This window comes from Pseudomonas sp. So3.2b, assembly GCF_019464415.1.
GTDB lineage: Bacteria > Pseudomonadota > Gammaproteobacteria > Pseudomonadales > Pseudomonadaceae > Aquipseudomonas > Aquipseudomonas shahriarae.
This window is the reverse complement of record NZ_CP080494.1, coordinates 5,503,607-5,614,817: the sequence shown is the minus strand read 5'-3', so window position 1 is coordinate 5,614,817 and position 111,211 is coordinate 5,503,607. Positions and strand designations below refer to the sequence as shown.

Genomic DNA, 111,211 nt, shown 5'->3' with positions numbered 1-111,211 from the left:
GCGGTGCGGCCGATCACATAGTTGGTGCTGTCACCGAGGATCGCCGCCAGCATCAGCAGGCCGCCCAGCAGGACCGGGTCCATGCCGCCACCGGCAGCGACGGCGCCCGCAATAAACAGCAGGGAATCGCCGGGCAGGAACGGCATGACCACCAGGCCGGTTTCGCAAAAAATCACCAGGAACAGGATGGCGTAGATCCACGGACCGTAATTGGTTACCAGCAAGTCGAGGTACACGTCGAGATGCAGGATAAGGTCGAGCGGGTTGAAATCCATGGATGGCACCTGTGTGAATGGCCCGACTCAGCGGGCCTGTGCGGAGGCTTCGGGCAATAAGGCTACGTGTGTATGCCGTTTTTCCTACAACCCTAAAACGTCGGCATTATACGGACTGAGTGATGAAAAGCGTGCTGGTTTTGTAGCGGGGGATGTCGCGGCTATTCTGGCTAGCACTGATCCAAATGTGGGAGCGGGCTTGCTCGCGATAACGGTGGGTCAGTTAAAAATACATCAACTGAACCACCGCTATCGCGAGCAAGCCCGCACACATTTTTTGGGTGTTTGGGCGAATGGCTTCAGTCTTCGCTGATCGGCAATGTGTAGTTCTTGAACTCGGTATCTTCGCGAAAGCCCATGGACTCATAGGTCTTCTGCGCCACCGCGTTATTACTGCTGGTGGACACGCGCAAACGCACGGCATTGGTTTCCTTGGCCATTTTTTTCGCGGCGCGCATCAGGTTGTCGGCCACCAGTTGGCGGCGGGCGTCCTCGGCGACGTAGATGTCATTGAGGATCCACACCCGTTTCAACGACAGCGAAGAAAAGCTCGGATACAGCTGGCAGAAGCCCAGCAGCTTGCTGTCGTCGTCATCCGGCAGCGCCAGGTAGATCACCGACTCCTTGCGCCGCAGACGCTTCTCCAGAAACGCCCGGGAGGAGTCCGGAAAGGGCAGCGCGCCATAGAACTCGCGGTATTTGACGAATAATGGGGTCAACAGGTCCAGGTGTTCCAGAGTCGCTTGAGTAATCCGCATGCTAGGCCTCAACTTCTATAGGAATACAACGGCAAACGGTCCATTACTCGGGCGCCCGCTGCTTGATGCTGCCTAAAGCGGTGAAAAATCGCAATCGTGCCGGCATCAGTCCTTGGTTGGGCTGAGCAGGAAATTGCCTTTCATCAGGTCCGGATCATCCGATTCCAGGGTCTGAACCTGCGCCTCATCCTTGAGATTGACCCCCGACAACTGCCGCCGACAGGCCTCGCGCATCAGGTACAGCAGGCGGTGCGCGGCCATGCCGTAGCTCAGACCCTCCAGGCGCACATTGGAAATACAGTTGCGGTAGGCGTCGGTCAGGCCGACCTTGGGGTTATAGGTGAAGTACAGCCCCAGGCTGTCCGGCGAGCTGAGCCCTGGCCGCTCGCCGATCAGGATCACCACCATTTTTGCCCCGAGTAACTGGCCGATCTCATCGGCCACCGCCACCCGGCCTTGTTCCACCAGGATCACCGGCGACAAGGACCAGCCTTCAGCGTGGGTCTGTTCTTCCATGCGTGTCAGAAACGGCACGGTGTGTTTATGCACCGCCAGCGCCGATAAACCATCGGCCACTACCACCGCCAGGTCCACACCGCCCGGGTTGGCCTGGGCGTAGTCGCGCAGGGTCTGGGCCGACTCATCGCTCAGGCGCCGTCCCAGGTCCGGGCGTTGCAGGTAGCTGTGGCGGTCGGGCGCGGCGCTGTGCAGCAACAGGCTATCGCGGCCGCGCTCGGCCATCTGGCTGCTCAGGCCGGTATGGTCAAACGGTAGGTGTACCGCGTCGCGGGCCTGGGCATGGGCGAACTGGAAGTCCAGTTGCGCGCCGGTGGGAATACTGGTGCCGGTGCGGCCCAGGGCGATTCGCGCCGGGGTCAGGCGCCGCAGCTCCAGCCAGGGGTTATCGCTTTCAGGTGTGTCGATTTGCACTGGAGGTTCCTTCATCCCAATTGCGCCAAGGCGTGGCGGAAGGCTGGTGGCAGGTTGTTACCAAACCGCACCTTGCCATCGGCTTGCGTGAAGATGCCCATTTTCGCCAGCCACTGCTCAAACTCCGGCGCGGGCTTTAAACCCAGGGTTTGCCTGGCGTAGAGCGCGTCGTGGAAGGATGTGGTCTGGTAGTTGAGCATGATGTCGTCGGAACCCGGGATGCCCATGATGAAATTGATTCCGGCTACGCCCAGCAAGGTCAGCAGGGTGTCCATATCGTCCTGGTCGGCTTCGGCATGGTTGGTGTAGCAGATGTCGCAACCCATGGGCACGCCGAGCAGCTTGCCGCAGAAATGGTCTTCGAGGCCGGCGCGGATGATTTGCTTGCCGTTGTACAGGTACTCGGGGCCGATAAAACCGACCACCGTGTTGACCAAAAATGGCTTGAAGTGCCGCGCCACAGCATAGGCACGGGTTTCGCAGGTTTGTTGATCAATCCCGAAATGCGCGTTGGCCGACAGGGCGCTGCCCTGGCCCGTCTCGAAATACATCAGGTTTTGCCCCAGAGTCCCGCGATTCAGGCTCAGGCCTGCGTCGTAGCCTTCCTGCAGCACATTCAGGTTGATCCCGAAGCTGGCGTTGGCCGCCTCGGTGCCGGCGATCGACTGGAACACCAGGTCCAGCGGTACGCCGCGGTTGATCGCTTCGATGGAGGTGGTGACGTGGGTCAGCACACAGGCCTGGGTCGGGATCTCGTAGCGCTGGATGATCGCGTCGAGCATTTCCAGCATGGCGCAAATCGAGGCGATGCTGTCGGTGGCCGGGTTGATGCCGATCATGGCGTCGCCGTTGCCGTACAGCAGTCCATCGAGGATGCTCGCGGCGATGCCCGCCGGTTCATCCGTCGGATGGTTAGGTTGCAGGCGCGTGGACAAGCGCCCGCGCAGGCCCATGGTGCCGCGAAACTGGGTGACGACGCGGATCTTCTGCGCCACCAGCACCAGGTCCTGCACACGCATGATCTTCGACACGGCGGCGGCCATTTCCGGGGTCAACCCCGGCGCCAGTGCACGCAGGCTGTGTTCGTCGGCCGCGTCACTGAGTAGCCAGTCCCGCAGCCCGCCGACGGTCAGGTGGTTGACCACGGCAAAGGCCTGCTGGTCGTGGGTGTCGATGATCAGCCGGGTGACTTCGTCGCTTTCGTAGGGGATCAGCGCCTCTTCCAGGAAGTGCTTCAACGGGATATTGGCCAGGGCCATTTGCGCCGCCACACGTTCGCCGTCGTTCTGTGCGGCGACGCCGGCGAGAAAATCCCCGGAGCGGGCGGGACTGGCCTTGGCCATCACGTCCTTGAGGCTGTCGAAACGGTAGGTCAATGCACCGACCGAGTGGGAAAAACTTGCCATACAGACTCTCCATGACGACGCGGGCGGTGGCCCGCGCCGTGGTTTACGGCGTTAGTGCAAGGCGGCCTCTGCGGCCTGGATCGCCGCGAACTCTTCTTCCGGCGTGCCTGCTACCAAGTGATGCCGACTGTAGAAAGCGAAGTAAGCAATTAATACTCCATAGATGATCGCCGCGCCAATCACCACGCGCGGATCCACCAGGAAGCCCGCCACCACGGCGATGCAGGCCAGTATCAGGGCCAGGCCCGAGGTGAAGATGCCGCCCGGCGTGCGGTATGGGCGCTCCATTTTGGGGCGACGGATGCGCAGGGTGATGTGCGCGGCCATCATCAGCACGTAGGAAATGGTCGCGCCAAACACCGCCACCAGGATCAGCAGGTCGCCCTGGCCGGTCAGCGACAGGCCAAAACCGATGATCCCGGGAATGACCAGGGCCAGCACCGGTGCCTTGCTTTTATTGGTTTGCGACAGTTTGCGCGGCAGGTAGCCAGCGCGGGACAGGGCGAAAATCTGCCGGGAGTAGGCATAGATGATCGAGAAGAAGCTCGCGATCAGTCCGGCCAGGCCCACCAGGTTGACGAAGCTGCCCATCCAGGTCGAGCCACCGTAGGCCAGGGCCAGGGATTCCACCAACGGGTTGCCGGACTTGATCAGCGCCAGGGTGCCGGCGCCGCCGGGGGCAATCACCAGGATCAGCAGGGCAAAGCTGGTGAGCACCACAATCGCGCCGATCAGGCCGCGGGGCAGGTCGCGCTTGGGGTTCTTGGTTTCTTCGGCAGCCAGGGGCACGCCTTCGACGGCGAGGAAGAACCAGATCGCATAAGGAATCGCGGCCCACACGCCGACATAGCCGAACGGCAGGAAACTGCTGGCGCCCTTGGCTTCGGTCACGGGAATGTCCAGCAGATTGGCGACGTTGAAGTGCGGCACCATCGCCACCAGGAACACGCCCAGGGCAATTGCGGCGACGGCGGTAATCACAAACATCAACTTCAGCGCTTCACCGACGCCAAAGATATGGATGCCGATAAAGATGATGTAGAACGCCAGGTAGATCATCCAGCCGCCAATGCCGAACAGTGATTCGCAATAGGCGCCGATAAACACCGCGATGGCGGCGGGGGCGATGGCGTATTCGATCAGGATCGCCGTGCCGGTGAGAAATCCTCCCCAGGGGCCGAAGGCGCTGCGGGCAAAACCATAGCCGCCACCGGCGGTAGGGATCATGGAGGACAGTTCGGCCAGGGAGAAACACATGCACAAGTACATGGTGGCCATCAGGAGTGTGGCGAGGAACATCCCGCCCCAGCCGCCTTGGGCCAGGCCGAAGTTCCAGCCGGCGTAGTCGCCGGAAATGACATAGGCAACGCCGAGGCCGACTAATAGCACCCAGCCGGCGGCGCCTTTTTTCAATTCTCGTTGTTGGAAGTATTCGGAGCCGACTTTTTCGAAGTCGACGGAGGATCCTGTCGGTTCGCTAGGCATGGGAAAGTACCTTGTTTTTATTGTTTTAACTCGGCGGATGTCTGCCGAATGCACGTCGCAACTATTGATGAAGATCCAAGTGTGGGAGCGAGCAAGCCCGCTCCCACATTTAATTGCATTTCAAGTGTGGGAGCGGGGGAGGGTTAGAAGAAACCCAGTGGGTTGATGTCGTAGCTCACCAGCAGGTTCTTGGTCTGCTGATAGTGATCCAGCATCATCTTGTGCGTCTCACGGCCCACACCGGACTTCTTGTAACCACCAAACGCGGCATGCGCCGGGTACAGGTGGTAGCAGTTGGTCCACACACGCCCGGCCTTGATCGCCCGGCCCATGCGGTAGGCGCGGTTGATGTCGCGGGTCCACAAGCCGGCACCCAGGCCAAACTCGGTGTCGTTGGCGATCGCCAGGGCTTCGGCTTCGTCCTTGAAGGTGGTGATGCTCACCACCGGGCCAAAGATTTCTTCCTGGAACACACGCATCTTGTTGGTGCCCTTGAGCAGGGTCGGCTGGATGTAATAGCCGGTTGCCAGGTCGCCGGTCAGTTTCTCCACTTTGCCGCCCGTCAGCAGCTCGGCGCCTTCGCCCTTGGCGATTTCCAGGTACGACAGGATCTTGTCGAACTGTTGCTCGGACGCCTGGGCACCCACCATGGTGTCGGTGTCCAGCGGGTCGCCACGCTTGATCGACTCGACCTTCTTCATCACCACCTTCATGAAGTCGTCGTAGATCGACTCTTCCACCAGCGCGCGGGAGGGGCAGGTGCACACTTCGCCCTGGTTGAAGAACGCCAGCACCAGGCCTTCGGCGGCCTTTTCGATAAATTGCGGTTCGGCTTTCATGATGTCGGCGAAGAAGATGTTCGGCGACTTGCCGCCCAGCTCAACGGTGGACGGAATAATGTTTTCGGCCGCGCAATGCATGATGTGCGAACCCACCGGCGTGGAGCCGGTAAAGGCGATCTTGGCGATGCGTTTGCTGGTCGCCAGGGCTTCGCCCGCTTCCTTGCCGAAACCGTGCACCACGTTCAGCACGCCCGGTGGCAGCAGGTCGCCGATCACTTCCATCAGCACGTTGATGCCCAGCGGGGTCTGCTCGGCAGGCTTGAGTACCACGCAGTTACCGGCGGCCAGTGCTGGCGCGAGTTTCCAGGCGGCCATCAGCAGTGGGAAGTTCCACGGGATGATCTGCCCGACCACACCCAAGGGCTCGTGGAAGTGATAGGCGGCGGTGTGTTCGTTGATCTCGGCGCTGCTGCCTTCCTGGGCACGGATGCAGCCGGCGAAGTAGCGGAAGTGGTCAGCGGCCAGGGGGATATCGGCGTTGAGGGTTTCGCGTACGGCCTTGCCGTTGTCCCAGGTTTCGGTAATGGCCAGCAGTTCGAGGTTCTGTTCGATGCGGTCGGCGATTTTCAGCAGCACCAGCGAGCGGTCCTGGGCCGAGGTCTTGCCCCAGGCATCAGCGGCGGCGTGGGCGGCGTCCAGTGCCTTGTCGATATCTTTGGCAGTGGAGCGTGGGAATTCGGCGATGGGCTTGCCGTTTACCGGCGAAGTATTGGTGAAGTAGTTGCCATCTATCGGGGCCACAAATTCGCCACCGATGTAGTTGCCGTACTTGGCCTTGAACGAAACGATAGCGCCTTCAGTACCGGGGTGTGCATAACGCATGGTGGGTATCTCCTGACTTCTTATGTTTATTGGAGTGCAGCGTGGCTGCGCTTGATAAAGCGTAGAGCAAAGGTCGGGCCAGTGCCCTGCAGGCCAGGTAAATCAAGGCTTTAGGGTTTGTTGCAAGGCGTTGCTGTGACAGCTTTGGGACAGTCGGGGTGACAGTTTGTGCCACCGGCGATACAACCTGTGACCCATGGGTCGCCCCGGGATTGCAATGCGCCAAGGCGTGGAGGATGCTGGGCGTCCCGGTCCGCGGTGTGTCCCACGCAACAGGAGAACAATAAGAAGATGCAAAACGATCATTTCAGCCGCCATGCCCGGCAAGTCCTGACGGTCACCCGTGGGCAAGACCCGCTGCACGGTCCCGGCAGCGATCCCTCGATTGCCCGTTCCTGGCTGCGCTGCCTGGAGGACTATCACCTCGACCCGGCACTGACCATTGCCCCCACGGTGCTGGAGCACGATCGCCTGCTGGAAAGCCGCGAGCGCCTGCAGCAGGTGCTGCACATCGCCGGCACTGAAATGAACAATTTGCATCAACAGCTTTCCGGCGCCGGGCACGCGGTGCTGTTGACCGATGCGCGTGGGGTGATCCTCAACTGCGTCACCGCGCCTAGCGAGCGCAAGGTGTTCGAGCATGCCGGCCTATGGCTCGGCGCTGACTGGAGCGAGGCCTGCGAAGGCACCAACGGCATCGGCACCTGCCTGGTGGAGCGCCAGGCCCTGACCATTCATCGCGATGAACACTTTCGTGGGCGCCACACCGGCCTGACCTGTTCCGCCAGCCCGGTATTCGACCCCCATGGCGACCTGCTGGCAGTGTTGGACGTGTCCTCGGCCCGCGAGGCGGTATCGCGTCAGAGCCAGTTCCATACCATGGCGCTGGTCAATCTGTCGGCGAAGATGATCGAGAGCTGCTACTTCCTGCGCCACTTTGAAAACCACTGGTTGCTGCGTTTCCACCTGCAGGCCGAATCCGTGGGCCTGTTCAGCGAAGGGCTGCTGGCGTTCGACGGTGAAGGGCGGATCTGTGCGCTCAACCAAAGCGCGCAGAACCTGCTGGGGCTGCCACGCGGGCGTTTGCTGGGCCTGCCGGTGGAGATGTTTTTCGACTGCCGCCTGGATGACTTGCTCGGCCGCGCCAGTGCCAACGCCAGCTCCAGTTGGCCCCTGCGCACCCGCGATGGGCGCAGCCTGTTCGCGGTGTTGCGCGGCGAGGCCCGGCGGGCGCCCGGCCCACGGGTTCCGGTGCCGGCCAAGGTCGAGCGGCCGCGCGTGCCGGGCATCTGCCTGGGCGATGAGGCGCTGCAGAATGACTTTCGCAAGGCCCTGCGGGTCTTTGAACGCGACGTGCCGCTGCTGATCAATGGCGAAACCGGCTCCGGCAAGGAGGCATTCGCCAAAGCCGTGCACCATGCCAGCCAGCGTGCCGACAAACCCTTCGTCGCCCTGAACTGCGCGGCCATCCCTGAGAGCCTGATCGAGAGCGAATTGTTCGGTTATCGCGGTGGCAGTTTCACCGGCTCCCGCAAGGAAGGCATGCGCGGCAAGCTGCAACAGGCCGATGGCGGTACCTTGTTCCTCGATGAAATCGGCGATATGCCGCTGGCGTTGCAGACCCGGTTGCTAAGAGTGTTGGAAGACCGGCTGGTGGTGCCCATTGGGGGTGAGCCGCAAGCGGTGGACGTGCGGGTGATCAGCGCGACGCACCGCAACTTGCAGGAACGTGTGCGTGACGCCAGTTTCCGCGAGGACTTGTATTACCGGCTCAATGGCCTGGAAATCGCCTTGCCGCCGTTGCGCGAGCGCACTGACAAGTCGCAGTTGCTGGACTTTCTTCTGGCGCAGGAAGCGCAGGGGCAGACAATCGTACTTGATGACGATGCGCGTCAGGCACTGTTGGACTTCTCGTGGCCGGGTAACGTGCGACAAATGCGCACGGTGTTGCGTACTTTGGCTGCACTCTGCGAGGGCGCACGGGTCGGGTTGAGCGATCTGCCTGCGATAATTGGCCGGGTGCCTGTCCAGGCGCGAACCGTCGTCAAGCAGCCGTTGGAAGATGCCGAGCGGCTGGCATTGCTGAACATGCTGGAGCAGCAGCGCTGGCATATGACCCTTGCTGCAGAGCAGTTGGGCATTAGCCGCAATACGCTGTACCGCAAGCTGCGCAAGCATGGAATTGCGTTGCGTTCTGCGGGCTGAGCGAGGGTAAAGACCGCTCCTGTGCTTTGACGTCTGTGCTGATCAATTCGCCCTCATGATCTCTGTTCAATGGGCATGGGTGTAATAGGGGTTAATATATTTGTTGTGAAGTTGTGTGTGTTTGCTAGCGTGCTGGTTGCGACTTGGCGGGGTGATTATTTAATGCATTTATTGTTTTTAAGTGTTGGCATGATTCGTCGGTGTGAAAAGTGTTGCGGTTGAGGTGTGACGCTATTGGTTGTAATGGTTCATTTAATTTGTGTGTTGTGTGGAACTGAAGTCTGCCTATCTCATACTCAAGTGGAAAGGATGGTTCATCGTTTATGATGCTTTGACACTAGGGATGAATAAAATTGATAGTAATCACGTCGTTGACGTGTTTTTTACTATATAGGTGGCAATATGAATATTTCAGGTTTTCCTGTTTCGGTTCCGTTGCACGTGAATGATCCCGTGGATGGCTTGCCCCGGCAACAGGCATCAGCCGTTACGAAAAGTGCGTCCTACTTTGATGAAACGGCGCAAACTCCGGACACCCAGGCGTCCAGCGAGGCGAACAGTACGGGTGAAAATTCGGGTGAAGGCGCCGTGCGAGTCAGGCGCGGGTTTGGATCCCCTCGCCTTCCTCGACCGTTTTCCAGCGCAGGATCAAAGGCCCTTAAAGTCCCCTCTAACGGGATCGCCGGTAAATTTGTACAGACAGCGTCAGTAAAGCCCAATGTGGCTCCCCGTCCGACTGCAGGGGCCTCGAACAGCAAGGGGATAGCTAACTTCAGGGACATTGTGTTCAAAACGCAGCACCCTGGCGCCTCACTGCCCGTTGGGCCCAAGCCCGTGGTTGCGCAACCCAAGACATTTGGCGATGTTGCCACCAATCTGATTGCGGCTGATCGCCTGGTCAAGGCCGGTGTGTTTAAAACCGATACACCTTTGAAAACTGTAGCTCGCGATGCTTTTGTGAATGCGTCCGTAAATGGCCTGGTTAGTACTCCGTTGAGTATTGGTACTTATGCCGGATCGGTTTGGAGCGGTGAAACCATCAAGGGTAGCTTTAGCGCCACTACCCCATTATTGCCCCCGGCCCACCAGCCGGCTCCGAGTCAGCAATCCAATGGCGTTACGCCAGCGGCAGGCGGTACAGGAGAGCAAGACGCCACAATGATTAAGTTGCGGTTGGATAATGCCGAGACAAAGTTGCTGTACGCGGTTAACACTATTCAACTGCTGGCTGAGGGAGGGGATGGTGAGGCTCTTACGAAAGATCCGAACTGGCCAACCGAGACAAATGCGCGTATCAAAAAACTTGAGGAGCTGTACAGCGCAGCAGAGAAAAATATGGAGCTGACGGCTGCGGAAAACGGTTTTATTTTCAAGCCGTATAAAGAAGAATCAGTGGTCGAGCCTAAAACTGTTACCAGTCGCCTGGATGTACTTGATAAAAGGAACGAGACAATCAATAACTTCATTGCAAGGATGGTTGCCATTCGGGAAGTGGAAACAAAAGGCAAGAAAGAGATAGTTTGATAGTGGTCTGTCTGCTTTTGGTTCGGTGGTTTGAGTTCGGTTGTATGTTTTACTAAGTAGCAGCTGTCAGGCCCGGTATTTTGCGGGAGTTCTTAAATGCCGGGCTTGATTCCAGTGTACTGAATTGCAAAAAGAGTAGAAAAGTCCCTCGACTGTTTATCAGTGAACGCCACGCTCAGTGGCGGAAAAGATCGCACGCTAATCGCTAAAAGAGTGCGAATTTTCCCACCCTAAGCTAACCTGCCTCGATGTTTTACGAGGTCGACTATGCACATTCATATTCTCGGTATTTGCGGCACCTTCATGGGCTCAATGGCGGTCCTGGCCAAAGAGCTGGGGCATCACGTCACCGGCTCCGATGCCAATGTCTATCCGCCCATGAGCACGCAGTTGCAGGCCCAGGGCATTGAGCTGACCCAGGGTTACGACCCGGCGCAATTCGATCCGGTCCCGGACCTGGTGGTGATCGGCAATGCCATGTCCCGTGGCAACCCTGCCGTGGAGTACGTGCTGAACAAAGGCCTGCCCTATGTGTCCGGCCCGCAATGGCTGGCCGATCACGTGCTGCAGGGCCGTTGGGTGCTGGCGGTAGCCGGTACCCATGGCAAGACCACCACCAGCAGCATGCTGGCCTGGGTGTTGGAACATGCAGGCATGAGCCCCGGCTTCCTGATCGGCGGCGTGCCACAGAATTTCTCGGTGTCGGCGCGTTTGGGCGATACACCGTTTTTTGTGATCGAGGCCGATGAATACGACAGCGCCTTCTTCGACAAGCGCTCCAAGTTCGTTCACTACCGCCCGCGCACGGCGATTTTGAACAATCTGGAGTTCGATCATGCGGACATCTTCCCTGATCTGCCGGCCATCGAGCGGCAATTCCACCATCTGGTACGCACCATTCCCAGCGAAGGCCTGGTGATTCACCCCACCACCGAGCCGGCTTTGCAGCGCGTGATCGAGATGGGCTGCTGGACGCCGGTACAAACCACTGGCGCCGGCGGGCAGTGGCAGGTCAAGTTGTTGAGCGAGGATGGCAGCCAATTCGAAGTGCTGTTTGAGGGCGAGGCCCAAGGCATCGTCGATTGGGACATGACCGGCCAGCATAACGTCGCCAACGCCCTGGTGACCCTGGCTGCAGCCCGGCATGTCGGCGTGGTACCGGCCATGGGCATTGCCGCGCTGAGCGCGTTCAAGAGCGTCAAGCGGCGTATGGAAAAGGTCGCCGAAGTGAACGGGATTACCATCTACGACGACTTCGCCCACCACCCCACGGCGATCGCCACCACCCTCGACGGCCTGCGCAAGCGCGTTGGCGATGCGCCGGTGATTGCGATTATCGAGCCGCGGTCCAACTCCATGAAGCTGGGCGCGCACCGTGATGGCCTGCCGGAAAGCGTCAACGATGCCGACCAGGTGGTGTGGTACGCGCCAGCCAACCTGGGTTGGGACCTGGCAGCCGTGGCCAGGCTTTGCACGGTGCCGTCGATTGTCAGCGACTCCCTGGAAGGCATCATCGAACGGGTCAAAAGCCAGGCCAAGCCCGGTACCCACGTGGTGATCATGAGCAATGGCGGCTTTGGCGGCCTGCACGGCAAACTCGCCGAGGCGCTGCAATGAGCGGGCCGGAGCGCATCACGCTGGCGATGACCGGCGCCTCCGGCGCGCCCTATGGCTTGCGTTTGCTCGATTGCCTGGTGCGCGAAGACCGCGAGGTGCATTTCCTGATTTCCAAGGCCGCGCAATTGGTGATGGCCACCGAGACTGATGTTTCGCTGCCGCCCAAGGTGCAGATGATGCAGGCCTTCCTGACCGAATACACCGGTGCGGCGGCGGGGCAGATCAAGGTCTATGGCAAGGAAGACTGGATGTCGCCCGTGGCCTCCGGCTCCGGTGCGCCGGCGGCAATGGTGGTGGTGCCGTGTTCCACCGGCACCCTGTCGGCGATCGCCACCGGTGCCTGCAACAATCTGATCGAGCGCGCGGCGGACGTGACCTTGAAGGAGCGCCGCCAGTTGATCCTGGTGCCGCGCGAGGCGCCGTATTCGAGCATTCACCTGGAGCACATGCTCAAACTGTCGAATATGGGCGTGACCATCCTGCCGGCGTCGCCGGGCTTTTATCACCAGCCGCAGACCATTGATGACCTGGTGGATTTCGTGGTGGCACGGATTCTCAACTTGCTGAACATCCCCCAGGACATGTTGCCGCGCTGGGGTGAGCATCATTTGAGCAGCGATGAATAAAGTCCTGCTGATCGTGCTGGGCCTGCAACTGGCAGGCTGCGCCACCGTACGCACCCTGGATGCGGCGAAACCCGGTGCGCCAGTGGTGTATGCGGGCACGCGCCTGGATCTGTATGCGCTGCAGGGTGGTTGCTGTGCCATGGACCGTTTTGGCGCCGAAGCGCCGAGCTACCCGGGCCTCGACCTGCCGGCCAGCGCGCTGCTCGACACGCTGCTGTTGCCGCTGTCGGCGTTGACGGTATTGGGGGTTGGGTTTAATGCGACGGGTGGGTTGTAGCCTGTAGCGATGGTTGTGGTCTGGGCGGGCCCCATCGCAGGCAAGCCAGCTCCCCCATTTGATCGGTGAATGCATTCATGTGGGAGCCGGGCTTGCCCGCGATGAGGCCCGCCCGGTCACCGCAGATTCACTTGCCGAGCTTACGCAACTCATCCGACTCGACAATCCGCACCCCGTCCTGCTCCTCCAGGGCCAGGCGCCACATGGCCCGGGCCAGCTCACACACTTCGATGCCACGATACTTGCCGGGAATCAGTCGCGACAACGGCCCTGCGAGTTTCTCCGCCAGGCGTGTCTCCAGGCGCTCGCCCAGTAGCAGCGAGGGCCGCACGATGGTCAGTTGCGGCCAACCCTGAGCCTGCAAGGCCTGCTCCATCTCACCCTTGACCCGGTTATAGAACACCGAGGATTTGGGGTCGGCGCCTATCGCGCTGATCACGATCAGGTGTCGTGCGCCCATCTCCCGGGCGCGCTTGCCGAACGCCACCACCAGGTCCAGGTCTACGGCGCGGAACGCCTGCTCGGAACCTGCCTGCTTAAGCGTGGTGCCCAGGCAGCAGAAGGCCAGGTCGACCCGGCCGCTCAGTTGTGGCAGCAATGTGCTGGGGTCGCCGACCGGGTTTTCCAGGTGCGGATGTTCGGCCAGTGGCCGGCGGCTGGGCGCTAATACGCGGGTGACGGTAGGCTCGTTGAGCAGGCGGTCCAGCAGATGTTCCCCGGTCAAGCCCGAGGCTCCGGCAAGCAATATATGCTGAGGCGTCAAGTACATAGTGTTTCCCCCCTTGATACAGTTTCAGCTTAGTTGCTCTTTGCTTCCTTGCTATTGATAGAGACGCTTTCCAGCGCCTTTCGTGCCTGCTGTTTACGTAATTGTTGCCAACGGGCGATCACGCTCTTGGGGGCCCAGATCTGTGGTTCGGAGGCTTCGAAGTTGTCCGCCATTTCCCGTTCGGTCACATGCCGTTGGGCCAGCTTGAAGGCGTGCAGCAAATCGTCGGTCTGGGTCAGGGCCTGGGCGAACAGGGCGTCGCCAAAGTAGGTGAAGTCGGCTTCTTCCGAGCAGCCAAACGACACGCGGTCGGCGCGGGAGGCGGTCATGATCAGGGTGTGTTCATCCTTGAGCGCCGGGATGAAACCGCCGGAGTAGCAGGCGGAAATCACGATGACTTTGTCGCGGTTTTTCAGCGGCGCCATCACCGCCGCCAGCTCGTCGCTCGGCAGGTCGGCCAGCTCCATGCGCGGTTGGTCGAGCACCAGTTGATGTTCGTGGGTGCCGTGGCTGGTCAGGTAGATAAACACCAGGTCTTCGGGGCCGGCGCGCTCGGCCAGGGTCTGCACGGCGCGGCGCAGGCTTTCGCGGGTCGCCATCGGGCGGTAGGCGATATGGTCGCGGTGGTTGACCAGGCGGATCTGCCCGCGGGCGCCGAAGCGGCTGCTCAGTAGGTTGCTGACGTAGTCGGCCTCGCGCAGGAATACGCTTTGCTTGCCGTCACCGGCCACCACCAGGCTGTACAGCTCGACAGCCGGGGTGGATGCCGGCACGGCGGCGAGGGCGTCGTCGAGCAAGCGGCCCTGGGCCAGCACCCCGACTTCCAGGGTGTCGGGCAACAGCTTGCCGTCGGCATCGCGTACGCGCAGGCCGTTGGCCCAGGTCCCTGCTTGCACCGTGCCATCGGTGAGTACCAGGGTGCCTTGGCCGTGATAGCTGTCGTTGTCGAAGCCGCCGATGTAGAAGCTGCCATCGCTGAGGTTCAGGCGCCCCTCACCGGTAAAGCGCCAGTCACTGAAGTACCCGATGTAATGGCTGCCGTCCACGCCGGTCAGCTCACCCTTGCCGCTCAGGGCGCCTTCGCGGAACTCACCGGTCCACACGTCGCCGTCGGCGTTTTCGTAACGACCCTTGCCGTTGAGTTGGTTCTGCTTGAAGTGGCCGACGTACATGTCGCCTTCGGCGCTGTTGAAGGTACCGTTGCCTTCCAGTTGGCCATTGACGAAACGGCCGCTGAACTGGTTGCCGCTGTCGTCGTTGCGCTGGCCTTCGCCGTTGGGCTTGCCGTGGGCAAATTGGCCCTGGTACTGGCTGCCGTCGGGCAGTTCCAGGCGGCCGAGGCCGGAGTATTGGTCGTCTTTGAATTCGCCGCGATAGGTCATTTGCCCCTCTTTGAGGGTGCCTTCGCCGTTGCGCCGGCCTTGCTTGAAGCCGCCGACGTAGGTGTTGGCCGCCGTGGTCAGGGTGCCCTGGCCATCGAACAGGCCCTGCTGGAACTGGCCTTTATAAACCTCGCCATTGCTGCCATGCCATTCGCCCTGGCCGTGCCATTGGCCTTTGTCGAATTGCCCGGCGTACCAACTGCCGTTGGGATAATCCACCCGGCCCTGGCCTTGCAGCAGCCCATCGACCACATCCCCGCGATAACGCCCGCCGTCCGGCAGCCGGGCGTCGGGCGGCAACAGGGATTCGCCGTCGCCGCAAGCGGTGAGCAACAAGGCGAGAGCAAGGGGGACGAGTGGGCGCATAGCGGGATCCGGGTAATTGAGCGCCGAGTATGCCGCAGCGGGGGAAGCTATACCTAGTGGTCTGTGTGCGAATAAGGACTTGTCGGCGATGGCGCGGCTGCTGGCGCTATCGCCGGCAGGCCGGCTCCTACAGGTGTGTCAGACGAAGCACAGTGACAGCGACTCGGCGATGTAGGCCGGTTTTTCCTGGCCGTCGATTTCCAGGGTGCAGGTGGCCTTGAGCAGCCACTGGCCAGGCTTTTTCTCGGTGGCGTCGGTGAGGGTCACCGCCAGGCGTACCTTGGAGTTGACTTTCACCGGCTGGATAAAGCGCACGCTGTCCAGGCCGTAGTTGACCGCCATCTTCAAACCCTCGGGCATGATCAGGATGTCTTCGATCAATTTGGGGATCAGCGACAGCGACAGAAAGCCATGGGCTATGGTGCTGCCAAACGGAGTCTGGGCGGCTTTTACCGGGTCGACGTGGATGAACTGAAAATCGCCGGTCGCTTCCGCGAACAGGTTGATACGCTCCTGGTCGATGGTGAGCCATGCGGAACGTCCCAGTTCCTTGCCGACATATTCATTGAGTTGCGCTACAGGTACAAAGGGCATTGCGACTCTCCTTGGTTCATCTATCTCTCCCTGGCGGCACGGGCACGCTGGCGCCGGCAGGGGGTTGTTGTTTTAGGTGGTTTGCAGAGAACCAATGTAGATCATCATGGGCAAATGGCCCGGTCAACCCACCATGCTTTTGGCGAATGCCTGTTCATAGGAGCGGCGTGCTTATAATGCCCACGGGCTTTTGGGGGAGAAAAACCCATGTTGTTACGCGGTTTGACATGGCTGGTGTTGTTTCAATTGCTGGGCACGGCAATCAATCACTTGTTCCTGCCGGTTTTGCCGGGGCCGATTGTCGGCCTGCTGTTGCTGCTGGCGTATCTGGTGTGGCGCGGCGAGGTCGGTGAGCCACTGAGCCTGGCGGCCGGCAGCCTGTTGCGTTACCTGCCGTTGCTGCTGGTGCCGCCGGCAGTGGGGGTGATGGTGTATGCCAAGGACATTGCCGCCGACTTCTGGGCCATCGTCGGGGCGCTGGTGTTGTCGCTGGTGATTGCCATGGCCTTTGTCGGCGTGCTCATGCAAAAGCTGGTCAAGCGCCAGGCACAGCGGGAGGAGGGGCAATGACCTTCGATTGGCAGGGCGCGTGGGCCGCGGTGATCCACCATCCCTTGTTTGGCATCGGCATTACCCTGGGTGCCTATCAACTGGTGTTGGCGGGGTTCGAGAAAACCCGCTGGATCTTCCTGCAACCGGTGCTGGTCTCGATGTTGCTGGTGATTGGCGTGCTCCTGGGGTGCGGCCTGACCTATGTCGAATACCGCAAAAGTACCGAGATCATGAGCATCCTGCTGGGCCCGGCCACCGTGGCACTGGCGGTGCCGCTGTACCTGAACCTGCGACGGATTCGCCAGTTGTTCTGGCCGATTTTTACTACGCTGGTGGTGGGGGGCGTGTTTGCCACTGGCCTGTGCATTGGGCTGGGTTGGTGGTTTGGCGCCGAACACATGGTGCTGATGACCATGGCGCCCAAGTCGGTGACCTCGCCCATCGCCATGCTGGTGGCCGAGCAGATCGGCGGCGTCGCGGCACTGGCGGCGGTGTTCGTGCTGATCACCGGGGTCATCGGGGCGATGATCGGGCCGGCCTTTCTGTCGTACCTGGGCGTGCACACCCCGGAGGCGCGGGGCATGGCCCTGGGCATGACCGCCCACGCGGTCGGCACCTCGGTGGCCTTGCAGGAAAGCGAGGAGTGTGGCGCCTTTGCGGCATTGGCGATGAGTTTGATGGGCGTGGCTACGGCAGTATTCCTGCCATTGGCCGTGTCTTTGGCGATTTAAGTCGGGTTTAAGGAACGCTTTATGAGTCTGGCGCTGTTCCCTCTCAATACTGTGCTGTTTCCAGGTTGCACACTCGACCTGCAGCTGTTCGAGGCGCGCTACCTGGACATGATCAGTCGCTGTATGAAAAAGGGCGAAGGCTTTGGCGTGGTGTGCATCCTCGATGGCCAGGAAGTCGGTCTCGCGCCGGACGGCTATGCATTGATGGGGTGCGAAGCGCTGATTCGGGATTTCAAGCAGCAGGACAATGGCCTGCTGGGGATCCGTGTCGAGGGTGGGCGCAGGTTTCGGGTGCGGGAGGCGCAGGTCCAGCGCGATCAACTACTGGTCGCCGATGTCGAGTGGCTGCAAGAGCAGCCCGAGCGCCCGTTGGATGAGGAAGACGCCGACCTGTTGGCCCTGCTGCAGGCATTGGCCGAGCATCCGATGGTCGCCTCACTGGATATGGGCGCCGACGTGCACGGGCAGCAGGAACTGGGCAACCGCCTGGCCTACCTGTTGCCGTTTACCGACGCCGACAAGATCGAGCTGCTGCAGCTCGACGATCCGGTGCTGCGCCTGGATGCGATTCAGGTGCTGCTGGATGAATTGCAGGGCGAGCTGTTCGCTTGAGTGCCGTTATCTCGGAATAATCCGTGACCGCTTCGGATTTTTCATCGTTGCCGCGTGCCCATCGCCTGAAATAGTGGAGGCTCCGCCACCACTATCAGGGAATGAACATGATTCGATTATCGCCATCGGAGCAACTGGTCTGGGACGCATTTTTTGTCAGTGTGACCGCGCAAGTGATTCAGCAGGCCCGCGATCGCGGCCCCGAATACATTGCCGAGCGGGCTGCCGAAATTGCCGATGAAATGTTGCTGGAGCGCCGGGAGCGCTGCGCCGAACGGCGTCACGCTCCCGTGGACTGGGTCGGCCCGGCCTAGCTCAATAAGCGTAGCGCAGCAGGGCATGGGAGGTGCCGGTCAGGGCAAAGAACCCCAGGACCGCCACGCACCCCGGCACGATCAACCACCATACCTTCGGCGCCATGGGCGGCAGCAGGCTGTGGCGCTGGCTCAAGGTCAGGCTGAAGGCGCAGACCGTCATGGCCAGCAAGGTGCCGGCGAGGATATCGCTCGGCCAGTGGGCCCCCAGATATACCCGCGACAACGCAATGGCAGCGGCCGGAATGGCGCCCAATAGCAGCCATGCCAGGCGCATGCGGGTCGGTTGGCCGCGACCGGCCAGCACCGCCAGCGCGAGGAAGAACGCAAACGAGCCAGAGGCGTGGCCGCTGGGCATGCTGAAGCTGGTCAGCGGGTCGACGAGGATTTCTGGCCGGCCGCGGGCAAAGAACAGCTTGCTCCCGGTGTTGATCAGCGCGGCCCCGAGCAGGGTGGCACCGACGAAAATCGCCTGGCGCCATTGTCGCGCCAGCAGCAGCAGGCCGGTCAGCACCGCGCTGGCGACGAACATCTTCTTGAACTCGCCCAACTGGGTGGTCATCACCATGATCCGGTCCATCGCCGGGCCTCGGTGTTCCTGGACCAGGGCCATCAAACCCTGGTCAAAATGGTTCAGGTACGGATAACCGATAAACATCGCGATCAACAACGCCAGGCTGGCGCAGCCCATCCACAACGTGGCCCGGCGATGGCCGCGCAGGGTGCTGTTGAGGGCGATGCCGAACAAGACGGCCAGGCACGCGGCAACCACCCCGGCCTCGGGCCAGAACCCTTCGGGCAGCGGCAACCGAAACGCCGCGCCGGCGGCCCAGCCCGGCAACAGATAGGCGATAGACCAGCCGGTGGCGGCCAGCACGCTAACGGCGGCAAAGCGCGGGAACGGCATATCACACATCCCGGCGACCATGGGCAGCATGGGGCGCAATGGGCCGATGAAGCGTCCTACCAGCAGGCTGACGATGCCGTACTTCTGGAAGTAGGCCTCGGCCCCGTCCATCCACTCGGGATGATGGCGCAAGCCGGGCAGGCGCCGGATGTTCTGGTGGAAATGCCGGCCCAGGTAGTAGGAAATTCCGTCGCCCAAAAGCCCGCCGAGCAAGCCCAGCAGCAGGGTTTCACTCAGGGACAGCGCGCCGCTGCCGGCCAGTGCGGCAATCGCAAACAGCAGCACCGTGCCTGGCACGATAATCCCGGCGATGGCCAGGCATTCCACAAAGGCGACGATAAACACCGCCGCGGCCAGCCATTGCGGGTTAAGGGTCAGCCAGCCAGTAATGCCATCGAGCCATGGGCCCATACAATCCTCTCCATCAGTGGTGATGTCCCTCTATAGGGGCGAGCTTGTGTGGGAGCGGGCTTGCTCGCGATGCAGGCGACTCGGTATGACTGACAGACCGAGGTGATGCTATCGCGAGCAAGCCCGCTCCCACATAAGCCCATTCCTGCAGGGCATATTTCAAATCAAAACGTAATCGCGGCCTTCGACCTGGCCGCGTCGCAACGGGTTCCGTGTGCAATAGGGCGCATAGCCGCCATCGACAAAGCGATACATCAGGTGTTCATCGCGCCCGCCGGGAATGCCCAGGCGGGTGGTCTGGATAATCTGCGTGGGGGCCAGGCCCACATCCTCGACGTACAGCCGCTCCTGGTCGAAGCGCTTGGCGTCCCACATTGGCACCTTTAAACCCAGGGCCTTGCACAGCAGGGTTTGCCCGGCGCAAAGCTTCTGGGCCGGGCGCGGACGGCCGCTGGCGTCGGGGTTGTTGAGGAGCATTTGCGCCAGGCTGGCAGGCCCTGATACCTCATCCACCCAGGGGTAGGCCGACTTGATCAGCACGGCATTGCCTGGCCCCTGGGCACTGAAGTTCAGGGAGTCACCGCCACGGGCGTAGTACATATAGATGTGGCCGCCATCCAGAAACAAAGCCTTACGCTTTTCTGTGTAGCCGAGGGACGCATGGCTGCCTTTTTCGGCCAAATAATAGGCTTCGGTTTCAATAATTCGCGCCGACAGCCACAACTCGCCGACCCGATGGCGGATGACTTTGCCCAGCAAATCTTTCGCGAGCGTTTGCGCGTCGCGGTCGAAAAAGCCATCCGGCAGGGGGTTGGCGGGGAGCTTTGGGGGAGAACTGGACATGACGATGGACGGTTGCGCAGGCCAAATGTGACAGGATGATATCAACTTCAGCCTTAATCACCGCTGAACGTCGAGTTTTTACAGTTCATTTCGACCATCCGCCCCTCACCGCTGTCCGTAGGACGGCGCGACAGCTATAATCTGCCGCTTTCCTCTTTGCCAAGACCCCACCAGACCATGACTGAGTCCGTTCTTGACTACATGACCCGCCTGGGTCGCGCTGCCCGTCAGGCCTCGCGGTTGATCGCCCGTGCGAGCACCGCGCAGAAGAACCGTGCCCTGCTGGCGGCCGCCGATGCTCTGGATGCCTCGCGCTCCGAGTTGACCGCTGCCAACGAGCTGGACCTGGCCAACGGCCGGGCCAATGGTCTGGAGCCGGCATTGCTGGATCGCCTGGCGCTGACGCCGGCCCGTATCGACGACATGATCGAAGGCTTGCGCCAGGTGGCCAAGCTGCCGGACCCCATCGGTGAGATCCGCGACATGCGCTACCTGCCGTCAGGTATCCAGGTCGGCAAGATGCGCGTGCCCCTGGGCGTGATCGGCATCATCTATGAGTCGCGGCCCAACGTGACCATCGACGCCGCGAGCCTGTGCCTGAAGTCCGGCAACGCCACCATCCTGCGCGGCGGCTCCGAAGCGATCCATTCCAACCGCGCCATCGCCGCCTGCATCCAGCAAGGCCTGGCCGTGGCCGAGTTGCCGGCTGAAGTGGTGCAAGTGGTGGAAACCACCGACCGCGCCGCCGTCGGGGCGCTGATCACCATGCCGGAGTTTGTCGACGTAATTGTTCCACGCGGCGGCAAGGGCCTGATCGAACGTGTCAGCCGCGATGCCAAGGTGCCAGTTATCAAGCACCTGGATGGCGTCTGCCATGTGTTTATCGACGTGGCGGCCGATCTCGACAAGGCGATCCGCATTGCCGATAACGCCAAGACCCACCGCTACGCGCCGTGCAACACCATGGAAACCCTGTTGGTCCACGCCGGCATTGCCGAGCGCGTGTTGCCGCCGCTGGCTGCAATCTACCGTGACAAAGGCGTGGAGCTGCGGGGTTGCGAGCGTACCCGGGCATTGCTGGGCAGCGACGTGATCGAAGCCACCGAGCAGGACTGGTACACCGAATACACGGCGCCGATCCTGTCGATTCGTATCGTCGATGACCTGGACCAGGCCATCGAGCACATCAATACCTACGGCTCCAAGCATACCGATGCCATTGTTTCCGAGCATTTCAGCGATGCCCGGCGTTTCCTCACCGAAGTAGACTCTGCTTCGGTGATGATCAACGCCTCGACGCGTTTTGCCGACGGCTTCGAGTACGGCCTGGGGGCGGAGATCGGGATTTCCACGGACAAGCTGCATGCCCGTGGCCCGGTGGGCCTGGAAGGCCTGACCAGCGAGAAGTACGTGGTCTTTGGCGATGGTCATGTGCGCACTTGATGGGTAAACGCATCGGGCTGCTCGGCGGTACCTTCGACCCCGTGCACATCGGCCATTTGCGCAGTGCCCTGGAAGTGGCGGATACCCTCGGGCTGCAAGAGCTGCGGCTGATCCCCAATGCCAGGCCGCCGCACCGGGACACACCGCAGGTCAGCGCGCAGGAGCGCCTGGCGATGGTGCAGTGTGCGGTGGCCGGGATTGCCCCGTTGGTGGTGGACGACCGCGAGCTCAAACGCGATAAACCGTCCTACACTATCGACACCCTGGAACAGACGCGGGCCGAGTTGGCCGCCGATGACCAGTTGTTTCTGCTTTTGGGCTGGGACGCATTTTGCGGACTGCCCACTTGGCATCGCTGGGAAGAGTTGCTCCAGCATTGCCACATCCTGGTTTTGCAACGCCCGGATGCCGACAGCGAACCGCCGGATGCCTTGCGCAACCTGCTGGCAGCGCGGTCGGTAAGTGACCCACAGGCCCTGACCGGGCCGAGCGGGAATATTGCATTCGTCTGGCAGACCCCGCTTGCGGTGTCCGCCACCCAGATCCGTCAACTGCTGGCCAGCGGTAAGTCGGTACGTTTCCTGGTGCCTGACGCGGTCCTGGCCTACATCGATGCGCACGGGCTTTACCGTGCGTCGAACTGAAAAGGCGCGCTTGAAGGCACGAATAGTCGTGTATTGAAGCGCCCGAACTAATGAGCAAAACGAGTTTTATATGACGAACAAAGACGTAAGCAAAGTTAAGCGCAAAGGCACGTTCAAGAGCGCACCGTTGCCAGTGGAAGCCCTGCTGGTCCCGGCCCCTGAAGGCGAAGCGCTGGTTGCGCTGGCCGTAGCCGCCCTGGAAGACGTGAAGGCCCAGGACATCCAGGTCCTGGACGTGCGCGACAAGCAAAGCATCACCGACTTCATGATCATCGCCACCGGTACCTCCAACCGCCAGATCGGCGCAATGCTGGACAAGGTTCGCGAAGCCGTCAAAGCCCAGGGCGTCAAGCCACTGGGTGAAGAAGGCAAGGGCGATAGCGACTGGGTGCTGGCTGACCTGGACACCGTGATCGTACACATGATGACCAGCAACGCTCGCCAGTTCTACGACCTGGAGCGTCTGTGGAAAGGCGCCGAGCAGAGCCGTGCTGCCGATGGCAAGCACCACAGCCCTGAAGTCGGTCACGCGCACTTCGACAAGCTCAACAAAGACCAGGAATAAGGAACGGCTGTGCGCCTGCGTCTGATCGCTGTCGGTTCACGCATGCCCAAGTGGGTGGAAGAAGGCTGGCATGAATATGCCAAGCGTCTGCCATCCGAACTTGCGCTGGAACTGGTGGAAATACCCCTCAACACCCGGGGCAAGAACGCCGATGTGGCGCGCTTTATCCGTCAGGAAGGCGAGGCGATGCTGGCCAAGGTCGGTGCCAACGAGCGCATCGTCACCCTTGAGGTGCACGGCAAACCCTGGAGCACCGAGCAGTTGGCGGTGGAACTGGATCGCTGGCGCCTGGATTCGCGCACGGTCAACTTCATGGTCGGCGGCCCCGAGGGGTTGGCGCCGGAAGTCTGCGCGCGGGCCGATCAGCGCTGGTCGCTGTCGCCCCTGACGTTGCCCCATCCGCTGGTGCGGATTCTGATTGGTGAACAGCTGTATCGCGCCTGGACAGTCCTGTCCGGGCACCCTTACCACAAATAGTCTGCGCCCTGCCTGATGACCCAGCCGATCCGCATCAAGGACCACGAGAAAGACGCACGTCTTGTACGCGCGCGTGTGATCTTTGGCGCGATCGCGGTGGTGGCGTTGATGTGCGTGTTGATCGCCCGTCTGTATTACCTGCAGGTGATCCAGTACGAGTATCACTCCACGTTGTCGGAAAACAACCGGGTGCATGTGCAGCCGATCCCGCCGACCCGTGGCCTGATTTTCGACCGCAATGGCGTGGTGATTGCCGATAACCGGCCCAGTTTCAGCCTGAGCATGACCCGCGAACGGTCCGGTGACTGGCAGCAGATCCTCGATGTGATTGTCGAGGTGCTGCAACTGACGCCGGAAGACCGGGCGATCTTCGAGAAGCGCATGAAGCAGGGGCGGCGCCCGTTTGAACCGGTGCCGATCCTGTTTGAGCTGACTGAAGAGCAGATCGCCAGGATCGCCGTGAACCAGTTCCGCCTGCCGGGGGTGGAGGTGGTGGCGCAACTGGTGCGGCATTACCCGCAGGGGGCGCACTTTGCCCACTCGGTCGGTTATATGGGGCGGATCAACGAAAAAGAGCTGAAAACCCTCGATCCGGTCAATTACAGCGGCACCCACCATATCGGCAAGACCGGTATCGAGCGCTTCTACGAGCCGGAGCTGCACGGCCAGGTGGGTTACGAGGAGGTCGAGACCAACGCCCGTGGCCGCGTGCTGCGGGTGCTCAAGCGCACCGACCCGATTCCCGGCAAGGACATTGTTCTGAGCCTGGATATCAAGCTGCAGGAGGCCGCGGAAATGGCCCTCGGCGGGCGTCGTGGTGCGGTGGTCGCGCTGGACCCGAACACCGGCGAGGTCCTGGCCATGGTCAGCCAGCCGAGTTTCGACCCCAACCTGTTTGTCACCGGGATCAGCTTCAAGGCCTATGCCGAGTTGCGTGATTCCATCGACCGGCCGTTGTTCAACCGGGTGCTGCGCGGTCTGTATCCACCGGGTTCGACCATCAAGCCAGCGGTGGCGATTGCCGGCCTGGATGCCGGTGTCGTGACTGCTTCCAGCCGGGTCTACGATCCGGGTTACTACATGTTGCCCAACTACGATCACAAATACCGTAACTGGAACCGTACCGGCGACGGCTATGTGGATCTGGATATGGCGATCATGCGTTCCAACGACACCTACTTCTATGACCTGGCCCACAAGCTGGGGATTGATCGTTTATCGACCTACATGGGCAAGTTCGGCCTCGGTCAGAAAGTGTCCCTGGATATGTTTGAAGAGTCCCCTGGCCTGATGCCGTCCCGCGAGTGGAAGCGCGCCACCCGGCGCCAGGCCTGGTTCCCCGGTGAGACGCTGATCCTGGGGATCGGCCAGGGCTATATGCAGGCCACGCCCTTGCAACTGGCCCAGGCCACGGCGCTGGTGGCCAGCAAAGGCAAGTGGATTCGTCCGCACCTGGCCAAGACCATCGAGGGTGAACAGCCGGTGGATGAAAACCCGATCCCCGACATCGTCCTGCGCGACCCGTCCGACTGGACCAAGGTCAACCACGGCATGCAACAAGTGATGCACGGCGCGCGAGGCACGGCGCGCAAGGCGGCCATTGGCGCGCAGTATCGGATTGCCGGCAAGAGCGGGACTGCCCAGGTGGTCGCAATCAAGCAGGGCGAGAAATACGACCGCTCCAAAGTCCAGGAACGCCATCGCGACCACGCCTTGTTCGTCGGTTTCGCCCCGGCCGACAACCCGAAAATCACCGTGGCGGTGATGGTCGAGAACGGCGAGTCCGGTTCCGGCGTGGCCGCCCCGGTGGTGCGCCAGATCATGGATGCCTGGTTGCTGGACCAGGACGGCAAGCTCAAGCCTGAGTTTGCCAACCCTTCAAGCGCGGAGGCTACGGCCCGTGAAGAGTAATTTCGACCGCATTCTCTCCAGTGAGGATGTGATGCGCCGCCGCGCCACCTTGTTGCAACGCATGCACATTGATGGCCCGTTGCTGATCCTGCTGCTGACCCTGGCAGCCGGTAGCCTGTTCGTGCTGTATTCGGCCAGTGGCAAGAACTGGGACCTGTTGATCAAGCAGGCGTCCTCGTTTGGCCTGGGCCTGTTGTCGATGGTGGTTATCGCCCAGTTGGAGCCGCGCTTCATGGCGCGCTGGGTGCCGCTGGGGTATGTCGTCGGGGTGCTGCTGCTGGTGGTGGTGGACGTCATGGGGCACAACGCCATGGGCGCCACCCGTTGGATCAATATCCCGGGGGTGATTCGCTTCCAGCCGTCGGAATTCATGAAAATCCTCATGCCGGCCACCATCGCCTGGTACCTGGCCAAGCGCACCTTGCCGCCGCAGCTCAAGCATGTGGGGATCAGCCTGATCCTGATCGGCATTCCGTTCATTCTGATCGTGCGCCAGCCGGACCTCGGCACCGGCCTGCTGATTCTTGCCGGCGGTGCATTCGTGTTGTTCATGGGCGGCCTGCGCTGGCGCTGGATTGTCAGTGTGCTGGTGGCGGCCGTGCCGGTGGCTGTCGCCATGTGGTTCTTCTTCATGCACGACTATCAGAAGCAGCGGGTCCTGACCTTCCTCGACCCTGAGAGCGATCCGCTGGGCACCGGCTGGAACATCATCCAGTCCAAGGCGGCCATCGGTTCCGGTGGCGTGTTTGGCAAGGGCTGGTTGCTGGGCACCCAGTCGCACCTGGACTTCCTGCCGGAAAGCCACACCGACTTTATTATCGCGGTGATGGGTGAGGAGTTCGGCCTGGTGGGCATCTGCGCACTGTTGCTGATCTACTTGCTGTTGATCGGGCGTGGCTTGGTGATTACCGCGCAAGCGCAGACGTTGTTCGGCAAATTGCTTGCCGGCGCGCTGACAATGACTTTTTTTGTTTACGTTTTCGTCAACATCGGTATGGTCAGTGGCCTGCTGCCGGTGGTTGGGGTGCCGTTGCCGTTCATTAGCTACGGCGGAACTTCGTTGGTGACATTACTGTCAGCGTTTGGGGTCTTGATGTCGATCCATACCCATCGCAAGTGGATCGCACAGGTTTGAATAAGGTGAAGATGTCAATGCAAGCAATGCGTGGCTGGGCTGCTCGGTATGCGTCCTGTCTGGGCTTGGTGGGCGCCTTTGGCGCTGCACAGCCAGCCCTGGCCGGCGATTACGACGGCTCGCCCCAGGTCGCCGAGTTTGTCGGCGAGATGACGCGTGACTATGGTTTCGCCGGCGAACAACTGATGGGCGTGTTCCGCGAGGCTCAGCGCAAGCAGTCGATCCTCGACGCGATCTCTCGCCCCGCCGAGCGCGTCAAACAGTGGAAGGACTATCGCCCGATGTTTCTCACCGACGCCCGGGTGGCGCGGGGTGTGGACTTCTGGCGCCAGCACGAGGCCGTACTGGCCCGTGCCGAGCAGGAATATGGCGTGCCGGCCCAGGTGATCGTGTCGATTATCGGCGTTGAAACCTTTTACGGGCGCAATACCGGCAGTTTCCGGGTGATCGACGCCTTGTCGACCCTGGGCTTCGATTACCCGCCCCGTGCCGAATTCTTCCGCAAGGAACTGCGCGAGTTCCTGCTGCTGGCCCGTGAAGAGCAGATCGACCCATTGACCCTCAAAGGCTCGTACGCCGGGGCCATGGGCCTGCCACAGTTCATGCCGAGCAGCTTTCGCGCCTACGCCGTGGATTTCGACGGTGATGGCCATATCAATATCTGGAGCAACCCCGATGATGCCATCGGCAGTGTTGCCAGCTACTTCAAACGTCACGGCTGGGTGGCTGGCGAGCCGGTGGTGATTCGCGCCGATGTCACGGGCGATCGCGCCGATGAAGGCCTGACCCAGGGCATCGAGCCGGTGAAAACCGTCGGGGAGTTGCGGGCGCTGGGCTGGTCAAGTCATGATGCGCTGCGCGATGATATACCGGTTACCGCCTTTCGCCTGGAGGGCGCAGACGGCCCGGAATACTGGATGGGCCTGAAGAATTTTTACGCAATCACGCGTTATAACCGCAGTGTGATGTACGCCATGGCCGTACATCAGCTGTCAGACATGCTGGTTCAAGCACGGGGCGTCAAGTAATGCGGGTATCGCCGATCAATAAACCGCTCAAGCTGGTGGCGCTTGCCGCATTGTCCTTGCTGGTTGTCAGTTGCTCCACCAGCCGTGCGCCGGCGCAGAAGGCCGGTGGCCCGGTAGTCCGCGCGCAGCCGGGGCTGGATATCAACCGGGCTCACAAGGACGGCGCGCCGTGGTGGGACGTTGACGTCTCGCGCATCCCGGATGCCACGCCGACCCTGCATACCGGCAACTATAAGGCCAACCCCTACACGGTACTGGGCAAGACCTACTTTCCGCTGCAGGAATCCAAGAACTATGTGCAGTCGGGTACCGCGTCCTGGTACGGCACCAAGTTCCACGGGCAGAACACCGCCAACGGCGAGGTGTATGACCTGTACGGCATGAGCGCGGCCCACAAGACCTTGCCGCTGCCGGCCTATGTACGGGTGACCAACCTGGACAACAACCGCGTGGTAATCCTGCGGGTCAACGACCGTGGGCCGTTCTACTCCGACCGCATCATCGACTTGTCCTACGCAGCCGCGAAAAAACTCGGCTATGCCGAATCCGGCACGGCGCGGGTCAAGGTTGAAGGCATCGACCCGGCCCAGTACTGGGCCCAGCGCGGCAAGCCAGCGCCATTGATGCTCAACGAACCACAGAGCGCACAACCGCAGATCACCGCTTCGGCAGGCAAGGTCGAGCAGTGGACGCCGCCGCCCCAGCAGCACGCCGCGCCAGTCGTGGCCGTGCCACAGGCGGCGCCGGGCAATGCAGCGGGCGGGCAGTACCTGCAAGTCGGCGCTTTCGCCAACCCGGATGCGGCAGAACTGTTAAGGTCCAAGCTCAGCGGGATGGTCAGCGCGCCGGTCTTTATCAGCTCCATTGTGCGTAACCAGCAGACCCTGCACCGGGTACGCCTGGGCCCCATCGGCTCGGCGGGTGAGATTGCCCAGGTACAGAACAGCGTGCGATTGGCCAACCTGGGCCAGCCCAGCGTGGTCGGCGCCGAATAAGCAGTAGCGGATCGAGGGTGCTGGCGCGCTTGCGCGCCGGGGCCCTGGTTGCAGGCTCTTCGAATAATAAAAACCCGAAGGCAAGGGTTGAGCTGGCAACTGAATACGCGACAGCCTGGTGACGGGCTGTCTGAATGTTTTGCCCGCGAGGGCAAGTTTCCATAAGCAATTTCGAGAGACGGATGAACATCACCACCTTAGCCAAACGCCTGTGCCTGCTTGTCCCGCTGATCATTGCGCCCGCTGCCTGGGCCGTCGAAATGATGCCAGCACCACCGCAACTGGCTGCCAAGTCCTACGTGCTCATGGATGCCGCCAGCGGCAACGTGCTGGTCGAAAACAACGGTGACCAGCGCCTGCCGCCGGCCAGCCTGACCAAGCTGATGACCGCCTATATCGCGACCCTGGAAATCCGTCGCGGCCAGATCGGTGAAAACGATCCGGTGACCGTCAGCGAAAACGCCTGGCGCACCGGCGGTTCGCGGATGTTCATCAAGGTCGGCTCCCAGGTCTCCGTCAGCGACCTGCTGCACGGCATCATCATCCAGTCCGGTAACGACGCCAGCGTCGCCCTGGCCGAACACATTGCCGGCAGCGAAGATGCATTTGCCGACATGATGAACAAAACCGTGACTGACCTGGGCATGACCAACAGTCACTTCATGAACCCGACCGGCCTGCCAAACCCAGACCACTACTCGTCGGCCCATGACATGGCGATCCTGGCGCGCGCGATCATTCGTGTCGACCCGGTGCACTACGCCATCTACTCCCAGAAAGAGTTCTTCTGGAACAACATCAAGCAGCCTAACCGCAACCTGTTGCTGTGGCGCGACAAGACCGTCGACGGCCTGAAAACCGGGCATACCGACGAAGCCGGCTACTGCATGGTGTCCTCGGCTGTGCGTGACGGCCAACGTCTGATCGCCGTGGTGTTCGGCACCAACAGCGAACAGGCCCGTGCGGCGGAAACCCAGAAGCTGCTGACCTATGGCTTCCGTTTCTTCGAAACCCAGACCTTCTACCAGAAGGGTGCCGAACTGGCCCAGGCTCCTGTGTGGAAAGGCACCGAGCGTCAAGTCAAGGCCGGCCTGGCTGACGACCTGACCCTGACCATGCCTAAAGGCCAGCTGAAGAAACTGGCTGCCAGCATGACCATGAACCCACAACTGACCGCGCCAATCGCCAAGGGCGATGTGATCGGTAAAGTCGAAGTGAAGCTGGACGACAAAGTCGTACACAGCGCCGATCTGATCGCGCTCGACGCCGTTGAGGAAGGTGGTATCTTCCGCCGCGTGTGGGATAGCATCCGTCTATTCTTCTACGGCTTGTTCAACTGATTGTGTGCACCCGCAAGGCCCCGCGTTGATCCGACGCGGGGCTTTGCCCGTCGCCACGGCTTACCGCTTACGAGGCCGTTTCGCCATGACCGATAAAGAAGTAAAGGCGCCAAAGATCGAATTCCCGGTGACGGACTATCCCGTCAAGGTGATCAGCGATACCGGTGTGGGCAACAAAGACAAGATCCTCGAGATCATGCGTAAACACGCAACGATCAACGACAACCGTGTGGATGAGCGCTTGAGCACCAACGGTAAGTACACCACGATCCAGTTGCACATCGTTGCGACCGGTCAAGACCAGCTTTACGACATCAACAGCGAACTGCGAGCCACCGGTTTCGTACATATGGTGTTGTGATGTCGCAGGTCCTGGGCTTTCGCGAGCTCGGCCAGATGGCGTACGAGCCGGTCTGGCACGCCATGCAGCGCTTTACCAATGAGCGCGGCAGCTCGGCTCCCGACGAAATCTGGCTGGTGGAACACCCGCCGGTATTCACCCAGGGCCAGGCTGGCAAGGCTGAGCATCTACTACTTCCGGGTGATATTCCGGTGGTGCAGGTCGACCGAGGTGGTCAAGTGACTTACCATGGGCCTGGACAACTGGTGGCTTATTTGCTGCTGGATGTGCGCAAGCTGGGTTACGGCGTGCGTGAGCTGGTCAGTCGCATGGAAAACTGCCTGATCGAGCTGCTGGCCAGTTATGGTGTGACTGCCGTGGCCAAGCCCGATGCTCCAGGTGTGTATGTCGACGGCGCGAAAATCGCCTCCCTGGGCCTGCGCATCCGCCATGGCTGTTCCTTTCATGGCCTGGCCCTGAACGTGGACATGGACCTGGCGCCGTTTCGCCGGATCAATCCCTGTGGTTACGCCGGTTTGGCCATGACCCAGTTGAGTGATCACGCAACACCCCTAGAATTTGCCGAGGTAAGTGCCCGGCTGCGCGCGCAGCTCGTCAAACACCTCGACTATGCTGAGCAGACGACCCTGACGGGCGGAATCGACTGATATGACTACTGATGTTGTGCAAACCATGATCCCGACGCTGGACATTACCGAGCGTCCGGCCCCGGCTCCGCGTGCCAAGGTGGAAGCCGGCGTCAAGCTGCGCGGCGCCGAGAAGGTTGCACGCATCCCGGTGAAGATCATTCCGACCACCGAACTGCCGAAAAAGCCCGACTGGATCCGCGTGCGCATCCCGGTCTCGCCGGAAGTCGACCGTATCAAGGCGCTGCTGCGTAAGCACAAGCTGCACAGTGTGTGCGAAGAGGCCTCCTGCCCGAACCTGGGCGAGTGCTTCTCCGGCGGCACCGCGACCTTCATGATCATGGGTGACATCTGCACCCGTCGTTGCCCGTTCTGCGACGTTGGCCATGGCCGGCCGAAGCCACTGGACGTCAACGAGCCGGAAAGCCTGGCCATCGCCATCGCCGACCTGAAACTCAAGTACGTGGTGATCACCTCGGTAGACCGCGATGACCTGCGCGACGGCGGTGCCCAGCACTTTGCCGACTGCATCCGCGAAATCCGCAAACTGTCGCCGAACGTGATGCTCGAGACCCTGGTCCCGGACTACCGTGGCCGTATGGACGTCGCCCTGGAAATTACCGCCGCCGAGCCGCCAGATGTGTTCAACCACAACCTGGAAACCGTTCCGCGCCTGTACAAGGCTGCGCGTCCGGGTTCGGACTACCAGTGGTCGCTGACCCTGCTGCAGAAATTCAAGCAGATGATGCCGCACATCCCGACCAAGTCCGGGCTGATGCTGGGCCTGGGCGAAACCGACGAAGAAGTCATCGAAGTCATGAAGCGCATGCGCGAACACGACATCGACATGCTGACTCTCGGCCAGTACCTGCAACCGTCGCGCAGCCACTTGCCGGTGCAGCGTTTCGTGCACCCGGACACCTTTGCCTGGTTTGCCGAAGAAGGCTACAAGATGGGCTTCAAGAACGTCGCGTCGGGCCCGCTGGTACGTTCGTCGTACCACGCCGACGAACAGGCCAAGCTGGTCAAGGCTAGCCTGGTTTCCTAAACCTTGGCGCCGATCCATTTGTGTGGATGGGCGTGTAGGGGGGCTGGTTTGTGTGGGAGCGGGCTTGCCCGCGATAGCATCGCCTCGGTGCAACTGATACACCGAGGCGTGTGCATCGCGGGCAAGCCCGCTCCCACAGTTCGTTGTGCTGTACAGAATAGGGAGAACCAAGGATGACTAACCCGCTTGCCACCGCCGTACCCGCCCTGCGCGCCGAAGGTGTGATCGGCCTCATTGCCCCCGCTGGCCCCGCCGCGCTGGATGTTGAAAAGGCCGGGCAATGGATGCGCGCCCGTGGCTACGAGCTGCGGATTTTCTCGGGGGTGTATGAGCGCGATGGCTATCTGGCCGGCAGCGATAAAGTACGCCTGCGCGACCTGCACGCTGCCTTCGCCGACCCCGAGATCGACGCCATCTTCTGTCTGCGCGGTGGCTACGGCACCCCACGCTTGCTCGATAGCGTGGATTTCGAGCTGCTGGCAGCCAATCCCAAGCCCTTCGTCGGCTACAGCGATATCACCGCGCTGCACTTGGCGATCAGCCGCTACGCCGGCTTCGTGACCTTCCACGGCCCGATGCTCAATGCCGACCTGCTCGGTGACAAGCAACAGCCCACTGAGTCATCACTGTTCAGCCTGCTGCGCGGCCAGCTGGGCGCTGGCAGTGTGCTGGCGCACCCAGTGGCGTACCCGCTGACCACCATTGAGCCTGGCATCGCCTGTGGGCGCTTGCTGGGGGGCAACCTGTCGATGATCGCGGCGGTGATGGGCACGCCCTTCGAGCTTGATGCCGAGGGCATCATCCTGTTTATCGAGGACGTCAACGAGCCAATCTATCGCATCGACCGCCTGCTGATGCACTTGCGCCTGGCGGGCAAGCTGGCGCAGGTGCGCGGTGTGCTGGTGGGGGATGTGGCGGGAGTGGATAACGTCGCGCTGGAGCGGCTGTTGAAACAGACCTTCCAACCGTTCTGTATTCCGGTCCTGTCCGGCTGGCGCAGCGGCCATTGCGACCCCAATCTGACCTTGCCGATGGGCGCCTTGGTGCGCCTGGATGCGGGGGAACAGCGGCTGGTGCTGGAGCAGGATGTGGTGTCTAGGCTCTGAGTGTTTTGCCGCCTGTCGGCACGCTATCGCGAGCAAGCTGGCTCCCACAGGGAATTGCATTCCAAATGTGGGAGCGGCAGTCGCCCTACACCGATCTAGCGGCTACGCAACGACTCCAACAACTTCACCGTCGGATATCCATCCGCCGGCCAGCCCAACGACTGCTGCGCCGCACGAATCGCCTTGCGCGTATTGGCGCCGATAATCCCGTCCGGGTTGCCGGCCTCATAGCCATTGGCGCTCAACACCGTCTGCAACTCGATGCGCTGGGAGCGGGTCAGTGGCAGTTCATCGGTTGGCCAATCGCCGCGAATCACCCCACCGCCGCCAAAACGCTCGGACAACAGGCCGACCGCCAGGGCGTATGACGACGAGTTGTTGTACTTGAGGATTGCGCGGAAGTTATCCAGCACCAGGAACGCCGGGCCACGGTGGCCGGCCGGCAGCAGCAGGGCGGCCGACAGCGTTTCTACGTTGGGCGGCACGCTGGCACCGGCCGGCACCTGCAGGCCCAGCTTCAACCATTCGCCGACCGGCTTGCGCACCACGCCATCAGCCAGGGCGTAATCGAAGTTTGTCGGCAATTGCTGCACCTCAAAGCCCCACGGCTGGCCTTTCTGCCAGCCCGAGCTTTGCAGGTAGTGCGCAGTGGAGGCGAGGGCGTCGGCCGAGCTGTTCCAGATGTCGCGGCGACCGTCGCCGTCGAAGTCCACGGCGTGGGTGTTGTAGGTGGTCGGTATGAACTGGGTCTGGCCCATGGCGCCGGCCCACGAGCCGCGCATCTGTTCGGCTGGAATGTCACCGTGCTGGATGATTTGCAGCGCGGCCAGCAACTGCGCCTGGGCGAATGCCGGGCGGCGGCCTTCATAGGCCAGGGTCGCCAGGGAGCGGATCACCGAGTTATTGCCCTGGAACGAACCGAAGTTACTTTCCATGCCCCACACCGAGACCAGCACCTGGCGATCAACGCCGTAGCGCTGTTCGATGCTTTGCAGGATATCGGCGTGCTTGATCAGCAAGGCCTGGCCATTGCGTACGCGCAGCGCCGACAAGGCACCGTTGAGGTATTCCCACACCGGGCGGGAAAATTCCGGCTGGCTGCGGTCGGCGCGGATGACCGCCATGTCGGGGGTGACGTTGGCGAAGGCGGTGTCGAATACCGTCGGGGTGATACCGGCCTTCAGGGCCTCGACGCGAAAACCTGCCTGCCATTCGGCGAAGGTCTGGGTCGGTTGGATATCGAGATTGGTCACGGCCAGGGGCGCAACTATGGCGGGGGCGGCAACCGGTGCGGTCTGGAGCGTGGGCAGGGGCTGAGCGTCGGCGGCGGTGGGTTTTTCGGCGCAGGCGACTAACAGGATCAGGCTGGAGGCAGCAATCAATTGGCGAAGGTGCCAACGACGGGAAAGACTAGAGGGCATGCACAGGTCCAGGAAATACGAATCAGGTGCAGACCTTATCATGCCAGAGGGGCGCTTGCCTTCAGGCAGCCAGAAAGTAAGAAGCCTCCCAGCTATTAGACTGGAAGGCTTCGCGGCGGTAGCTGCCTTTGCCTTTGCCGGCGCGTTCCTGGCGACTGCGGAACAACGGCTGGGCGATGATGGATTTGGCCTTGTTGGGGCCATGCTTGGATGGCTTTTTGCTCATGATCGGGACTCTCCGATGGGGTGGGTGATGCGGTGCAAATCATCTGCCGAAGTCTGCCGGCTGTCCAGCCCGGCGCGATGTAGGAAATATCAAAAACCTGAATACGGCGACGATCAAAACTGTAGGAGCTGGCTTGCCTGCGATGGCATCACCACCGCGTGACTGACACACCGAGGCGCCTGCATCGCAGGCAAGCCAGCTCCTACATTGGTTTTGTGGTGGTTGGGCGAGCGTGCTATTCGGCGGGCAGTGCCAGGCGCTGGCCGGACATCAGCAGCGACAAACGGCTCAAGCTCATCCACGGCGACCCTGCGGCCTGGCCCTTGATCTGCGCGTCGATGCGTTGGGCTTCGAGCAACAATTGCGCCCAGCGTTGCGCCGAGTGCCGTTGCAGGGCCTTGCTCATCAGGGGCTTGCGCTTGTCCCACACCGGCGGGCGGGCCTGGCTGAAGGCCTTGTCCAGAGGGGTGCCCTGGCTGTACTGCAGGGCGATATTGGCCAGCAAGCGCAGTTCCCGGGCCAGGGCCCAGAGAATCACCGGCGGCTCGACCCCTTCACCGCGCAGCCCTTCGAGCATGCGCAAGGCGTGGGCCGCATCACCATTGAGGATTGCGTCCACCAGCCCGAATACGTCAAAGCGTGCGCTGTCGGCCACCGCGCCCTGCACGGTCTCGACGGTGATCTGGCCACCTTCGGCCATCAGCTTGAGCTTTTCGATTTCCTGGGCCGCCGCCAGTAGGTTGCCTTCAACCCGGGCCGCGATCAGTTCGACCGCGTCCTGGCTGGCAGACAATCCGGCTTGCGACAGGCGCTGGCGAATCCATTGCGGCAACTGACTGCTGTCCACCGGCCAGATCTGGATGAACTGGGTCTGTGCCCCTTCCACCAGCGCCTTGCCCCATTTGGTTTTCTGCGCACTGCCATCGAGCTTGGGCAGGCTGATCAGCAACAGCGTGTCCTCGGCGGGGCGGGCGCAGTATTCCATCAGGGCCGCCGCGCCTTTGTCGCCGGGCTTGCCCGAGGGCAGGCGCAGTTCCAACAGGCGTTTTTCGGCAAACAGCGACATGCTGGCCCCGGCCTGGAGCAGGGTGCCCCAGTCGAAGCTGGCGTCGGCGCTGAACACCTGGCGCTCATCAAAGCCTTGCTGGCGCGCAGCCTGGCGAATGGTGTCGGCGGCTTCCTGGCACAACAGCGGATCATCGCCACTGACGATGTACACAGGCGCGAGGTTGCCTTGCAGGTGTTTGGCGAGTTGGGCGGGGGCGAGTTTCATAGGCTGGATGGACAGGGCGCATGACGCGCCCCGTCTGGTTTACTCGGCAGGGACTTCAACAGGCGATTGCTTGGGAATGCTGTTTTCATAGTCCTGCGCGGCTTTCAGCGCCTCCGCATCCGCCTTGGCCTTGGCGTCGGCAGTCTGCTGCAGGGCATCGAGCTGGGCCGGGCTGATCATCTGCAGGCGCAGGACCATACGCTGGACCAGGTCACGGCGCATTTCACTGAGCACCTGATTGACCTCAGTGTCGGAACCGACCAGGTTGTTGCCGTCATGCGTCACGACTTTCTGCACCTGCAGCTTGTCGCTGATCAGCGGCAACTGGTCGCGGCCCTGGATCTGGAAAAACAGCACGTTGCTCATCTCGATATCCGAAGAGCGGCCGGCACTGGCGTAGCTGAGGTTACGCTGGGTTTCTTTTTCGTCGACCAGTACCAGCTTGTAAGGCGCTCCGGTATAGACTTTGACGCCGCTGTTTTCCAGGGTTTGGCGCAGCTGGGTCACGGTTTCGCCATAGGCGTTGCGCGCGCTGACATCCAATTCCTTGATCGCCAGTTCCGTGGTGCCGGTGCCGCGCAGCTGGAAGCCGCAAGCGCTCAGCAGTACGGCAAGGCCCATAACCAGCAGGTTGCGTTTGATCATTTTATTGCTCCCCTTGAAACCATGTGGGCCTTATCGAGGCCCTGGAGGTTTTGTTCGGCGCCAGGGCTCTTGCCCTGGCGCCCGATCCGATTAGCTAGCGACGATATTGACCAGTTTACCGGGCACTACGATCACTTTGCGGATCGTCAGGCCTTCGGTGAAGCGCAGCACGTTCTCATTGCAGCGCGCGGCGGCTTCTACTTCTTCGCGGCTGGCGCTGGCAGGCATGTCGATCTGGCCGCGCAGTTTACCGTTGACCTGAATCACCAGTTGCAGCGTGTCCTGGACCAGGGCGCTGTCATCCGCGACCGGCCATGCAGCATCGATCACCGCGCCGCTGTGGCCCAACTGGCTCCACAGGTCGTGGCTGATGTGCGGGGTGATCGGCGCCAGCAGCAGGACGACTGCTTCCAGACCTTCCTGCACCAGTGCACGGTCCTGTTCGCTTGCCTGCGGGGCTTTTTCCAGCACGTTCATCAGCGTCATCACTTGGGCGATGGCGGTGTTGAATTTGTGGTGCTGGCCCACGTCCTGGCTGGCTTGCTTGATGGCCAGGTGGGTGCTGCGGCGAATGAGTTTCTGCTCGTCGCTCAACGACGCCACGTCCAGTTTGCCCGGCAAGCCCTGGCTGATATGGGCATGGGCCAGGCGCCAGACGCGCTTGAGGAAGCGGTGCGAACCTTCGACGCCAGAGTCCGACCATTCGGCGCTCATATCGGGCGGCGAGGCGAACATCATGAACAGGCGGCAGGTGTCGGCGCCGAACTGGTCGATCATCGACTGCGGGTCGACGCCGTTGTTCTTCGACTTGGCCATCTTCTCGGTACCGCCGATTTCCACCGGCAGGCCGTCGGATTTCAACTTGGCACTGATCACCTTGGCTTTGCTGTCACGCTCCAACTCGACGTCCGCCGGGTTGAACCAGGTGTAGGCGCCATTGGCTTCGCGGCGATAGTAAGTCTCGGCGATCACCATGCCCTGGGTCAGCAGGTTCTTGAACGGCTCGTCGGAGCTGACCAGGCCTTCGTCACGCATCAGCTTGTGGAAGAAGCGCGCGTACAGCAGGTGCAGGATCGCGTGTTCGATACCACCGATGTACTGATCCACCGGCAACCAGTGGTCGGCTGCGGATTTTTCCACCAGGCCGCCTTCATAGTGCGGCGAGGCGTAGCGGGCGTAGTACCACGAGGACTCGACGAAGGTGTCCATGGTGTCGGTTTCACGCTTGGCAGGCTGGCCGCATTTCGGGCAGTTGCACTCGTAGAACTCGGGCATGCGCGCCAGCGGCGAACCGGCGCCGTCCGGCACCACGTCTTCGGGCAGGACGACCGGCAGTTGGTCTTCCGGCACCGGCACGTCACCACAGGTTTCGCAGTGGATGATCGGGATCGGGCAGCCCCAGTAGCGCTGGCGGCTGATGCCCCAGTCGCGCAGGCGGAATTGGGTGCGCGAGGCACCGAGGTTTTTCTTGATCAGGGCGACTTCAATGGCGTCGAAAGCGCCTACGAAGTCCAGGCCGTCGAACTCGCCGGAGTTGATCAGGGTACCGTGTTCGCCGTAGGCGTCTTGCCATGGGGCCGGGTTGGTATCACCGGAACTGGTACGCACCACAGACTTGATCGGCAGGTTGTACTTGGTGGCGAATTCGAAATCGCGCTCGTCGTGAGCAGGCACTGCCATTACTGCACCATCGCCGTAGTGCATCAGCACATAGTTGGCGACCCAAACCGGCAGTTTTTCACCGGTCAGTGGGTGCTCGACGAACAGCCCGGTCGGCAGGCCTTTTTTCTCCTGGGTGGCGACGTCGGCTTCAGCCACGCTGCCGCCTTTGCATTCGGCGATAAAGGCCTGCAGCTCAGGGTTGTTCTGTGCAGCTTGGGTGGCCAGCGGGTGTTCGGCGGCCACGGCGACGTAGGTCGCGCCCATCAGGGTGTCCGGACGGGTGGTGAAAACTTTCAGAGCGCCCGTTTCACCGATGGAATCGACGTTGTACGGGAACTGCACTTCCATGCCCTTGGACTTGCCGATCCAGTTGCGCTGCATGGTCTTGACCTGTTCAGGCCAGCCCGGCAGGTCGTCTAGGCTCGACAAGAGTTCATCGGCGTAGGCGGTGATCTTGAAGTAGTACATCGGGATTTCGCGCTTTTCGATCAGCGCGCCGGAACGCCAGCCACGGCCGTCGATCACTTGCTCGTTGGCGAGGACGGTCTGGTCGATCGGGTCCCAGTTCACGGTGCCGCTTTTTTTGTAGATCACGCCTTTTTCGAACAGGCGGGTGAACAGCCATTGTTCCCAGCGGTAGTAGTCCGGCTTGCAGGTGGTCACTTCGCGGGACCAGTCCACGGCCAGGCCCAGGCTGCGCAGCTGGGTCTTCATGTAGGCGATGTTCTCGTAGGTCCACTTGGCGGGCGCTACGTTGTTTTTCATCGCGGCGTTTTCCGCAGGCATGCCGAAGGCGTCCCAACCCATAGGTTGCAGGACGTTTTTGCCGAGCATGCGCTGGTAGCGGGAAATCACGTCGCCGATGGTGTAGTTACGCACGTGCCCCATGTGTAGTTTGCCGCTGGGGTAAGGGAACATGGATAGGCAGTAGTAAGTCTCCTTGCCTGGCTGTTCACTGACTTCAAAGGACTTTTGCTCGTCCCAGAAAGTTTGGGCGGCATTTTCTATTTCACGGGGCTGATATTGTTCGTGCATGGCTACTTTTGAACTGAATAGGGGTGGCCTAATCCTCTTCGGTGCATTGTCCGGGTTGAGCGACACCAAAAAGCGGCGCGTCCGTGCCCAAACCCTGCGGGAAGTGGAGTTACAGGAAGCGCCGTAGCATACATGACCCCACTCTATCGAGGGAAACCCTGATTGCGCCGCGCAGGCCGTTGGTCGCGGCGCGCGGTTGGTTGCGTCAGCGCAGCTACGCTGTTTATTGGGGAGTGAGACTTATCTTTAATGAGGTGAGGGGATGGTTGATTTGCAGCGAATGAGAACGAAACCGGAAGTGTATGAAGGACTGATCGACCGCTTGGGTCGAGCACTGGACGCAGCAAGAACCGCAGGCCGATTGCGTGACGAACGGCCTGATGAGCTGGAACTGCGAGGCTTGAGCCCTGCAGAGTTTGAAGTGATCAAGGCCTACCTGGACTTGAACGCGCGCCCGATCCCGCAATGGGTGGCTCCTGTGCCAGCCAGGGAAGCGGTGCGATCGTCCAAGGTGGTATGGCTCAAGGACTTGTCCGCCGGCCGCAGCCCGGAAAAGCTGCGGTCTGTGCGATTCAAGTAACCTGATCAGCGTTATCCACCGCTGGTAAAGATTGTCGCTAAACCCCGTTACACCTTAGGCTTCGGGCATCTTTGGAGATGCTCGATGCCTATTCGTTATTTCATCAAACAATTATTGCTGCCGCCCGGCATTCTCTTGCTGCTGCTGGCCCTTGCCTGGTGGTTTCGCCGCACCCGTCCACGCTTGGCCGGCGTGTGCTTTGCCCTCGGGTTTGGCGGGATGTGGCTGATCAGCTTGCCGGTGATGGTGGAGTGGGGCGCACGCGCCTTGGAAACCGAGCCGCCATTGGCCGTGGAAGACTGGGCCAGCCTGGCAGAACGGGCCGATGCCATTGTGGTGCTGGGCTCGGGCCGCGAGCGCGGTGATCCGGCCTGGGGCGCCGATCAGCCGACCGGTATTGGCCTGGAGCGCCAGCGCTACGCGGCGCGATTGGCCAAGGCGTCCGGGCTGCCGGTGCTGACCAGCGGCGGCCTGCACTACGGCACGCCGCCCAGCGAGGCGCAGTTGATGGCGGTGTCGATGCAGCAAGACTTTGGCGTGGCCGTGCGCTGGAAGGAAGAGCGCAGCCGCACCACCTGGGAAAATGCGCAGATGAGTGCCGAAATCCTGTTGCCCCAGGGCGTCAAGCGCGTGGTAGTCGTGACCCAGGCCTGGCATATGCCGCGTTCGGTGTGGAGCTTCGAGAAGGCCGGCTTTACCGTGGTGCCGGCGCCGGTCGGCTTCCTGGGGGTGGACAATGCCCGGCCGCTGGGCGGCTGGATGCCGGAATTCAAGTCGATCTGGCAGAGCGGGCAGTTGATCAATGAGGCGGTGGGGCAGGTAGGTTACCGCCTGTTCTATCGTTAACGCCGCAAATCAACATATGGGGCTTGTGTGGGAGCGGGCTTGCCCGCGATGGCGGTGGGTCAGTCACTAAAAATGCTGACTGATACACCGCCATCGCGGGCAAGCCCGCTCCCACAAAAAGCCCGCTGCCACATTGGGTCTTGGGTGTCTGTCAGACGGTCTTGGCCATGCGCCCGGCCAGCAGGGCCCAGCCAAACAGCCCCAGGCACAGGATGATCAGCGGCCACGAACGCCATTGCAGGTACGGCGTCAGGTTGTGCATCGGTACGACCTCGCCGTAGAGAATGCCGCGCTCGAACTGCGGGATCTGCTCGGTAATCTGCCCGAACGGGTTGATCAGGCCGGTCACGCCGTTGTTGGTGGCACGGATCATCCAGCGGCCGGCTTCGAGGGCGCGCATTTGGGCCATTTGCAGGTGCTGCAAGGGGCCGATGGAGGTGCCGAACCAGGTGTCATTGCTGATGGTCAGCAGTAAGTCGCTGCGGGCGGCGAGGCCGGCGGCGAACTCCGGATAGACCACTTCGTAGCAGATATACGGCGCGATCTGATAACCCTTGGCTTGCAGCATGGCCTGGTCCTCAGGCCCGCGGGCGAAGTCCGACATCGGCAGGTCGAAGAACGCGATCAGCCCGCGCAATACATCCTGCAGCGGTACGTACTCGCCAAAGGGCACCAGCTTCTGCTTCAAATAGGTGCCATCGCCTTGACCGACCACGGTGATGCCATTGAAGTAGCGCTTCTCATGGCGTACTTCCTGGCGGATCGGCACGCCGGTGATCATCGCCGCGTTCCGGTCGGCAGCGAATTTGCCCATCATCCCCAGGTAGCCCTCGACGGACTCCTTGAGCACCGGCACGGCGGTTTCCGGCCAGATCAGCAGGTCCACGCGCTTGGAGGCAAAACTCATGTCGCGGTACAGCGCCAGTTGCGCGTTGAGCTGGGCTGGGTCCCACTTCATGCTCTGCTCGACATTGCCCTGGATCGCCGCGACGGTCAGCGGTTCACCGGCGGGGCTGGTCCAGGCGTAGTGCTTGAGCCCCAGGCCAATGGCCCAGGGCGCAACCAGCAGCACCAGGCCTGCGCCGATAAACGCGTTGCGCCTGGCTGCCAGCAAACGCGGCAGGTTGACGAGCAGTGCCGCGCTCAAGGCCAGGGCAAACGAAATCAGCCACACCCCGCCCAGCGGCGCGAGCCCGGCCAGCGGGCCGTCAAGTTGACTGTAACCGGAGTACAACCAAGGGAAACCGGTGAGGAACCAGCCGCGAAACGCTTCCTGGCCCACCCATAGCGCGGCAAACGCCAAGGCATCGGCCAGCGGCGCTTCGTTACGGCGCAGCCAGCGCGCCCAGAGCCAGGCGGGCAGGGCAAAGAACAGCGCAATCGCGGCGGTGAACGCGAGCATCAACAGCCCGGCCAGCAACACCGACGCGCCGCCAAAGTGATGGATGCTGTAGTAGATCCAACTGGTGCCCGCGCCAAACAGGCCAAAGCCGAAACACCAGCCACGCCCGAAGGCCTGGCGGGGTGTCAGTTGGCGCATCCCGGCATAGAACACCCCGACCGCCACCAGCGCCAGCGGCCAGATATCGAACGGCGCCAGCGCCAGGGTGGTGATAGCACCGGCCACCACGGCCAGCAGGTTACCGGGCCAGCCGGGTGCGGTGAGACGGCGCATATCAGTCCTTAGCGGGCAATAGGTGTCAGGCGGATCAGGTGGATGCGACGGCTATCGGCATTCAGGATGCGGAAGCGATAGGCGCCGATCTCGGTGGTTTCGTTACGCTTGGGCAAGTGACCAAACGCACTCATCACCAGGCCACCGACAGTGTCGAACTCATCGTCGGAGAATTCGCTGTCGAAGAACTCGTTGAAGTTCTCGATCGGCGTCAGCGCCTTGACCAGGAAGTCACCGCTGGGCAGCGGCTTGATGTAGCTGTCTTCTTCAACGTCGTGTTCGTCTTCGATATCGCCGACGATCTGTTCCAGCACGTCTTCGATGGTCACCAGGCCGGCGACACCGCCGTATTCGTCAATGACGATGGCCATGTGATTGTGGTTGGCGCGGAACTCGCGCAGCAGCACATTCAGGCGCTTGGATTCAGGCACGAAGGTCGCAGGACGCAGCAGGTCCTTGATGTTGAAGCTGTCGCCGTTCTCCTTGAGGATCAGCGGCAGCAGGTCCTTGGCCAGCAGGACACCCATGACGTCGTCATGGCTCTCGCCGATCACCGGGTAGCGCGAGTGCGCCGAGTCGATCACGGCCGGGAGGAATTCCCGTGGGGTCTGGGTCGCCTTGATGCTGATCATCTGCGAGCGCGGGACCATGATGTCCCGAACCTGCAGGTCAGCCACCTGGATGGCGCCTTCGACGATGGCCAGCGCTTCGCTGTCCAGCAACTTGTTCTGATGGGCCTCGCGCAGCAGCTCCAGCAGCTCCTGGCGGTTTTTCGGCTCGTGGGCAAAAGCCTGGGTCAGTTTACCCAGCCATGACTTTTGCCCGTTGCTCGATCGGTCTTCGCTCATAGCGATTACTCTAAATCCTTGATTGTTTCAGTTGAGTGTCGATTAGTGTTCGTCGTCTGCATAGGGGTCAGGATGACCCAACTCTGCAAGCAACGTTCGTTCCAGTGCTTCCATTTCTTCGGCTTCTTCATCATCTATATGGTCGTAACCCAACAGATGCAAGCAGCCGTGCATGACCAAGTGGGCCCAGTGGGCCTCCAGGGCCTTGCCTTGTTCCTTTGCTTCGCGCTCCACCACCGCGACGCAGATCACCAGGTCACCCAGCAGCGGGATATCCAGCAGTTCATCCGGCACATCGGCGGGGAACGACAGTACATTGGTCGCGTAGTCTTTCTGGCGCCAGGTGTGATTCAGCTCGCGGCCTTCAGGTTCGTCCACCAGACGGATGGTCAGTTCCGAGTCGGCGCTGCGCTGGCGCAGGGCCAGTGTGCACCATTGGCGGAACTGTTCTTCGCTGGGGGCTGGCGCTTCAGTGGCCAGTTGCAGATCAAGCTCAAGCATCGCGGCGGTTGTCCTTCGACAGCCCGTCGTCGCGGTGTTCGAAGCGCTCGTAGGCCTCGACAATGCGCTGTACCAGCGGGTGACGCACCACATCCTTGGGCATGAAGTGGGTAAAGCTGATCCCCGGCACGTCCTTGAGCACCTCGATCACCTGGCCCAGGCCCGACTTGGTGCCCTTGGGCAGGTCGACCTGGGTGATATCACCGGTGATCACAGCGGTGGAGCCGAAACCGATACGGGTCAGAAACATCTTCATCTGCTCGACCGTGGTGTTCTGGCTTTCGTCGAGGATGATGAAGCTGTTGTTCAACGTGCGACCGCGCATATAGGCCAGCGGGGCGATCTCGATCACCTGGCGCTCGATCAGCTTGGCCACATACTCGAAGCCGAGCATTTCATACAGCGCGTCGTACAGCGGGCGCAGGTACGGGTCGATCTTCTGGGCCAGGTCGCCGGGCAGAAAGCCCAGTTTCTCGCCAGCTTCCACCGCCGGGCGCACCAACAAGATGCGTCGCACCTGTTCGCGCTCCAGGGCGTCTACCGCACAGGCTACGGCCAGGTAGGTCTTGCCGGTACCGGCCGGGCCGATGCCGAAGTTGATGTCGTTGCCGAGGATTTCTTTGACATAGCGCTGCTGATTCAAGCCGCGCGGGCGAATCATGCCTTTTTTGGTACGCAGTGCCACGCTGGCTTCGGCCACCGGGTTGTTGGCCAGGTCTTCCACGGCGGATTCCTGCAGGTACAGATGTACGGTTTCCGGCGACAGCTCGCTACCCTTGGTTTCGCGGTAGAGGCGACGCAGCAGGTTTTCTGCAGACGTGGTGTTTTGGGGGTCGCCAATCAGCTCGAATTGATTTCCGCGGTTGCGGATCTCGATGCTCAGGCGTTGTTCGATCAGGCGCAGGTGCTCGTCGAACTGTCCGCACAGATTGGCGAAGCGACGAGCCTCAAACGGCTCGAGGAGGAAACGATGGGGTTCTGCTATGGGTGCGTTCAAGGTTGCTTTTAGCCGCCCTTTGGCTGTTTAGGTGAAATAGAGGATAACGCCAGCCGCCGGTGTGCGAAAGCACTTAAGTTATCGGAATGCTGCGCGGTTCCCATGTGGGAGCGGGCTTGCTCGCGAACGCGGTGTGTCAGTCAATGCATCTGTCACTGATCCACTGCCTTCGCGAGCAAGCCCGCTCCCACATTTTGATCTCCACCAGTCAGGAGTATTGATGGGTTACTGGATCAGTGAGCCGCGCAGCGAGTGCGGTTGCGCCGCGTCGATGTGCACGTCGGCGAACTGGCCGATCAGCGTCGGGTTGTCGCAACGGAAATTGACGATCCGATTGTTCTCGGTACGTCCCTGCAACTCGCCCGGGTCTTTCTTCGAGTAATCGGTGACCAGGATGCGCTGGGTCGAGCCGACCATTTGTCGGCTGATCTCGAAACCTTGCTGGTTGAGGCGATGCTGCAAGGCGTTGAGGCGCTCCTTTTTCAGCTCCTCCGGGGTTTCGTCGACCAGGTCGGCAGCCGGTGTGCCGGGGCGCTGGCTGTAGACGAAGGAGTAGGAGAAGTCGAAACCGACGTCTTCAATCAGCTTCATGGTCTGCTGGAAGTCCTTCTCGGTCTCGCCAGGGAAACCAACGATAAAGTCCGAACTGATGCAGATGCCCGGCACGGCGGCGCGCAGTTTGCGCAGCTTGGACTTGTACTCCAGGGCCGTGTGGTTGCGCTTCATCGCCGAGAGGATGCGGTCCGAGCCCGATTGCACCGGCAAATGCAGGTGCTTGACCAGCTCCGGCACTTCGGCGTGGGCCTGGATCAGGCTGTCGGAGAACTCCAGCGGGTGCGAGGTGGTGTAGCGAATCCGCTCGATACCGTCTACCGCCGCGACCACGCGAATCAGCTCGGCCAGGTCCGCCAGGCGCCCATCGTGGGTCTGGCCGCGATAGCCGTTGACGTTCTGCCCCAGCAGGGTCACTTCACGCACGCCGTTTTCGGCCAGGTGGATGATTTCCGCCAGCACATCGTCGAACGGTCGGCTGACTTCTTCGCCCCGGGTATAAGGCACCACGCAGAAGGTGCAGTACTTGCTGCAACCTTCCATCACCGACACATAGGCGCTCGGGCCGTCGATGCGTGGCTCGGGCAGGTGGTCGAACTTTTCGATTTCCGGAAACGAGACGTCCACCTGCGGCAACTTGGTGATACGCGCAGCGTCGATCATTTCCGGCAGGCGGTGCAGGGTCTGCGGGCCGAAGACCACGTCGACATAGGGCGCGCGGTCGCGAATGGCCGCGCCTTCCTGGCTGGCCACGCAACCACCGACGGCGATCACCATGTCCGGGTTGGCCAGTTTCAGTTCACGCCAGCGGCCCAGCTGCGAGTAGACCCGATCCTGGGCCCGTTCGCGGATCGAGCAGGTATTGAGCAGGATCACGTCGGCATCTTCGGCGCGAGCCGTGACTTCCAGGGCCTGATGTTCACCCAGCAGATCGACCATGCGCGAGCTGTCGTACTCGTTCATCTGGCAACCGTGGGTTTCGATGTAAAGCTTCTTGGCCATGGGAATCGTCAACTGGTGGTAAAGAACCGCGCATTATAGGGGGCATGCCCATTGGTTCCTAGCACTGTGCATCGGGTGCCATGCTATAGTTCGCGCCCTCATTTATATCCGCCGATGTGCTGCCCGCCCCCCATGACCAAACGTGAAGCTCCAATCTACAAGGTGATTTTCCTTAACCAGGGCCAGGTGTTCGAAATGTACGCCAAACAGATCTATCAAAGTGATCTGTGGGGCTTCCTGGAAGTGGAAGAGTTCGTCTTTGGCGAGCGCACGCAGCTGGTCGTCGATCCGGGCGAGGAAAAGCTCAAGGCCCAGTTCGAAGGCGTGGTGCGCAGTTTTGTGCCGATGCATTCGATTGTGCGCATCGACGAAGTCGAGCGCCTGGGCACGCCCAAGATCAGCGAGGCGCGGGGTGTGAGCAATGTCATGCCGTTTCCGATGCCGATGCCGGAAAAGTAGAACGCTGGGCTCCAGACCCTGATTTGTAGGATTGTTCTGATAGTTATCTGTCACGTATTGACTGAGTGATAGAAAAATATCAGTTTGTGCTCATGCGCAGAGGACGCCATGAACACACCTATAAAAACACGCCTCCAACAGCAGCTGTCATCCAGATCGCCTTCCTATCGCGCGCTGGCGGCTTATATTTTGTCGAACTTGAGGGATCTGCCCTTCGAGAACTCGGCGATGGTGGCGCAGAAGCTTGCCATCAGTGAGTCCACCGTTGGCCGCTTCTGTCGCGCCGTGGGCTACAAGCATTTCAAAGACCTCAAGAACGAACTCAAGGATGACTTGGGCGATAGCCCCTGGTTGATCGGCGACCGGCTGCGCGCTTTCCAGCAGGAGGGTTCTGATAGCCAGCGTTCGTTGGCCCGCAGCCTGGAGTTGGAAATCGCGGCCCTGGTGCGGGTTTATGAATACACCCGTACCGTTCCCTGGCAGGCAGTGACCAGCAGGCTTGCGCAAACACCGCAGATTTTTGTCGCCGGTTTCGGGACTGAGCGCGGTACTGCCTGTTCCATGGCTCATATGCTGCAGTATCTGCGCCGTGGCGTGCATCTGCTGGATGGCGCCTCCGGTCATTTCGGCGAGGTATTGCTCGCTTCCCCGGCCGGTTCGATGCTGATTGTCTATGAAGCGCGACGTTATTCGCGCCAATCACTGCTGTTATGTCGCGAGGCTCGCAGCCGCAATATTCCCGTCACGCTGATTACCGATAACTTTTGCGAGTGGGCCGAGCAAAATGCCGACGAGGTATTCCGGGTGTCCACGGAGCTTGAGCTGCTATGGGACTCGACGTCGACCATGTTGTCCCTGACCCATTTGTTGATTAACGATATGTCGAAAAAGCTCGGTCCAGAGATGGAAGAGTATTTGCGTTCAATCGCACAGTTGCATCAAACATTTGTAGGTTATGTACAAAGTTGAACCTGCGTTGCAATTCGACTGTTAACGCACGACTGATTTTTATATAGCTCTTTGAGCCTTTATCAACGGACTTATTCGTTCGGGAGTAGCCCTGTGCGCGATCCTCGGTATGACATTCTTTTTGAATCAGTTCAAATAGGACCGGTTCGCACCCGTAACCGCTTTTATCAAGTGCCTCATTGCAACGGTATGGGGCATGTGCACCCCTCCGCCATGGCGAGTATGCGTGGCATCAAGGCCCAGGGAGGATGGGGCGTAGTTTGTACGGAGGAGTGCGAGATCAGCCCATACAGCGAGTTTTCTCCTTATATAGAAGCACGGTTGTGGGACGAGCGAGATATACCGGCGCTGGCGCGCATGTGTGAGGCGGTCCACCAGCACGGTTCACTGGCAGGCGTTGAACTGGCGTTCAATGGCTACTCCGCGCCGAATCGCTACAGCCGCGAAGTGCCGTGGGCCCCCTCTGACACTCCAGTGCGAGGGTATGACCCGGTCCAGGCGCGGGCCATGAGTCTTGCGGATATCAGGCAACTGCGTCAGATGCATCGGGCGGCCGCCTTGCGGGCGCGCTCGGCGGGTTTCGATATCGTCTATGTGTACGCCGGCCACGATCTGGGCTTGCCGTTTCATTTTCTGACACCGCGCAACAACCGTCGTACCGATGAGTACGGAGGGGTGTTGGAGAATCGCGTGCGCTTGTTGCGCGAGTTGATTGAAGACACTCGGGACGCGGTGGGCGACCGGTGTGCGGTCGCTGTGCGGTTGGCGGTGGATGAGCAGATCGCCGCTGGCCTGTCCCACGAAGGGGAGGGGGCCGAAATCTTCACCATGCTGGCTGACTTGCCAGACCTGTGGGATATCAATGTGGCCGACTGGTCGAACGACAGCATGACCTCGCGTTTTGCCAGCGAAGGTTATCAAGAGACCTTTTTATCCGGGCTGAAGGCGTTGACCAGCAAACCGCTGGTGGGTGTGGGGCGTTTTACCTCGCCGGATACCATGGTTTCCCTGGTCAGACGTGGCGTGCTGGACCTGATCGGTGCTGCCCGCCCGTCGATTGCCGACCCGTTCCTGCCCAAGAAGATTGAAGAAGGGCGGATGGATGAGATCCGCGAATGCATTGGCTGCAATGTCTGCGTCAGTGGCGACCACACCAGTACGCCCTTGCGATGCACGCAGAACCCGACCATGGGCGAAGAATGGCGGCGGGGCTGGCACCCCGAGTCGGTGAGCCCTGCACGCAGCTCAAGCCGCGCCCTGGTGGTCGGTGCAGGGCCCGCCGGGCTTGAATGTGCGCGTGTGCTGGGCGCGCGCGGCATGGAGGTCGCCTTGGTGGAGAGCTCGCGGACCCTGGGCGGGCGTGTGGCGCTTGAGTCAAAATTGCCCGGGTTGTCGAGTTGGTCGCGGGTGATCGACTATCGGCTGGATGCCCTGAGCCGCATGGACAGGGTGCAGATCTATCGGCAAAGCCCCCTGGAGGCTCAAGACGTACTGGACTTCGCCGCCGCGCACGTTTTTATTGCGACCGGCGCTCGCTGGCGTCGTGATGGCCTGGGCAGGGCGCTGCGTCAGGCCTTGCCCGGACTGGAAAGCCTGCCGATCCTGACCCCGGATGATGTGATGGGCGGTGCGCTTGCCCCTTCGCCAGTGCTGTTGTTCGACGACGATCATTACTACATGGGCAGCGTGCTGGCCGAGCGGTTGGTGGCCCAGGGCGTGGAGGTTGTCTTCGTCACCCCGGCAGCGGATGTTGCGGCCTGGACCCATAACACCCTTGAACAACATCGCATCCAGCGTCGCCTGCTAGAACTGGATGTCACCATCATCGCTTCCCACTCGCTGATGACGGTGACGTCTGATGGTGTGATTGCCAGCTGTGTCTATACCGGTCGGCCTCGTGTGATTGCTGTGGCCTCGCTGTTACTGGTGACGTCCCGCGAGCCCGAGCAGGCTTTGTTCCGGGCGCTCGACCGGCCTGACGAAGAGTTGCGAGAAGCCGGTATCCAGACTCTGCTCCCGATAGGTGACTGCCTGGCGCCGGGGACCATAGCGGCGGCGGTGTATGGCGGTCATCGCCAGGCGCGAGAATTTGACGCCCCTGCCGGCTCATTATTCATGCGTCGAGAAATTACATGTCTGGAGGTTATGTAGCGTTCTGTTGTTCTACAAATAACGAGGAATAAAACAATGAAAAAAATAGTCCTGATGTTATCGCTGTCTATTATTTTTTTATTCAATGGTTCGGTACTTGCCAAAAACTACGAAGTTATTCGCTTTGGCGTTGACCCCAACTACGCGCCCTTTGCCTATAAAGACAACACCGGTCAACTGGTCGGTTTTGAAGTTGATATCGGCAACGCTATCTGTGCACACCTGGATGTCCGTTGCCAGTGGGTCGAGATTGACTACGACGCTATGATCCCAAGCCTCAAGGCCGGGAAGATCGACGCCATACTGGCCTCGATGAGCATTACTGCCGCACGCCTGAAGGTGATTGATTTCACTTCCGAAGTGTTCTCCAGCCCGACTGCCATGGTGTACAGGCAAGGTACCCGCCTGGAGGCGCCCAGCGGTCAATCTGTCGGCTATTTGCAAGGCTCCATCCAGGAGGTCTATGCCAAGCAAGTGCTGGCCAAGGCGGGCATGAAGGTGGTGGCCTATCCCGACCAGGAGCAAGTCTATGCCGATCTGATAACGGGGCGTTTGCAGGCTTCGCTACAAGACGCACAGCAAGCCCGCAGCGGATTTTTACGCTCGCCCCGTGGTGCCGGTTTTGTCCTTGGTCCTGTGATTGAAAGCGAATTGATGCCAGCAAAAAGTGCCATCGGTCTCGCCAAGGGCAACGCCGCCTTGAAAGGCATGCTGGACCAGGGGTTGGCGGCGCTGCACACGGATGGCACCTATGCCCGCCTGCAAGACCAGTACTTCGACGGCATGGACATGTTCAGCGGCAATTGACCGCTCTTTATCAAGTAAGGAGCGGGCACTTATGTTTGAACCATTATTGCCGGTCGCCGCGCACTTCATGACGAGCCTGCTGGGCTATGGCCCCCTGTTGCTGCAAGGCATCTGGCTCACACTCAAGCTGGCGTTGTTATCCCTGCTGCTGGGGCTGGTCTTTGGCTTGATCGGGGCGTGCGCGAAACTGTCCAGAGTGTGGGGCTGGCGCTTCTCGGCCCAGCTTTACACCACGCTTATCCGAGGGGTGCCGGATTTACTGCTGATGCTGCTGATTTTCTATGGTCTACAAACCGGGCTGAGTCGCCTGACAAACGCCTTGGAATGGGCCTACATAGAAATCGACCCGTTTAGCGCGGGGGTTATTACCCTGGGGTTTGTCTATGGGGCTTACTTTACCGAGACGTTCCGTGGGGCCTTGCTGGCGGTGCCCGGTGGGCAAGCGAATGCTGCCAAGGCATTGGGCCTGACTCCCTGGCAGGGCTTTGTGTATGTGGTGTTCCCGCAGATGATGCGGTTCGCTTTGCCAGGCCTTGGGAATAACTGGATGGTCTTGCTCAAGGCCACGGCGCTGGTATCGATCATTGGCTTGGCCGATCTGGTGAAGGTGGCGCAAATGGCGGGCAAGGGCAGTCAGCAGCTCTTGGGTTTTCTGCTGTTTGCGGCGCTGATCTATCTCTTGCTGAGCAGTGTGTCCAACGCGCTGTTGCGTTGGCTTGAGCGCCGTTACAGCAGCGAGAGCCGGCTATGATCGAGCTGATCCAGGAGTACTGGCGACCCTTTCTCTACTCCGACGGCGAACAGCTCACTGGGCTGGCGATGACCTTGTGGTTGACCAGCCTGTCGCTATGCCTGGGATTCATCGCGGCGCTGCCCTTGTCCATTGCCCGGGTTGCATGCCGGCGGCGGCTGCGCTGGCCGGTGCAATGCTTCACGTACCTGTTTCGTGGTTCGCCGCTCTATATCCAGTTATTGATCTGTTACACCGGCATTTACAGTATTGCTGCAGTACGCGAACAGCCATTGCTGGATGCTTTTTTTCGCGACGCGCTCAATTGCACCGTACTGGCCTTTGCCCTCAATACCTGTGCCTACACCACCGAAATATTCGCCGGGGCCATTCGCGCCATGCCCCGTGGCGAAGTCGAGGCCGCTCGAGCCCTGGGGTTTGACGGCTGGAAGCTCTACGTTTACCTGGTCATGCCCGCCGTGGTGCGTCGTTCATTGCCCTACTACAGCAATGAAGTGATTTTCATGCTGCATTCTACGACGCTGGCCTTTACGGCCACGGTTGCGGACCTTCTGAAAGTGGCGCGGGATGCGAGTTCCACGACGTTCCTTACGTTTGAGTCCTTTGCCATTGCCGCGCTCCTTTACCTGTTGACCACGTTTGCCCTGGTGGGGCTGTTCCGCCTGGCGGAGCGGCGCTGGTTGAGCTTTTTGGGACCCGGCCGATAGGAGGTCGATATGCAAATAGAACGACATGAACTGTTGGCGGCGGTGCCGGGCATGTCCCGGCAGATTTACAGCTTTCATTACGGACCGCCGGCGTCCTGCGGAAAAATCTATATCCAATCTTCCCTGCACGCCGATGAGTTGCCGGGCATGTTGGTGCTCTGGCATCTCAAGCAACGGCTGGCCGCCCTTGAGGCATCGGGCGCGCTGCGTCGACACATTGTGTTGGTACCCGTCGCCAACCCGTTGGGTTTGGAGCAGGTGTTGATGGACGTGCCCCAGGGGCGCTTCGATAACGAAAGCCGGGAGAACTTCAATCGGTTTTTCCTCGACCTCAGTCAGCAGGTGGGCGATGAAGTGGGCGCGAAACTGACCGATGACCCTGTCCGCAACCTGCATCTGATCCGCGCAAGCCTGAAAGCCGTCCTGGCCCGTCAGGTCCCCACGACGCAACTGCAATCCCTGCGCCTGACCTTGCAAACCCTCGCCTATGACGCGGATATGGTGCTGGACCTGCATTGCGACTTCGAAGCGGTGCAGCACCTGTACCTGGCGCCGGACTTCTGGCCACAAGTCGAGCCTCTGGCGCGCTACCTGGGTGCCGAAGCCTGTTTCATGGCGCACGAGGCGGGGGGGCAATCGTTCGACGAGTGTTTCACACTGTTCTGGAGGCAGATGCAGGCGCGCTTTGCCGGACGTATTCAGCCGCCGGGCTTCGCGGTAACCGTGGAGTTGCGCGGTGTGGCCGATGTGGATCACGGGCTGGCGCGCCGGGACAGCCAGGCGCTGATTGATTACCTGACCTATATAGGAGCCATTGAGGGCTTGGTACCGCAACTGCCCCCTCTGCTTAACCCACCCACACCGCTGGCGGGGGTGGAGCCGATAGTGAGTCTGGCGCCTGGGCTGATCGTGTTTTGCGCCAGGGTTGGCGACGCCCTACAGGAGGGGCAGCGGGTCGCCGAGATCATTGATCCGATCACCGAGCGCTCGACACCGGTGGTCTGTGCTCATGGGGGGATGTTGTATGTGCGCTCGTTACGGCGGATGGCGACGGCGGGTATGACGATTGCCCATGTCGCGGGTGTCAGGGCCTATCGACAGGGCGACCTGTTATCGCCTTGACAGGTCAGGGCAGCGGCGAAAAGGGCGAACGCCCATCCGCACTCTGCAATTCCTGCAGGTAATTGCGGAAAATCTGCCCCAGCACCTGGGTCGCCACTTCCAGCTCATCGCGCTGCATGTGCTCGGCCACTTCGTCTGCGGTGTCGAGCGCATCTTCGGCGCCGTTGACCGCCGCCATCTTCAGCACGATATACGCCTGCACGTTGTTGGCCGGCACGCCTTCGCCATGGAAGAACATGCTGCCCAGCTTGAATTGCGCCTGGGCATGACCCTGCAGCGAGGCTTTTTCGAAGAAGCTCAAGGCTTTGTTCAGGTCGCGGGCAGGGTTTTTGTCGTCGTAGAAGAATTCGCCCAACTCGTATTGCGCCTGCGCATCCCCGCCATCGGCCAGGGTTTGGCAGGCGCTCAGCGCCTCGGCCTGGCTGTCGGACTGAGTATCGAGGGTGCAACGACCCATCGCTGGGATCAACAACGAGTTGCCGCCCGCTTGTGCATGTGCAAGCAGCGGTTGAAGGAGCAACAGGCAGCCCAGAACCAGGGTGCGGCCGGTGCGTTTCATGGGAATCGACTTACCTCTGACGGGGCGCGTGGAGCCACGTGGGGATCCAATAAGCGCGCATTATGAAATAAGCAGGCCTCTGCTTACAAAGTCTTTACTCGTTTTTCTGCTGCGTGGGCAAGTTATCTGCCGGATTGCAGGTGTTTTCTCGAAAAAACGAGGAAATTTCTGTAAGCAAGGTAACAAATCTGACGCCGCCAGGGGCGACGTCAGGTTATGGCTGTCTTACTTCAGTGCGGCGAAGGCGCGCTCGGCAGCATCCAGGGTCAGTTTCAGCTCGGCGTCGCCATGGGCGATGGAGGTGAAGCCGGCTTCAAAGGCACTTGGTGCCAGGTACACGCCACCTTCGAGCATCAGGTGGAAGAAACGCTTGAACAGGTTGGCATCGCTGCCCATCACATCGTCAAAGGTCACGATGTCGTCGGCACCGCTGAAATACAGGCCGAACATGCCACCGGCCTGGGTCGTGACGAACGGGATACCCGCTGCATCGGCGCGTTGTTGCAGGCCGTCCAGCAAACGCGTGGTGTAGTCGCTCAGCTCGGCATGGAAGCCAGGGCGGCTGATCAGGCGCAGGGTGGTCAGGCCGGCGGCCATGGCCAGCGGGTTACCGGACAGGGTGCCGGCCTGGTAGACCGGGCCCAGCGGCGCGATGTGCTGCATGATCTCGCGCTTGCCGCCGAAGCAGCCTACCGGCATGCCGCCGCCGATGATTTTGCCGAAGGTGCTCAGGTCCGGCGTTACGCCGTAGTGAGCCTGGGCGCCGCCGAGGGCAACGCGAAAGCCGGTCATCACTTCGTCGAAGATCAATACCACACCGTGTTTATCGCACTGCTCACGCAAGCCTTCGAGGAACCCCGGGGCCGGCGGTACACAGTTCATGTTGCCCGCCACCGGCTCGACGATGATGCACGCCACCTCCTGACCGACTTCGCTGAGCATTTGCTCGACGGCGCCGATGTCGTTGAACGGCAAGGTCAGGGTGTGCTTGGCAAACGCAGCTGGCACACCAGCCGAACTCGGAACGCCCTGGGTCAGCAGGCCGGAGCCGGCCTTGACCAGCAGGCTGTCGGAGTGGCCGTGGTAGCAGCCTTCGAACTTGATGATGCTGTCGCGGCCGGTGAACCCACGGGCCAGGCGAATCGCGCTCATGGTCGCTTCGGTGCCGGAGCTGACCATGCGCACCATCTCCATCGACGGCACGATCGAGCACACCAGGTCGGCCATTTCGGTTTCCATGGCGGTGGGCGCGCCGTAGGACAGGCCGTGTTCCAACTGCTTGCGTACTGCGTCCAGCACGTCGGGGTGGCTGTGGCCGAGGATCATCGGGCCCCAGGAACCCACGTAGTCCACATAGCGCTTGTCATCTTCGTCGGTGACGTAGGCGCCTTCGGCGTGCTTGAAGAACAACGGCGTGCCGCCGACGCTCTTGAACGCACGCACGGGGGAGTTCACACCGCCGGGGATGTGTTTCTGGGCATTGGCAAACAACGTTTCGGAACGAGACATGGGCAGGCTCTCTGAATTCAGGATTTGAGGAGTTCGTTGAAGGCGCGGGCGCGGCGCGTCACGTCCTGGGGGCTGTCGGCACCGAACAGGCCGTGGACCACTGCCAGCAGGTCGGCACCGTGCTCCACCAGGGGCGCGGCGTTTTCCAGGGTGATGCCGCCGATCACGCAGATCGGCACCTGCAGGCGCGCGCGGGCCTGGGCCAGCATTTCAACGGTGGCTGCGGGTGCACCGGGTTTGGTCGTGGAGTTGAAGAAGCGGCCAAAGGCAACATAGCTGGCACCTTCGCGCGCAGCCTGTTCGGCCAGTTCGATCTGGCTGTGGCAGGTGGAGCCGATAATGGCATTGCGCCCGAGTAACGCCCGGGCCGGTGTCAGCGGGCCGTCGGTCTGCCCCAGGTGAACGCCGACGCCCAGGCGCGCGGCCAGTTCGGCATCGTCATTGATGATCAGATGGGTCTTGTAGCGCGAGCACAGTTCACGCAGAGCCTCGGCTTCGCGCAGGCGACGGGCCTCGTCGCTGCTCTTGTCGCGGTATTGCAGCAAGGTCACGCCGCCTTCCAGCGCGGCCTCGACGTAGGACAGGAACTTACCGGCCAATAGTTGGCTGTCGGTAATGGCGTACAGGCCACGTAGTTTCATCGAGCAGGCCCCTTGATATTACGAACAGAAATCCAATGGCAGGCGACGCGGCACAAATTGCCCCTGGCCCAGTTGTTCGGCGTCCCGCAGGGTGCGCCAGGTGTAATTGAGTGCCGACTCCACGGCGCTGGCCAGGCTTTGACCCTGGGCCAGGCGGCCGGCCAGGGCGCTGGCCAGAGTGCAACCGGAGCCGTGATAGCTGCCGGGCAGGCGCTGGCAGGTAAACGTGTGGCGTGTGCCGTCGCGGCTGTAGAGGCGATTGTGCACCTCATGCTCGTCGCCATGGCCGCCGGTGATCAACAGGTGCTTGATAAACGGCAGCAGTTTCTCGGCGCATTCATCCGCCGTGCCGTTGGGCAGTTCGGCGAGGATGCGCGCCTCAGGCAGGTTGGGCGTGGCAATCAGCGACAAGGGCAACAGCCGCTCGCGCATCGCATAGCCGACCTCGTCCTTGCCCAGGCTACCGCCGCCGCCGGCGCGCAGCACCGGGTCGCAGACCACCGGCAGGTGCGGGTGCTGCTGGAGCAGTTCGACCACGGTATCGACCATCACCGTGGACCCGAGCATGCCCAGCTTGACCGCCGCGACTTCGGAGTCACCGAGCACGGCGTTGGCCTGGGCCAATACCCACTCGCGGTCGAGCACGCGGAAATCGCTGACATTCACGGTGTTCTGCACGGTCAGCGCGGTCACGGCCGGGGCCGCATGACAGCCTTGGGAGAGCAGGGCTTCGATATCTGCCTGCAAGCCGGCGCCACCACTGGGATCATGGCCGGAGAGACAGAGGACAACGGGGCGAGAGCTGTAGATATTCATGGTGCGCGAGCTTACCACCAAACGCTTTTTGCGTGGCTGTCGGGCAGTGCTGGTATTTGACGCCGAAATACACTGGTAAATGGCTATAAGCCATCATCCATTTCTAGCAATTAGTGCGCTGAAAGGCCCGGGCTAGAGCCTTTCAAAAAATTATTTCAATGGTGTCTTTTGGCCTTTACCGGCTATGCTAGAGTGGATCCAAACAACTTAAATGTATCGCCGGTGTACGTCATCTCAAAAGGAATGGGGGGCTTTTGACATAACCGGACAGGCCACGCTGGGGCTCTATGCGCTATTTGCTGATGTTTCTCTTGTGCGGGCTGCCGATGCTGGCCGGCGCCGTCGAGTTCAATGAAACCACCCGAAGTCTTCCCCTGGGCCGGGTCATGCAAGTACTCGAAGATCCAAGCGGCAATCTCACCATCGCCGAGGCCCGTTCAGCGGCACTCGCCAGTCGCTACACCCCGCACGATAAAGACACCTTGAATGCCGGCTATTCGCGCTCGGCGTTCTGGCTCAAGGTCGACCTGCATTACCTGCCCAAGGATCCCGACGCCCTGCGCACCTGGCTGCTGGAGCTGGCCTATCCGCCCCTTGATCATCTTGAGTTGTACCTGCCCGAGGGTGACGGCGACTATCGCCTGGCCGGGCGTACCGGGGATGCATTGCCCTTTGCCAGCCGTGAGATTCGCCAGAACAATTACCTGTTCACCGTCGACTTCAGTGCGGGCGAGCAGAAAACCCTCTATCTGCGCCTGCAAAGCGAGGGTTCGATCCAGGCGCCGCTGACCCTGTGGTCGAGCACCGCCTACCTGGAAGATCAGCCGCTGCGCCTGTATGTGCTGGGCCTGATCTACGGTGTGCTGCTGGGCATGCTGGTGTACAACCTGTTTATCTACCTCAGCGTGCGCGATACCAGTTACCTCTACTACATCCTCTATATCGCCTCGTTCGGTATGTACCAGCTCTCGGTGAATGGCGCGGCCGTGGAGTATTTCTGGCCCGACAACCCCTGGTGGGCGAATGCGGCGACGCCGTTCCTGATCGGCGCCTCCGCGTTGTTCGGCAGCCTGTTTGCCCGCAGCTTCCTGCACACTGCTCTCTACAGCCGCTGGCTGGACCGGGTGCTGCTGGTGCTGGTGGGGACGGGGGCGGTGGTGATGGTGTTGTCGCTGATGACCAGCTACGCCCTGGCCCTGCGCCTGGCGACCGCGCTAGCCCTGGTTTTCACCGTGACCATCTTTGTCGCCGGGATCAAGGCCTGGTGCTGTGGCCAGCGTGTGGCGCGGTATTTCATCATCGCCTGGTCGGCGTTCCTGATCGGCGGGGTGATCAACACGCTGATGGTGCTGGGCTACCTGCCCAATGTGTTTCTCACCATGTACTCCAGCCAGATCGGCTCGGCCATTGAAGTCGCCCTGTTGTCCCTGGCCCTGGCCGACCGGATCAACGCGATGCGCGAACAGCAGGCGCAAATCCTGTTTGATGCCAGCCAGAAACTGGAAGTGCTCAACCAGCAACTGGCCCACAGCAACCAGTTGAAAGACGAATTCCTCGCGACCCTGACCCATGAACTGCGCACCCCGATGAACGGGGTGATTGGGTCGTTGGAACTGATGCAGACCGAGCCTCTGGCCGGCGACCTGGCGCAGTACCAGCAAACCGCCGCCGGCTCTGCGCGGGACATGATGCGCATGGTCAATGGCATCCTCACCCTCACCGAGTTGCAAGCCGGTCGCCTCAGTGTGCAACCGCAGGTGTTCAGCCTGCGCGGGGTACTCGATACCTTGCGTCAGCAGTTCCTGGGCAATGCCCAGAGCAAGGGGTTGGCGTTCTCCATCGACGTGGCGAGTGAGTTGCCGGATCGCCTGGACGGCGATGCAGGCAAATTGATGCAATGCCTGGAATGCCTGCTGGATAACGCCTTCAAGTTCACCCACGACGGTGCGGTGCGCGTGCGCGTAGTGGGCCTGCCCCAGGCGGATGGCCATTTGCATCTGACGTTTATCGTTAGCGACTCCGGGATTGGCTTTGCGCAACTGGATGAGGCGACCCTGTATCAGCGCTTCTTCCAGGTGGACGGCTCGACCACTCGCGAATATGGCGGCCTGGGCATTGGCCTGGCGATCTGCCGGCAGTTGATCGAGTTGCTCGGCGGGAGCCTGACCCATCATTCCGAACCGCGTAAGGGCAGCCGATTCCAGCTGGAGGTGGCCGTTATCGCGGTGCCGCCGGAGCCGGCCCGGGCCGTGGACCTGCACCGCGCGCCACAAGACTGCACGGTATTGCTGGTGGAGGACAATTGCGTCACCCAGTTGGTCTTGCGTGGCATGTTGCTCAAGCTCGGTTACCGGGTGAAAGTCGCGGACAGTGGCCCCACGGCCCTGGCGATGCTGCAGGAGGGGGCGTTTGATGCGGTGTTGCTGGATGTGCCCGAAGATGGCTTCTCCCTGTGCTGCCAGATCCGGGCCTTGCCAGGGTGCGGCGAGCTGCCGGTGATCGCCCTGAGCGACGCCCTGCAAGGCAGCGCCCGCCAGCATTGTCACGGCGTCGGCCCGACCGAGCAGTTGCTCAAGCCGGTGCGTTTCGAGCTGTTGCAAGCCGTGTTGCAGCGCCGCCTGCTGTGCCCGTTAGAGGGTGAAAGCGCCGGCAGTTAGGCGCTTATGCCACTTTTTTAAGCGCAGTGACGATGCTTAACTGAATTCAAGGCCTCAATCAACGCGGCCTTTTATCAGGAGGCCCGTCATGAATCTGCACCAGTTCGCCGAAACCCACGACGTTACCAACCAGCCACCGTCACTCGATGGCGCCAATTTGTATCGCCTCGACCTGCCCTTGCAGGAGTGGTCGCGGCGCTTTGGGGCAGGCTGGGCCGAGGCCCGCATCGACGCCTACGGCGCCTTGGCGGGTGGGCCACTGATGGCGGCGGGGTTCCTGGCGAATCAGAACAAGCCGGTGTTCAACAGCCATGATCGCTATGGTCACCGCATTGATCTGGTGGAGTTTCATCCGGCCTATCACGAACTGATGCGCACCGCCGTCGAGCATGGCCTGCCTTCGCTGCCCTGGGCCCATCCCCAGGCGGGTGCCCATGTCGCCCGCGCGGCCATGACCTACCTGCATAGCCAGGCCGAAGCTGGCACGGGGTGCCCGCTGACCATGACCTTCGCCTGCGTGCCGGCCCTGCGCCTGCAGCCGGATCTGGCTGACACCTGGCTGCCGAAAATCCTCAACACTGAATACGACCCGCGCAATGTCGGCATCGCCCATAAAGCCGGCGCAACCATCGGCATGGCCATGACCGAGAAACAGGGCGGCACCGATGTCCGGGCCAATACCACCCGCGCCTACCCCGTGGGCGCCGGCGGCCCAGGCCAACCCTATGAGCTGGTGGGCCATAAGTGGTTCTGTTCGGCGCCGATGTGCGACGCCTTCCTGACCCTGGCTCAGACTGACAAGGGTTTGACCTGTTTCCTACTGCCCCGGCAGCGCCCGGACGATACGCGTAACCAGTTCTATATCCAGCGCCTTAAAAACAAACTCGGCAACTGCTCCAACGCCTCCAGCGAAGTCGAATTCCGCGGCGCCCTGGCGTGGATGGTCGGCGAAGAAGGCCGTGGCGTACCGACCATTATCGAGATGGTGGCCATGACCCGTTTCGACTGCATGGTTGGCTCCAGTTCCTTGATGCGCCAGGCGCTGACCCAGGCCAGCCATCATTGCGCCCATCGTTTGGTCGGTGGCCGCGTGCTCAGTGAACAGCCGTTGATGCAGAACGTGCTGGCGGACCTGGCCCTGGAAAGTGAAGCGGCCCTGGCCTTGAGCCTGCGCATGGGCCGGGCGCTGGACCATCTGGCCGATGAGCAGGAAGCCAAGTTCGCGCGGCTGGTGACGGCGGTGGGCAAGTATTGGATCTGCAAGCGTGCGCCGGCGATGATCAACGAAGCCGCCGAATGCATGGGCGGCGCCGGCTATGTCGAGGACAGCATCCTGCCGCGCCTGTACCGTGAGGCGCCGGTCAATTCGACGTGGGAAGGTTCCGGCAACGTGCAATGCCTGGACGTGCTGCGGGCCTTGTCGAAAGAACCCGGTGTGCTGGAGACATTGTTTGTCGAACTGGGCGATGGACATGGCGATAAACGCCTGGCCCGACATATCGAGCAATTGAAGTCGGCGTTTATGGATACCCAGGATATCCAGTACCGGGCGCGGCAGTTGACCGAGGATATTGCCGTGGCCCTGCAGGCCAAATTGCTGCTGGAGGCGGGCAATGCCAGTGTCAGCGATGGGTTTATAGCCAGCCGCTTGGGCGAGTCGTCGGGACGGGTATATGGCACCTTGCCACGAGGTGTGGATGTACAGGCCATCGTCGCCCGCTCAACTCCGTCTCTCTGAATAAAACCGGTAAAAAATCTGGGAGCTGGCTTGCCTGCGATGGCAGCGGGTCAGCCACCTCTATATTGGCTGACCCGCTGCCATCGCAGGCAAGCCAGCTCCTACAGCGGTTGCATTGATCTTCAGTGGGCATTCCAATTCAGAGTTTGCGTCTGGCAGCGATGCAGGCAAGATGACCTCCTGCATGTAAGAAAACAGGAAGCCTACCGTGACCGAAGCTTTTGTTGTCGTTCAAACCGCCGAAGAGGCCGTGGACCGGCTGGCGGCTCTGCATGAGCGTGCTACCGGCGCGCTCAACCAGGCCCTCAAGCAATACCTCAAGGATCGCGTCGAGCCCGACGCCGCACAGCGTGCTTTGTTTCGCTATCCGGAACTGCGCCTGACCTACCACTGCCACGGCGAAGTCCCACAGACCACCCGCGCGTATGCCAAGGTGCAGTTGCCGGGCACTTACAGCGTCACCGTCACCCATCCGTCAGCGTTTCGCAAATACCTGCTGGAACAACTGGTGCCGCTGATGCACGACTTCACCGTGACGGTGGAAGTGGGCGTCAGCCAGCAGAACATCCCTTATCCGTACGTGGTCGAGCAGGGCGATGAACTGGCCGGCTCCGGTGTAACGGCCGCGACCCTGGCACGGGTGTTCCCCAGCACCGACCTGTCTGCCGCCACCGATGGCATCGCCGATGGCCTGTATGACTGGGAAAACACCGACCCACTGCCCCTGGCACTGTTCGATGCGGCCCGCGTGGACTTTTCCCTGCGTCGCCTGGTGCACTACACCGGCAGCGACTGGCGCCATGTGCAGCCATGGATTCTGCTGACCAACTACCACCGCTATGTCGACCAGTTCATCGTCCATGGCTTGGAACAGTTGCGCAGCGACCCACGCTTTATCCGCATGGTGTTGCCGGGCAATGTGATCATCGAAAAAGGCATGGACCATGGTGAAGCGTCTGCCATCGCCGCAGGCGTGGTCTGGCACCGTTATCAGATGCCGGCCTACCACTTGCAGGCCAGTGACGGCCACGGCGTGACCCTGGTCAACATCGGTGTCGGCCCGTCCAACGCCAAGAACATCACCGACCACCTGGCGGTGTTGCGTCCCCATTGCTGGCTGATGATTGGCCACTGTGGTGGCCTGCGCCAATCCCAGACCATCGGTGACTATGTGCTGGCCCACGCTTATATGCGGCGCGACGGCATTCTCGACCGCGTGGTGCCGCCGAACATTCCGATCCCGGCCCTGGCCGAAGTGCAGATGGCATTGCAACAAGCGGCGGCTAACGTCACGGGCGAGAAGGGCGAGCAACTGAAAAAGCGCCTGCGCACCGGTACCGTGTTGACCTACGACGATCGCAACTGGGAACTGCGCTGGGCCCAGGAGCGGCCGCTGATCAACCTGTCCCGCGCCGTGGCCGTGGATATGGAGAGCGGCACCATCGCCGCGCAAGGCTACCGTTTGCGGGTGCCTTACGGCACATTGCTGTGCGTGTCGGATAAGCCGTTGCACAGTGAAATCAAGTTGCCAGGTTCGGCCAACGCGTTCTATGAACGGGCTGTGAGCCAGCACTTGAAGATCGGTATCGAGGCAGTGGACTTGTTGCGCACCGAGCTCAACTCGTTGCACTCGCGCAAGCTGCGCAGCTTTGACGAGCCGCCGTTCCGCTAAATAGCGGGGTGGTTATTTAACGGTCAGGCCACTAGCATGGTCGGTCCTGACCGTTAGATGTTCCATTGCCATGTCCCGTCCTGCCCGCCCTGACTCGCGCCGCCCTGGCGTGAAACCTCCCCATGCCGCTGCTCGCCGTGTCGCCAAGGCGCCGCCGGCCGAGCCGAAGCTGATCCTGTTCAATAAACCTTTTGATGTGCTGACCCAGTTCAGTGACGAAGGCGGTCGCGCCACGCTCAAGGATTTTATTGATATCCCGGGCATCTACCCGGCTGGGCGCCTGGACCGGGACAGTGAAGGCCTGTTGCTGCTGACCAACGATGGCCAGTTACAGGCGCGGATTGCCGACCCCAAGCACAAACTGGCGAAAACCTATTGGGTGCAGGTGGAGGGCGAGCCCACCGAGGAGCATCTGCAACGTCTGCGCGCCGGTGTGGAGTTGAACGATGGCATGACCTTGCCGGCTGAAGCCCGGCGACTGGACGAGCCGGTACTCTGGCCGCGCAACCCGCCGGTACGTTTTCGTAAAAACATCCCGACCTATTGGCTGGAGCTGGTGATTCGCGAGGGGCGCAACCGTCAAGTACGGCGCATGACCGCCGCCGTGGGCTTGCCGACCTTGCGTCTGGTGCGGGTGAAAATCGGCGACTGGTCGATTGAAGGCCTGGGCCAAGGCCAGTACCGCGAAGTGCCGGCGCGCTTATAAAGCCCCGGACTCAATCAGGCCGATCACCACGCTCTTGATGATAAACGCGGCCACGCCCAGGCCCAGCACGAAGAACAGAATCAGCGAGCCAAAGCGCCCAGCCTTGGATTTCTTCGCCAGGTCCCAGACGATAAAGCCCATGAAAATGATCAGGATGGTGACCAGGCCGGTCATCATCCACTCTTCAAACAGCACGGGGTCAATCGAATTCATTGGGCAGTTTCCGACAAAGGCAGGCGCGGAGTATAAGGCAAGGGGGCAGGTTCAAAGTTGACCTGCGTCGGTGCGTCGCACCCTGATGTCATTGCCTGAACATGGGCAAAAAGTGGCAGCTGGCTTGCCTGCGATAGCGGTGTGCCTGCAAGACCGCTATCGCGGGCAAGCCCGCTCCCACATGGGATGGGGGTGGCGTCTTAGGTACGCAGGTGAGTCAACGGCAACTCCGTGCTGTTGAGCACCTGGTTCAGCACAAAGCTGGAGCGCACGCTGGTCACGCCCTCAATCCGGGTCAGGTGCCCCAGCAGCAGTTTTTGATAGTGGTCCATATCCGGCACCACCACCTTCAGCTGATAGTCGGCATCCATCCCGGTGACCAGGCTGCATTCCAACACTTGCGGCAAGGTGCGGATCGCCGCTTCAAAGTTCTCGAAACGTTCGGGCGTGTGTCGGTCCATGCCGATCAACACGTAGGCCGTGAGGCTCAGGCCCAGCATCTTGCGGTCGAGCAGGGCGACCTGGCGTGAGATGTAGCCGTCGTCCTCCAATTGCTTGACCCGGCGTGAGCAGGGTGACGGTGACAGGCCGATCCGCTCGGCCAGCTCCTGGTTGGAGATCCTCGCGTCGCGCTGTAATTCCGCCAAAATACTCAGGTCGTATCGGTCAAGTTTGCTCATGGGGCTGGCCTTTGTCGTAACTATTGCTGCGAATTATCTATCCAGGGTTAAAAATTGCGCAAGCACTGTTTATTGACGCAATCTTCGCAATCATCTGTCGGGCCCTCACGCCTATGATTACCAACAGAATCACTGCCCGGACATAGAGTCCACAGCAGCCCGCCCAATCAGGCCGGCTGCGGCCCGCCAACCCCACCGGGTTGTGCCGGCCCCCGGGCTGCACACTGTCCACAAGACGGCGTGAGGTGAGCCAACGTCATAAGCGTTGAGCCAGGACGAAGTTCTCAAGGGGCGACCGACGGGTCGCCCCTTTTCTTTTGCCGGCGAAAATTGTGCTGGTGACTGATAACCTGTCGCAGAACCGGGCCCGGCTTTTCCAGTCTCATGCACAGGCCCTAATCCGCAGTGAGGAATAGCATGAAGCGCATCTGGCGTTTGGCAGGTGTAGGTGTGTTGATGGTCACCTTGGGCACGCAGGTGATGGCCGACGAACGAGACAACGCACCCCGCCAGGGGCAAGGCCCGCAGGGCGGTGGTGGACCGCATGAGCGGGGGCCGGAACACAGCCAGCCGCGCCCGCAAAACCAACCGGTAGAGCGCGCCGGCCAGAACGGCCAGTGGCAGGCTCGCCCTCAAGGTAATGAAGCGCCGCGCCCGGCACCGCAGGCGGGGAGCAATCTGCCGATCCAGGGCCGGCCCGATTCCGTGGGCCAGACCCAGGAGCCGCGCCAGGGCAACTACCGTGACATTCCCCGGCGCAATGATGGCAGCCCGCATTGGCAAACCGGTGGCCCTGGCTCGCGGCCTGGCTACAACGGCCACCCCAATGATAACCGCTGGCCAGGCCGCCCCGACGGCCATGGCAACGGCTGGGGCCCCGGCCCGCAGTATCGGCCCGGCTACACGGTGGACCGCTTCCCCGACCGCAATTACCGTGTGCCCTATCGCGGCCAGGATTACTTTTTCTCGGGCGGCTATTGGTACCGGCCCCAGGGCCCGCGCTACGTCGTAGTCACGCCACCCTATGGGATCCGCGTGCATTACCTGCCGGACTATGCGCGGGAAGTGTGGGTCGGCAGTGCGCTGTTTTTCCTCGCCGCTGGCGCCTATTACAGCTACGAGACCAGCACCCAGCAGTACGTGGTGGTGCAACCGCCGGTGGCCATGCCGCCGCAGCCGACGCCCCAGGGCAACGGGTATGACGTGGTGGCCTATCCCGCCAATGGCCAATCTCCCGCCCAGGTGCAGCAGGACGGTTACGATTGCTATCGCTGGGCGGTGCAGCAAAGCGGCTTCGACCCCCAGACCGTCACCTACGCGCCTGCGCCGGCGGTGGTGCAAACCTACCGCCAGGCCCAGGGCAACTGCCTGAGCAGTCGCGGGTACCAGGTGACCTACTAGGCCTTGCTGCCCGTGACCACTTCCTGCGGGTCGGCGTGCACCAGCACCTCGGCCCGTGGGTAGGCCTGATGGATGGCATCGGCGGCCTGGTCGCTGATGCCATGGGCTACCGACAAGCTCAACTCCCCCGGCAACTCCAGATGCAACTGCACAAACCAGTGGTTGCCGGAAATCCGCGTGCGCAAATCATGGGCACCCAGTACGCCGGGCACGCTACAGGCCAGTTCCAGCATGTGCTGGCTGACGTCTGCCGGCAGTTCTTCGTCCATCAGCACGGCAAAGCTTTCCCGGGCGATCTGGATCGCGCTCCACAAGATGTACAGGGCGATCGCCAGGCCAAACCAGGCATCGACCTGATGCCAGCCGAAGGCCGCCAGCACCAGCGCCAATAGAATGCTGCCATTGAGCAGCAAGTCGGAACGGTAGTGCAGCGAGTCGGCGCGCACCGCGTTCGAGCCGGTTTCGCGGATCACCCGGTGTTGCACGGCCAGCAGCGCCACGGTCAGCACCAGCGACATCACAATCACTGCAATACTCAGCCAGGGCGCGCCCACGGGTTCCGGGTGCTGCAGGCGTTGGTACGCCTGGAAGGCGATCAATACCGCGCTGCCGGCGATAAACAGCGCCTGGGCCATGCCCGCCAGGGATTCCGCCTTGCCATGTCCGTAGCGGTGATCATCATCCGCCGGGCGCAGCGCGTAGTGCACCGCCAGCAGGTTGAGCAGTGACGTCACGCCGTCGAGCAGCGAATCGGTCAGCCCGGCCAACATGCTCACCGAACCACTGAACCACCAGGCGATGGCTTTGCCGATAATCAGAATACTGGCCACGCCGACCGAGGCGCGGGTGGCCAGGCGCAATAGCCGGGCGTGTTCGGTGCTGGTGTTCATGGGGCAATCAGGTCCTTACGCAGCAGGTTGCAGGCCGAGGGACGCGAGTTGTTGCACGCTGCCCTTGAACTGGATCAGGCGCGGGTCGTCCAGCGGCAGGTTGCGGCCGGTTTCGTGCTCGATGATGGTTTGCAGCTTGGTGTTATCCACCTTGCCGTCGGCGCCGATGGCTTCTTGCAGTTTTTCGGGGGCCACTTGTGCGGTTTTGCCGGGCTCGAAGTAAATTGCGCCGGTGGCGAAGTCCACGCCAAAGGCGATCAGGCCGGGGATCACATAAAACAGCAGGCCGACCGCGTCGAGCACGGCAATTGCCGGGTCGATCTTGCCGTCGATCTGGCCACGGCGATCAGGATAGAAAATCGAACCGCAGGCCGTCAGCTGGCTCAACAGGGTGACGGCCAGAACACCGCCGATGACACGGGAAGCAATACGCATGAGACTCTCCTGAACACTTGTAGGGTGTGACTATAAAGCAGATCTACCAGGTGCCACCCCTCTAATGTGGGAGCCCTTCCAAAGGGACATGGCCGCGCCTGAGAGAGCACCGATATCCAGCCGTTCGCCGTTATACTCGCCGCTCTGCTTTGGAGCCAGTATGAATTCGTTGCCAATCGATGATGTTTTACCCGCCTTGCGTGAAGCCTTGGCGACGCGCCATGAAGCCGTGCTCGAAGCACCGCCCGGCGCCGGTAAGACCACGCGGGTGCCGTTGGCGCTGTTGCACGAAACCTGGCTGGCCGGGCAAACCATCCTGATGCTTGAGCCCCGCCGGCTCGCCGCCCGCGCCGCAGCCGAACGCCTGGCCAGTGAGCTGGGGGAAAAGGTCGGGGAAACCGTCGGCTACCGGATCCGCCTGGACAGCAAGGTCGGCCCCAACACCCGTATTGAAGTGGTCACCGAAGGCATCCTCACCCGGCGCCTGCAGGATGACCCGGCACTGGATGGCGTGGGTCTGCTGATCTTCGACGAATTCCACGAGCGTAGCCTCGACGCCGACCTGGCGCTGGCCCTGAGCCTCAATGGCCGCGAGCTGTTTCGCGATGAACAACCGCTGAAAATCCTGCTGATGTCCGCCACCCTTGAAGGTGAACGCCTGTCGGGGCTGCTCGACGACGCGCCGATCCTGCGCAGTGAAGGGCGCATGTACCCGGTGCAGATGCGCTGGGGGCGGCCGTTCCAGCCTGGGGAATTTATCGAGCCGCGGTTGGTGCAGACCATTCTTGAAGCCCTGCACGACGAAACCGGCAGCGTGCTGGTGTTCCTGCCGGGGCAGGCGGAGATTCGCCGGGTCCATCAACAGTTGGCGGATGCCCTCGGTGAGCGCGGCGATGTGCTGCTGTGCCCGCTGCATGGCGAGCTTGACCTGGCAGCGCAGCGAGCGGCCATCGACCCGGCGCCGGCGGGCAAGCGCAAGGTGGTACTGGCCACTAACATTGCCGAGACCAGCCTGACCATCAATGGCGTGCGGGTGGTGATCGACGCCGGGCTGGCGCGGGTTCCGCGTTTCGACCCCGGCAGCGGCATGAGCCGTCTCGACACCCAGCGCATCTCCCGCGCCAGCGCCACCCAGCGTGCCGGCCGGGCCGGGCGGCTGGAGCCGGGCGTGTGCTATCGGTTGTGGTCCGAGGACCAGCATGAAGGGCTGGCGGCCTATGGCAGCGCGGAAATTCTCTCGGCAGACCTGGCCGGCCTGGCCCTGCAACTGGCGCGCTGGGGCGTGACGCCAGCACAATTGGTGTGGCTCGATGTGCCACCCACTGCCGCTTATGCCCAGGCCCAGGACTTGCTCGAACGCCTGGGGGCGCTCAAGGACGCGACCTTGACCCCCCACGGACAGAAAATGGCCAGCCTGCCGGCGCACCCGCGTATCGCCCATTTGTTGTTGCGCGGCCAGGACTTGGGGCTGGCGAACATGGCGTGTGATGTCGCCGCGCTGCTGGGCGAGCGCGACATCTTGCGCGGTGCCGGTGCGGATGTGCACAGTCGCCTGGCCTTGTTGTCCGGCGAGGAACGCGCCCGTGGTACTCAAGGCGGCGTACAGCGGGCCCGGCAATTGGCCCGGCAATATCGCGGCTATCTAAGAGGCAAGGCCGAACAGCCGGTGGCTGATCCCGATCACCCGCGCTGGCTGGGGGCGCTGCTGGCGCTGGCCTACCCGGACCGGGTGGCCCAACAACGCCGTGCGGGCGGTGCCGAATATCGTCTGGCCAATGGGCGCGCCGCGCTGTTTGCCGAAGCTGACAGCCTGATGAAGCAGCCGTGGCTGGTCATCGCCGACCTGGGCAGCCGCCAGGGCCAGCGTGAAGAGCGGATTTACCTGGCTGCAGACTTCGACCCGACGCTGTTCGACTCGGTATTGGCCGAACAGGTGCGCTCTTTCGACCAGCTGGATTGGGACGAGCGCGAAGGCGTGTTGCGTGCCGAACGCCAGCGCAAGGTCGGTGAACTGGTACTCAGCCGCGAGCCGCTGACCGGCCTGGACGAGTCCGCCCGCAGCCAGGCGCTGGTCAACCTGGTGCGGCGCAAAGGCCTGGAACTGCTGCCCTGGACCCCGGAGCTGCGCCAGTGGCAGGCCCGTGTCATGCTGCTGCGCCAACTGGACTCCGGCAAGCCCGGCGAATGGCCCGACGTCAGTGACAGCGCGTTGCTCGCCAGCCTGGAACATTGGCTGATGCCGTACCTGGGCAAGGTCTCGCGCTTGAGCCATTTCGCCAACCTGGATCTTTCCAGCTTCCTGCATAACCTGCTGCCCTGGCCGCTGCCCCAGCGCCTGGACGAACTGGCGCCCCATCATTTGAAGGTGCCTTCGGGCTCATCGGTGCGCCTGGACTATAGCGAGCATCCGCCGATTCTCGCGGTGCGCCTGCAGGAACTGTTTGGCCTGGCCGATACCCCGCGCATCGCCGGTGGACGGCAGGTGGTGAAGTTGCACTTGTTATCGCCAGCGCGGCGTCCGGTGCAGGTGACCCAGGATCTGGCGAACTTCTGGCGCAGTACCTACGCCGAGGTGAAGAAGGATCTGAAGGGGCGGTATCCCAAGCATTACTGGCCCGATGACCCGTTGGTGGCAGAAGCGACCGCGCGGATCAAGCCGCGCAAGTAATCGTGCTTAATATCTGAATGTAGGAGCTGGCTGGCCTGCGATAGCGATCTGTCCGCCAGAACCTGGCCAACTGACCCAGCGCTATCGCAGGCAAGCCAGCTCCTACACCAACCCTATTCCACATCGGGTTGTGTGCTGTGGGCTATTGCGCGGCGGGCAGCAGGAACCGTGCAATCACCGGCAAATGATTGGAAATACGCAATGTATCGTCCTGCCGCACCCGCGCTTCAACCTTCTTCAGCCTCGGGCTATAGAACAGATAATCCACCGTACGGTCCGGCCCATCGAGGCCCGGGTCATTGGGGAAGTGGGTCAGCCACTGGGCGCGGTCGATCCCGCTGGATTGACTGTTGCTGGGGACCATCGGGTATTTATCCCACAACAGATGCAGCTCACTGTCCGGCGAATACTGCCCGCGTCTGTCGGCGTCCAGGCGCAGGAACTGCCCCAGGGGCAACAGATTGAAATCCCCGCCAATCAGCCACGGCGTGCCCCGGCTTTCGAATTTATCCAGCAGCTTGATGGTCGCCTCGACCTGCTCGCGCACCGCGCTGTGGCCGGGTGCGGCGTTGTCCAGGCGGGTGTTGAGCACCGCCAGTTGGCCGCCGTCGCTCAACGGCAGGTAACTGAGCAGCAGCGCGGGCTTGGGTTGGAACTGACGGCTGATCAGGTTGGCCGGGGCCACCGGCAGTTGCAGGCGTTCGGCATGTTCGATCTGGTAGCGGCTGAGGGTCACCAGCTTGCGGCCGACACTGCCGAAGATATGCCGGTCGGGCACAAAGTCGGCTTTCCAGTCGAAGGCCTCGACGCTGCACGGGTAGAGGTCCACCAGCCGCTCCTGAAGCAGCGCCAGTTGGTCCTGGTAGTGGGATGGCTTGGCGCCTTCGTCCAGTTCCTGCAGCAACAGCACGTCCGGTTGTTCGTCACGGATCACCCGCGCCACTTCGTCCAGGCTGGAGGCCATGTCTTCAGGGGTGGGGCGCTCGTCCGGGCCACTGCCGTCGGGGGTGTCGTACCAGAACACATAGTTCTTGCCCGCCAGGTATTGCACGTTCCAGGTCATCACCTTGAGTGCCTGGCCGGGCAGCAGCGTCGGCGCACGCGGGGCCACGCAGCTGACGGGTAGGGTCTGTTTGTCGGCGGGGCGCCAGGTCAGGCTGTAGATCAGGGCCGTCAGCAAGCCTGCGAGGATCAGCAGGCCTACCAGGGTTTTACGCAGTAAACGGGTCATCGGCTCGCCTTATGGCGCTGCGGGACAGGCCCCGAGCATACCCGACCGGTGGCCGGGAGCCCAGGGAGCACGTTAGCGAGCGTCGGCATCACCGGCGATCAGCATGAACAGGCGGAACAGCACTACGCTGGTAAACAGCTGCAAGAAGCTATGGGCACTGTCGATCAGCACCGCCAGCAGCGGGTTCTGCGGGTCGGGCCAGGCTGCGACGCTGGCACCTTTGAGTAGCCACAGTGGGGTCATCACGCACAACAGGCAGACCAGGATGCGCAGAAAGTGCCCACGGGTCAGACGGAAACTTTCCTTCATCGCCGCCAGCGCGGGCATCCCGCGCAGCACCAGCAAGTACTCGGCGAAGGCCAGGGTGACCATCAGCCACAGCCCAGGCAGGAAATACAACGACAGCCCCAGCAGGATCAGCAGGGTGCTCATGGCCGTCAGCAACGCGTAGCGTGGCCACAAGGTCAGCGCCATGGCCAGCACGGCGGCGGTGCGCGGCGACTCGCCACGGCTGCGGGCGTCGAGAAACAGGATCAGGGCGGCGGTGTACAGCGGATACACCAGCAAACCCACGATCATGCTGTAGCCGGTAAACGCCTCCGGGCCCAGGGTGCGATCGAGCACTTGTTGCAGCACGGCCTCCAGGATCACCAAGGGCAGGCACAACTGCACGATGGCGCCCAGGTTGCGCTGGAAAAAGTAGAAAGAGTCGCGCAGAACGGTCAACGGATTCATCAAAGTCATCACAGGCGGAAAAAGCAGCGGACACTTTAACCGATCACCGACAAACGTAAACCTTGGGTAAAGATCATTGAAACGCTGCGGGCCAGCCCCATTACTGGTGGCGTACCTTGCCCATTGCGGGCGGGACGCAGATTTTTACCGGCAATCTAACGAGGTCGCCATGAACAGCGAAGAGCAAACCCTGATCGACGGACTGTTTTCACGGTTGCAGCAAGCCGAAACGGACTCAGCCCCCCGCGACGCCCAGGCAGAAGCGCGGATCAAGGAGCACATCACTCGCCAACCGGCCGCCGGGTATTTCATGACCCAGGCGATTCTGGTGCAGGAAGCCGCGATCAAAAGCCTGGATGCGCAGAACAAGCAGCAGGCGCAACAGATCCAGCAATTGCAGGATGAACTGCAACGGGCCAAGACAACGCAGCCGGCCACCAGCGGTGGTGGGTTCCTGTCGAGCATCTTTGGCGGCAGCTCCCGCGAGCCGCAGCCTGCGCCGAGCGCGCCGGCCTCTGGCGCGGGTGGTTGGCGCGAGCCGACTCGGCCCGGCTTCAGCGCGCCGACGCCGCAACAGAGCTTTGGCACCCCACAACAGAACTATCAGCAACCCCAGCAGGCGGCGCCCGCATGTGGTGGTTTTCTCGGTGGCGCCCTGAAAACCGCCGCCGGGGTGGCCGGGGGTGTGATGCTGGCCCAAGGTATCAGCAGCCTGTTCAGCCACAACCAGCAGCCGCAGGTGGTGGAAGAGATCGTTCGCGAAGAGCCGGCGCCTGCCAGTGACAACGGCGGCTGGGGCAATGACGAGCAGCGTTTCGCTGACAATGACAGCGCCGACAGCGGTTATGCCGACGATTCTTCCTTCTTTGGCGACGACGACTCCTTCGTCTGACACCCACTGAACCGGGGCGCGCTGTCGCCCCGGTCTGATTTTTCTCGGAAACCTCCTCTTGGCTGGCATACTGGCGACCTTTGCGGGCCATCACGTCCGCCAGTGCGATGAGGATATACGGTGAAAAAAATTGCAGTGTTCGCCGATGTGCAGAACCTCTATTACACCGTGCGCCAGGCCTATGGCTGCCACTTCAACTACGCCGCCCTGTGGGCCGATATCAGCCAGCGCGGGCAGATCGTCGAGGCGTACGCCTATGCCATCGACCGTGGCGACAGCAAGCAGCAGCAATTCCAGCAGATCCTGCGCAACCTGGGCTTTACCGTGAAGCTCAAGCCGTACATCCAGCGCAGCGATGGCTCGGCCAAGGGCGACTGGGACGTGGGCATCACCATCGACATCATGGACGCCGCCGCCCATGTCGATGAAGTGGTGCTGGCCTCGGGTGATGGCGATTTCGATATGTTGCTCGACCGCATCATCCATAAACATGGCGTCGAAGCCGTGGCCTACGGCGTGCCGGGGCTGACGGCCAATTCGTTGATCCGCGCGGCCAGTCGCTACGTGCCTATCGAAGGCGCGTTGTTGCTCAAATAGATTTTCAGATGGGGTTGGAACAGGTTTGGAACGTATAGCGGTCATCGACTTTGAAACCACCGGCATCTCGCCGAGCAGCAGTTGCCGGGCCACGGAAATCGCCGTGGTCATCCTGGAGCAGGGCCAGATCGTGGACCGCTACCAGAGCCTGATGAACGCCGGTGTGCGCGTGCCGGGGTTTATCGAGCAGCTGACCGGCATCAGCAATGCCATGCTGCGCAGCGCGCCGCCGGCCGAGCGGGTGATGAACGAGGTCAATGAATTTGTTGGCACCACGCCGCTACTGGCGCACAACGCCGCGTTCGACCAGAAGTTCTGGGACTTCGAACTGGGCCTGATCCGCCGCACCCGCCTGCAAAAATTCGCCTGCTCGCTGCTCCTGGCCCGCCGGCTGATGCCCACGGCGCCCAACCACAAACTCGGCACCCTGACGTCTTATGCGCAATTGCCCCACACCGGCAAGGCTCACCGGGCGATGGCGGATGCTGAAATGGCGGCCAACCTCACCGCCCACCTGGCCCAGGAACTGCGCCGCACCCACGGCTTGCGCGAGTTGACCCATGATCTGCTGTGCAGCCTGCAAAAAGTGCCGGCAGCGAAGATCAATGACCATCTGAAGAAACATCGCGGGTTCTGATCCCGATTCTCAGAACGATAAAGAGCAAAATGTGGGCGTCGGGTGTGGGTAGGCCAGTTGGTGTATTCGTGGCTGATACACCGCTATCGCAGGCAAGCCAGCTCCCACATGGGATCGCATCCAGCCCAAGCAATCGGGTTAGCTGTGGGGCCGGGTGTGCTCGCGATGGTGGTGTGTCAGTTGAGATATTTTGGCCTGATACACCGCTATCGCAGGCAAGCCAGCTCCCACATGGGATCGCATCCAGCCCGGGCAATCGGGTTAGCTGTGGGGCCGGGTGTGCTCGCGATGGTGGTGTGTCAGTTGAGATATTTTGGCCTGATACACCGCTATCGCAGGCAAGCCAGCTCCCACATGGGATCGCATCCAGTCCGGGCAATCGGGTCAACTGTGGGAGCCGGGCTTGCCCGCGATAGCGCTCGCTCAGGCGCCGCCATTCTTTCCCTCCAAATACCCCAACGGCAACCGCCGCTCTACGGCGCTCGACAAGATGATCGAGGTTTTGCTGAACCCGAATTTCGCCACCCTGTTGATCAGGCTTTCCAGTTCCGGCATCGAACCCACCGCCGCCTGCATGATCACGCACGGGTCGCCGGTGACCCGATGGCATTCGGTCAGTTCGGGGATTTCTGCCAGCGCGTCGTAGACTTTCTGGCTGCCGTTTTTGGTCAAGCGCAGTTCAATCGTGCACTGGATCGGCAGGCCGATCTTGGACAGGTCGACCTTGGCCTGGTAACCGGTGATCACTCCGCTGGCCTCCAGCTTGGCCACGCGTTCAGCCACGGCGGGGGCGGAGAGGTTTACGGTGCGGGCCAGTTGCGCGTAAGTGGCGCGCCCATCCTTGAGCAGGGCGCTGAGAAGCATGCGATCGTATTTGTCCATGAATAAGGCTCTGGCAATGGCGGGCTTTCGAATACAAGGCTTATAGCCCTGATAACCATGATTTGAAAAGTGTATGGGCGCTTTAAACAGGTTTTGTAACTTATGTTTACTGGTGTGGATTTCTAAAATAACGATCCCTTGTCCTGCTGCAGAGCTGCCCATGCCTGGCCCACGTCGTTTTCCCTTACCGTTGATCGCAGCTTTTTTTGCGCTGTATGTGATTTGGGGGTCTACCTACCTGGTGATCCGTATTGGCGTGGAGTACTGGCCGCCGCTGATGTTGGCGGGGATTCGCTTCTGTACTGCGGGGGCGCTGATGTATGGCTACCTGCGCTGGCGCGGGGTGCCGGCACCGACCTGGGCGCAGTGGAAGGCCGCGGGCATGATCGGCATCTTGCTGCTGACCTTCGGTAATGGCGCAGTGAGTGTGGCTGAACACAGCGGCGTGACTTCCGGTGTCGCTGCGCTGGCCGTGGCGACGGTGCCGTTGTTTACCTTGCTCTGTGGATATTTCTGGGGCGCGCGTAATACCCGTCTGGAGTGGGCCGGGGTGATTCTGGGGATGATCGGCATTGCCATGCTCAATATGGGCTCCAACCTGCAATCGAGCCCGTTGGGCGCTGGGCTGCTGTTGTTTGCCGCCGCTTCCTGGGCTTTTGGTTCGGTATGGAGCCGGCACTTGCCGTTGCCCCAGGGCGCCATGGCCAGCGCCGCCGAAATGCTGATCGCCGGGGTGGTGCTGTTGATCGGCAGTGCACTCAAGGGCGAGCACCTGCAAGCGATGCCCCCGGTGGAAGGCTGGCTGGCCCTGGCTTACCTGACCGTCTTTGGCTCGATCATCGCCTTCAACGCTTATATGTACCTGCTCAAGCACGTGCGTCCGGCAGCGGCCACCAGCTATGCCTACGTCAACCCGGCGGTGGCGGTGTTGCTGGGCATCGTGTTTGTCGGCGAGACCATTGGCCTGGAAGAAGCCCTGGCGATGTTGGTGATTATCAGCGCCGTGTTGTTGATCAGCCTGCCCCAGTGGCGCAAGCCGAAGCCGGAAATAAGGTAAACTGCCGCGCATTACGCCCTTGCGCTGAATTTTTCCTACGGTAAACACATGACTTTCGCCACACTTGGCCTGATCGAACCCTTGCTGCGCGCCCTTGAGGCGCTTGGCTACCAGACCCCGACGCCGGTGCAGGCGCAAGCCATTCCGGCGGTGCTGGCCGGTCGCGACCTGATGGCTGCGGCCCAGACCGGCACCGGCAAGACTGCCGGCTTCGCCGTGCCGCTCCTGCAACTGTTGACCATGGAAGGGCCAAAAGTCACCGCCAACTCGGTGCGTGCGCTGATCCTGTGCCCGACCCGCGAGCTGGCCGAGCAGGTTCACGCCAGCGTCGCCCAGTACGCCGAGCACCTGCCGTTGACCACCTACGCGGTGTATGGCGGCGTCAGCATCAACCCGCAAATGATGAAGCTGCGCAAGGGGGTCGACGTGCTGGTGGCCACCCCTGGTCGCCTGATCGACCTGTTCCGCCAGAACGCGCTGAAACTCAATCAGCTGCAAACCCTGGTGCTGGATGAAGCCGACCGCATGCTCGACCTGGGTTTTTCCGAAGAGCTGGCGAACATTTACCGCATGCTGCCGAAAAAGCGTCAGACCCTGCTGTTTTCTGCGACCTTCTCCGATGACATCCGCCTGCTGGCCGGGCAGATGCTTATTGACCCGCTGAGCATCGAAGTCAGCCCGCGCAACGTCGCTGCCAACACCGTCAAGCAATGGGTGGTGCCGGTGGACAAGAAGCGCAAGGCGGAGCTGTTTGTGCATCTGATGCGCAAGGGCAAGTGGAAGCAGGTGCTGGTGTTCGCCAAGACCCGCAACGGTGTGGATGCATTGGTAGACAAGCTACAAGGCCTGGGGATCAATGCCGACGGCATCCACGGCGACAAGCCACAAGCCACGCGCCAGCGGGCACTGGACCGTTTCAAGGCCAGCGAGGTGCAGATCCTGGTGGCCACTGATGTGGCGGCCCGTGGCCTGGATATCGAAGATTTGCCGATGGTGGTCAACTTTGACCTGCCCATCGTTGCCGAGGACTACATCCACCGTATCGGCCGTACCGGCCGGGCCGGCAATACCGGCGAGGCGATTTCCCTGGTGTGTGCCGACGAAGTGAACATGCTCTCGGCCATCGAAATGCTGACCCGCCAGACCCTGACCCGCAAAATGGAACAGGACTTCGAACCGGAGCACCGCGTACCCGACACCGATGCCAGCGGGCAGGTGGTGAAGAAGCCGAAAAAACCGAAGAAGCCTAAGACGTCTGGTGGTGGCGGTAAGCGCAACCTGGGCAAGTGGGTGGAAAGCGGGGAAGTGGCGGCGGAACCGTCGATCAAGCCGGTGCGCAAAGTGCCTGTGTTTAATACCGGGCCGCGTAAGAAGAAGTAACTTCTTTGGCGTCTGTCAGGGCCTCATCGTAGGCAAGCAGCTCCCACATTTGAATGTGTTCACAGATCAAAATGTGGGAGCTGGCTTGCCTGCGAAGGCGGACCTGAGCTGCCCGCAACTATCGGCGCTGGAGCCACTCCAGCATGCCACGCCCCGCCATCCGCCCACTGGCAAAACACCCCGTCAGTAAATACCCACCTGTCGGTGCCTCCCAGTCCAGCATCTCCCCGGCACAAAATACCCCCGGTAGCTGCGAGAGCATCAAGCGCTCATCCAGCGCTTCAAACGGTACGCCGCCGGCGGTACTGATGGCTTCATCCATCGGCCGGGTTTTTACCAGCGTCAGTGGCAGTGCCTTGATATCCACAGCCAACTGCGCCGGATCATTGAAGTGACCTGTGGGCGCCAACTCGCGTAACAGCGCAGCCTTTACCCCATCCAGGCCCAACTGGCTGTGCAAATGCTTGCTCATCGAGCGTGAGCCACGGGGCTTGGCCAATGCGGCCTGCACCTTGTCCAGCGGCTTGCCCGGCAGCAGGTCGATGTGCACGGTGGCTGAACCGTCGCGGTGGATCGCTTCGCGAATCGGCGCCGACAGCGCGTAGATCAGACTGCCTTCGATACCGGTCGCGGTGATCACGCATTCGCCCAGGCGGGGTTTGTCATCCGCCAACCCTATGGCGACGTTTTTCAGCGGCGCGCCGGCGAATTTGCTCACCATTAATTCGCTCCAGGCTGACACCTCGAAGCCGCAGTTGCTGGGCTGCAGCGGGGTGCAGGGCACGCCTTGGTCTTCCAGCAACTTGAGCCAGGCGCCGTCCGAGCCCAGGCGCGACCAACTGCCACCACCGAGGGCCAGCAGTACGGCATCGCTGTGGACAGTCTTGTCGCCCTCCGGGCTGTGGATAATTAAGCCGCCGTCGGCATTCCAGCCCTGCCAGCGATGCCGGGTGTGGATAACTACCCCCTGGTCGCGCAGGCGCTTGAGCCAGGCGCGCAGCAGGGGGGCGGCTTTCATGTCGGTAGGAAACACACGGCCGGAGCTGCCGACAAAGGTTTCGATGCCCAAGCCATGAATCCATTCGCACAACGCCTCGGCACCAAACTGGCGCAGCAAGGGGGCAATGTCCGACGCGCGTTCGGCGTAGCGTGAAAGAAATGCCGGGTAGGCTTCGGAGTGGGTGATATTCATGCCGCCCACGCCCGCCAGCAGGAACTTGCGCCCCACCGATGGCATGCCGTCATACAGGTCCACCCGGACCCCGGCCTGGCTCAGGACTTCGGCAGCCATCAGCCCGGCGGGGCCGCCGCCGATGATCGTGACGTGAAAAGGCTGGGCTGGGATCTGAGGCATGGGGGTGACTGCGGTTCGGCGAAGTAGGGCGAGCATTCTACCCGAGGACCGCGAAACTGCCTGATCAAAAAACGTACACCTTCCTACATGCTATGTGGTGCCTGCCTTGCAGGCGGTTACGCTCAAGTTATCCACAGGCCGTTCCACAGGCATTGTGGGTAACGCCCAGGTTTCAATGACAACCTGATGACGTCCACACCCGCTCCGCACTGTGGTGCAGGATGCCGTGGCGCCGGGCCAGGGCGTGGCGGTCCTTGCTGTAGCCGCCACCGATCACGCCCACCACCGGGATATCGCGGCCCAGGCAATGGCGCATCACGCTTTCGTCACGGGCGGCGACGCCTGCGTCTGTCAGCTTGAGGTAGCCGAGGGCGTCGTCCTTATGCACATCGACGCCCGCGTCATACAGCACCAGGTCGGGCTGATACAGCGGCAGCAGGTAGTTGAGGGCATCGTCCACCACCGTGAGGTAGTCGGCGTCGCCCATGCCCATGGGCAGCGGGATATCCCAGTCGCTGGCGGCCTTGCGCGCCGGGAAGTTCTTTTCGCAGTGCAGGGACACGGTAATGGCGTCCGGTGTGTCATGGAGGATGCGCGCGGTACCGTCGCCTTGGTGCACGTCACAGTCGAAGATCAGCACCCGGTTGACTCGCCCACTGGCCAGTAGGAAATGGCTGATCACCGCCAGGTCATTGAAGATGCAAAAGCCCGCCGGGTAATCGTAATGGGCGTGGTGGGTGCCCCCCGCCAGGTGGCAGGCCAGGCCATGTTCCAGAGCCTGCTCGGCCGCCAGCAACGAGCCACCGACCGCGCGCACGGTGCGTCGGGCCAGGGCTTCGCTCCAGGGCAGGCCCAGGCGCCGCTGGTCTTCGCGGGACAACTCACCGCTCATATAACGTTCGATATAGCCAGGGTCATGGGCCAGGGCGAGCACTTGGGCCGGGCACAATTCGGGGCGCAGCAGTTGGCTGTCCTGGGTCAGGCCGCTGTCGACCAGGTGATCGCGCAGCAGCCGGAATTTATCCATGGGGAAGCGATGATCCGCCGGGAACTCGGGGCTGTAGTCGTCGTGGTAGATCAATGGCAAAGGCATGGCAATTTCTGACAGGAACCAACGACGGATCTTAACAGCGCTGTACACTCACGCACATGGCAAGGGAGGGGAACGATGGAGCCGATACTGCAGTTGGAAAGCGCGCGCCTGGTGTTGCGCCAATGGCGCGACAGCGATTTGCCGGAGTTTGCCCGGATGTGCGCCGACCCGCAGGTGATGCGCTATTTCCCGGCACCCCTGGACCGCTTGGAAAGCGCGGCATTGATCGGGCGAATACGTGGGCATTTTGCCGAGTATGGGTTTGGTGCGTGGGCCCTGGAGCGTAAGGACAGCGGCGAATTTATCGGCCTGACGGGATTGATGAATGTCGGCTTTGACGCCGACTTCACCCCGGCGGTGGAGATTGGCTGGCGCCTGGCCCGCGAGCACTGGGGCCTGGGTTTTGCCAGTGAAGCGGCCTGGACTGCATTGCGTTGTGGTTTTGACCGTTTGCAGTTGGAAGAAATAGTGGCCTTCACCACCGAGGCCAACCTGCCGTCGCAGAAAGTCATGCAGGCCATCGGTATGCATTACGATCCGGCGGCAGATTTTCAGCACCCCAGGCTCGCGGCGGACGATCCGCTGCGCCATCATGTGTTGTACCGCATCACCCGCGCCCAATGGTTGGATACGCTGCACGGATAGGCAGGCCGCCCGATGTTATTACCCGCCGCAGCCAAGACTGCGCGGTTTTGCTTTGTGTGAGGAGAGTTTGAATGAGCCAAGTGTTGGAAGATCTGGTCGACTTGCTGACCCTGGAACCGATTGAAGAAAACCTCTTCCGCGGCCGCAGCCAGGACTTGGGCTTTCGCCAACTGTTCGGCGGTCAGGTCTTGGGCCAGTCGCTGTCGGCAGCCAGCCAGACCGTCGAAGAAGCGCGGCATGTGCATTCGTTGCACGGCTATTTCCTGCGCCCTGGCGACGCTGGGCTGCCAGTGGTCTATCAAGTGGACCGGGTGCGCGATGGTGGCAGCTTCAGCACGCGCCGGGTGACGGCGATCCAGAAGGGCAACCCGATCTTCACCTGCAGCGCCTCGTTCCAGTACGACGAAGAAGGCTTCGAGCACCAGACCACCATGCCGGTGGTGGTGGGCCCGGAGAACCTGCCGTCGGAGCTGGAACTGACCCGGCAGCGTGCGCACCTGATCCCCGAGACCATGCGCGAAAAACTGCTGTGCCCCAAGCCGATTGAAGTGCGCCCGGTGACCGAAAAAGATCCGTACAACCCGCAGCCGTCCGACCCGGTCAAGTATGTGTGGTTTCGCGCCGATGGCGCCCTGGCCGATTTGCCGGCGCTGCATAAATATCTGCTGGCCTACGCCTCGGACTTCGGCCTGCTGACCACCTCGTTGCTGCCCCATGGCAAGACCGTGTGGCAGAAGGACATGCAAGTGGCCAGTCTTGACCATGCGCTGTGGTTCCACGCTGACCTGCGGGCCGATGACTGGTTGCTGTACGCCATGGACAGCCCATGGGCCGGCAATTCCCGCGGGTTCTCCCGTGGCAGCGTGTATAACCGCGCGGGCCAACTGGTGGCCTCGGTGACCCAGGAAGGCCTGATTCGCCATCGCAAGGATTGGGCATGAGCCTCACGGACGTAAAACACTGGGTGTTCGACATGGACGGCACCCTCACGGTGGCCGTGCATGATTTTGCGGCGATCCGCGTGGCCCTGGATATTCCGCCTGCCGATGACATCCTCACCCACCTGGCTGCGTTGCCAGCAGCGGAGGCGGCGGCCAAGCATGCCTGGTTGCTGGAGCATGAGCGCGAACTGGCGCTGGGCTCGGTAGCGGCCACGGGCGCGGTGGAGTTGGTGCGCGACCTGGCAGCACGGGGCTGTCGCCTGGGGATCCTGACGCGCAACGCCCAGGAGCTGGCGCACATCACCTTGAAAGCCATCGGCCTGGCGGACTGTTTTGCCGTGGAAGATGTGCTGGGCCGCGACGACGCCCCGCCCAAGCCTGATCCCGGTGGCCTGTTGAAACTGGCCCAGGCCTGGGATGTGGCGCCGGCCGAGATGGTCATGGTGGGCGACTATCGCTTCGACCTGGATTGCGGCCGGGCGGCGGGGACGCGGACGGTGCTGGTCAACCTGCCCGAAAACCCATGGCCGGAACTGGCAGATTGGCATGCGCAAGACTGCGCAGCACTGCGCCAGATGATCTAGCCCAGGCACCACGCATCACCGGTAGGAGCTGGCTTGGGTTTTCCCTGGGGGATTAGTGGAACAAGGCCTTCTGCCCCAGCGGCGAGGTAAACATCTTGTCGCCGTCATGCCCAACCCCAGGCACTTCAATCAACCTCTGGCTCAACTGCGGATGCCGCTGCTTGAGGTAGTCAAAGTAGTTATGCCCGCGAATCAGCCGATACGCGCCCTGGCTCTCGGCCGCGCAGCTCTTGTCCAGGGCCGGGTGGTTGGGGTCGGTGTCCTGCTGGCCCAGCAGGTAGGTGATATCCCGCGCGGCGTAGGCTTTTTCCAGTTGCTGGGGGCTTTGGCCGTTGGCGTAGGCCGGCAGTTTTTGCATGCCGTACTTCCAGTCATTGAACTGCGGGCAACTGCCCGGCGCTAACTGCACTGGGCGCTGCGGGCTGAAGTAGGCGTAGGACGATGGGTTGGCGATCACATAGCGCAGGCTGATGCCGGCGGCTTGCAGGGCCGGGTGATCATGGCCGGTCAGGGCAAAGCGCTGTACCACCTGGCCGCCACCGGAATGCCCGGCGACCACTATTTCCTTGAGGGCCGGGAACAGTTGGCGGTTGCCCAGGTGCTTGATGATCTGGTCCAGGGCGCCGTAGGAACTGATCTGGCCATGACCGATTGACGAATCGCCCGCCATCCATCCATTGCCGTGCCAGCGCAGTACGCTGTCGCCCAGGTGATGGCGCTGGATATCGGCATCGTTGAGAAACTGCGGTGCGATCACCAGGGTGTTGGCGCCTTGCCCCGCGTGGGCGGCGGCATCTTCGGCGCTTTTGAGGTAGGTCTGGGCGTTGCGCAGGCGCCCATGCACGATGATCAGCGCCCGAGTGATCTGCGGTAGTGGCTGGCGCCAGTCCTGGCTAAGGCCCAGGCTCAGGTCGCCGGCTTGCAGGGAGAAACGCTCGGGGCTGACAACCTTGACCGCCTGCCCGGCGGCGAAGGGGGTGGTGGCGCAACCGATCATCAACCCCAGCAGCCATCCGGCTCGTTTACTCATTTACAGACTCTTGGCCGAAAAGGTATCGCATTGGCTGATCTGGCCCTGGGCAAACCCGGTCTTGAACCAGCGAACCCGCTGTTGCGACGTGCCGTGGGTGAACGAGTCGGGAACCACACGGCCCTGGCCCTGTTGCTGCAAGCGGTCGTCGCCGATGGCGTTGGCGGCGTTCAGCGCTTCTTCGATATCGCCCGGTTCCAGCCAGTTCAGGCGCTTTTGCGCGCGGTTGGCCCAGACCCCGGCGAAACAGTCGGCTTGCAGTTCCTGGCGGACCAGCAGGCCACCATCGCCCTGCATCTGCCGGCCTTGCTGGCGTGCGACCTGGATTTTCGAGGAAATGCCCAGCAGGGTTTGCACGTGGTGGCCGACTTCGTGGGCGATCACATAGGCCTGGGCAAAGTCGCCGGCCGCCTGGAAGCGCTGGGACATTTCGCGGAAGAAATCCAGGTCCAGGTAGACCTGCTGGTCGGCCGGGCAATAGAACGGGCCGCTGGCGGAGGTCGCGCCACCGCAGGCAGAATTCACCCGGCCACGGAACAGGATCAGCTTGGGGTTCTTGTAAGTCAGGCCGTTTTCCTGGAACACCTGGCCAAAGGTGTCTTCGGTGTCGCCCAGCACGGCGCGTACGAAATCTGCCTGCTCATCATTGGCGGGCGGCGCCTGGCGTGTTTGCGGGCTGACCGAAGGGGCCTGTTCAGTCATCTGGCCGCTCAGTTGCCCGAGGATCTGCATCGGGTCCTGGCCGGTGAGCAGGCCGATGCCGACGATCAGCACAATGGCGGTCAGGCTCAGGCCCTTGCCACCCCCAAAACGCATGCCGCCGCCACCGCCGCCGCCGTCATTGCGCGCGTCGACCACGTTGTCGCTGCGTCGACCCTTTTTCCATAGCATGGGGCAATCCTCTTGATGATCGTGTTGTTAGCGCCGTGATTGAGTATGGCCGTTATTCGCGGCAATACCCTTCGCCCGTATTGACCACCAGGCAATCTTTTTTATCAGCCAGCCATTTCAAACCGGTGGCGGCGCCGTCGCCGGCACGCAGTATTTGCGGGCCGTCCGGGCGGTTGAAGGTGATGCCGTCTTCGCTGGCCTGGCCCTTGAAGGTGCCGGAGGCGTCGGCATCGAGGCCGTACTGCATGCTCAGCAAGTAATGCCCGCGGCCGATGCTGTCGTCCTTGCTGACGGTCAGGTGCAGGCCTTCGACGCCGACCCACTTGCCGACCCATTTGTCGGTGGGCAGGGTCTCCGGGACCAGGGTCGCTTGTACGGAAGGCGGCGCCGGCTTGGGCGGCTCGGGTGTTTTATCGCAGGCACTGAGCAGGGCGAGGGTCGAGAGAATAAACAGTGTTTTTTTCATAATGGATTGGCCTTGATTAAAAAAAGCGCAATGGCTGGCTGGCGTGCAGCGTTGGACTGGGTTTAGGCGATTTAGTGCGCTGATCGCCCGCTGTTTGGTTATGCTCTTGAGACCGATGCACCACCCGCTCTAGATTAGCGCGTTGAGTGCCACTGCTTGCGGCGGTCATTTCAGCCTGTCACGCACGAGAATTCAATGACCCTCAGCACTCCTCTTTCCGGCGTCAACCATCCCTTCAAGGGCATCGTGCTGATTGTGCTGGCGACGTTTCTGTTTTCCAGCCATGACGCGTTGTCCAAATACCTCGCCGGCTTTTACCCCATCGTGATGGTGGTATGGGCCCGGTACATGGTGCATACGTTGCTGATGGCGGGGATTTTCCTGCCGCAATCGGGCTTGCGTGTACTGCGCAGCAAGCGCCCGTTGTTGCAGGTGGCCAGGGCGTTGTGCCTGCTGGGCACCAGCCTGTTTTTTACCGCTGCCCTGCATTACATCCCGCTGGCCGAAGCCACCGCAGTGAACTTCCTCGCGCCGATCCTGGTGACGGCCCTGTCGGTGCCGCTGCTGGGCGAGCATGTGACGCGGGGCCAGTGGCTGGCGGTGATCTGCGGGTTTGTCGGGGTGATCATCATTGTGCACCCGGGCGGTGAGCTGTTCACCCCGGCGGTGTTGTTGCCATTGGTCTCGGCGTTGTTCTTCTGTTTCTACCAACTGCTGACCCGCATCCTCAGCCAGTACGACAGCCCGACCACCAGCAACTTCTTCGCCGGCCTGTGCAACACCCTGGTGATGAGCGCGCTGGTGCCGTTCTTCTGGCAGGTACCGACCCTGGGCCATGGCCTGTTGATGCTGGCACTGGGCACCTGTGGGATGACCGCGCACTTGATGCTGACCCAGGCCTTCCGCTTCGCTGCACCGGCGTTACTGGCACCGTTCGGCTATTGCCAGATCGTGTTTGCGGGGCTGTTGGGCTGGCTGGTGTTCAATCACACCCCGGACCTGACCACGGTGGTCGGGATCGGGGTGATCTGCCTGAGTGGCTTGGCCGCTGCCTGGCAGCAGCGGCGGCGTTGAGTCACACCGCGACGGTGGGGATCTTGCGCGGCGCCATGAAGTACATCCAGGTCAGGGCGATGAAGTACATCGCCGGGATCAGGGTGAACAGCACGGTGTAGTTGTTATTGGTCACGGTCAGGATATGGCCGACGATCTGCGTCATAAACATCCCGCCGATAGCCGCGCACATCCCGCCAAAGCCAAATACCGTGCTCATCATGTGCTTGGGGGTGTAGTCCATCACCAGGCTCCAGATATTGGCGGTCCAGGCCTGGTGCGCGCCGATGGCCAGGGAGATGGCAAACACTGCGACCCACAGCTGGCTGGAGCCGGCGGCCATGATCACGCCGACGATGCAGCAGGCAAACAGCAGCATCGACAGCAGGCGCGCCTTGATCGGCTGCATGCCGCGTCCGATCAGGAACGAGGACAGAATCCCGCCGCCCACACTGCCGAAGTCTGCCGTCAGGTAAATGATGATCAGCGGGATACCCATCTGGGTCACGTTGATCCCCAGGCTGTATTGCTGGTTGAGGAACGGCGGCAGCCAGTAGAGGTAGAACCAGAACACCGGGGCGGTCAGGGCGTAGGCAATGGCGAAGGCCCAGGTGCCACGCATGCGCAGGATACGGCTGAAGGGCACGCGGGGTTGTTCGGGCTCGACTTCCTGTTGCACGTAGTCCAGTTCCGACTGTTTTACGCTCGGATGGTCTTCGGGGTTGTAGTACTTCAGGCCCCAGAACACCAGCCAGATCCCACCCAGGGCAGCCATGCATAAAAATGCAGCCTGCCAGCCCCACACATGCAGCACCAGTGGCAACAGCATTGGCGTGAGCATGGCGCCGACGTTGGTGCCGGCGTTGAAGATCCCGGTAGCCACCGCGCGCTCGCCGGCGGGGAACCACAGGCGGGTAGTCTTGACGCAGGCGGGGTAGTTGGCCGCTTCGGTGAGGCCGAGGATAAAGCGGCAGACCATAAAGCCCACCGCCGAAGTCGCCAGGCCGTGGGCGCCGGTGGCGATGCTCCACAGCAGCACCGCGCAGAAGAACACACGCTTGACGCCGACGCGGTCGATCAGCCGGCCTTGCAGCACAAAACCAATGGCATAACCGACCTGGAACCAGAAGTTGATGTTGGCGTAGTCCATCGCCGTCCAGCTCATCTCTTTGGCCAGGATCGGTTGCATCACGCCCAGAGCGGCGCGGTCGATGTAGTTCAAGGTGGTGGCGAAAAACACCAGGGCCAACATGCCCCAGCGGGTTTTGCCGACGGCGAGGGCGCCGCGAATCTTGTCGCCAATGGCCGCTTGCGGGTTGCCAGGGCGCGGGGCCACGGCGGAATTTTGCGAAGGCATGAGAGGTACCCGTTTTTTGAAATTTTTATGGTGTGTTCTGGGTCTTGATCACAGGTTTGCGCCTTAAAAAAAGCGGCCCTGGATGCGCATTCGATGGTGCGCAGTGGCTAAAAAATCGTCAATTCGCCAATCGCCATTGTGTTCGATAATCGCCCGAAAAACTAACTGATTGGTACATTTTGAATTGCTGCTTTATCGCGCGCGGCCAATAATTTGCTGCAAACAAGACCACCCATCATTGCCGGGAGTCACCCCATGCAACGTTCCATCGCCACTGTTTCCCTGAGCGGCACCCTGCCGGAAAAGCTCGAAGCCATTGCTGCGGCCGGGTTCGATGGGGTGGAAATCTTCGAGAACGACTTGCTGTATTACGACGGCAGCCCGCGTGAAGTGCGGCAGATGTGTGCCGATCTGGGCATTGCCATCACGTTGTTCCAGCCGTTTCGTGATTTTGAAGGATGTCGCCGCGACCGCCTGGCGCGCAACCTGGAACGGGCCGAACGCAAATTCGACCTGATGCAGGAGCTGGGCACCGACCTGGTGCTGGTGTGCAGCAATGCTTCTGCCGATTCCACGGGCGAACATTCGATCCTGCGCGATGACCTCAGCCTGTTGGCCGAACACGCCGGGCGCCGTGGCTTGCGCATTGGCTATGAAGCCCTGGCCTGGGGGCGGCACGTCAACACCTGGCAACAGGTCTGGCAACTGGTGCACGAGATTGACCACCCCAGCCTCGGGGTGTTGCTGGACAGTTTTCATACCTTGTCGCTCAAGGGTGATCCGACGGCTATCGCCCAGATCCCTGGCGACAAGATCTTCTTTGTGCAAATGGCCGACGCGCCGCTGCTGGCCATGGACGTGCTGGAGTGGAGCCGGCACTTTCGCTGCTTCCCCGGCCAGGGCGAGTTCGACCTGCCGGGTTTTCTCGCGCCGATCATCCAGAGTGGCTACACCGGGCCGCTGTCCCTGGAGATTTTCAACGATGGCTTTCGCGCCGCACCCACCCGGGCCAACGCGGCGGATGGTTTGCGCTCGTTGCTGTACCTGGAAGAGAAGACCCGCCAACGCCTGCAGCAACAGGCCGCGCCGCTGGATATCCTGTTTGAGACCCCGGCTGCCAGCGAGTACGACGGCATCGAATTCCTCGAGTTTGCGGTGGATGAAAACCTCGGCGCCCGCCTGACCCAATGGCTGCAACGCCTGGGCTTCGTCAAGGCCGGGCAGCACCGTTCCAAGAGCGTGAGCCTGCTGCGCCAGGGCGATATCAACCTGATCCTCAACTGCGAGCCGTACTCCTTTGCCCACAACTTTTTCGAGGCCCATGGCCCGTCGTTGTGCGCCACGGCGATTCGCGTCAAGGACAGTGCCAAGGCCCTGGAACGGGCGGTGGCCTACAAGGGCCAACCCTATCGCGGGCTGGTCGGGCCCAATGAGCTGGAGCTGGCGGCGGTACGCGCGCCGGATGGCAGCCTGATCTACCTGGTGGACCAGCACGCCGGCGGGATCTACCACACTGATTTCAACCTGCAGGCCGCCAGCACCGGCGGCGGCGGGCTGCTGCGCATCGACCATATGGCCATGGCCCTGCCGGCCGACAGCCTCGACAGTTGGGTGCTGTTCTACAAGAGCCTGCTGGATTTCGAGGCCGACGATGAGGTGGTGTTGCCGGACCCCTACGGCCTGGTCAAGAGCCGGGCGCTGCGCAGCCGTTGCAGTTCGATCCGCTTGCCGCTGAATATTTCCGAGAACCGCAACACGGCGATTTCCCACGCGTTATCCAGCTACCGTGGCTCGGGCGTGCATCACATTGCCTTCGATTGCGCGGATATTTTCGCCGAGGTCAGCCGGGCCAAGGAGGTGGGCGTGCCGCTGCTGGATATCCCACTCAATTACTACGATGACCTGGCGGCGCGTTTTGATTTCGACGATCAGTTCCTCAGCGAGCTGGCGTACTACAACGTGTTGTACGACCGTGATGCCCAGGGCGGTGAGCTGTTTCACGTGTACACCGAACCCTTTGAAGGGCGGTTTTTCTTCGAGATTATCCAGCGCAAGAACGGTTACGCCGGCTATGGCGCCGCGAATGTGGCGGTACGCCTGGCGGCGATGGCCAAGTCGCGCAGTGGGGCAGTGCGCCAGGCCAGGCTGTAGGGCGTTGCCGCTTCCTTCGTACGGCATGGCAGCCCATAATCACGGCCTGCATAAATGGCCGTGAGCGCACCATGACCCCGACCTCCGAACTGCCCGACGTCTCCCTGGCGCCGCGCAAGAGCCGCAAGAACAACCCGGAAAAGACCCGCGAGAACATTCTGCAAGAAGCCATTGTCGAGTTCGTGCAGCAGGGGCTTTCGGGGGCGCGGGTGGATGCCATCGCTGAGCGCATCCACACCTCCAAGCGCATGATCTATTACTACTTCGGCAGTAAGGAACAGCTGTACGTCGAGGTCCTGGAAAAGCTCTACGGGGATATCCGCAACACCGAAACCCGGATGAACCTCACTGAACTGGAACCCCGTGAAGCAATCCGGCGCCTGGTGGAATTCACCTTCGACCACCACGACCAGAATGTGGATTTTGTGCGGATTGTCAGCATCGAGAACATTCACAACGCCGAGTATGTGAAACAGTCGGATGCGATCAAGGCGATGAACAGCAATATCCTTGAAGCACTGGGCGCGACCTTGCGCCGGGGCGCGGAGCTGGGGGTGTTCCGCGCTGGGCTGGAGCCGCTGGATGTGCATTTGCTGATCAACTCGTTCAGCTTTTACCGGGTATCCAACCGGCATACCTTCAGTGAGATTTTTCAGATCGAATTGTCGGATGAAGCAATCAAGCAGCGGCATCGGGCGATGATCTGCGAGTCGGTGCTGCGTTACCTGCAGGCCTGATCCACCGCCGAATTCAATTGTGTGGGAGCAGGCAAGCCAGCTCCCACATTAGGATCCGGTTTCTACAGTGAAGTATTCATGCTCTGGAAATGAGCGAGCATCCTTTGTGCATCTGCTTTCTCACCACTGAACAATTCAAACGCCTTCACCGCCTGGAACACCGCCATATTCCCCCCATCCAGGGTGCGGCAACCCAGCGCCCGGGCGTTGCGTAGCAGCTCGGTTTCCAGCGGGAAATAGACGATCTCCGCGACCCACAAATCCGCGCGCAACAATGCTGCTGGCACGGGCATGCCCGGTAGCTTGGCCATGCCCATGGGCGTGGTGTTGACCAGGCCGTCAGCCGCCGCCATCGCGTGACCCAGGTCGCTGCCGGCACACGCTCGGTCAGGGCCAAAGTGTTGGTTGAGGTTGGCGGCCAGGCTTTGGGCGCGGTCGTGATCCATATCGAAAATACTCAACTGGCCGACACCTTCGGCCAACAGCGCGTGGGCCACCGCCGCGCCTGCGCCACCGGCGCCCATCTGCACCACGCGTTGGCGCGCAGCGTCATGCAGGCCACGGCGAAACCCTTCGGCAAAACCCAGGCAGTCGGTGTTGTGACCGATGCGCTTGCCATCGCGCCAGACCACGGTGTTGACTGCGCCGATGCCCCGGGCTTCGGGCGACAGCTCATCGAGCAACGGCAGGATCGCTTGCTTGCATGGGTAGGTGATGTTCAATCCGGTGAAGTTCATCTGTTCGGCGGCCTTGAGCAGATCGGGCAGGGCGCTGCTGTCCAGTTGCAGCGGGTCCAGGTCGATCAGGCGATACAAGTAGCGCAGACCCTGGGCATCGCCTTCCTGCTCATGCAGGGCCGGCGTGCGGGACGCCTGGATGCCGGCGCCGATCAGCCCGGCAAGAATGCGCGGTTTCATTTGAGCTCCCGGCTGAAATGCTCGAGGGCCAGGTGATAACCGTGGCTGCCAAACCCGGCGAGCACGGCCTTGGCAATGGGCGAGACGAAAGAGTGATGACGGAACGGTTCGCGGGCATGCACGTTGGACAAATGCACTTCGATCACCGGCAGTTCACTGGCCACCAGGGCGTCGCGAATGGCCACCGAGGTATGGGTCCAGGCCGCCGGGTTGATCACAATGCCCGCACAACGAGCGCGGGCGCCATGGATCCAGTCCAGCAACTCGCCTTCGTGGTTGGTCTGGCGAAATTCCAGTTTCAGCCCGAACTGTTCGGCGCTACGCCCGCATAGGGCGGCGACGTCAGCCAGGGTCTCGTGGCCATAGGTGGCCGGTTCGCGGGTGCCGAGCAGGTTCAGGTTGGGGCCGTTGAGGACCAGCACAATAGGCGGCATGGGGGTGTCTCCACTGTTGTTTTTATGGATGGAGACAAAATGTACTGAATGGTTAATTTGGTCAATTGGCCAAGCGCGGTGCTGCAGATAACCGTTCGATTATCGAACGGTGAATGCAGCCTGTCGGGACTGTCCAAGAGTTGATGTCAATTGGAAACCATTCTCGACAAAACTTAAGATGCCCGCCTGTTTGCTTTACATCCCCCGGGATCCGCAGCACCGCGCTCAAGGGCCAGGTCACTGACCGGTCGCCCCCATGGCGGCAACTCGGCAGAGCGGGTGTTTCCCAGCCCGTATCTCAAGGCTGAAGAGTCGCGGGATTGGGAGATGGGCGTCAATGTGTTCAAGGAGGGGCTGTTTTTCAACGACGACCGCCTGGGCATCTGCGGTTACAACCCGGCATTTGAAGCGGTGCCAGTCGTTACTAGTCTGTGAGGCAGCTCTGGCAATTTGAAGAGGCCGGCTGTCGGCTGGGGCTGGATAAAGCATTGGTCGGCGACAAATAACCTAACGGATGGGTTACGATGAAAGTAGGCACTTACAAGGGATATGTGATTGCAGTGTTGCTCAGGGATGAGCATTGCCCGCCGCACGTACATGTCATGGGCAAGGACTGGGATGCGCGTTTTCGCTTCAGTTTCCTGGATGGGGACGTGGCGTTGTGGGATGTGTATCCCGAGCGGCGGTGACCAGCCACTAGCGTTCTGGAAGGCATTCGCCAGACCTTGATGCAGCCGCATTATCTGGCGCGGGCACAAAGGATCTGGTGGGAGAAGCTGCAAACAGTCTGCCTGGAGAACCATTCCTGGGATTGGGAGGCCGACGAGGTCGTGCCGGGGTTGGTCATCCGGCGAGGTGTCTACGTGATCGCCAGGGCCCGGCACGATGTGGCGGGGCGGCGAACCATCTTGAACCTGGTGAGGGCGCCAGGATCCGTGGAGATTGAGTTATGAAAACGGTAAAAGCCAAAGTCCGGCCTGATGCACCGATCACTGACGCCGATGTTGATAAGGCCGTGGCCCGTGGGCGCAAGCTCAAGCGGGTGTACGCCAATGCCAGCTCCGTGCACTACCAGGACGACTGCATTTCCATCGGCTTCGGCGACGGCAGCCGCATCCTGTTGCCGGTGGCCGGTCTCTCTGAATTCGAAGGTTTTTCTGCGCAGGACTTCCAGGCGCTGGAGGTCGGTTTTGGCGGCAAGGCACTGTGCTGTGAAGCTCGTGATCTGCATGTTTCCATCACTGGCCTGGTCGCTACGAGTCAGCCCCTGATGGACCTGGCGGCGAGCATGGTGGCATCGCGCAACGGCCGTAAAACCAGCGCCGCCAAGTCCGCAGCCGCCCGTGCTAATGGCAAGAAGGGCGGGCGGCCACGCAAGGAGGAGTGATGCACAGCCGGGGGAGTGGGCTTATGTGGGAGCGGGCAAGCCCACTCCCACATTTTTCTAGGTGTGCCGGGGCCGAGGGTTAGCGCCGGGTCAGCAGCACGCCTGATTCCATATGGTGGGTCCACGGGAACTGGTCAAACATTGCACACTGGGTAATGCGGTGCGTGTCGTGCAGTTGCGCGATGTTCGCCGCCAGCGTCTCCGGGTTGCAGGAGATGTACAGGATGTTCTCGAAGCGCCGGGTCAATTCGCAGGTGTCCGGGTCCATGCCTGCGCGGGGCGGGTCGACGAAGACGCTGCCGAACGCGTAGCTCTTGAGGTCGATACCGTGCAAGCGTCGGAACGGCCGTACTTCGTTCAGGGCTTGGGTCAGTTCTTCAGCGGACAGGCGCACCAGGGTGACGTTATCCACCGCGTTTTCATCGAGGTTGCTCAGGGCGGCGTTGACCGAGGTCTTGCTGATCTCGGTGGCCAGCACTTTGCGCACGCGGGTGGCCAGGGGCAGGGTGAAGTTGCCGTTGCCGCAATACAGCTCCAGCAGGTCATCGCTGCGATCGCCGAGGGCCCCATAGGCCCAGTTGAGCATCTTCTGGTTCACCGTGCCGTTGGGCTGGGTGAAGGCACCTTCGGGCTGACGATAGCTGAAGGTGCGACCGCCGACATCGAGTTTCTCGACCACGTAGTCGTGGCCGATCACATCGCGCTTGCCCTTGGAGCGGCCGATGATGCTGACGTTCAGATCGGCAGCCAGTTTGTTGGCCGCCGTGTGCCAATGCTCGTCCAGCGGGCGGTGATAGCACAGCGTGATCATCGCGTCGCCGGCCAGGGTGGTGAGGAACTCCACCTGGAACAGTTTGTGGCTCAGGGCAGCGCTGGCTTGCCAGGCGGCCTTGAGTTGCGGCATCAACTGGTTGATGCGCAGGCTGGCGATGGGGAATTCTTCGATCAGGATCGGCGTGCGCTTGTCATCCTGGGAGAACATCGCGTAATGGCGCTGACCCCCTTCGCGCCACAGGCGAAACTCGGCGCGCAGGCGGAAGTTCTGCAGGGGCGAATCGAACACCTGCGGCTCGGGCGCGTCGAACGGCGCGAGCAGGTCACGCAAGCGCGTGACCTTTTCTTGCAGTTGCAGGGCGTAACTTGCTGCGTCAAAAGTCATGCGGGGAACCAGCCTAGCTTGATCACGAACAGAATCGACAGGATCACCAGCGCTGGGTTGAGTTCACGGTAGCGGCCCGTAAGCAGCTTGATACCGGTCCAGGCGATGAAGCCGAAGGCGATGCCGTTGGCGATGGAGTAAGTGAAGGGCATCGCCAGGGCGGTGATTACCACGGGCGCTGCAACGGTGATGTCGTCCCAGTCGATTTCCGCCAGGCCCGAGGTCATCAGCACCGCGACAAACAGCAGCGCGGGGGCGGTGGCAAACGCCGGGACGCTGGCCGCCAGCGGCGAGAAGAACAGTGCCAGCAGGAACAGGATTGCCACGACGATGGCGGTCAGCCCGGTGCGGCCACCGGCACTCACGCCAGCAGCCGACTCGATGTAGCTGGTGGTGGTCGAGGTACCCAGCAGCGAGCCGGCCATGGCTGCGGTACTGTCGGCGATCAGGGCGCGGCCCATTTTCGGCATGTGACCGTCCTTGCCCATCAGGCCGGCGCGCTTGGCAACGCCGATCAGGGTGCCGGAGTTGTCGAACAGGTCCACGAACAGGAAGGCGAAGATCACGCTGATCAAGCCCACGTCCAGGGCGCCGGCGATATCCAGTTGCAGGAAGGTCGGGGCCAGGGAAGGTGGCATTGATACCACGCCGCCAAAGGGGGTGACGCCCAGCGCGATGGCGGCGATGGTCACCGCGAGGATGCCGATCAGTACTGCACCGCGCACTTTTAGCGCTTCCAGGGCCACGATCAGGAAGAAACCCAGGGTGGCGAGGATCGGTGCCGGCTTCGCCAGGTCGCCCATGCCCAGCATGGTCGCTGGGTTGCTGACCACGATCCCGGCGTTATGCAGGGCGATCAGCGCCAGGAACAGGCCGATACCGGCAGCAATCGCCGAACGCAGGGGCAGGGGGATGGCATTGATGATCCATTCGCGGATGCGGAAGATCGACAGCAGGAAAAACAGCACGGCAGAGATAAATACCGCACCCAGCGCCACCTGCCAGGTATGGCCCAGGTGCAGGACCACGGTGTAGGTAAAGAAGGCGTTCAGGCCCATGCCCGGTGCCAGGGCAATCGGGTAGTTGGCGATCAGACCCATGATCGTCGAGCCGATGGCCGCTGCCAGGCAGGTGGCGACAAACAGCGCGCCCTTGTCCATGCCGGTCTCGCCGAGAATGCTCGGGTTGACGAACAGGATGTAGGCCATGGCCAGGAATGTCGTGATACCGGCCAGAATCTCGGTACGCACGTTAGTGTTGTGTGCCTTGAGTTGAAACAGCTTTTCCAGCATGCCTGCTCCCTGTGGCGCATTCGGCGCCGTGATTTGTTGACCTCAAAGTCAAAGCACAAACTGCGCCAAGCGCCGCGTGTTTTCTACAGAGGATCGGAAAAAGCGGCGCATCATACCAGCAGGTCGACGACCTGTGGCGCCCGGCCTCGGTTTTGTTGAGTGTGGCCTTGAGGCATACTCCGTCGACGTTCAGTCCAGGGTCATCCAGAGCATGAAAAAAGCCATCGCGTGGAGTCTAGCTCCGTTCGCCTGTCTCGGCCTGTGGCTGGCGGTGGCACCGGCGTGGGGCGCGCCTGCACCGGCCTTGAGCGAAGTGCGGGTGTTCCAGGTGCAGTCCCAGGGCTGCAGCGAGTCCATCGCCGAGGGCGCCGACCGTACCCGGCAGTGCCAGCACCGTGGGGCGACGCGGGTCTCGGTGATGGAAGTGGGGCTGGGCAACAATTCCATCGCGACCTTTGATGGGGCGCGGCTTGCGGGACAAAAGACGGCGATTTGCCAGGTCGGCTCCGTCAGCCAGGCCTGCAATGGCGCTGGTACATTGATGGGCTACATCTATGTATTTGACGTGGATATCCGCGCCGCAGGCTGGTTCGAGTACAGCAACACGTCGATCAACGCGCCCCGCAATACCCTGGTGACTCAGTTACGCATCCAGTGATGGCTCCTGCAGGTTCAGGGCGCTTCGGCCGGCATATGCATGCGGTCCCGATTGGCCAGGGTCGGGAACAGCTTGATCCACACCCCGGTCACCACCAGCGTCCCGACCCCGCCCAGCACCACGGCGGGTACCGTGCCCAGCCAGTGGGCCGTGACGCCGGACTCAAATTCGCCCAACTGATTGGACGCGCCAATAAACAGCCCATTGACCGCGCTGACCCGCCCGCGCATTTCATCGGGGGTTTCCAGCTGTACGAATGAGGCACGGATCACCATGCTGATCATGTCCGCCGCCCCCAGCACCACCAGCACCGCCAGGGAGAACCAGAACGAGGTGGACAGGCCAAAGGCAATGGTCGCCACGCCAAACACGCCGACCGCGGTAAACATCACCCGGCCCACACGCCGGTCCACGGCAAACCGTGCCAGCCACAATGACATCAACAGCGCGCCGACTGCCGGAGCCGAGCGCAGCAGCCCCAGGCCCCAGGGGCCGGTCAACAGGATGTCCTTGGCAAACACCGGCAGCAACGCCGTGGCGCCGCCCAACAACACGGCAAACAGGTCCAGGGAAATTGCCCCGAGGATGTCCGGCCGGCTGCGGATAAAACGAATCCCGGCGAGCAGCGAGTCGAGGGTGGCCTTGCCCTTGTTCAGCGGGGTCTGCCGCGCGGGGAGGTTGAGGGTCAGCATGCAGGCAATCAGGTACAGCAGCACCGTCGGGCCATACACCCAGGCGCTGCCGAAGGCATAAAGCAGGCCGCCCAGGGCCGGCGCGACGATGGTTGCCGATTGCTGGGCCGACTGCGCCGCCGCCACTGCCCGAGGGAACAGGGCGCTGGGCACGATGCTCGGCAGCAGGGCCTGGGTTGTGGGCATTTCGAAGGAGCGGGCAGAGCCCAGCAGGAAGGCGAGGATAAAAATCATCTCGCGGGTGACATTGTCCGTCAGGCTGCCAATCACCAGCGCCAGAGCAATCAATGCTTGCAACGTCTGGCAAATGGCAGCGACTTTACGCCGTTCATAACGGTCCGCCACATGCCCGGTGTGCAGCATAAACAGCACCCGCGGCACAAATTCCACCAGGCCCACCAGCCCCAGGTCCAGCACATTGCCAGTCAGTTGGTAGAGGTTCCAGCCGATGGCCACGGTGAGCATCTGGAAGCCGCTGGCGGTAAAAATCCGCGCCAGCCAGAACGCGATGAAAGGGCGGTGATGACGTAACAGCAGCGGGGTTTCACTGGGCATCGGCAAGGACTGGACTGAACCTGGGAAGCGCCGAGATTAGCATCAAGCTGTAACAAATAGTTGCTGGAAAAGAAATATCCTTAGCAAGACATCTATTTCGCTGAGTCAACCTGTCACGCGGCAAAAGACCACACAGTCCAACCTGGAAAATGGGACTACTCTTTCATCGATGCTTGATCCAGATCAATGCTGATTGCAGCGCTGGTGTGGCGGCCAACAGGCCAGAATCCCTACGTGGTTGGTAAAAAAAGAACGAATTGCAATTCGCCACACTCCATATCCGTGGGGGCAGTGGGTGCAGGCCCCCAGCCAGCAGCCGGTATTACCTGACAGAGGAAGACTTATGTTCGGTTTGGAGGCGCTAGATCTCGCCCGAATTCAATTCGCATTCACCATCTCGTTCCATATCCTGTTCCCGGCCATCACCATTGGCCTGGCCAGTTACCTTGCGGTGCTGGAAGGTCTGTGGCTCAAGACCCACAACGATACCTACCGTGACCTCTACCATTTCTGGTCGAAGATCTTTGCCGTCAACTTCGGCATGGGGGTGGTCTCGGGCCTGGTCATGGCCTATCAGTTCGGTACCAACTGGAGTCGTTTCTCGGACTTCGCCGGCTCCGTCACGGGGCCCTTGCTGACCTATGAAGTACTCACCGCGTTCTTCCTCGAAGCCGGCTTTCTTGGGGTGATGCTGTTCGGCTGGAATAAGGTCGGGCGCAAGCTGCACTTCTTTGCCACGGTGATGGTGGCCGTCGGTACGTTGATCTCGACCTTCTGGATCCTCGCCTCCAACAGTTGGATGCAGACCCCCCAAGGTTTTGAAATCGTCAATGGTCAGGTGATTCCAACCGACTGGATGGCGGTGATTTTCAACCCTTCGTTCCCCTATCGCCTGGCCCACATGGCCACGGCAGCGTTTGTCGCCACCGCGTTCTTCGTCGGCTCCTCGGCGGCCTGGCACCTGCTGCGGGGCAAGGACAACCCGGCGATCCGCACCATGTTGTCGATGGCGATGTGGATGGCCTTGATCGTTGCGCCGATCCAGGCGGTGATCGGTGACTTCCACGGCCTCAACACCCTCAAGCACCAGCCGGCGAAAATTGCGGCGATTGAAGGGCACTGGGAAAACGTCGGTAACGAGCCGACCCCGCTGATCCTGTTCGGCTGGCCGGACATGAAGGAAGAGCGCACCAAGTACAAAGTGGAAATCCCCTACCTGGGCAGCCTGATCCTTACCCACTCCCTGGACAAGCAAGTGCCGGCCCTCAAGGAGTTCCCGCCTGAGGATCGCGCCAACTCGACCATCGTGTTCTGGTCGTTCCGCATCATGGTCGGCCTGGGCCTGTTGATGATCTTCACCGGCCTGTTCAGTCTCTGGCTGCGCAAGGGCGACAGGCTGTACACCAACAAACCGTTCCTGTACCTGGCGCTGTGGATGGGCCCGTCGGGGTTGATTGCGATCCTGGCCGGCTGGTTCACCACCGAAATCGGGCGCCAGCCCTGGGTGGTCTACGGCTTGATGCGCACGGCGGACGCCTCTTCCAACCACAGCTTTGTGCAGATGAGCATCACCCTGGCCCTGTTTGTGGTGGTGTATTTCGCTCTGTTCGGTGCCGGCCTGGGCTACATGATGCGCCTGGTGCGCAAAGGCCCGGTCACCCACGAAAGCACCGAACCGGCCCACGGCGGCCCCGGGCAGCAACGCACCCCGGCGCGCCCATTGTCGGCGGCCGATGACAGCGGCGACGCCGATCACGGCGACACTCTGAACAAGGGGAATTGAGTCATGGGTATTGATCTTCCGCTGATCTGGGCCGTGATCATCATCTTCGGCATCATGATGTACGTGGTCATGGACGGTTTTGACCTGGGGATCGGCATTCTCTTCCCGTTTATCCCGGGCAAGACCGACCGTGACGTAATGATGAACACCGTCGCCCCGGTGTGGGACGGCAACGAGACCTGGCTGGTGCTGGGGGGCGCGGCGTTGTTCGGCGCGTTCCCGCTGGCCTACTCGGTGGTGCTCTCGGCGCTGTACCTGCCGCTGATCCTGATGCTGATCGGGCTGATCTTCCGTGGTGTGGCTTTTGAGTTCCGTTTCAAGGCCAAGGATGACAAACGCCACCTATGGGACAAGGCGTTTATCGGCGGCTCGCTGGCGGCGACTTTCTTTCAGGGCGTGGCACTGGGGGCATTCATTGAAGGCATTCCGGTGGTTGACCGCCAGTTCGCCGGCGGCTCACTGGACTGGCTCTCGCCGTTTGCCCTGTTCTGCGGCGTGGCCCTGATCGTGGCGTATGCGCTGCTGGGCTGCACCTGGCTGATCATGAAGACCGAAGGCAAGTTGCAGGAGCAGATGCACAACCTGGCGCGGCCCCTGGCGTTCGTGGTGTTGGCGGTGATTGGCATTGTCAGCATCTGGACGCCCCTGGCCCACCCGGACATCGCCTCGCGCTGGTTCACCCTGCCGAACCTGTTCTGGTTCCTGCCGGTGCCGATCCTGGTGTTGGTGACCATGTATGCGCTGGTGCGTGCCGTGGCCCGCAACGCCCATTACGCGCCGTTCCTGTTGACGCTGGTGTTGATCTTCCTGGGCTACAGCGGCCTGGGCATCAGCCTGTGGCCGAACATCATCCCGCCTTCGGTCTCGATCTGGGAGGCTGCCGCGCCGCCACAGAGCCAGGGCTTTATGCTGGTGGGCACGCTGTTCATCATCCCTTTCATCCTGGGTTACACCTTCTGGAGCTACTACGTGTTCCGCGGCAAGGTGACCCATGAAGACGGCTATCACTAGGAGGCTTGGACCATGACCGGTAAACCTTCACTGGACGAGATCGAACAGGCCGAGAAAAAGCCGCTGTGGCAGCGCCTGGGCTGGCTGGCGATGATCTGGACCGGCAGCGTCCTGGCCCTGTTCGTGGTGGCCAGCCTGATGCGCATGTTCATGAACGCCGCGGGCCTGAGCACCCACTGACATCCCGCACCTTTATGACCCTCCTCACGGAGGGTTTTTTTGCCTGGGTTTACTTGCGTGCCTTGAGGATCACGAACTTGGGCGTCGCCGCTACCTGCTCCACACCACGGAACAGCCGCGCCAGCTTGCTGTGATAACCCAGGTGACGGTTGCCGACGATATACAAGGCGCCGCCCACCACCAGTGCCTCGCGGGCCTGCTGGAACATGCGCCAGGCGAGGAAGTCCCCCACCACCTGTTGCTGGTGGAACGGTGGGTTGCACAGCACCACGTCCAACGATTGCGGCTCCTGGTCCGCCAGGCCGTCGCCGGGGCGAATCGTCACTGGCCGCTCACCCAGCGCCGCGCGCCAGTTCTCGGCGGCCGATTGCACAGCCATATAGGATTCGTCCACCAAGGTGTACTGCGCCTCGGGGTTTTGCAGGGCACTGGCGATGGCCAGGACCCCATTGCCGCAACCCAGGTCCGCCACGCGGGCGCTGCCCAGGTTGGATGGCAGGTGCGGCAGAAAGGCACGGGTGCCGATGTCCAGGCCTTCACGGCAGAACACATTGGCGTGGTTGAGCAGCTCGATGGCCGGCGCGTCCAGGCGATAACGCGTGGGGTAGGGCGAGACCACCCGGGGCCGATCAGCCAGGGTGGCAATCAGCAACCGGGCCTTTTTCACTGCCAGCGACGCGTGCATCGGCCCGATGTAGCGCTCCAGCAGTTCACCGGCGGCGCGGGGCAGATGCTTGACCATGGCGCCTGCGATCACTTCGGCGCCGGGCGCCAGTTGGCCCTGCAGGCGGATCAGTTGTTCTTCCAGTAGCGCCAGGGTTTTCGGCACTCGGATCAGCACGCGGTCGAAGGGCCCGCTCGGCACTTGGCTGGCAGGCACGAACGACACGGCATCGAAGGTCTTGTGGTTGCGCACCAGGTTTTTTTGCAACGCCTGGGTGCCTAGAAACGAATCACCACTGGTGGTGACACGCATCTGCCCTTCAAGGCTGGCCGCCAGCGCGCCAAAGCTGTCATTGAGCACCAGCACGCGGGTGCTGCTGGCCGGTTGCTGCTCGGCCAGGTAGGCGAGCAGATACCCGTCAGCCGCATCGAAGGCTTGCAGCGGTTCGTTTGGCTGCTCGGGCTGGCGGATCAGGTCGAGTTGGGCGAAGGGGCTATCGAGCAGGGGCATGGCGGGGGAAACTCTGGATAATCGACGGGTGTTCCAGGCTAGGCGAGGAACCTTCTGAGTGGACTGCGACGCGGGCTTTGACGAGCGGCGTCATCACTCAGAACTGGCCGTAAATGTTACGTTTTTTTCTCCGGGATTACATTCGGTGTTTTCAAGAGGATTTGAGCCGGTTGCGCTTAAAAAAGACCGTTTCTCACGGCGCTGATCACGGCGGCGATTTTATTGCTGACCCCCAGCTTCCTCATCGCACTGCTGATGTGAAAACCGACGGTACGTTCCGATAGGCAGAGAATTGTGGCGATATCAGCCGCAGTTTTGCCCAGTGCCGACCATTGCAGGATCTCTGTCTCGCGGCTGGTGAGTTTGGTGGGGCACTGGAAAGTCGGCCCCAGGCTGTAGGTTTGCGCCGCCACGGCATGCAAGGCATGGCATATCCACAGAACCTGGCCCGCTTTTTCATAGAGCTCATGGGCCTGCACCGGCCCCTTGCGTCGTCCCAGGTTGATCATACTGAAGAAGCCCCGGAAATCGTGCACCGACTGGGCCCAGCCGAAATTCAGGCCTTGGGCTTGTACGTGAGCCCACATGTCAGGTACTGCGGAAAAGGTTTTCTCTTCCCATACAAGCGGCAGCACATCGCGCTTACAGTGAACAACCAAAGGGTCGATTTCAAAGTAGTTTTCTGTTTTGTAGATTTTGTTCCATTCATCCGGATAGTTGTTGAGATGGATACTTCTGTTAGGGCGGTAGAGAGCATTGGAGCCCATGATAAAACCGCAATATTCAAAACCTAGCTCATAGGTAATGTTCAGAGCGGCTTCAAACATCGTCGTTACCTCATCTTCACCTTCAAGTTTGGGTAATCGTGTGTTTCGCCAGTTGACCATCGGTAACACTCCCTGAGTTTCACGCTGATTGTTTGCGACGCACGTCCTCATAGCGTCACCGAATCGAGTGTAGGACAGCATGCAAAACTGGGGTGGGAATTTTCGCACTTAGCAGGGCGTTTCTTATTGTTAATAATCTTCCTCGCGCCTTGTAAGACGTGGCGGGTGGTGGCCGTGATTCAGATTTAATACATATTTTTCATTGGCTTGCCGAAAAGCCTGGCGGCGTGGCACCGATGGTTGTTAGTGGGAAGCAGCGCCTGTGGGGAGAAGGTAATAGCTAAATGTTTTTAGTTGAAATCATATTGCTATCGCTCTGTTTTTTTATATTCAAGCGTAGGGCGTTCGGCTTTTCTGCGCGGATAAATCACCTGGATGGATGTCACTACAAACCAGCGGTGTTTCCAGGCTCCGCTTTGGGCCACACTAGGGGTTACCTGTAGACCGGAGCCCCCCATGACGGCCAGTGCGGAAAAATTCACACGCCAGACCTTGCTTGATGTGCAGTCGTTGACCCCCAGCCTGTTTACCCTGCGGACCACTCGCGACGCGGGTTTTCGCTTTGTCGCCGGGCAGTTTGTGCGCCTGGGTGTGACCAAGCCCGATGGAAGCCTGGTGTGGCGCGCCTATTCGGTGGTGTCGTCGCCCTTCGACGAGTTCCTCGAGTTTTTCTCGATTGTGGTGCCGGGCGGTGAGTTCACCAGTGAGTTGAGCCGCCTGCGGGTGGGTGATGAGCTGCTGGTGGAGCGACAGGCCACGGGTTTCTTGACCCTGAACCGCTTTGTCGATGGCCGCGACTTGTGGCTGCTGGGCACGGGCACCGGGATTGCGCCGTTTCTGTCGATCCTGCAGGACTTTGAAGTCTGGGAAAAATTCGAGCGGATTATCCTGGTCTATAGCGCCAGGGAAGCCAGGGAGCTGGCTTACCAGACCCTTATCAAGGAACTGGCTGAGCGTGAGTACCTGAGCGAACACGCCCATAAACTCACCTACCTGCCCATCGTCACCCGGGAGCAGCACCCAGGGGCATTGAATGGGCGTATCACCACCCTGATCGAAAATGGCGAATTGGAACGCGCGGCAGGCGTGGCGCTGACACCGGAACATTCGCGGGTGATGATTTGCGGCAACCCGCAGATGATTGATGACACCCGGCAATTGCTCAAGCAACGCGATATGCAGTTAAGCCTGACGCGTCGGCCAGGGCAGGTGGCGGTAGAAAACTACTGGTAAAAAAAGGCGCCCGGTGAGAGGCGCCTTTTTAGTAGCTGACAGGTATTGCGGATCGGCTACAGCGGCTTGTTGTTCTGGGCCTTGAGCAGATCGCGGATCTCCCCCAGCAATTCCTCTTCCTTGGTGGGCACCGGTGGCAGGCTTGGCGCAGCCGCTTCTTCACGCTTGAGGCGGTTGATGGCCTTGACGCCCATGAAGATCGCGAACGCGACGATCACGAAGTCGATGATGCTCTGGATGAATTTGCCATAGGCCAGGACCACCGCCGGAATATCGCCCTGGGCCGCCTTGAGCGTTACTGCCAGATCACCGAAGTCCACACCGCCGATCAGCAGACCGATAGGCGGCATCACCACGTCGCCTACAAAGGACGAAACAATTTTGCCGAAGGCGGCGCCGATGATAATACCGACCGCCATGTCGACCACATTACCTTTGACCGCGAAGGCCTTGAACTCACTGATCACGCCCATAGGTTATTCCTTGTTACAGTTGAGAGGAGAGGAACTCAGTGTAAATCAGTCTGCAAGAGCTTGCTCGACACAACGGTTAACACTGTTCGTTGTAATCGACACATTAAAACGCAAATAGTTTGCAAAGTGCCATCAGTCGCGCGCGAAATACCCGTTATTTCAGGGCCTTACCACACTATTTTTTTAATCGTGATGGTGTGGGTTTTCTATTTATCTTCTGGCGTCAGCATCACTAGCCTCTGGCAAGCACCCATAAAAGTGCATTAAAAAAACCAGAGGATTGCATGATGAAAAACCTTATTAGTCGCAGGTCTATTGCTGCGCGCAATGTGCTTTTGATTGCCAGTACCAGCCTGTTGTCGTTAGCCGTCAGTGCCGCCAACCTGACCCGCGATAATGGTGCAGCGGTGGGTGATAACCAGAACTCGCAGACCGCCGGCGCAAACGGCCCGGTCTTGCTGCAGGATGTGCAACTGATCCAGAAACTGCAGCGTTTTGATCGTGAGCGTATCCCCGAGCGCGTGGTGCATGCCCGCGGCACCGGCGCCCACGGCACCTTCACCGTCACCGACAACCTCAGCGACCTGACCAAGGCCAAAGTGTTTGCCGCCGGTGAGGCCACGCCGGTGTTTGTGCGTTTCTCTGCCGTCGTCCACGGCAACCACTCCCCGGAAACCCTGCGCGACCCGCGCGGCTTCGCCACCAAGTTCTATACCTCCGAAGGTAACTGGGACCTGGTCGGCAACAACTTCCCGACGTTCTTTATCCGCGATGCCATCAAGTTCCCGGACATGGTGCATGCCTTCAAGCCCGACCCGCGCACTAACCTGGATGACGACTCCCGTCGTTTCGACTTCTTCTCCCATGTTCCAGAGTCCACCCGCACCCTCACCGAGTTGTACTCGGACTCCGGCACACCGGCCAGTTACCGGGAGATGGACGGCAATGGCGTACATGCCTACAAGTTGATCAATGCCAAGGGTGAAGTGCACTACGTCAAGTTTCACTGGAAGAGCCTGCAAGGCATCAAGAACCTGGACCCCAAGGAGGTCGTGCAAGTGCAAGGGCGTGATTACAGCCATATGACCAACGACTTGGTTACTCACATCAACAAGGGCGACTTCCCCAAGTGGGACTTGTATGTGCAAGTGCTCAAGCCTGAAGAACTGGCCAAGTTTGATTTCGATCCCCTGGATGCCACTAAGATCTGGCCCGATGTTCCCGAGCGCAAAGTCGGGCAAATGGTGCTGAACCGCAATCCGGCCAATGTCTTCCAGGAAACCGAGCAAGTGGCCATGGCCCCGGCCAACCTGGTACCAGGTATCGAACCGTCGGAGGACCGCTTGTTACAAGGTCGGGTGTTCTCCTATGCCGATACGCAAATGTACCGTCTGGGCGCCAATGCCCTGCAACTGCCGATCAACGCTCCACGGGTCACCGTCAATAACGGCAACCAGGATGGTGCGATGAACTTTGGCAAGACCAGCACGGGCGTGAACTACCAGCCAAGCCGCCTGATGCCGCGGGAAGAGCCGCAAAGTGCGCGTTACAGCCAGATGCCCCTGGCCGGCAGCACCCAGCAGGTGAAAATCCAGCGCGAGCAGAACTTCAAGCAGGCGGGCGACTTGTATCGTTCCTACAGCAAGAAAGAGCGCCAGGACTTGATCGAAAACTTCGGTGGCTCCCTGGCAACCACGGATGACGTCAGCAAGCACATCATCCTGTCATTCCTCTACAAGGCCGACCCGGAGTACGGCACGGGCGTGGCCAAAGTGGCCAAGGGCGATCTGGCGCGGGTCAAGGCACTGGCTGAAAAGCTGACCGACTAATCCACCCCTCCTGTAGGAACGAGCTTGTCGCCGCCAGTTCAAGCTCGCTCCTACAGGGACCTGCAGAGGATGTTGATGATGCGTAACTTTATAGGGGCACTACTGGCCTGCTGGTCCTTGAGTGTGTTCGCCGACCCGCAGGCCCTCAAGGCGCAGTTACAGGATTACTACTTCGACGCTGCCCGACGTGGCGACGTGGAAATGCTCAAGACTTTTATCGAATCCGGCTATTCCCTGAATACCGTCGATGACAAGGGCTACACCGCGCTGATCCTCAGCGCCTATCACGGGCACGAACCGGCCGTGGAGCAACTGCTGGCAGCCGGTGCCGATGCCTGTGTGCAGGATAAACGCGGCAATACGGCGCTGATGGGCGCGATCTTCAAGGGCGAGTTGCGCATTGCCCGGCGTTTGCTGGGCACCGCCTGCAACCCCGACCAACGCAACGGCGCCGGACAGACGGCGGCCATGTATGCCGGGCTGTTCAAGCGCGTCGAACTGCTCGATGCGCTCAAGGCCCAGGGCGCCGACCTGAATGCCGAAGACCCGCTGGGCAACAGCGCTACACGATTGGCCAACGGTGAAATCCGTACCGCAGCGCCACGCTGAGCTATCATCGCGGTTTTTCGGTTGGAGGTTCTCAGATGGCAAAGGCCAAGCGCATGTACGGCTGCACAGAGTGCGGCGCGACCTTTCCCAAATGGGCGGGCCAGTGTGGCGAGTGTGGGGCGTGGAACACCCTCACGGAAACCATGATTGAAAGCGGTGGCGCCGCAGCTCCCAGCGGGCGCTCCGGCTGGACCGGGCAACAAGCCCAGATCAAGACCCTGGCGGAAGTCAGCGTCGAGGAAATCCCGCGCTTTTCCACGGCGTCCGGCGAGCTCGACCGGGTACTCGGTGGTGGCCTGGTGGACGGCTCGGTGGTGCTGATCGGTGGCGATCCGGGCATCGGCAAGTCGACCATCCTCTTGCAGACCCTGTGCAGCATCGCCAGCCGCATGCCAGCCCTGTACGTCACCGGCGAAGAATCCCAGCAACAGGTGGCCATGCGCGCCCGCCGCCTGGGCTTGCCCCAGGACCAATTGCGGGTCATGACCGAGACCTGTATCGAAAGCATTATCGCCACCGCCCGCGTGGAAAAACCCAAGGTGATGGTGATCGACTCGATCCAGACGATCTTCACCGAGCAACTGCAATCGGCGCCGGGAGGGGTGTCCCAGGTGCGGGAAAGTGCGGCGTTGCTGGTGCGTTACGCGAAACAGAGCGGCACGGCGATTTTCCTGGTGGGCCATGTCACCAAGGAAGGCGCACTGGCCGGCCCGCGCGTGCTGGAGCATATGGTGGATACGGTGCTGTATTTCGAGGGCGAGTCCGATGGGCGCCTGCGCCTGTTGCGGGCGGTGAAAAACCGTTTTGGCGCGGTCAACGAGCTGGGGGTGTTCGCCATGACGGACCGGGGGCTGAAAGAAGTCTCCAACCCTTCGGCGATCTTTCTGACCCGCGCCCAGGAAGAAGTACCGGGCAGCGTGGTGATGGCAACGTGGGAAGGTACCCGGCCAATGCTGGTGGAAGTCCAGGCTTTGGTGGACGACAGCCATCTGGCCAACCCGCGCCGCGTGACCCTGGGCCTGGATCAGAACCGCCTGGCGATGTTGCTGGCGGTATTGCATCGCCATGGCGGGATTCCGACCCATGACCAGGACGTGTTCCTCAACGTGGTCGGCGGCGTCAAGGTGCTGGAAACCGCGTCTGACCTGGCCTTGATGGCGGCGGTCATGTCGAGCCTACGCAATCGGCCGTTGCCCCATGACCTGTTGGTATTTGGTGAAGTGGGCCTGTCGGGCGAGGTACGCCCGGTGCCCAGCGGCCAGGAGCGCCTCAAGGAAGCCGCCAAGCATGGTTTCAAGCGTGCCATCGTGCCCAAGGGCAACGCGCCGAAGGAGGCGCCGCCCGGGTTGCAGGTGATTGCGGTGACGCGGCTGGAACAGGCACTGGATGCCTTGTTCGAATAACCCGAAGTACCACAGAACCCTGTAGGAGATGGCTTGCTTGCAATGGTGTCGAATCAGTCGCTGCGTCCCTGACTGACACGCCGCCATCGCAGGCAAGCCAGCTCCTACATTGATGTGTGCACATCGTCAGATGTTCAGCAGCTCGCCCAGCTCCCGATGCAGCTCCTCTTCATCCCCCAGGTTCAGCTCGATCAGCCTGCGCAAATGGCTGATCGAGTCCAGGTCGATATATTCGCAGACGAACCCCAGTTGCCCCTTTTCGTCATGGCTCAGTCGCACTTGCATGCTCACGTCGGTGTCGGCGTCCAGGTGAATGTCCACATCAAAGGGCTCGTCACCCTTGCCCAGCCATGGCGCAGGCTTTTGCACCAGCAACCCTTTGAGCGATAAATCCACCAGTTGCACCGGCCATTGCTGGCCGTTTTGCTTAAGTTCGGTCTTGGCATTGAAGGCAATCCGCCGAAAACGGCGTCGATCTGACGGCTGGTCGCTCATGGTGAAACCCTCTGTTAGTCCAGGGATTGTAGCCTTGCGCCATTATCGGGCGTTTATTTCTGTTTTTTTCGCCCCGGCAAGGCTCTAGACCAACGTAGGGGGCTGGTCTTTAGGGCACAGCGCGCTAAACTCGGACTGGCTGTCTTTCTGTCCACCCTGGCTGGAATATAAAAATGAAAAATAATAATAGCCTGCTCCGCCATCTACCCTGGCTGTTGCTGGCAATCGTAGGAGCGTGCGCCCTGGGCGTAGTGGCTTTGCGGCGCGGCGAGGCAATCAACGCCTTGTGGATTGTAGTCGCGGCAGTCGCCATTTATCTGGTGGCTTATCGTTACTACAGCCTGTTCATCGCAAATAACGTGATGCAACTCGATCCACGGCGGGCCACCCCCGCAGTGATCAACAACGACGGTCTGGACTATGTGCCGACCAACAAACATATTCTCTTCGGTCACCACTTTGCCGCCATTGCCGGCGCGGGGCCTCTGGTCGGCCCGGTACTGGCTGCACAGATGGGCTACCTGCCCGGTACCCTGTGGCTGATTGCCGGCGTGGTGCTGGCGGGTGCGGTGCAGGACTTCATGATTCTGTTCCTGTCCACCCGTCGCAACGGCCGCTCCCTGGGGGACATGGTTCGCGAAGAAATGGGCCGCATTCCCGGGACTATCGCGCTGTTTGGCTGCTTCCTGATCATGATCATCATCCTCGCGGTGCTGTCGCTGATCGTGGTCAAGGCCCTGGCCGAAAGCCCGTGGGGCATCTTCACGGTGATGGCGACCATCCCGATCGCGATGTTCATGGGCGTGTACATGCGCTACATCCGTCCGGGCCGCATCGGCGAAATTTCGATCATTGGCGTGCTGTTGCTGCTGGGTTCGATCTGGCTCGGCGGGCAGATTGCCGCTGATCCGGTATGGGCCAAGGCCTTCACCTTCACCGGGATCCAGATCACCTGGATGCTGGTTGGCTACGGATTCGTGGCCGCGGTACTGCCGGTGTGGCTGATCCTGGCCCCGCGCGACTACCTGTCTACCTTCCTGAAAATCGGCACCATTATCGCCCTGGCGATTGGCATCCTGGTCACCATGCCTGACCTGAAAATGCCGGCGCTGACCCAGTTTATCGACGGCACTGGCCCGGTGTGGAAGGGCGGCCTGTTCCCGTTCCTGTTCATCACCATCGCCTGTGGTGCGGTATCGGGTTTCCACGCGCTGATTTCCTCGGGCACCACGCCCAAGCTGTTGGCCAATGAAGCCCACTCGCGCTACATCGGTTATGGCGGCATGTTGATGGAGTCGTTCGTCGCCATCATGGCCATGGTTGCCGCTTCGGTGATCGAGCCAGGCGTGTACTTCGCCATGAACAGCCCTGCGGCGATTGTCGGCAGTGATGTGGTGACTGTTGCGCAAACCGTCAGCAGCTGGGGCTTTGCGATTACCCCGGAAGCGCTGCAAGCGGTGGCCAATGACATCGGTGAAACCACCATCCTGGCCCGTGCCGGCGGTGCGCCGACCCTGGCGGTCGGCATCGCGCAAATCCTGCACAGTGTGCTGCCGGGTGAAAACACCATGGCGTTCTGGTACCACTTTGCAATCCTGTTCGAAGCGCTGTTCATCCTGACCGCTGTGGACGCCGGTACCCGTGCCGGGCGCTTCATGCTCCAGGATCTGCTCGGTTCCTTCGTGCCGGCGCTCAAGCGTACCGAGTCCTGGACGGCCAACCTGATCGCCACTGCAGGCTGTGTGGCGATGTGGGGCTACTTGCTGTACCAGGGCGTGATCGACCCGCTGGGTGGTATCAACACCTTGTGGCCGCTGTTCGGCATCTCCAACCAGATGCTGGCCGGTATCGCGCTGATGCTCGCCACCGTTGTGCTGATCAAAATGAAGCGCCAGCGCTACATCTGGGTGACCCTGCTGCCGGCTGTCTGGCTGCTGATCTGCACCACCACCGCAGGCTTCATCAAGCTGTTCGACGCCAACCCGGCGATCGGCTTCCTGTCGCTGGCCAAGAAGTACAGCGATGCGCTGGCCAATGGGCAGATCCTGGCCCCGGCCAAGAGTATCGACCAGATGCAGCACGTGATCTGGAACGCCTACACCAACGCGACGTTGACGGTGTTGTTCCTGTTCGTGGTCTTCAGCATCCTGTTCTATGCCATCAAGGTCGGCGTTGCCGCCTGGGGCACCAAGGAACGTACGGATAAAGAAGCACCATTCCAAGCCATGCCGGACGCGTGATAGAGGGTTGCAGACATGTTCAATGACATCGGTCGCCTCGGTAAATACCTCGGTCAGGCTGCACGCCTGATGGTCGGCATGCCCGACTACGACACCTACGTCGAGCATATGCAAACCAAGCACCCGGACAAGCCGTTGATGGACTACAAGGCGTTCTTCCGGGAGCGCCAGGAAGCCCGTTACGGCGGCAAGGGCGGGCCCAAGTGCTGTTGATCCAATAGGGTTGGGCCTATGTGATCCCCTGTGGGAGCGGGCTTGTGTGGGAGCGGGCTTGCTCGCGATAGCATCACCTCGGTATACCAGATAGACCGAGTTGCCTGCATCGCGAGCAAGCCCGCTCCCACACAAGCCCGCTCCCACATTTGTTTTGTGTTTCCTCAAGGAGAATATTTTGTCCTCTCCCATCCCCGTCACCGTCCTCAGCGGCTTCCTCGGCGCTGGCAAGACCACCTTGTTGCGCCATCTGCTCAAGGCCGAGCACGGCTTGAAAATCGCCGTGATCGAAAACGAATTCAGTGACGCCGGCATCGACACCCAGCTATTGGGCGATGAGCCGGTCCAGGTCATGACCCTGTCCAACGGTTGCGTGTGCTGCACCATCCACACCGACCTGACCAAAGCCCTGTACCTGCTGCTCGAACGCCTGGACAGCGGCGAGATCGCCTTCGACCGCCTGGTGATCGAGTGCACCGGTCTGGCTGACCCGGCGCCGGTGGCCCAGACCTTTTTTATCGACGAGGAATTGCGCGAGCGCTATCTCCTCGACGGCATCATCACCCTGGTGGACGCGGCCCACGCCGAGCACCACCTGACCCAGACCATCGCCCAGGCCCAGATCGGCTTTGCCGACCGCCTGCTGATAAGCAAGCGCGACCTGGTGGACGACGCCAGCTTCGAGGCGCTCAGTCAACGCCTGACCCGCATCAACCGTCGTGCGCCGATTCGTGTGGTGGAACATGGCAAGATCGACCTGGCTGAGCTGCTGGACGTGCGCGGCTTTAACCTCAACGCCGGCATGACCCTGCGCCCGGTCAGCCAGGCGCCGTCCATCGACCGTATCTCCAGCCTGGTGCTGCGCACCGACCAGCCGCTGGATATCGACCGGCTCAGTGAGTTCATGAACGAACTGTTGGAAGAACACGGCAAACAACTGCTGCGTTACAAGGGCGTGCTGAACATCGCCGGGGAAGATCGGCGCATGGTGTTCCAGGGCGTGCTCAAGCTCTACGGGTTCGATTGGGACACCGAATGGGCCGAGGGTGAGGCGCGGGAGAGTGTGATTGTGTTTATTGCCGATGAGTTGCCGGAAGACAAGATCCGCGAAGGCTTCCAGCGGGTCTACCAAC

General features: G+C 61.3%; 108 protein-coding genes and 1 pseudogene (2 of these 109 cut by a window edge). 62 read left to right on the top strand and 47 right to left on the bottom strand.

The window, feature by feature from the left end; translation table 11 throughout:
• The 6 genes from K1X80_RS25320 to K1X80_RS25295 form a co-directional block, all read right to left on the bottom strand.
• Positions 1-275 carry the beginning of a DedA family protein gene (locus K1X80_RS25320; RefSeq protein WP_038443607.1) on the bottom strand. The gene continues 382 nt to the left of window position 1, outside the view, so 275 of the gene's 657 nt are visible here — the first part of the coding sequence; its start codon is at positions 273-275; the stop codon falls past the left edge of the window.
• A gap of 299 nt (positions 276-574) precedes the next feature.
• Positions 575-1,033, bottom strand: a complete 459-nt coding sequence (locus tag K1X80_RS25315; protein ID WP_057438990.1) for an N-acetyltransferase — start codon at positions 1,031-1,033, stop codon at positions 575-577.
• Positions 1,034-1,138: 105 nt separating this feature from the next.
• On the bottom strand, positions 1,139-1,978 hold the full coding sequence (gene eutC, locus K1X80_RS25310; protein ID WP_057438991.1) for an ethanolamine ammonia-lyase subunit EutC: 840 nt from the start codon (positions 1,976-1,978) through the stop codon (positions 1,139-1,141).
• Positions 1,975-3,369, bottom strand: coding sequence for an ethanolamine ammonia-lyase subunit EutB (locus tag K1X80_RS25305; protein ID WP_220172550.1), 1,395 nt, complete (start codon positions 3,367-3,369; stop codon positions 1,975-1,977). The genes eutC and K1X80_RS25305 overlap by 4 nt, the downstream gene beginning before the upstream one ends.
• A 51-nt stretch (positions 3,370-3,420) precedes the next feature.
• Complete coding sequence (gene eat / locus K1X80_RS25300; RefSeq protein WP_057438992.1) at positions 3,421-4,854, bottom strand: ethanolamine permease; 1,434 nt, start codon at positions 4,852-4,854, stop codon at positions 3,421-3,423.
• 143 nt (positions 4,855-4,997) lie between these two features.
• On the bottom strand, positions 4,998-6,518 hold the full coding sequence (locus K1X80_RS25295) for an aldehyde dehydrogenase family protein (RefSeq protein WP_057438993.1): 1,521 nt from the start codon (positions 6,516-6,518) through the stop codon (positions 4,998-5,000).
• A gap of 291 nt (positions 6,519-6,809) precedes the next feature.
• Here K1X80_RS25295 and K1X80_RS25290 point away from each other — a divergent pair, with 291 nt between their 5' ends.
• The 5 genes from K1X80_RS25290 to K1X80_RS25270 all read left to right on the top strand — a co-directional run bounded on the left by K1X80_RS25290 (position 6,810) and on the right by K1X80_RS25270 (position 12,767).
• Positions 6,810-8,723, top strand: a complete 1,914-nt coding sequence (locus K1X80_RS25290; RefSeq protein WP_220172549.1) for a sigma-54-dependent Fis family transcriptional regulator — start codon at positions 6,810-6,812, stop codon at positions 8,721-8,723.
• 402 nt (positions 8,724-9,125) lie between these two features.
• Entirely contained in the window at positions 9,126-10,247 is a 1,122-nt protein-coding gene (locus K1X80_RS25285) for a hypothetical protein (RefSeq protein WP_169959815.1), read from the top strand.
• Between the two features lie 267 nt (positions 10,248-10,514).
• The gene (mpl, locus tag K1X80_RS25280) at positions 10,515-11,864 is read left to right on the top strand and encodes a UDP-N-acetylmuramate:L-alanyl-gamma-D-glutamyl-meso-diaminopimelate ligase (RefSeq protein WP_057960713.1); all 1,350 of its coding nucleotides are present in this window, start codon (positions 10,515-10,517) and stop codon (positions 11,862-11,864) included.
• A complete protein-coding gene (ubiX, locus tag K1X80_RS25275; RefSeq protein WP_038443595.1) occupies positions 11,861-12,490 on the top strand; it encodes a flavin prenyltransferase UbiX in 630 nt (209 codons plus the stop codon). Before mpl ends, ubiX begins: the two co-directional genes overlap by 4 nt.
• Positions 12,483-12,767 carry a YceK/YidQ family lipoprotein gene (locus K1X80_RS25270; protein WP_120734200.1) on the top strand — a complete coding sequence of 95 codons (285 nt, stop codon included), beginning with the start codon at positions 12,483-12,485 and terminating at the stop codon, positions 12,765-12,767. Before ubiX ends, K1X80_RS25270 begins: the two co-directional genes overlap by 8 nt.
• Before the next feature lie 127 nt (positions 12,768-12,894).
• Here the strand turns inward: K1X80_RS25270 and K1X80_RS25265 are convergent, their stop codons facing one another.
• From K1X80_RS25265 to K1X80_RS25255, 3 genes are all read right to left on the bottom strand, one after another.
• Complete coding sequence (locus K1X80_RS25265) at positions 12,895-13,536, bottom strand: oxidoreductase (RefSeq protein WP_115129084.1); 642 nt, start codon at positions 13,534-13,536, stop codon at positions 12,895-12,897.
• A gap of 29 nt (positions 13,537-13,565) precedes the next feature.
• Positions 13,566-15,284 carry a C13 family peptidase gene (locus tag K1X80_RS25260; RefSeq protein ID WP_057960710.1) on the bottom strand — a complete coding sequence of 573 codons (1,719 nt, stop codon included), beginning with the start codon at positions 15,282-15,284 and terminating at the stop codon, positions 13,566-13,568.
• Positions 15,285-15,422: 138 nt separating this feature from the next.
• Positions 15,423-15,878 carry a MaoC family dehydratase gene (locus K1X80_RS25255; protein ID WP_029292272.1) on the bottom strand — a complete coding sequence of 152 codons (456 nt, stop codon included), beginning with the start codon at positions 15,876-15,878 and terminating at the stop codon, positions 15,423-15,425.
• A 207-nt stretch (positions 15,879-16,085) separates the two neighbouring features.
• Between K1X80_RS25255 and K1X80_RS25250 the strand changes: the two genes are divergently transcribed.
• The 4 genes from K1X80_RS25250 (at position 16,086) to K1X80_RS25235 (ending at position 18,087) form a co-directional block, all read left to right on the top strand.
• Positions 16,086-16,448 carry a CidA/LrgA family protein gene (locus K1X80_RS25250; RefSeq protein WP_057438999.1) on the top strand — a complete coding sequence of 121 codons (363 nt, stop codon included), beginning with the start codon at positions 16,086-16,088 and terminating at the stop codon, positions 16,446-16,448.
• On the top strand, positions 16,445-17,161 hold the full coding sequence (locus K1X80_RS25245; RefSeq protein WP_057960709.1) for an LrgB family protein: 717 nt from the start codon (positions 16,445-16,447) through the stop codon (positions 17,159-17,161). Before K1X80_RS25250 ends, K1X80_RS25245 begins: the two co-directional genes overlap by 4 nt.
• 21 nt (positions 17,162-17,182) lie before the next feature.
• On the top strand, positions 17,183-17,773 hold the full coding sequence (locus tag K1X80_RS25240) for an LON peptidase substrate-binding domain-containing protein (RefSeq protein ID WP_057439001.1): 591 nt from the start codon (positions 17,183-17,185) through the stop codon (positions 17,771-17,773).
• 107 nt (positions 17,774-17,880) lie between these two features.
• A complete protein-coding gene (locus tag K1X80_RS25235; protein ID WP_057439037.1) occupies positions 17,881-18,087 on the top strand; it encodes a hypothetical protein in 207 nt (68 codons plus the stop codon).
• 1 nt (position 18,088) lies between these two features.
• Here K1X80_RS25235 and K1X80_RS25230 read toward each other — a convergent pair whose 3' ends face one another.
• Entirely contained in the window at positions 18,089-19,405 is a 1,317-nt protein-coding gene (locus tag K1X80_RS25230) for a bifunctional DedA family/phosphatase PAP2 family protein (protein ID WP_057960708.1), read from the bottom strand.
• A 159-nt stretch (positions 19,406-19,564) separates the two neighbouring features.
• A complete protein-coding gene (locus K1X80_RS25225) occupies positions 19,565-20,248 on the bottom strand; it encodes a DNA-3-methyladenine glycosylase (RefSeq protein ID WP_128592771.1) in 684 nt (227 codons plus the stop codon).
• Between the two features lie 177 nt (positions 20,249-20,425).
• Between K1X80_RS25225 and K1X80_RS25220 the strand changes: the two genes are divergently transcribed.
• The 13 genes from K1X80_RS25220 (at position 20,426) to K1X80_RS25160 (ending at position 32,927) form a co-directional block, all read left to right on the top strand.
• Positions 20,426-21,691 (top strand): glutamate-5-semialdehyde dehydrogenase, encoded by a 1,266-nt coding sequence (locus K1X80_RS25220; RefSeq protein ID WP_057960706.1) that lies wholly within the window; start codon positions 20,426-20,428, stop codon positions 21,689-21,691.
• Complete coding sequence (nadD, locus tag K1X80_RS25215; protein ID WP_057439003.1) at positions 21,691-22,335, top strand: nicotinate-nucleotide adenylyltransferase; 645 nt, start codon at positions 21,691-21,693, stop codon at positions 22,333-22,335. Before K1X80_RS25220 ends, nadD begins: the two co-directional genes overlap by 1 nt.
• Before the next feature lie 70 nt (positions 22,336-22,405).
• Positions 22,406-22,900 carry a ribosome silencing factor gene (rsfS, locus tag K1X80_RS25210; protein ID WP_032861691.1) on the top strand — a complete coding sequence of 165 codons (495 nt, stop codon included), beginning with the start codon at positions 22,406-22,408 and terminating at the stop codon, positions 22,898-22,900.
• 9 nt (positions 22,901-22,909) lie between these two features.
• Complete coding sequence (rlmH, locus tag K1X80_RS25205; RefSeq protein ID WP_029292262.1) at positions 22,910-23,377, top strand: 23S rRNA (pseudouridine(1915)-N(3))-methyltransferase RlmH; 468 nt, start codon at positions 22,910-22,912, stop codon at positions 23,375-23,377.
• A 15-nt stretch (positions 23,378-23,392) separates the two neighbouring features.
• Positions 23,393-25,288, top strand: coding sequence for a penicillin-binding protein 2 (gene mrdA, locus K1X80_RS25200; protein WP_057960705.1), 1,896 nt, complete (start codon positions 23,393-23,395; stop codon positions 25,286-25,288).
• 31 nt (positions 25,289-25,319) lie between these two features.
• Positions 25,320-26,423: a rod shape-determining protein RodA gene (gene rodA / locus K1X80_RS25195; protein ID WP_057960704.1), complete on the top strand. Its 1,104-nt coding sequence runs from the start codon at positions 25,320-25,322 to the stop codon at positions 26,421-26,423.
• Positions 26,424-26,440: 17 nt separating this feature from the next.
• Positions 26,441-27,451 carry a lytic murein transglycosylase B gene (gene mltB / locus K1X80_RS25190; protein ID WP_057960703.1) on the top strand — a complete coding sequence of 337 codons (1,011 nt, stop codon included), beginning with the start codon at positions 26,441-26,443 and terminating at the stop codon, positions 27,449-27,451.
• A complete protein-coding gene (locus tag K1X80_RS25185; protein ID WP_057960702.1) occupies positions 27,451-28,446 on the top strand; it encodes a septal ring lytic transglycosylase RlpA family protein in 996 nt (331 codons plus the stop codon). Before mltB ends, K1X80_RS25185 begins: the two co-directional genes overlap by 1 nt.
• A 182-nt stretch (positions 28,447-28,628) precedes the next feature.
• Positions 28,629-29,786 (top strand): D-alanyl-D-alanine carboxypeptidase family protein, encoded by a 1,158-nt coding sequence (locus K1X80_RS25180; protein WP_057960701.1) that lies wholly within the window; start codon positions 28,629-28,631, stop codon positions 29,784-29,786.
• A gap of 85 nt (positions 29,787-29,871) precedes the next feature.
• The gene (locus K1X80_RS25175; protein WP_029292256.1) at positions 29,872-30,147 is read left to right on the top strand and encodes a DUF493 domain-containing protein; all 276 of its coding nucleotides are present in this window, start codon (positions 29,872-29,874) and stop codon (positions 30,145-30,147) included.
• Positions 30,147-30,794 (top strand): lipoyl(octanoyl) transferase LipB, encoded by a 648-nt coding sequence (gene lipB, locus K1X80_RS25170; RefSeq protein ID WP_057960700.1) that lies wholly within the window; start codon positions 30,147-30,149, stop codon positions 30,792-30,794. Before K1X80_RS25175 ends, lipB begins: the two co-directional genes overlap by 1 nt.
• 25 nt (positions 30,795-30,819) lie before the next feature.
• Entirely contained in the window at positions 30,820-31,821 is a 1,002-nt protein-coding gene (gene lipA / locus K1X80_RS25165; protein WP_057444888.1) for a lipoyl synthase, read from the top strand.
• 173 nt (positions 31,822-31,994) lie between these two features.
• Positions 31,995-32,927, top strand: a complete 933-nt coding sequence (locus K1X80_RS25160; protein WP_220172548.1) for an LD-carboxypeptidase — start codon at positions 31,995-31,997, stop codon at positions 32,925-32,927.
• A 95-nt stretch (positions 32,928-33,022) separates the two neighbouring features.
• Here K1X80_RS25160 and K1X80_RS25155 read toward each other — a convergent pair whose 3' ends face one another.
• The 5 genes from K1X80_RS25155 to leuS all read right to left on the bottom strand — a co-directional run bounded on the left by K1X80_RS25155 (position 33,023) and on the right by leuS (position 39,189).
• Complete coding sequence (locus tag K1X80_RS25155; RefSeq protein WP_057960697.1) at positions 33,023-34,348, bottom strand: lytic murein transglycosylase; 1,326 nt, start codon at positions 34,346-34,348, stop codon at positions 33,023-33,025.
• 61 nt (positions 34,349-34,409) lie between these two features.
• Positions 34,410-34,574 (bottom strand): alternative ribosome rescue factor ArfA, encoded by a 165-nt coding sequence (arfA, locus tag K1X80_RS25150; protein WP_003176285.1) that lies wholly within the window; start codon positions 34,572-34,574, stop codon positions 34,410-34,412.
• 235 nt (positions 34,575-34,809) lie between these two features.
• Positions 34,810-35,847, bottom strand: a complete 1,038-nt coding sequence (gene holA, locus K1X80_RS25145; protein ID WP_057960696.1) for a DNA polymerase III subunit delta — start codon at positions 35,845-35,847, stop codon at positions 34,810-34,812.
• Between the two features lie 39 nt (positions 35,848-35,886).
• Entirely contained in the window at positions 35,887-36,492 is a 606-nt protein-coding gene (gene lptE / locus K1X80_RS25140) for an LPS assembly lipoprotein LptE (protein WP_169989729.1), read from the bottom strand.
• A 90-nt stretch (positions 36,493-36,582) separates the two neighbouring features.
• A complete protein-coding gene (gene leuS / locus K1X80_RS25135) occupies positions 36,583-39,189 on the bottom strand; it encodes a leucine--tRNA ligase (RefSeq protein WP_220172547.1) in 2,607 nt (868 codons plus the stop codon).
• 262 nt (positions 39,190-39,451) lie between these two features.
• Between leuS and K1X80_RS25130 the strand changes: the two genes are divergently transcribed.
• Together K1X80_RS25130 and K1X80_RS25125 are read left to right on the top strand one after the other, a co-directional pair.
• Positions 39,452-39,769: a hypothetical protein gene (locus tag K1X80_RS25130; RefSeq protein ID WP_057960693.1), complete on the top strand. Its 318-nt coding sequence runs from the start codon at positions 39,452-39,454 to the stop codon at positions 39,767-39,769.
• 84 nt (positions 39,770-39,853) lie between these two features.
• Complete coding sequence (locus K1X80_RS25125; protein WP_057439012.1) at positions 39,854-40,615, top strand: YdcF family protein; 762 nt, start codon at positions 39,854-39,856, stop codon at positions 40,613-40,615.
• 151 nt (positions 40,616-40,766) lie between these two features.
• Here K1X80_RS25125 and lnt read toward each other — a convergent pair whose 3' ends face one another.
• The 5 genes from lnt to miaB all read right to left on the bottom strand — a co-directional run bounded on the left by lnt (position 40,767) and on the right by miaB (position 46,190).
• Positions 40,767-42,290, bottom strand: a complete 1,524-nt coding sequence (lnt, locus tag K1X80_RS25120) for an apolipoprotein N-acyltransferase (RefSeq protein ID WP_057960692.1) — start codon at positions 42,288-42,290, stop codon at positions 40,767-40,769.
• Positions 42,291-42,298: 8 nt separating this feature from the next.
• Entirely contained in the window at positions 42,299-43,138 is an 840-nt protein-coding gene (locus K1X80_RS25115) for an HlyC/CorC family transporter (protein ID WP_005791724.1), read from the bottom strand.
• Between the two features lie 42 nt (positions 43,139-43,180).
• On the bottom strand, positions 43,181-43,639 hold the full coding sequence (gene ybeY, locus K1X80_RS25110) for an rRNA maturation RNase YbeY (protein WP_057960691.1): 459 nt from the start codon (positions 43,637-43,639) through the stop codon (positions 43,181-43,183).
• Entirely contained in the window at positions 43,632-44,636 is a 1,005-nt protein-coding gene (locus tag K1X80_RS25105) for a PhoH family protein (RefSeq protein ID WP_200659146.1), read from the bottom strand. Before K1X80_RS25105 ends, ybeY begins: the two co-directional genes overlap by 8 nt.
• A 225-nt stretch (positions 44,637-44,861) precedes the next feature.
• On the bottom strand, positions 44,862-46,190 hold the full coding sequence (gene miaB / locus K1X80_RS25100) for a tRNA (N6-isopentenyl adenosine(37)-C2)-methylthiotransferase MiaB (RefSeq protein WP_057439015.1): 1,329 nt from the start codon (positions 46,188-46,190) through the stop codon (positions 44,862-44,864).
• Between the two features lie 132 nt (positions 46,191-46,322).
• On the opposite strand from miaB, the gene K1X80_RS25095 reads away from it, so the two are divergent.
• The 7 genes from K1X80_RS25095 (at position 46,323) to K1X80_RS25065 (ending at position 53,156) form a co-directional block, all read left to right on the top strand.
• A complete protein-coding gene (locus tag K1X80_RS25095; protein WP_003236992.1) occupies positions 46,323-46,649 on the top strand; it encodes a DUF1820 family protein in 327 nt (108 codons plus the stop codon).
• A 108-nt stretch (positions 46,650-46,757) separates the two neighbouring features.
• On the top strand, positions 46,758-47,618 hold the full coding sequence (locus K1X80_RS25090; RefSeq protein ID WP_120734194.1) for a MurR/RpiR family transcriptional regulator: 861 nt from the start codon (positions 46,758-46,760) through the stop codon (positions 47,616-47,618).
• Between the two features lie 93 nt (positions 47,619-47,711).
• Complete coding sequence (locus tag K1X80_RS25085; protein WP_120734193.1) at positions 47,712-49,769, top strand: FAD-dependent oxidoreductase; 2,058 nt, start codon at positions 47,712-47,714, stop codon at positions 49,767-49,769.
• A 36-nt stretch (positions 49,770-49,805) separates the two neighbouring features.
• Positions 49,806-50,576, top strand: coding sequence for a transporter substrate-binding domain-containing protein (locus K1X80_RS25080; protein ID WP_057960688.1), 771 nt, complete (start codon positions 49,806-49,808; stop codon positions 50,574-50,576).
• Positions 50,577-50,607: 31 nt separating this feature from the next.
• Positions 50,608-51,327 (top strand): ABC transporter permease, encoded by a 720-nt coding sequence (locus K1X80_RS25075; RefSeq protein ID WP_169989727.1) that lies wholly within the window; start codon positions 50,608-50,610, stop codon positions 51,325-51,327.
• Positions 51,324-52,034: an ABC transporter permease gene (locus tag K1X80_RS25070; RefSeq protein ID WP_057960686.1), complete on the top strand. Its 711-nt coding sequence runs from the start codon at positions 51,324-51,326 to the stop codon at positions 52,032-52,034. The genes K1X80_RS25075 and K1X80_RS25070 overlap by 4 nt, the downstream gene beginning before the upstream one ends.
• A gap of 9 nt (positions 52,035-52,043) precedes the next feature.
• Positions 52,044-53,156, top strand: a complete 1,113-nt coding sequence (locus K1X80_RS25065) for a succinylglutamate desuccinylase/aspartoacylase family protein (RefSeq protein ID WP_220172546.1) — start codon at positions 52,044-52,046, stop codon at positions 53,154-53,156.
• Between the two features lie 4 nt (positions 53,157-53,160).
• Here K1X80_RS25065 and K1X80_RS25060 read toward each other — a convergent pair whose 3' ends face one another.
• From K1X80_RS25060 to K1X80_RS25045, 4 genes are all read right to left on the bottom strand, one after another.
• Positions 53,161-53,715, bottom strand: coding sequence for a tetratricopeptide repeat protein (locus tag K1X80_RS25060; protein WP_198799916.1), 555 nt, complete (start codon positions 53,713-53,715; stop codon positions 53,161-53,163).
• Positions 53,716-53,940: 225 nt separating this feature from the next.
• Positions 53,941-55,224, bottom strand: a complete 1,284-nt coding sequence (gene hemL, locus K1X80_RS25055; protein ID WP_120734191.1) for a glutamate-1-semialdehyde 2,1-aminomutase — start codon at positions 55,222-55,224, stop codon at positions 53,941-53,943.
• Between the two features lie 17 nt (positions 55,225-55,241).
• Positions 55,242-55,865: a thiamine phosphate synthase gene (gene thiE, locus K1X80_RS25050; RefSeq protein WP_057439019.1), complete on the bottom strand. Its 624-nt coding sequence runs from the start codon at positions 55,863-55,865 to the stop codon at positions 55,242-55,244.
• 18 nt (positions 55,866-55,883) lie between these two features.
• Complete coding sequence (locus K1X80_RS25045) at positions 55,884-56,681, bottom strand: hydroxymethylpyrimidine/phosphomethylpyrimidine kinase (protein WP_220172545.1); 798 nt, start codon at positions 56,679-56,681, stop codon at positions 55,884-55,886.
• 287 nt (positions 56,682-56,968) lie between these two features.
• Here K1X80_RS25045 and K1X80_RS25040 point away from each other — a divergent pair, with 287 nt between their 5' ends.
• From K1X80_RS25040 to K1X80_RS25025, 4 genes are all read left to right on the top strand, one after another.
• Complete coding sequence (locus tag K1X80_RS25040) at positions 56,969-59,338, top strand: 7TM diverse intracellular signaling domain-containing protein (RefSeq protein ID WP_057960682.1); 2,370 nt, start codon at positions 56,969-56,971, stop codon at positions 59,336-59,338.
• An 88-nt stretch (positions 59,339-59,426) separates the two neighbouring features.
• A complete protein-coding gene (locus K1X80_RS25035) occupies positions 59,427-61,076 on the top strand; it encodes an acyl-CoA dehydrogenase family protein (RefSeq protein ID WP_057960681.1) in 1,650 nt (549 codons plus the stop codon).
• A 208-nt stretch (positions 61,077-61,284) separates the two neighbouring features.
• Positions 61,285-62,748: an AMP nucleosidase gene (gene amn / locus K1X80_RS25030; protein ID WP_057960680.1), complete on the top strand. Its 1,464-nt coding sequence runs from the start codon at positions 61,285-61,287 to the stop codon at positions 62,746-62,748.
• Positions 62,749-62,818: 70 nt separating this feature from the next.
• Positions 62,819-63,454, top strand: a complete 636-nt coding sequence (locus tag K1X80_RS25025) for a pseudouridine synthase (RefSeq protein WP_057960679.1) — start codon at positions 62,819-62,821, stop codon at positions 63,452-63,454.
• Here the strand turns inward: K1X80_RS25025 and K1X80_RS25020 are convergent.
• The gene (locus tag K1X80_RS25020) at positions 63,449-63,658 is read right to left on the bottom strand and encodes a DUF2788 domain-containing protein (protein ID WP_057439039.1); all 210 of its coding nucleotides are present in this window, start codon (positions 63,656-63,658) and stop codon (positions 63,449-63,451) included. The genes K1X80_RS25025 and K1X80_RS25020 overlap by 6 nt on opposite strands.
• Before the next feature lie 209 nt (positions 63,659-63,867).
• Positions 63,868-64,347 carry an Lrp/AsnC family transcriptional regulator gene (locus K1X80_RS25015; protein ID WP_003176264.1) on the bottom strand — a complete coding sequence of 160 codons (480 nt, stop codon included), beginning with the start codon at positions 64,345-64,347 and terminating at the stop codon, positions 63,868-63,870.
• 417 nt (positions 64,348-64,764) lie between these two features.
• Between K1X80_RS25015 and K1X80_RS25010 the strand changes: the two genes are divergently transcribed.
• Positions 64,765-65,748, top strand: coding sequence for a DUF6515 family protein (locus K1X80_RS25010; RefSeq protein ID WP_220172544.1), 984 nt, complete (start codon positions 64,765-64,767; stop codon positions 65,746-65,748).
• Here the strand turns inward: K1X80_RS25010 and K1X80_RS25005 are convergent.
• Both K1X80_RS25005 and K1X80_RS25000 read right to left on the bottom strand, forming a co-directional pair.
• On the bottom strand, positions 65,745-66,638 hold the full coding sequence (locus tag K1X80_RS25005; RefSeq protein WP_057439024.1) for a cation diffusion facilitator family transporter: 894 nt from the start codon (positions 66,636-66,638) through the stop codon (positions 65,745-65,747). The two genes, K1X80_RS25010 and K1X80_RS25005, sit on opposite strands and share 4 nt — an antisense overlap.
• Before the next feature lie 15 nt (positions 66,639-66,653).
• Positions 66,654-67,073, bottom strand: a complete 420-nt coding sequence (locus K1X80_RS25000; protein ID WP_057439025.1) for a hypothetical protein — start codon at positions 67,071-67,073, stop codon at positions 66,654-66,656.
• 160 nt (positions 67,074-67,233) lie between these two features.
• Between K1X80_RS25000 and hrpB the strand changes: the two genes are divergently transcribed.
• Positions 67,234-69,741, top strand: a complete 2,508-nt coding sequence (hrpB, locus tag K1X80_RS24995) for an ATP-dependent helicase HrpB (protein ID WP_057960677.1) — start codon at positions 67,234-67,236, stop codon at positions 69,739-69,741.
• A 142-nt stretch (positions 69,742-69,883) separates the two neighbouring features.
• On the opposite strand, the gene K1X80_RS24990 is transcribed toward hrpB, so the two are convergent.
• Together K1X80_RS24990 and K1X80_RS24985 are read right to left on the bottom strand one after the other, a co-directional pair.
• On the bottom strand, positions 69,884-70,972 hold the full coding sequence (locus tag K1X80_RS24990) for an endonuclease/exonuclease/phosphatase family protein (protein WP_115129061.1): 1,089 nt from the start codon (positions 70,970-70,972) through the stop codon (positions 69,884-69,886).
• 72 nt (positions 70,973-71,044) lie between these two features.
• A complete protein-coding gene (locus tag K1X80_RS24985) occupies positions 71,045-71,707 on the bottom strand; it encodes a YciC family protein (protein ID WP_057441178.1) in 663 nt (220 codons plus the stop codon).
• A gap of 169 nt (positions 71,708-71,876) precedes the next feature.
• Between K1X80_RS24985 and K1X80_RS24980 the strand changes: the two genes are divergently transcribed.
• The 3 genes from K1X80_RS24980 to K1X80_RS24970 all read left to right on the top strand — a co-directional run bounded on the left by K1X80_RS24980 (position 71,877) and on the right by K1X80_RS24970 (position 73,833).
• Complete coding sequence (locus K1X80_RS24980; RefSeq protein ID WP_220172543.1) at positions 71,877-72,599, top strand: DUF2076 domain-containing protein; 723 nt, start codon at positions 71,877-71,879, stop codon at positions 72,597-72,599.
• 120 nt (positions 72,600-72,719) lie between these two features.
• Entirely contained in the window at positions 72,720-73,196 is a 477-nt protein-coding gene (locus K1X80_RS24975; protein WP_032861784.1) for an NYN domain-containing protein, read from the top strand.
• A gap of 25 nt (positions 73,197-73,221) precedes the next feature.
• The gene (locus K1X80_RS24970) at positions 73,222-73,833 is read left to right on the top strand and encodes a PolC-type DNA polymerase III (RefSeq protein WP_057441176.1); all 612 of its coding nucleotides are present in this window, start codon (positions 73,222-73,224) and stop codon (positions 73,831-73,833) included.
• A 423-nt stretch (positions 73,834-74,256) separates the two neighbouring features.
• Here K1X80_RS24970 and K1X80_RS24965 read toward each other — a convergent pair whose 3' ends face one another.
• Complete coding sequence (locus K1X80_RS24965; protein WP_057958359.1) at positions 74,257-74,715, bottom strand: Lrp/AsnC family transcriptional regulator; 459 nt, start codon at positions 74,713-74,715, stop codon at positions 74,257-74,259.
• A 160-nt stretch (positions 74,716-74,875) separates the two neighbouring features.
• Here K1X80_RS24965 and yedA point away from each other — a divergent pair, with 160 nt between their 5' ends.
• Positions 74,876-75,772, top strand: a complete 897-nt coding sequence (yedA, locus tag K1X80_RS24960) for a drug/metabolite exporter YedA (protein ID WP_057958360.1) — start codon at positions 74,876-74,878, stop codon at positions 75,770-75,772.
• Positions 75,773-75,820: 48 nt separating this feature from the next.
• Complete coding sequence (locus K1X80_RS24955; protein WP_115129057.1) at positions 75,821-77,152, top strand: DEAD/DEAH box helicase; 1,332 nt, start codon at positions 75,821-75,823, stop codon at positions 77,150-77,152.
• A gap of 118 nt (positions 77,153-77,270) precedes the next feature.
• Here K1X80_RS24955 and K1X80_RS24950 read toward each other — a convergent pair whose 3' ends face one another.
• Positions 77,271-78,506 (bottom strand): TIGR03862 family flavoprotein, encoded by a 1,236-nt coding sequence (locus K1X80_RS24950; RefSeq protein ID WP_057958362.1) that lies wholly within the window; start codon positions 78,504-78,506, stop codon positions 77,271-77,273.
• 172 nt (positions 78,507-78,678) lie between these two features.
• Positions 78,679-79,599, bottom strand: a complete 921-nt coding sequence (locus tag K1X80_RS24945; RefSeq protein ID WP_169990512.1) for a histone deacetylase — start codon at positions 79,597-79,599, stop codon at positions 78,679-78,681.
• A gap of 75 nt (positions 79,600-79,674) precedes the next feature.
• Between K1X80_RS24945 and K1X80_RS24940 the strand changes: the two genes are divergently transcribed.
• The 3 genes from K1X80_RS24940 to K1X80_RS24930 all read left to right on the top strand — a co-directional run bounded on the left by K1X80_RS24940 (position 79,675) and on the right by K1X80_RS24930 (position 81,769).
• Positions 79,675-80,244, top strand: a complete 570-nt coding sequence (locus tag K1X80_RS24940) for a GNAT family N-acetyltransferase (protein WP_057958363.1) — start codon at positions 79,675-79,677, stop codon at positions 80,242-80,244.
• 71 nt (positions 80,245-80,315) lie between these two features.
• The gene (tesB, locus tag K1X80_RS24935) at positions 80,316-81,185 is read left to right on the top strand and encodes an acyl-CoA thioesterase II (protein WP_057441166.1); all 870 of its coding nucleotides are present in this window, start codon (positions 80,316-80,318) and stop codon (positions 81,183-81,185) included.
• Positions 81,182-81,769 (top strand): HAD family hydrolase, encoded by a 588-nt coding sequence (locus K1X80_RS24930; RefSeq protein ID WP_057958364.1) that lies wholly within the window; start codon positions 81,182-81,184, stop codon positions 81,767-81,769. The genes tesB and K1X80_RS24930 overlap by 4 nt, the downstream gene beginning before the upstream one ends.
• A 52-nt stretch (positions 81,770-81,821) precedes the next feature.
• Here K1X80_RS24930 and K1X80_RS24925 read toward each other — a convergent pair whose 3' ends face one another.
• From K1X80_RS24925 to K1X80_RS24915, 3 genes are read right to left on the bottom strand one after another with little or no spacing between them, the layout of a single operon-like run.
• On the bottom strand, positions 81,822-82,799 hold the full coding sequence (locus tag K1X80_RS24925; protein ID WP_057958365.1) for an alpha/beta hydrolase: 978 nt from the start codon (positions 82,797-82,799) through the stop codon (positions 81,822-81,824).
• The gene (locus tag K1X80_RS24920) at positions 82,800-83,690 is read right to left on the bottom strand and encodes a neutral zinc metallopeptidase (RefSeq protein WP_057441162.1); all 891 of its coding nucleotides are present in this window, start codon (positions 83,688-83,690) and stop codon (positions 82,800-82,802) included. It abuts the gene before it with no gap.
• A 52-nt stretch (positions 83,691-83,742) separates the two neighbouring features.
• The gene (locus tag K1X80_RS24915) at positions 83,743-84,156 is read right to left on the bottom strand and encodes a hypothetical protein (RefSeq protein ID WP_057958367.1); all 414 of its coding nucleotides are present in this window, start codon (positions 84,154-84,156) and stop codon (positions 83,743-83,745) included.
• Positions 84,157-84,351: 195 nt separating this feature from the next.
• Here K1X80_RS24915 and K1X80_RS24910 point away from each other — a divergent pair, with 195 nt between their 5' ends.
• Complete coding sequence (locus tag K1X80_RS24910) at positions 84,352-85,230, top strand: DMT family transporter (RefSeq protein ID WP_057441158.1); 879 nt, start codon at positions 84,352-84,354, stop codon at positions 85,228-85,230.
• A 1-nt stretch (position 85,231) separates the two neighbouring features.
• Here K1X80_RS24910 and K1X80_RS24905 read toward each other — a convergent pair whose 3' ends face one another.
• Positions 85,232-86,566 carry an MFS transporter gene (locus tag K1X80_RS24905; RefSeq protein WP_057441156.1) on the bottom strand — a complete coding sequence of 445 codons (1,335 nt, stop codon included), beginning with the start codon at positions 86,564-86,566 and terminating at the stop codon, positions 85,232-85,234.
• Between the two features lie 255 nt (positions 86,567-86,821).
• On the opposite strand from K1X80_RS24905, the gene quiC reads away from it, so the two are divergent.
• Together quiC and K1X80_RS24895 are read left to right on the top strand one after the other, a co-directional pair.
• Positions 86,822-88,717, top strand: a complete 1,896-nt coding sequence (gene quiC / locus K1X80_RS24900; RefSeq protein WP_057958368.1) for a 3-dehydroshikimate dehydratase QuiC — start codon at positions 86,822-86,824, stop codon at positions 88,715-88,717.
• A gap of 71 nt (positions 88,718-88,788) precedes the next feature.
• Positions 88,789-89,454, top strand: coding sequence for a TetR/AcrR family transcriptional regulator (locus tag K1X80_RS24895; RefSeq protein WP_057444392.1), 666 nt, complete (start codon positions 88,789-88,791; stop codon positions 89,452-89,454).
• 62 nt (positions 89,455-89,516) lie between these two features.
• Here K1X80_RS24895 and K1X80_RS24890 read toward each other — a convergent pair whose 3' ends face one another.
• Positions 89,517-90,371 (bottom strand): shikimate dehydrogenase, encoded by an 855-nt coding sequence (locus tag K1X80_RS24890; protein WP_169959801.1) that lies wholly within the window; start codon positions 90,369-90,371, stop codon positions 89,517-89,519.
• On the bottom strand, positions 90,368-90,805 hold the full coding sequence (gene aroQ, locus K1X80_RS24885; RefSeq protein WP_032861827.1) for a type II 3-dehydroquinate dehydratase: 438 nt from the start codon (positions 90,803-90,805) through the stop codon (positions 90,368-90,370). The genes K1X80_RS24890 and aroQ overlap by 4 nt, the downstream gene beginning before the upstream one ends.
• Positions 90,806-91,084: 279 nt before the next feature.
• On the opposite strand from aroQ, the gene K1X80_RS24880 reads away from it, so the two are divergent.
• From K1X80_RS24880 to K1X80_RS24870, 3 genes and pseudogenes are all read left to right on the top strand, one after another.
• Positions 91,085-91,240, top strand: a complete 156-nt coding sequence (locus K1X80_RS24880) for a hypothetical protein (protein WP_164844804.1) — start codon at positions 91,085-91,087, stop codon at positions 91,238-91,240.
• A gap of 89 nt (positions 91,241-91,329) precedes the next feature.
• Positions 91,330-91,758 (top strand): annotated as a pseudogene (locus tag K1X80_RS24875) (DUF4160 domain-containing protein).
• A complete protein-coding gene (locus K1X80_RS24870; protein ID WP_057958372.1) occupies positions 91,755-92,192 on the top strand; it encodes a DUF2442 domain-containing protein in 438 nt (145 codons plus the stop codon). The pseudogene K1X80_RS24875 and the gene K1X80_RS24870 overlap by 4 nt, the downstream one beginning before the upstream one ends.
• Positions 92,193-92,271: 79 nt before the next feature.
• On the opposite strand, the gene trmA is transcribed toward K1X80_RS24870, so the two are convergent.
• Together trmA and K1X80_RS24860 are read right to left on the bottom strand one after the other, a co-directional pair.
• Entirely contained in the window at positions 92,272-93,351 is a 1,080-nt protein-coding gene (trmA, locus tag K1X80_RS24865; protein ID WP_128592783.1) for a tRNA (uridine(54)-C5)-methyltransferase TrmA, read from the bottom strand.
• Entirely contained in the window at positions 93,348-94,643 is a 1,296-nt protein-coding gene (locus K1X80_RS24860) for an NCS2 family permease (protein WP_032861840.1), read from the bottom strand. The genes trmA and K1X80_RS24860 overlap by 4 nt, the downstream gene beginning before the upstream one ends.
• 211 nt (positions 94,644-94,854) lie before the next feature.
• Here K1X80_RS24860 and K1X80_RS24855 point away from each other — a divergent pair, with 211 nt between their 5' ends.
• The gene (locus K1X80_RS24855) at positions 94,855-95,301 is read left to right on the top strand and encodes a DUF4879 domain-containing protein (RefSeq protein ID WP_169990511.1); all 447 of its coding nucleotides are present in this window, start codon (positions 94,855-94,857) and stop codon (positions 95,299-95,301) included.
• A 14-nt stretch (positions 95,302-95,315) separates the two neighbouring features.
• Here the strand turns inward: K1X80_RS24855 and K1X80_RS24850 are convergent, their stop codons facing one another.
• On the bottom strand, positions 95,316-96,548 hold the full coding sequence (locus tag K1X80_RS24850; protein WP_057958374.1) for an MFS transporter: 1,233 nt from the start codon (positions 96,546-96,548) through the stop codon (positions 95,316-95,318).
• Between the two features lie 343 nt (positions 96,549-96,891).
• Between K1X80_RS24850 and K1X80_RS24845 the strand changes: the two genes are divergently transcribed.
• The 3 genes from K1X80_RS24845 to K1X80_RS24835 are packed head-to-tail and all read left to right on the top strand — an operon-like array spanning position 96,892 to position 99,522.
• Complete coding sequence (locus K1X80_RS24845; RefSeq protein WP_057444394.1) at positions 96,892-98,331, top strand: cytochrome ubiquinol oxidase subunit I; 1,440 nt, start codon at positions 96,892-96,894, stop codon at positions 98,329-98,331.
• A gap of 3 nt (positions 98,332-98,334) precedes the next feature.
• Complete coding sequence (cydB, locus tag K1X80_RS24840) at positions 98,335-99,342, top strand: cytochrome d ubiquinol oxidase subunit II (protein WP_057958376.1); 1,008 nt, start codon at positions 98,335-98,337, stop codon at positions 99,340-99,342.
• A 12-nt stretch (positions 99,343-99,354) separates the two neighbouring features.
• Positions 99,355-99,522 carry a DUF2474 domain-containing protein gene (locus tag K1X80_RS24835; RefSeq protein ID WP_081044180.1) on the top strand — a complete coding sequence of 56 codons (168 nt, stop codon included), beginning with the start codon at positions 99,355-99,357 and terminating at the stop codon, positions 99,520-99,522.
• 49 nt (positions 99,523-99,571) lie between these two features.
• On the opposite strand, the gene K1X80_RS24830 is transcribed toward K1X80_RS24835, so the two are convergent.
• Positions 99,572-100,696 (bottom strand): class I SAM-dependent methyltransferase, encoded by a 1,125-nt coding sequence (locus K1X80_RS24830; RefSeq protein ID WP_220172542.1) that lies wholly within the window; start codon positions 100,694-100,696, stop codon positions 99,572-99,574.
• 176 nt (positions 100,697-100,872) lie between these two features.
• Positions 100,873-101,583: a LuxR family transcriptional regulator gene (locus K1X80_RS24825; protein ID WP_057441143.1), complete on the bottom strand. Its 711-nt coding sequence runs from the start codon at positions 101,581-101,583 to the stop codon at positions 100,873-100,875.
• 456 nt (positions 101,584-102,039) lie between these two features.
• Here K1X80_RS24825 and K1X80_RS24820 point away from each other — a divergent pair, with 456 nt between their 5' ends.
• A complete protein-coding gene (locus K1X80_RS24820; protein WP_057441142.1) occupies positions 102,040-102,816 on the top strand; it encodes a ferredoxin--NADP reductase in 777 nt (258 codons plus the stop codon).
• Between the two features lie 56 nt (positions 102,817-102,872).
• Here K1X80_RS24820 and mscL read toward each other — a convergent pair whose 3' ends face one another.
• Positions 102,873-103,289, bottom strand: coding sequence for a large-conductance mechanosensitive channel protein MscL (mscL, locus tag K1X80_RS24815; protein ID WP_057441140.1), 417 nt, complete (start codon positions 103,287-103,289; stop codon positions 102,873-102,875).
• Positions 103,290-103,576: 287 nt separating this feature from the next.
• Between mscL and K1X80_RS24810 the strand changes: the two genes are divergently transcribed.
• The 3 genes from K1X80_RS24810 to radA all read left to right on the top strand — a co-directional run bounded on the left by K1X80_RS24810 (position 103,577) and on the right by radA (position 107,130).
• Positions 103,577-105,118 carry a catalase gene (locus K1X80_RS24810; protein WP_220172541.1) on the top strand — a complete coding sequence of 514 codons (1,542 nt, stop codon included), beginning with the start codon at positions 103,577-103,579 and terminating at the stop codon, positions 105,116-105,118.
• A gap of 78 nt (positions 105,119-105,196) precedes the next feature.
• Positions 105,197-105,727: an ankyrin repeat domain-containing protein gene (locus K1X80_RS24805; RefSeq protein WP_186625038.1), complete on the top strand. Its 531-nt coding sequence runs from the start codon at positions 105,197-105,199 to the stop codon at positions 105,725-105,727.
• 35 nt (positions 105,728-105,762) lie between these two features.
• Positions 105,763-107,130, top strand: coding sequence for a DNA repair protein RadA (gene radA, locus K1X80_RS24800; protein ID WP_057441136.1), 1,368 nt, complete (start codon positions 105,763-105,765; stop codon positions 107,128-107,130).
• Positions 107,131-107,256: 126 nt separating this feature from the next.
• Here radA and K1X80_RS24795 read toward each other — a convergent pair whose 3' ends face one another.
• Positions 107,257-107,625: a PilZ domain-containing protein gene (locus K1X80_RS24795; protein WP_057441134.1), complete on the bottom strand. Its 369-nt coding sequence runs from the start codon at positions 107,623-107,625 to the stop codon at positions 107,257-107,259.
• A 173-nt stretch (positions 107,626-107,798) separates the two neighbouring features.
• Here K1X80_RS24795 and K1X80_RS24790 point away from each other — a divergent pair, with 173 nt between their 5' ends.
• The 3 genes from K1X80_RS24790 to yjiA form a co-directional block, all read left to right on the top strand.
• Positions 107,799-109,865, top strand: coding sequence for a carbon starvation CstA family protein (locus K1X80_RS24790; protein ID WP_057958380.1), 2,067 nt, complete (start codon positions 107,799-107,801; stop codon positions 109,863-109,865).
• A 15-nt stretch (positions 109,866-109,880) separates the two neighbouring features.
• Complete coding sequence (locus K1X80_RS24785) at positions 109,881-110,078, top strand: YbdD/YjiX family protein (RefSeq protein ID WP_057441132.1); 198 nt, start codon at positions 109,881-109,883, stop codon at positions 110,076-110,078.
• Between the two features lie 178 nt (positions 110,079-110,256).
• Positions 110,257-111,211: the 5' portion of a GTPase gene (yjiA, locus tag K1X80_RS24780; RefSeq protein WP_169990509.1), read on the top strand. Its footprint extends 5 nt past the window's final position; only the first 955 of its 960 coding nucleotides appear in the window; it begins with the start codon at positions 110,257-110,259; its stop codon lies off the right edge, out of view.

Excerpts from the sequence above, each read along its gene's own strand:
- K1X80_RS25035 (WP_057960681.1), top strand. The coding sequence starts at position 59,427 with ATGAATCTGCACCAGTTCGCCGAAACCCACGACGTTACCAACCAGCCA.
- lipB (WP_057960700.1), top strand. The coding sequence starts at position 30,147 with ATGTCGCAGGTCCTGGGCTTTCGCGAGCTCGGCCAGATGGCGTACGAG.
- holA (WP_057960696.1), bottom strand. The coding sequence starts at position 35,847 with ATGAAACTCGCCCCCGCCCAACTCGCCAAACACCTGCAAGGCAACCTC.
- K1X80_RS25235 (WP_057439037.1), top strand. The coding sequence starts at position 17,881 with ATGATTCGATTATCGCCATCGGAGCAACTGGTCTGGGACGCATTTTTT.
- tesB (WP_057441166.1), top strand. The coding sequence starts at position 80,316 with ATGAGCCAAGTGTTGGAAGATCTGGTCGACTTGCTGACCCTGGAACCG.
- K1X80_RS24850 (WP_057958374.1), bottom strand. The coding sequence starts at position 96,548 with ATGCCCAGTGAAACCCCGCTGCTGTTACGTCATCACCGCCCTTTCATC.
- K1X80_RS25130 (WP_057960693.1), top strand. The coding sequence starts at position 39,452 with ATGGTTGATTTGCAGCGAATGAGAACGAAACCGGAAGTGTATGAAGGA.
- lnt (WP_057960692.1), bottom strand. The coding sequence starts at position 42,290 with ATGCGCCGTCTCACCGCACCCGGCTGGCCCGGTAACCTGCTGGCCGTG.
- lptE (WP_169989729.1), bottom strand. The coding sequence starts at position 36,492 with ATGATCAAACGCAACCTGCTGGTTATGGGCCTTGCCGTACTGCTGAGC.
- K1X80_RS24820 (WP_057441142.1), top strand. The coding sequence starts at position 102,040 with ATGACGGCCAGTGCGGAAAAATTCACACGCCAGACCTTGCTTGATGTG.
- rodA (WP_057960704.1), top strand. The coding sequence starts at position 25,320 with ATGCGCCGCCGCGCCACCTTGTTGCAACGCATGCACATTGATGGCCCG.
- K1X80_RS24795 (WP_057441134.1), bottom strand. The coding sequence starts at position 107,625 with ATGAGCGACCAGCCGTCAGATCGACGCCGTTTTCGGCGGATTGCCTTC.
- K1X80_RS25305 (WP_220172550.1), bottom strand. The coding sequence starts at position 3,369 with ATGGCAAGTTTTTCCCACTCGGTCGGTGCATTGACCTACCGTTTCGAC.
- K1X80_RS25290 (WP_220172549.1), top strand. The coding sequence starts at position 6,810 with ATGCAAAACGATCATTTCAGCCGCCATGCCCGGCAAGTCCTGACGGTC.
- K1X80_RS25015 (WP_003176264.1), bottom strand. The coding sequence starts at position 64,347 with ATGAGCAAACTTGACCGATACGACCTGAGTATTTTGGCGGAATTACAG.
- K1X80_RS25270 (WP_120734200.1), top strand. The coding sequence starts at position 12,483 with ATGAATAAAGTCCTGCTGATCGTGCTGGGCCTGCAACTGGCAGGCTGC.
- mltB (WP_057960703.1), top strand. The coding sequence starts at position 26,441 with ATGCAAGCAATGCGTGGCTGGGCTGCTCGGTATGCGTCCTGTCTGGGC.
- K1X80_RS25160 (WP_220172548.1), top strand. The coding sequence starts at position 31,995 with ATGACTAACCCGCTTGCCACCGCCGTACCCGCCCTGCGCGCCGAAGGT.
- K1X80_RS24785 (WP_057441132.1), top strand. The coding sequence starts at position 109,881 with ATGTTCAATGACATCGGTCGCCTCGGTAAATACCTCGGTCAGGCTGCA.
- K1X80_RS24810 (WP_220172541.1), top strand. The coding sequence starts at position 103,577 with ATGAAAAACCTTATTAGTCGCAGGTCTATTGCTGCGCGCAATGTGCTT.
- yedA (WP_057958360.1), top strand. The coding sequence starts at position 74,876 with ATGCCTGGCCCACGTCGTTTTCCCTTACCGTTGATCGCAGCTTTTTTT.
- K1X80_RS24860 (WP_032861840.1), bottom strand. The coding sequence starts at position 94,643 with ATGCTGGAAAAGCTGTTTCAACTCAAGGCACACAACACTAACGTGCGT.
- K1X80_RS25065 (WP_220172546.1), top strand. The coding sequence starts at position 52,044 with ATGCAAATAGAACGACATGAACTGTTGGCGGCGGTGCCGGGCATGTCC.
- cydB (WP_057958376.1), top strand. The coding sequence starts at position 98,335 with ATGGGTATTGATCTTCCGCTGATCTGGGCCGTGATCATCATCTTCGGC.
- K1X80_RS24920 (WP_057441162.1), bottom strand. The coding sequence starts at position 83,690 with ATGCTATGGAAAAAGGGTCGACGCAGCGACAACGTGGTCGACGCGCGC.
- K1X80_RS25115 (WP_005791724.1), bottom strand. The coding sequence starts at position 43,138 with ATGAGCGAAGACCGATCGAGCAACGGGCAAAAGTCATGGCTGGGTAAA.
- K1X80_RS25265 (WP_115129084.1), bottom strand. The coding sequence starts at position 13,536 with ATGTACTTGACGCCTCAGCATATATTGCTTGCCGGAGCCTCGGGCTTG.
- K1X80_RS25250 (WP_057438999.1), top strand. The coding sequence starts at position 16,086 with ATGTTGTTACGCGGTTTGACATGGCTGGTGTTGTTTCAATTGCTGGGC.
- hemL (WP_120734191.1), bottom strand. The coding sequence starts at position 55,224 with ATGTCTCGTTCCGAAACGTTGTTTGCCAATGCCCAGAAACACATCCCC.
- nadD (WP_057439003.1), top strand. The coding sequence starts at position 21,691 with ATGGGTAAACGCATCGGGCTGCTCGGCGGTACCTTCGACCCCGTGCAC.
- K1X80_RS24950 (WP_057958362.1), bottom strand. The coding sequence starts at position 78,506 with ATGCCTCAGATCCCAGCCCAGCCTTTTCACGTCACGATCATCGGCGGC.
- K1X80_RS25155 (WP_057960697.1), bottom strand. The coding sequence starts at position 34,348 with ATGCCCTCTAGTCTTTCCCGTCGTTGGCACCTTCGCCAATTGATTGCT.
- K1X80_RS25080 (WP_057960688.1), top strand. The coding sequence starts at position 49,806 with ATGAAAAAAATAGTCCTGATGTTATCGCTGTCTATTATTTTTTTATTC.
- K1X80_RS25185 (WP_057960702.1), top strand. The coding sequence starts at position 27,451 with ATGCGGGTATCGCCGATCAATAAACCGCTCAAGCTGGTGGCGCTTGCC.
- K1X80_RS24965 (WP_057958359.1), bottom strand. The coding sequence starts at position 74,715 with ATGGACAAATACGATCGCATGCTTCTCAGCGCCCTGCTCAAGGATGGG.
- K1X80_RS25045 (WP_220172545.1), bottom strand. The coding sequence starts at position 56,681 with ATGAATATCTACAGCTCTCGCCCCGTTGTCCTCTGTCTCTCCGGCCAT.
- K1X80_RS25240 (WP_057439001.1), top strand. The coding sequence starts at position 17,183 with ATGAGTCTGGCGCTGTTCCCTCTCAATACTGTGCTGTTTCCAGGTTGC.
- K1X80_RS24830 (WP_220172542.1), bottom strand. The coding sequence starts at position 100,696 with ATGCCCCTGCTCGATAGCCCCTTCGCCCAACTCGACCTGATCCGCCAG.
- K1X80_RS24940 (WP_057958363.1), top strand. The coding sequence starts at position 79,675 with ATGGAGCCGATACTGCAGTTGGAAAGCGCGCGCCTGGTGTTGCGCCAA.
- lipA (WP_057444888.1), top strand. The coding sequence starts at position 30,820 with ATGATCCCGACGCTGGACATTACCGAGCGTCCGGCCCCGGCTCCGCGT.
- K1X80_RS25070 (WP_057960686.1), top strand. The coding sequence starts at position 51,324 with ATGATCGAGCTGATCCAGGAGTACTGGCGACCCTTTCTCTACTCCGAC.
- K1X80_RS25180 (WP_057960701.1), top strand. The coding sequence starts at position 28,629 with ATGAACATCACCACCTTAGCCAAACGCCTGTGCCTGCTTGTCCCGCTG.
- trmA (WP_128592783.1), bottom strand. The coding sequence starts at position 93,351 with ATGACTTTTGACGCAGCAAGTTACGCCCTGCAACTGCAAGAAAAGGTC.
- K1X80_RS25060 (WP_198799916.1), bottom strand. The coding sequence starts at position 53,715 with ATGAAACGCACCGGCCGCACCCTGGTTCTGGGCTGCCTGTTGCTCCTT.
- K1X80_RS25040 (WP_057960682.1), top strand. The coding sequence starts at position 56,969 with ATGCGCTATTTGCTGATGTTTCTCTTGTGCGGGCTGCCGATGCTGGCC.
- mpl (WP_057960713.1), top strand. The coding sequence starts at position 10,515 with ATGCACATTCATATTCTCGGTATTTGCGGCACCTTCATGGGCTCAATG.
- K1X80_RS24890 (WP_169959801.1), bottom strand. The coding sequence starts at position 90,371 with ATGAAACCGCGCATTCTTGCCGGGCTGATCGGCGCCGGCATCCAGGCG.
- K1X80_RS24930 (WP_057958364.1), top strand. The coding sequence starts at position 81,182 with ATGAGCCTCACGGACGTAAAACACTGGGTGTTCGACATGGACGGCACC.
- eutC (WP_057438991.1), bottom strand. The coding sequence starts at position 1,978 with ATGAAGGAACCTCCAGTGCAAATCGACACACCTGAAAGCGATAACCCC.
- K1X80_RS25125 (WP_057439012.1), top strand. The coding sequence starts at position 39,854 with ATGCCTATTCGTTATTTCATCAAACAATTATTGCTGCCGCCCGGCATT.
- K1X80_RS25095 (WP_003236992.1), top strand. The coding sequence starts at position 46,323 with ATGACCAAACGTGAAGCTCCAATCTACAAGGTGATTTTCCTTAACCAG.
- K1X80_RS24805 (WP_186625038.1), top strand. The coding sequence starts at position 105,197 with ATGCGTAACTTTATAGGGGCACTACTGGCCTGCTGGTCCTTGAGTGTG.
- K1X80_RS24845 (WP_057444394.1), top strand. The coding sequence starts at position 96,892 with ATGTTCGGTTTGGAGGCGCTAGATCTCGCCCGAATTCAATTCGCATTC.
- K1X80_RS25175 (WP_029292256.1), top strand. The coding sequence starts at position 29,872 with ATGACCGATAAAGAAGTAAAGGCGCCAAAGATCGAATTCCCGGTGACG.
- K1X80_RS25260 (WP_057960710.1), bottom strand. The coding sequence starts at position 15,284 with ATGCGCCCACTCGTCCCCCTTGCTCTCGCCTTGTTGCTCACCGCTTGC.
- K1X80_RS24825 (WP_057441143.1), bottom strand. The coding sequence starts at position 101,583 with ATGGTCAACTGGCGAAACACACGATTACCCAAACTTGAAGGTGAAGAT.
- K1X80_RS24870 (WP_057958372.1), top strand. The coding sequence starts at position 91,755 with ATGAAAACGGTAAAAGCCAAAGTCCGGCCTGATGCACCGATCACTGAC.
- K1X80_RS24985 (WP_057441178.1), bottom strand. The coding sequence starts at position 71,707 with ATGAATCCGTTGACCGTTCTGCGCGACTCTTTCTACTTTTTCCAGCGC.
- K1X80_RS25315 (WP_057438990.1), bottom strand. The coding sequence starts at position 1,033 with ATGCGGATTACTCAAGCGACTCTGGAACACCTGGACCTGTTGACCCCA.
- eat (WP_057438992.1), bottom strand. The coding sequence starts at position 4,854 with ATGCCTAGCGAACCGACAGGATCCTCCGTCGACTTCGAAAAAGTCGGC.
- K1X80_RS25025 (WP_057960679.1), top strand. The coding sequence starts at position 62,819 with ATGTCCCGTCCTGCCCGCCCTGACTCGCGCCGCCCTGGCGTGAAACCT.
- K1X80_RS25245 (WP_057960709.1), top strand. The coding sequence starts at position 16,445 with ATGACCTTCGATTGGCAGGGCGCGTGGGCCGCGGTGATCCACCATCCC.
- hrpB (WP_057960677.1), top strand. The coding sequence starts at position 67,234 with ATGAATTCGTTGCCAATCGATGATGTTTTACCCGCCTTGCGTGAAGCC.
- K1X80_RS24790 (WP_057958380.1), top strand. The coding sequence starts at position 107,799 with ATGAAAAATAATAATAGCCTGCTCCGCCATCTACCCTGGCTGTTGCTG.
- K1X80_RS25230 (WP_057960708.1), bottom strand. The coding sequence starts at position 19,405 with ATGGGCCCATGGCTCGATGGCATTACTGGCTGGCTGACCCTTAACCCG.
- K1X80_RS24895 (WP_057444392.1), top strand. The coding sequence starts at position 88,789 with ATGACCCCGACCTCCGAACTGCCCGACGTCTCCCTGGCGCCGCGCAAG.
- K1X80_RS25010 (WP_220172544.1), top strand. The coding sequence starts at position 64,765 with ATGAAGCGCATCTGGCGTTTGGCAGGTGTAGGTGTGTTGATGGTCACC.
- thiE (WP_057439019.1), bottom strand. The coding sequence starts at position 55,865 with ATGAAACTACGTGGCCTGTACGCCATTACCGACAGCCAACTATTGGCC.
- mscL (WP_057441140.1), bottom strand. The coding sequence starts at position 103,289 with ATGGGCGTGATCAGTGAGTTCAAGGCCTTCGCGGTCAAAGGTAATGTG.
- rsfS (WP_032861691.1), top strand. The coding sequence starts at position 22,406 with ATGACGAACAAAGACGTAAGCAAAGTTAAGCGCAAAGGCACGTTCAAG.
- K1X80_RS24835 (WP_081044180.1), top strand. The coding sequence starts at position 99,355 with ATGACCGGTAAACCTTCACTGGACGAGATCGAACAGGCCGAGAAAAAG.
- K1X80_RS25005 (WP_057439024.1), bottom strand. The coding sequence starts at position 66,638 with ATGAACACCAGCACCGAACACGCCCGGCTATTGCGCCTGGCCACCCGC.
- K1X80_RS25220 (WP_057960706.1), top strand. The coding sequence starts at position 20,426 with ATGACTGAGTCCGTTCTTGACTACATGACCCGCCTGGGTCGCGCTGCC.
- K1X80_RS24925 (WP_057958365.1), bottom strand. The coding sequence starts at position 82,799 with ATGAGTAAACGAGCCGGATGGCTGCTGGGGTTGATGATCGGTTGCGCC.
- K1X80_RS25225 (WP_128592771.1), bottom strand. The coding sequence starts at position 20,248 with ATGTCCAGTTCTCCCCCAAAGCTCCCCGCCAACCCCCTGCCGGATGGC.
- radA (WP_057441136.1), top strand. The coding sequence starts at position 105,763 with ATGGCAAAGGCCAAGCGCATGTACGGCTGCACAGAGTGCGGCGCGACC.
- K1X80_RS24910 (WP_057441158.1), top strand. The coding sequence starts at position 84,352 with ATGACCCTCAGCACTCCTCTTTCCGGCGTCAACCATCCCTTCAAGGGC.
- K1X80_RS25295 (WP_057438993.1), bottom strand. The coding sequence starts at position 6,518 with ATGCGTTATGCACACCCCGGTACTGAAGGCGCTATCGTTTCGTTCAAG.
- K1X80_RS25285 (WP_169959815.1), top strand. The coding sequence starts at position 9,126 with ATGAATATTTCAGGTTTTCCTGTTTCGGTTCCGTTGCACGTGAATGAT.
- K1X80_RS24915 (WP_057958367.1), bottom strand. The coding sequence starts at position 84,156 with ATGAAAAAAACACTGTTTATTCTCTCGACCCTCGCCCTGCTCAGTGCC.
- K1X80_RS24945 (WP_169990512.1), bottom strand. The coding sequence starts at position 79,599 with ATGCCTTTGCCATTGATCTACCACGACGACTACAGCCCCGAGTTCCCG.
- K1X80_RS24955 (WP_115129057.1), top strand. The coding sequence starts at position 75,821 with ATGACTTTCGCCACACTTGGCCTGATCGAACCCTTGCTGCGCGCCCTT.
- K1X80_RS24855 (WP_169990511.1), top strand. The coding sequence starts at position 94,855 with ATGAAAAAAGCCATCGCGTGGAGTCTAGCTCCGTTCGCCTGTCTCGGC.
- leuS (WP_220172547.1), bottom strand. The coding sequence starts at position 39,189 with ATGCACGAACAATATCAGCCCCGTGAAATAGAAAATGCCGCCCAAACT.
- K1X80_RS24980 (WP_220172543.1), top strand. The coding sequence starts at position 71,877 with ATGAACAGCGAAGAGCAAACCCTGATCGACGGACTGTTTTCACGGTTG.
- K1X80_RS25090 (WP_120734194.1), top strand. The coding sequence starts at position 46,758 with ATGAACACACCTATAAAAACACGCCTCCAACAGCAGCTGTCATCCAGA.
- K1X80_RS24990 (WP_115129061.1), bottom strand. The coding sequence starts at position 70,972 with ATGACCCGTTTACTGCGTAAAACCCTGGTAGGCCTGCTGATCCTCGCA.
- ybeY (WP_057960691.1), bottom strand. The coding sequence starts at position 43,639 with ATGCTTGAGCTTGATCTGCAACTGGCCACTGAAGCGCCAGCCCCCAGC.
- K1X80_RS24905 (WP_057441156.1), bottom strand. The coding sequence starts at position 86,566 with ATGCCTTCGCAAAATTCCGCCGTGGCCCCGCGCCCTGGCAACCCGCAA.
- aroQ (WP_032861827.1), bottom strand. The coding sequence starts at position 90,805 with ATGCCGCCTATTGTGCTGGTCCTCAACGGCCCCAACCTGAACCTGCTC.
- miaB (WP_057439015.1), bottom strand. The coding sequence starts at position 46,190 with ATGGCCAAGAAGCTTTACATCGAAACCCACGGTTGCCAGATGAACGAG.
- K1X80_RS25255 (WP_029292272.1), bottom strand. The coding sequence starts at position 15,878 with ATGCCCTTTGTACCTGTAGCGCAACTCAATGAATATGTCGGCAAGGAA.
- K1X80_RS25000 (WP_057439025.1), bottom strand. The coding sequence starts at position 67,073 with ATGCGTATTGCTTCCCGTGTCATCGGCGGTGTTCTGGCCGTCACCCTG.
- K1X80_RS25075 (WP_169989727.1), top strand. The coding sequence starts at position 50,608 with ATGTTTGAACCATTATTGCCGGTCGCCGCGCACTTCATGACGAGCCTG.
- arfA (WP_003176285.1), bottom strand. The coding sequence starts at position 34,574 with ATGAGCAAAAAGCCATCCAAGCATGGCCCCAACAAGGCCAAATCCATC.
- quiC (WP_057958368.1), top strand. The coding sequence starts at position 86,822 with ATGCAACGTTCCATCGCCACTGTTTCCCTGAGCGGCACCCTGCCGGAA.
- ubiX (WP_038443595.1), top strand. The coding sequence starts at position 11,861 with ATGAGCGGGCCGGAGCGCATCACGCTGGCGATGACCGGCGCCTCCGGC.
- mrdA (WP_057960705.1), top strand. The coding sequence starts at position 23,393 with ATGACCCAGCCGATCCGCATCAAGGACCACGAGAAAGACGCACGTCTT.